The following is a 115,343-nucleotide window of genomic DNA, read 5'->3' on the forward strand; positions in this document are numbered from 1 at the left end:
TCGCTTAACTCGTTACATTATGGAGCGAATACCAGATTATATACATGTTCCCATGTACTCCATTGCCATACGGAACCGATATCCTGTTTGCCCAGTACCACATATCCAGCTACCATTCCGCCAGCAAGGGCAAGAACAAGCAGGACCGGAACCAGGAACCATCTTGCGATGCGCCATCCACTCTTCTTCTTCTTGACTTCCTTTTTCTCCGGCTTACTGTTCTGCTGCTGTGTTTCTGTCATCACATTCACCTTTTACGCTCTCATATTGTTGGCAAGACCCAACATGGAATCACTTGAAGTTAGCGCCTTTGCCGCCAACTGATATGTCCGCTGTCCTTGCATAAGCAAAGACATCTCCTGTGTCATATCAACATTGGATTGCTCCAGAAATCCTGGTCGGATCAAGGCCGCTGCTTGACGTGTAGCTGCATTAGCGCCAAATACATCATCTTCGGTTAATCCCGCATCCAGTCCAAACAGGTTATCCGCATACTGTACGAGCCCCTCAGGGCGTTCAATGTCTACCACTTGCAGCTGTGCTCCAATGGTTGCATTTGCCGCATTACCGCTTCGGATTAACAGGTTGCCATTTTCATCAAAAGCAACTTTGCTATTATTCGGTGCCGTAATACGATTGCCTTGACGATCCAGGGCAAAGTGGCCTTCGCCATTGACCATCACCATCATATCAGGTGAATTCGGAGTAGGCTTAGGTCTTGTATCAGGTACAAAATGAAATGCACCCTGACGTGTCCACATTTTCTCCCCGTTCGCTTCCACTGCAAACATCGCATTTCCCTCAATGGCCAAATCGGTCGGAAGACCAGTCTCGTTCAAGGGGCCTTGAGACATATCCTTCGTTACATCTGCCAAACGAGCACCAAAACCGAGGTTATATCCCATCGGTGTGGAACGCCCATCCAGTTTGTACTTGTCCGGTTGTTGTTGAACCCGGGTTAGCACATCCTCGAAGGCCGCTTGCTTGCTCTTATAGCCTGCCGTATTCACGTTGGCAATATTATCGGAAATGACATCCAGACGCTGCTGTATCGCAGTCATGGACACCTTGGCACTAATCATGGAATTATTCATTGGTGGTATACCCTCCCTTGGTTCCTGTCCACCCTCCCAAACCCTCCCTAGCAGGGAGGGCCCCAGATGGCGCTGCCCTCTGGACTCCCGAAACAGGCGGATTAGGTAAGTGGGGTACGATCTTGCTAAGTGGCGGTGGTGTGTGTGCGCCGCGACTGCCGTGCTATGATTCCCGCCATCGTTTCACATGGCTGAATCATAGCACGGCACGCTCTTTATGCGGCGTGTAGCTCCGCGGGGTCTCTTCCCTGCTTTGCTCCGCAAAGGGCTGTCGAGACCGTCGCTGCGCTTAGGTACTGCCACGCATTCCTCGCATAGGCTCGGCTGCGTCTAGGCTCTTGCGCTTCGCGTGAGCCTCTCTGCTTTGCTACGCAAAGGGCGTTTGGCTCTCCGCTGCGCGGTTATATTTAAACGTCAGCGTTATACACGCCCGACTTCATTGACGGCTTTATCCAGACTGCGGTCGTAGAATTGTACGATCTTCTGGTTTGCTTCATACGCACGGAATGCGGCGTTCATATCAACCGTTGCCTGTGAGGCATCAACATTGGAACCTTCCAGGTATCCCTGACGGATCTGCACATTATCACCGGCAGCCATCATCCGGGACGTTGCCCCGTTTGCATCGCTGAGACTGAAATTGCCATTACCTTGTCGAACCAGTTGATTCGGCTGGTCAATGACACTAATGCCAAGAGTAACTCCTGTTGGTGCACCTGTTGCTGCATCCACCAAACGGCCTTGCTCATCCACTTTAAATTGCTCTACGGAACCTGTCAACACTACAGGTTGTCCATTATTATCCAACACTTGTGAACCTGTTGAGCTCAGCAATTGTCCCGTTCCTGTGATCTCGAAGTGACCATCGCGTGTATATCCAGTGTTACCTTCTGCATCCTGAACTGTAAAATACGCCTGAGGCTGGTAAGTCACCGTGCCGTCGGCCCGTACAAATTTGCCTGATGCGTCAAACGGGACAGGTTGTCCAGTCTGCGGATCATTGACAGTCATATTGGATGAAATGGAAAAATCATTTTTCTGCCCAGTCTCCATAATGGTCCCCTGCAAATTCATGGACAAACTCTCTTCCGCGAACACCCCCGTGTTCAGCTTGCCCAGCCGCTTTGTTGGAAGATTTGCATCTCCGCCTACCAAAGTAATGAGCATTTCCGGGAAGGAACGGCTTACGCTGTTCACCTGTTTATATCCCGTGGTGTTCATATTTACGATATTCTGTGTTGCTGTGTCATGGCGGCGTTGTTGCGTAATCATTCCCGCAGTAGCGGTGTACAGACCTCTTAACATGAATTAACCCCTCTCCTCAAGCGCTTGACCTGCATCACAGGTTGGCTGCTTGTCCGTTCTGCTTTCCGAGCATGGCGAACCTTTGCTATTTATATCGGCAGATTAGAACTTTTTCTTAACCACCTGATCCAAATTATTAAGCATTATGCCTGTCCCCTTCACGACACAGTGCATCGGATCTTCCGCAACCCATACCGGTACATGCAATTCATTGGACAAAAGCTCGTCCAGTCCGTTCAGCAACGCACCTCCGCCAGTCAATACAACACCACGGTCGATAATGTCCGCTGACAATTCAGGCGGTGTACGTTCCAATACCGATTTGGCTGCCACGATGATGGATTGCACGGAATCCCAAAGTGCTTCCTGTACTTCATTTCCCGATATCGTTACGGTAACAGGAAGGCCGGATACCATATCGCGTCCGCGAATGTCCATCTCTGTTTGATGTCCACCCGGATGTACGGTACCAATCGCAATTTTGATATCTTCAGCGGTCCGTTCACCGATCATGAGCTTGTACTTGGCTTTGATAAACTTGATAATGGCTTCGTCGAACTTGTCCCCTGCGACTTTAATAGAAGAGGCGGTGACCACGTCGCCCATAGAAAGGACTGCAACGTCAGTCGTACCGCCGCCGATATCCACGACCATATTGCCGCTCGGCTGAAAAATATCCATTCCCGCACCGATCGCTGCCGCTTTCGGCTCTTCTTCCAGAAACACTTCTTTGGCACCGCTGCGTTCTGCCGCCTCACGAATGGCCTTCTGCTCCACGGAAGTAATGTTCGTTGGTGCACAGATCAGAATTCGAGGGTGGCTGTACCAGCTTCTTGCACCCACACGATTAATGAAATGTCTGAGCATCGCTTCTGTAATCTCGAAATCCGCAATAACGCCGTCACGCAGCGGTCTAATGGCAACAATGTTACCTGGAGTACGCCCCACCATACGACGCGCTTCTTCCCCAACAGCAAGGACACGCTTCGTATCTCTTTCAATGGTCACGACGGAAGGTTCATCGAGGACAACCCCACTTCCTTTCACGTGAATAAGCACGTTGGCCGTGCCAAGATCAATACCGATATCCTTGCTAAACATAAAAGAGCCCCCAAAGTGATATTATTTGGTCAGCGTATCCTGTGAAAAAGAGTCCCTTATCACGTCACCGCTCGTTCGACAAAGTGCAACATATATATGTAAAAATCGGGCTGATAAGATGTCATAATTCGATCCTGTACCAGCATTTAACATATCATACTTCAGGGGAGGGATTCAATGCATGTGTGAGCTTTTTGGCCTACGTCTTTGTGAAGATGCTTACGATTTGGCGGAAGCCAACACCTCACGTTTCTTGCCACTCGTTTTTTTGTATTTAATTTTGGTCGCTTCACCGCCCCGCAAATGGCGGATCGACTTGTGATACTCCAAAATGTGTTTCACCTGGTCAGCAAGATCAGGGTTGATTTCCGGCAGACGCTCCGTCAGATCCTTATGCACAGTACTCTTTGACACGCCGAATTCTTTGGCTATGGTACGGACCGTATTCCTCGTCTCAACAATGCAGCGACCAATTTTGATGGTCCGTTCCTTGATGTAATCGTGCACGCTCCCGCCTCCCTACTGTGTGGATAGTTTGGTACATTATATGAGGAGCATGCCTATATATTCGCGGTTTAGAGGTGTGACAAGCTTCGAAGGTCCCATTATTTTCTGAAAAGCACAAAAAGAGCAGAGGTTTAACCCCCTGCCCGTCATGTTGCTGCGGTAAAATTCATTTATTTTTCCGGAAGATATCCTTGAGGGTTAACCGGCTGTCCGTCTTCGTACACTTCAAAGTGAAGATGGTTGCCAAGCGTTTTACCCAATTCATTGACGCCAGCGGATGCAATCGCATCTCCCTGTTTCACTTCGTCGTCCTGTTTCACTTTGACGTCTGCCAAGCTTTGGTACACCGTCTTCAGGTTATCGCTATGTGTGATTTCCACAACTTGACCTGTGAGCGGATTTTGCTCAACCCGGGTGACTTTACCGGCGAGTGCTGCTTTGACTTCAAACGATTTGTTATCCCCACGTGCCAGATCCACACCCGTGTTCGGGATGAATGTATCATTGTACTGCACCATTGCCGCTTCATGTTCCTCGGTTGAAGCTTCGCTATCATAGAAAGGTTTCACTACCGAAATTTCGGACGGTACCGCTACCGGCCATACAAAATTCTCCGACTTTGCAACAACTTCCACACTTTCTTCTTCTCCACCTACTGCTGTTCCTTCTGTACCCGCCGATGCGCCTGTTTCTACTACCCCGCTAGCAGGGTCCGAGTTTAGCGTTTTGTCGCCTGTGCCCTGATAGACCCACACTAAGGTTAGTATAATGCCTGCTGCTGCGATGTAGGCTGCCGGGAAGACCCAGCGTTTGGACATTGCTCTTTTCCATGAAGAGGGCTGACTAGCCGGTACTCCTTGAGTTGTTTTAGGAGTTTCTTCTTGGTTTGTTTTTTTGTTTTGTTCATTCATGTTAATCACCTCAGTAACAAGTGTTACCGGGTGCAACTCTTTTATACACGCGCGACTCTAATTATTTTCACGGAGGTTTCAGAGAGTGCTATATATGGAGTGTGTGTGCAGCTAGTTGGTGCGCCGCTTCGGGGCCAGAAAACCTTTCGACCGGCTGTTATCCCCGGATTTCCTGATTATTTCTCCCAAGGGAGAAATCCGGTGATAAAGGCGGACGCTTCGCTTCTACAGGTCTTTTCTGTCCCCTGCGCTCCCCATACGGCTAGCACTCTCCGCATATATAGCCAAATCTCAAAAACTCCGGAAGGGGTGTTGGTAGACTGATCCCGATTGGCTGTAGAGGCCAATCCTTCTATGAAGTGCTTTTATCGGTGAGAGAAGGATATAGGATGTGACTGGATAATACAGATGTAAGGTACTCTAGGTTCGTTAAAGTGAGATGTGAGATTAGAGATAGACAAGGCGCGCCAATACTGACTGTTTCAATTAACATCTAGATTTTAAAGAAACTGAATCATGATTGGTTACAGTATAGTTAGAAGTCGCTTGGTAGACAGGGAACATAAATCAATTTTTTAACCTTAGGGCTTGGAAAAGCATGTAGTGAATGGCAGTACCCTCAATTTTGCTAATGATTAGATAATAAAATATTTCTAATGAACTCAGGCGGCATTATTGGCGGGGAAATCTCAGCTTAGAAATTCTAACGAACCGTAGACACGCTAATCACTCTTTTGGGCGCCATTATCGGATCAGTTCGGTGGTATGTCGTGATATAACGCGTCTGAGATTCGTTAGAATTTCCATTCACTGGATAACGCCTGATAAGGTCTCTCCGATTCGTTAGCGCGCCAATGGTGTATGTGAAGTCTGATGAGTTCCAAACCTATACTGCTCTCATTCACATACATTTGCATACATTCGTATCCATTCGAATTATTTTGCCTTATCCGTGTTCATCTCTCCTACTTCGATGCAAGCATCTTGGATGCCTGTCCGAATGAGATGCCGGTATAGTAATGTTTGAGAATCTGGGTGGCGGTGTGTCCCTCCTGCGCCATGCCGTTTGCTCCCCATTGACTCATGCCAACCCCATGCCCATACCCGAACGTTGTAATTTGGACCTCGTCACCTGTGGTCTTCCAACTGAACTGGCTGGATCTTAATCCAAGCAGTTTACGCACCTCTGGTCCGCTGAATCTTTCACCTGCGATCTGCATTTCCTTAATCCGATGTCCTTTGGTTGTAGACAACACTTCCATCCACGACCCACTCTTCTGGGCGGTAACCGGAATGGCATCCAGGTTTAACTTCTGCAGAACCTCATTACGCTTCATGGTGACGGTCTGCTTGAATCCTGGTGCCAGATTTTTGTCCCACGGACTGTCTACACTTTTCAGATATGGTACAGCGTTCCCCCATACATCCTCGGCATTCTCGGTATACCCATTACTTGTGGAAAAAAAGGATGCGGTGATTGCCTTGCCCTGATATGTCATCACCGTATCTCGACTTTCGCGTACAGCCTGTTGCAGCTTCTCCCATTCCTTCGCCTTCCCTAGACGCGTCCAATCCGCTTTCACCTGATCTGGCGGAATAAACACCTGATGGCTGACCGTATCGGTAACATCCGCCGCACCTGATGGAACACCGCTGGTATCACTCGCAGCTAACCTACGCACGATAAATGTACGAGCAGCTATTGCCTGTGCCTTTAACGCCTCCAGTCTGAATTCCGCCGGCATCTCAGCTGCCACAACCCCGGTAACATAGTCTTCCAATGGCAGATTCATCGTTGTGCCCGTTGCAGACAGGTATACGCGCACTTTTGGTTCAGGGTAGGTAACAGGAAAGGCTGGCGCAGGAGCTGGGGTTCTTGTACTGCTTGAATCTGTTGGAGCAGGGATCGGCTTAGGTGCTTCGCTTGTCCGCGGCCATACCAGAATTACCGGAATCAGTAACGCCATTGCCAATAAGGCAGATACAGCGGCGGCAGGTTGCCATCTCGTCGTATTGCGTCCCCATCGGGGTTTTCGTCCAAATGTCCGCATTCGGCGACGCTTCACTCGGCGGAACTGGTCCAGCTCAATAACAGGTATATGAATATGCTCGGTTGTCTTCTGGTTCAGTTCATCTGTCGACACCCGTCCTGGATTGGATAATCTTGCAGGCTGTGATGGAACAGTCCTCAGGTTCGATGGGGCAGGCTTATCTTTTTCCACTCCAGAAACGGTATTTCCCTCCGGCTCTTGCATACCTGGACGAGGGACAAGGGGTACCTTTACCTGTACACGAGCTTCTTTCATTCGAATATAACCCTCCGTTATCCATGGCCGGTCATGTGCCGGTCGTGTTGTTCAAATCCATAGTTTAGGTTATGAGCTGGCTTGATCTGATAGAACCTGATTTGAGAGAAACGAGGCCCTTTTCGTTCTGTTCAATTTCTTGTTTTCTTTTGCTATGTACATCATAGAAACGTTGATCTGTCGCTGTATACCGGTGTTTAGCTGGATCCGACACCCATATAAAGTATGCTCTTTCATTTGGTTCAGAATCGATACAGAATACGATGTTATGCTATACAAGTTAGGACCAGCTATTAATAGAATCAGGTATCAAATATCTCGTTGTCTTCTTAAAAGTAAACACAAAAAAAGCCAAGCCAGATGGCTTAGCTTTATCATTTTTGACAATCACGTTCCATCGCATTCATAATCCACACAACTGTGTGACTTATAATAGAGGGACCATATTTTTTCTATTCAATCCAGTGTTAAGCCAAAGTTGGTTGCACCTTAAACATCGGTACTTCTTTCTCCACTTTTTCACTAGGTGCTTTGGTTGCTTCCAGCTTAGGCTCATCAACCGAGATCCGATAGATGTCAGCGCCAAGCCCGTTAAGCTTCTCAGCGAGATGTACATAGCCACGGTCGATGTGATGAACACCGCCCACTTCCGTTGTACCTTCAGCAACAAGACCTGCAATAATGAGTGCGGCACCCGCACGCAGATCGGTAGCCGTTACTTTGGCACCCTTCAGTTTGGCATTACCTGTGACGATGGACGAACGTCCTTCAACTTTGATCTCCGCATTCATCAATTGGAATTCATCCACATGCATGAATCGGTTTTCAAAAACAGTCTCTGTCACGACACTTGTTCCTTCAGATGCAAGCAAAAGTGCCATCATCTGGGATTGCATATCTGTCGGGAATCCTGGGTATGGTAATGTTTTCACATCCACAGCCTTAAGAGGGCGATCTGCGATTACACGCACGCCATTCTCATCCGGTTGGATTGTTACACCCATCTCTTCAAGCTTCGCGATAACGGAGCCTAAATGATCAGAGATTGCACCTTCAATGTACACGTCACCACCAGAAATTGCAGCAGCAGCCATATACGTACCAGCTTCTACCCGATCCGGAATAACGGTGTGTGTAACACCTGTCAGTTTCTCCACACCTTCAATGCGGATCACTCCAGTACCAGCACCACGTACGATGGCACCCATCCCATTCAGGAAGTTGGCAAGATCCACAATCTCAGGTTCTTTTGCCGCGTTCTCCAGGACAGTTACACCTTCGGCCAATGTTGCAGCCATCATAATATTTTGAGTGGCACCTACGGAAGCCACATCCAGATAAATTTTCGCGCCACGCAACCGACCTTGGCTACGAGCTTCGATATAACCTTGGCCCAAGCTGATCTCTGCGCCCATGGCTTCAAAACCTTTCAAATGCTGATCAATAGGCCGTGTACCGATGGCACATCCACCAGGAAGTGAGATTCTTGTATGACCCATACGAGTCAACAAAGGCCCCATGACCAGGAAAGACGCCCGCATTTTACTTACCCATTCATACGGGGCTTCACAGGAAGTAAGTTTCTCCGCATTTACGGTAATCACTTCGTCCCGGTATGTAACTCCCGCTCCCAGCGATTCCAACACCTTGTTAATCGTCATCACATCGTCTAGAGGAGGTGCGTCAATAATAACGCTTTGTCCTTCTTCCCCTAAGAGAGAGGCAGCGATGATCGGAAGAACAGAATTTTTAGCGCCGCTAACTTTGACACTTCCGGTCAACCTTTTGCCACCGCGGACGATAAATTTGCTCATCATGGTTCCCTCCGCGCTTTTATTCCCTTTTCTTCATTCCGGAATACGTAAGCCCCACTATGCTAGAAAGGACTGTTGCTGTGTGTGGAATTTCGACATATTCTGGCATATTGCCACAGATGTCTGTTCAGAAAAGAATTGGTTTTTATAATCCATATCAATGATACCATGTGCCGTGCATCTTGCTATTCAGCATGTAAAAATCAGTGTCTTACAAGCCAGCAGAGCATCAGAACAGACAGAGTGGGATGGTTATTAGCCGGCATGAACCGGATATCCCGTTTATAACTACAAAATAAGTGAACAATTGTGAATTCCCTAACTTCCATCATAACATTGTTGAATTGTACGATACAAGCATTTTTACATAAAACATCTCAAATTCATCCAATTTTACGTCACATTTTTTTCTTAATTTCTTTACCGACAACTCATACTCTAATTGTTAACACAATTAATCGATGTTATTCGACAATGAGCAGCTTGAAGAACCTAACAGATGATTAACCAACCATCTCAACATTAAAACAAATTACGCAACATTTGAGTCCAGGACAAGTAGTCAATGACAAAGCCAGCAACGGCATGCCCCAAAATGATGGCGAGCAACAAATGCAACAGTCTTCCCTGAGCACCTCGTGGTTGCCTGATGATTAAATCCAGTTTGAGATTTGTCAAAGCCCACCAAGACAACGCTATACATAACAGGGAGACGATGATTGAGACCAAGCCATTGGTGCTTAGCGCCTGGTTCACCTGATTCGTCAGATCAGTATCCATATATTCTTTACCTCCACATTTGTTGCAGCGATCAGCATATCATATGCCCGGCACCCATAACTTGTTAGTATACTGGAATGTCTTAAGCACAACATACTGAGCGTACTGTCAGATTTACTCCTGCCAGACAGGAATCTCCTGATGCCCAATCACCGAGCAGCAACAATGCGGCTGTGCATGACTATGGAATCTACTACGCAGCTTCCTGCTTCTGCTGACTCTATGGAATATAGGCTCTTTCATCATACATTGTCAATTACATTGATTTCCACTTCTAAAATAGTTTAATTTTAAAATGCCGGGATTTTGTGACTAAAACGACATAAAAGAGCGCTATTTCGATATCGATTCTGTCATTTCCTCGGAAATAATTTAAATTTACTCATGAAAAAAATGGTTCTCTTAGTGGTAAATGCGCCCACTACTTTAGTCCTACATTCTATTCAAATAATCATAATCGGTGAATATTTTGCTTAAAATACTTCTGTTTACTGAAGGGATAGGATGGATTTGTGGTCAGCCCTTTTGATATATTCGATAAAACAATTCTATTAAACAAACTCAAAAAAGCCCGGCAGACTAAGCCGCCAGGCTTCAAAGAATCGTTTATTTGCCGAACACATTAATCCGGTTAACCGCTTTTTGCAGCGCAATCTCTGCACGACGGTGATCAAAGTGGTCCTGATTGCTTTGGCTTGCAAGCCGACGTTCTGCCCGCTCTTTCGCCGCACGCGCACGATCCACATCAATGCTTTCCGGGAATTCAGCACTCTCTGCGAGTACAACAACCTTATCTTTACGAACTTCGATAAACCCGCCACCGATAGCAACTCGTTTATTTTCTTTTCCGTTATGGATATAGATTGGTGCAATCTGCAAAGGTGTAACCATAGGAATATGACCTGGCATAATGCCAAGTTCCCCTTCAATACCACGAGCCGTAATGCTATTCACCTGTTCTGAATAGACCAAACGCTCGGGTGTTACAATTTCCAACAAAAAGGTGCTCAATTCCATCCCTCCTGAAATATCCGAAGGATAGCCCGCTTCATAAGGACAATCCTGGATTCAGACTAAACCAGTGTTTTGGCTTTCTCCACTGCCTCTTCAATTGTACCAACAAAGAGGAAAGCTGCTTCCGGAAGATCATCATACTTACCTTCGAGAATCTCTTTAAAGCTGCGCACCGTTTCTTTAACTGGAACGTATTTACCCGGAATACCGTTAAATGCTTCAGCAACGTGGAAAGGCTGGGACAAGAAACGTTGGATTTTACGAGCACGGTATACAAGCGCTCTGTCTTCTTCACTCAACTCGTCCATACCCAGGATTGCAATGATATCTTGCAATTCATTGTAACGTGCCAAGATACGTTTAACGCCTTGAGCGACGCTGTAGTGTTCTTCTCCTACAACTTCAGGGGACAAGATCCGGGAGCTGGAAGCCAGTGGATCTACCGCAGGGTAGATACCCATCTCGGAAATTTTACGCTCCAGGTTCGTCGTTGCATCCAAGTGGGCAAACGTCGTTGCAGGAGCCGGGTCAGTGTAGTCATCCGCAGGCACGTAGATGGCCTGGATGGATGTTACAGAACCTTTTTTCGTTGATGTGATACGTTCTTGCAGTTGACCCATTTCTGTTGCCAGTGTAGGTTGGTAACCTACCGCGGAAGGCATACGTCCGAGCAAGGCAGATACTTCTGAACCCGCTTGGGTGAAACGGAAGATATTATCGATAAAGAGCAACACGTCACGGCCTTCTTCATCACGGAAGTATTCCGCCATCGTCAGACCTGTGAGGGCTACACGAAGACGTGCGCCTGGAGGCTCGTTCATTTGTCCGAAGACCATTGCTGTTTTGTTGATAACGCCGGAATCACTCATCTCGTGATACAAGTCATTACCTTCACGTGTACGCTCACCAACACCCGCAAATACGGAGATACCGCCGTGTTCTTGTGCGATGTTGTTGATCAATTCCTGAATGGTTACCGTCTTACCTACACCGGCACCACCGAAGAGACCGATTTTACCACCTTTAGCGTAAGGAGCAAGCAAGTCGATAACTTTGATTCCTGTCTCCAGCATCTCTGCTTGGGTAGTCAGTTCATCAAATGCAGGTGCTGAACGGTGAATCGGGTTCTTGTGCTCAGCAGCTACGGTACCGCCAGTATCAATTGCTTCACCGAGTACGTTAAATACACGACCCAGTGTTGCTTCTCCGACAGGTACAGAGATTGGTGCTCCTGTATCTAAAGCTTCCATACCACGAACAAGTCCATCCGTGGAGGACATCGCAATACAACGTACTCGGTTGTCACCCAGATGTTTCGAAGCTTCGAGTGTAAGGTTTACACTAACGCCGCTCTCACTTACTGTAGTGATCGTAATGGCATTGAGGATTTCCGGCAGACCGCCGCGATCAAACTCGACGTCAACAACCGGACCCATGATGCTCACAACGCGTCCTTTGTTCATCTTAACGTTCCCCTCCTACAAGCCTGCTACTTTTGCAAAAATAATGTACCGTTCGTTTATCTTTGCTCTGCAAGCCTTCATTAATAAAAAAACGGTTAGCCTTGTGCTGCGTTGGCACCTGCCACAATTTCCGTAATCTCCTGCGTAATCGCCGCTTGACGGGCACGGTTGTATGTCAATGACAAGTCGTTAATGAGTTTGGATGCATTTTTGGTTGCATTACCCATTGCTGTCATTTTCGCGCCGAGCTCACTTGCCTTACCGTTCAGAAGTGCACCATAGATCAGCGTTTCCGCGTAACGCGGAAGCAGAACCTCCAGTACAGCCTCAGCAGACGGCTCGTATTCGTAGCTTGCCGTTGGTCCTTCTGCAGCAGTTACCTCAGGTGTTTCCATCGGAAGAAGTTTCTCTACCGTAGGAATCTGGGTCAACGCATTCACAAAGCGGTTATAACAAATGTACAATTCATCAAATTCAGCCAGTTCAAACCCATGAACAGCTTCGTGTGCGATGGATTTGATATCTGCAAATGAAGGCGAATCCGACAGATCCGTTGTTGTGGATGCCATCGCCATTTCACGACGTCTGAAGTAATCGCGTCCTTTACGTCCAATGACGAACAATTCGTAGTCATCCTGGGAGTTGTGGCGCTCTTTGAGCGTCTGGTTAACCTGACGCAAAACGTTCGCATTGTATCCACCTGCAAGACCACGGTCCGATGTAATGATCAGGTAAGCTGTCTTTTTGACCGGACGGCTCTCCAGCATCGGGTGCTGTATACCTTGCGTGCTTGATGCAATACTAGCTACAACTTCTTTCAGTTTCTCCGAATAGGGACGGGCTGCTTCCGCTTTTTCCTGCGCTTTACGCAGTTTTGCAGCAGCTACCATCTCCATTGCTTTGGTGATCTGCTTGGTGCTTTGTACGCTTTTAATTTGCCGCTTAATTTCGCGCATGCCTTTTGCCATGATTTCACCACCTCAAAACTTTGACGGGGTCAAAGTTACTTCGTAAGCATCACCACTAGTTTTGACAAAGTCAAAACTACATCGTAAGCATCATCTTTTTTGACTGAGTCAAAGTATTACATGCAGACATGCGGAATCGGTTAGACAACTCCGCACCTGCAATCATTTATTTAGACAGAGACAGCAAAGCTCTTTCTGAACTTCTCAATTGCACCTTTCAGTGCATTTTCGTTGTCTGCAGTCAATTCTTTAGTATCACGGATGGATGCAAGAATCTCCGGATGGCTGCTCTCCATGAACGCGAGGAACTCACGCTCGAAACGAGTAACATCACCTGTTGGAATCTCATCCAGGAATCCTTTAACCGCAGTGTACAAGCTGACAACCTGTTGTTCTACAGGCAGCGGCTGGTTAACACCTTGCTTCAGGATTTCCATCATACGCGCACCACGATTCAGGCGGGCCTGAGTCGCTTTATCCAGATCGGAACCGAACTGGGAGAACGCTTGAAGCTCACGATATTGAGCGAGGTCGAGACGCAGGGAACCTGCAACCTTTTTCATCGCTTTGATCTGAGCAGAACCACCGACACGGGATACGGAAATACCTACGTTGATCGCCGGGCGTTGTCCAGCATTGAACAAGTCAGCTTCCAAGAAGATTTGTCCGTCCGTGATGGAGATTACGTTCGTTGGGATGTATGCAGATACGTCGGAAGCTTGTGTTTCAATAAACGGCAGTGCGGTTAAAGAACCACCACCAAGTTCATCATTCAGCTTCGCAGCGCGCTCCAGCAAACGGGAGTGCAGGTAGAAGACGTCACCCGGATAAGCCTCACGGCCCGGTGGACGACGAAGCAACAAGGAAAGCTCACGATATGCAGAGGCTTGTTTGGTCAAGTCATCATAGATAACCAGAACGTGCTCGCCTTTGTACATGAAGTACTCACCCATCGAACAACCGGAATACGGTGCGATGTACAAGAGTGGTGATGGATCGGAAGCTGCTGCTGTTACAACAATTGTGTACTCCATTGCGCCTTTACGACGAAGAGTTTCCACAACTTGAGCAACCGTAGACTGTTTCTGACCAATAGCCACGTAGATACACTTCATGCCACTGCCCTTTTGGTTCAGGATCGCATCAATTGCGATGGATGTTTTACCTGTTTGACGGTCACCGATGATCAACTCACGTTGTCCGCGACCGATTGGAACCATTGCATCAATGGCTTTGATCCCTGTTTGCATCGGCTCATGAACCGATTTACGATCCATTACGCCTGGTGCTTTACCTTCAACCGGACGGAATTCCGTTGTAGCGATTGGCCCTTTGCCATCTACAGGAATACCGAGCGGGTTCACAACGCGTCCAATCAATGCTTCGCCTACAGGCACTTGCATGATTTGACCAGTACGTTTAACTTGGTCACCTTCACGAATATCGTAGTAAGGTCCCAGGATAACGACACCGACATTGCTTTCTTCGACGTTCATGGCGAGTCCCATAACACCGCTTGGGAATTCAACCAACTCGTTGGACATGACGTTCTCAAGTCCGTAAACACGAGCGATACCATCACCAACCTCGATTACCGTTCCGACTTCGACTACATCGATATCGGTCTTGTATTGTTCGATTTGGCTCTTAATTAATGTACTGATTTCTTCTGGTTTGATACTCAAGTGTCCTCACCCCAATCTACTGTACTCGTCTGTTAAAAGACTGCTCAAGACGTTCGAGCTTGCCAGCCAAGCTGCCGTCATAGATCGTATCGCCAATGGCGACTTTCAATCCGCCCAGCAGAGTCGGATCAACAATGTTCTCGATACGAATCTTTTTATTCACACGGCCACCGAATTCACGGGCTACCGCTTCTTTTTCTTCATCATTCAACGCATAAGTCGAATAGACACGTGCATCAGCGATGCCCAGCGACTCACCTTGGATCTTCCGATAATCATTCAACAAGTCTCCCAGCAATTCAACGCGTCCGCGCTCAATCAACAACAAGACTGTACGAAGGACTGAATCGGATACCTTGCCATCAAGACTTGAGTGAATTACGTTCTGCTTGGCTTCATCAGAAATATTAGGGGATACGATAAATTTCTCGATATCTGCATCTCCGGTCAATGCACTGACTACTGCAACCAGTTCCTGTTCAACCTCAAGCACCTGCTTTTGCTGAAGAGCAACTTCGAACAATGCTTTCGCATAACGCTTGGCAACTATCGTATCGCGGCTCATTGTCGGCCTCCTACCTCATTGAGGTATTGGTTCACAAGCTCTTCTTGTGCAGGACCGTTCTCAACTTCTTTTTTGATCAACTTAGATGCAATCTGAACGGAAGCTGTACCCAGTTCGCTGCGAAGTGCTGCGACTGCTTTGTTCTTCTCGCTCTCGATTTCGCGTACTGCATCGTCTTTCAGACGATTAGCTTCAGCTTTTGCATCAGCCAAAATCGATTCAGCTTGTTTGCCACCTGTTTGTTTGGACTGTTCAATGATGTCGTAAGCATCTTGACGTGCTTGTTCAAGAGCTTGTTTTTGTTCCTCCACATAGGCAATGGCCTGTTCCCGAGTCTGTGCAGCCTCATTCATCTGCGTCATCACGAGTTCACGACGTTTTTCCATAATGGAGAACAAAGGCCCGAAGGCATAACGGCTAAGCAGCCAATATAAAATTGCAAATGCAACAATCGCAAGAAGCGTATTTTCCCATATGAAACTCAATCTGTTCACTCCTTCCTGGAGGTATCCTTGAAACGTCATCCGTTAGAACGGACATTACCTAAAAAGAAGGCGCGGATGGCTATGGCCTTCCCCGCCAAACCTTTAAAATTTAATTAAGCCATACCGTAGAACATGAACGCGAGTACCACACCGATGATCGGCAATACCTCGATCAAACCTACACCGATAAACATTGTTGTTTGAAGAGTGGATTTTGCTTCTGGTTGACGGGCAATACCTTCCACCGTTTTGCTGATTACCATACCGTTACCAATACCTGCGCCAAACGCGCCCAGTCCTGCAACAATTGCTGCTGCGATTAATGCCATTGCTCCCATTTGTATATCCTCCTTAAAATGATAAATCGAATTTTTTATTGTTCAGCCTGGTGAAGAAATCTTCGTAGGGCTTGAAACTTAATGCTCGTCGTGCGTCTCGATGCTCTGTGAAATGTACACCATCATCAAGATAACAAACACAAATGCCTGGATCGCGCCGATAAAGATACTAAAGCCTTGCCACACCATAAGTAGCGGAATCGCTGCAATAGCACCAAACACTTTAAATGTGGTCAGTTTCAGGATCGTTGCGATCAGTACCTCACCTGCGAAGATATTCGCGAATAGACGCATACCGTGTGTCAACAGCTTGGATGCCGTCTCAATCAAGTTGATTGGCAAGAACAAAGCGAATGGCTTCAGGTAATGCTGGAGATATCCTTTTGTGTTGCGGAACAATCCCAGTCCATGAGATACCAGGAACGCTACAAGAGCGAGTCCCATCGTTACAGACAAGTCGGCTGTTGGTGATTTCCACCAGGCCAGTTCAACGTGTGGGTGTGCTTCAGGGTCCTTGGCATGCGCTTTTTCAAACGCCTCCACCGCTGTAACAATCGGCTTACCGAATACTTGCGCATGTTCTGCGCTGTCCACTGCAGTTACCGCTTGGAATGGAAGTCCGAGCATGTTTCCTACAAAAATGAACATAATCATGGAAAGAGCGAGAGAGATAAAATGTTTACCTTTCTTCATATCCATTGTACTGGAAATCAGATTGCGGACGAATTCTACTGCCCACTCCATAAAATTTTGCAGCTTGCCGGGATTTTCAACGGATAATCTCCGTGTTGCCAGTACAGCAAAAATAAAAACAAGTGCACCTGTTACCACCAGCATCAACAGTACCGATAGATCCAGTCGAAATCCGCCAAGCATAATAATTGGAGCTTCATGCATATTTTTCTCACCCCTTTCTCGACTTGAAAGCTGCAGCCCTTAACATCATTCTGCTCTGCGGGAATGGACAATCCCTATAATCAGTAAGGAATATTGTGCAATGACGAGACCGCCTGCAACCGCATATGTATTGAAGTACTGCGGAAAGCGCATCGATATGAATATACCGAGCACAGCGAGTGCCGCTCTTGTCAAAAATCCCAGGTTCACACGCTTCAAGTTACCTTCTGCCGCATCATCAGACATTTTCCTTACTTTGTAGCCCAAGTAAAATGCATTGATCCAGCTAACTCCTGTACCCAGGGCCAGTCCCAAAGCAATTGTCTCCACACGTGGCATAAAGGCCGCTGCGAGAAAACAAATCATAAGAAAGTACATGATGAAAACAGTCATCGATCTGCGGTATCTGGTTAGTTCACTCATCACTTTCCCCCATGAATTTTTTCGCGATAAAGTAGATGCTTACACCGCCTGCCGCAAGAAAAAAGAGAACGCTTACGGCGATCCATATTCCGTTACCCCCGATGGTCTTGTCCAACCAGGAGCCAGCGTAATATCCGGCAACAGCGAGAATGGCAATCTCGATCCCAAAAGCTGTCACGAGCCCCATCGCTTTCCACACATTATCGTCATGGTTACGGGATGAATTTGGTTTGTTCGAATCGGCCATTTTCCACGCCACCCTTGCAATCCCAGTTAATTTTACTGAATGATGAGAGCCTTTGTCAATTGAATGATTTTAGCGTTTTAAAGGGGGAAACGACGGGAATACAGACCCTCAAAGCCCATAAACCCGCGTAAACCGTACAGTTTAACTGTATGCTTGCCCTTTATAAATCCGTCAGAAAAAATGTATTATTTTTTGAATTTTCTGTGAAATGATTCCGGACGCTCACTATTTACACCAAAATGGTGCAAAATCGCATTGACAATTCTTTCCGAAGCATGTCCATCACCGTATGGATTGGCAGCCTGACTCATGCTTGCATACAGGGTTTTGTCTGTAAGCAGAGCTTTGGTCCGTTCATACACAAGTTCCTCTTCGGTACCTACCAATTCCAGCGTTCCGGCTTCAATACCTTCCGGGCGTTCTGTTGTATCGCGCAATACGAGCACAGGCACACCAAACGAAGGCGCTTCTTCCTGCAAACCGCCTGAATCGGTCAAAATCAAGTGAGTGTGCGGGTAAAAGTTATGCAAATCCACCACGTCTAGTGGATCAATTAATTGAATACGGGGATGATTCCCCAAAATCGCGTGAGCCGGCTCCTTCACAGCAGGACTTGGATGCACCGGGTACACGATGGCAATATCTTCGAATTCGTCGGCAATCCGTTTGACGGCCTGGAAAATGTTGCGGTGAGGCTCGCCTTGAGATTCGCGGCGATGAGCTGTCATCAGCACAAGGCGTTTGCCTTGGGCCCAATCAAGTACCGGGTGTGTGTAGTCCTCCCGTACAGTATATTGAAACACATCTGTTACCGTGTTGCCTGTGACGTACGTACTAGACTCCGATTTATTTTCTTTGACAAGATTGGAAGAAGACCAATCCGTAGGCGCAAAGTGTAGATCAGCCAGTACTCCCGTCAGCTGACGGTTCATCTCTTCCGGATATGGAGACAGCTTGTTCCACGTCCGCAGTCCCGCTTCCACATGTCCTACCTGAATCTGTTGCAAGAATGCTGCGTAGCTCGCTACAAAGGTAGTTAATGTATCCCCGTGAACCAGCACAATATCCGGTTTAGCTTCAGCTAACACGGGCTCCAGACCACCAAGCACACGAATTGTAATTTCATTCAATGTCTGACGGTCCTTCATCACATCCAGATCATAATCGGGATGAATGTCGAAAACGTCAAGTACCTGATCCAACATCTGGCGATGCTGCGCAGTTACGCAAACAATAGATTCAATAGACTCAGGGTGTTTCTGCAATTCCAAAATAAGCGGAGCCATCTTGATGGCTTCCGGACGCACCCCGAAGATCGTCATGACTTTAATTTTGTTGGACATTCGAGCAAAGCCCCTTTTCTATAAGTTCATGTTCAAAAAGTCCGGTTTTCAGTACCAAGAATATGGAATGAAGGTAGAAATGGAGTAGCAGAGCGTAGGGAAAACTACGTGAGCAACGGACATTTCGGCTGAATTTCATATTCGATGCCGATGATGCCCTTGGGCATCCTTCGTAATCAAAATTGGACTTTTTGAACAACCTCTTACAAAGCATGCGATATGCTTATTTAGTGCCGTATAGACGGTCTCCTGCATCTCCAAGCCCTGGAACGATATAACCATGATCATCCAGACGGTCGTCCAATGCTGCTACATAGATGTCCACATCGGGATGTGCATCCTGCACAGCTTTTACGCCTTCCGGTGCTGCAACCAGGTTCATCATTTTGATTTGGGTACAGCCACGTTTTTTGAGCACGTCAATAGCTGCAATTGCCGAACCACCCGTTGCCAGCATCGGATCAATTACAATCAATTGACGCTCTGTTACGTCTGTAGGCAGTTTGGTGTAGTATTCTACCGGTTGCAGTGTTTCCGGGTCACGGAACAGACCAACATGTCCAACTTTTGCCGCTGGCAATAATTTCACAACGCCATCCAGCATTCCGAGTCCTGCACGCAGAATCGGCACCAGTCCGAGCATACGTCCAGAGATAACTTTACCTTGTGTTGCAGCTACAGGTGTCTGTACATCAATCGTTTCCAGTTCAACATCTCTTGTAATCTCATAAGCCATCAACGTTGCTACTTCATCCACCAATTCACGAAAATCTTTCGTATTCGTACGCATGTCGCGTATAAACGTCAGTTTGTGTTGAATCAAAGGGTGATCACATATTACTAATTTTCCCATCTAATTTGTCCCTCCGGTAAGTTCTTCATGTTCAGCATTTCCAAATATACCTAGCCACCATTCATGGGCTCGATAAATCCTGTATATTATATCATCACCAACAACGAATTACACCATCAAAGGGCACCCAATCATTACAGATTACCGAATCCTATAAAAAACAGGACCGGAAAATGATCCATCCGGTCCTGTTTTGCTCATGCTGTTATGTCATTGAGTGGGAAAAAATATGAATACAAGTGATGCTCCGCAAACAGATTGCACCTACGATCGCTGTTATCCCCTGATTTTTTTGATTCTCCTATATAAGGAGAAAATCATGGGATAAAGGCGAGCGCTTCGCTTCTCCGATTGCATTCTGCCAGCTTCGTCTTTTGTATTCCAATTTATAAAAACTCAAAAGAAAGCAGCATGAGCAAAGTTTTTTAGTATTTAAGATCTGTATAGAGCGGGAATTGGTCTGTCAGTGCAGTTACTTCTGCACGAGCTTCATCCAGCTTCGCTGTATCTTTTGGATTTTTCAGCGTTTTGGCAATGATCTTACCGATCGCTACCATTGCTTCTTCGTTCATGCCACGGGAAGTTGCAGCAGGTGTACCAATTCGAATACCACTCGTTACAAACGGGCTTGTAGGGTCGAATGGAATGGCATTTTTGTTCACGGTAATACCGATGGAGTCAAGCACATGCTCAGCTTCCTTACCTGTGATGTTCACACTGCGTGTGTCGATCAGCATCAAGTGGTTATCTGTACCACCGGATACGATGTTCAATCCTTCAGCGATCAGTGTTTCAGCCAGAACCTGTGCGTTTTTCACAACATTCTGTGCATATGTTTTGAACGAAGGTTGCAAAGCTTCTCCGAATGCTACCGCTTTGGAAGCGATCACGTGCATCAAAGGTCCTCCTTGGGAACCAGGGAATACGGCTTTATCAATCGCTGCTGCCCACGCTTTGCGGCACAGAATCATACCACCACGAGGTCCACGCAGCGTTTTGTGTGTTGTTGTTGTAACGAAATGCGCATGTGGAACCGGGTTTGGATGCAAACCAGCAGCAACCAGTCCTGCGATGTGAGCCATGTCCACCATGAACAAAGCACCTACATCATTGGCGATGGAAGCCAGCTTTTCAAAATCAATGGTACGCGGATATGCACTTGCACCTGCAACGATCAGACGAGGGCGGTGTTTGAAAGCCGCTTTGCGTACTTCATCATAATCAATCAGGAATGTATCTTCCTGTACGCCGTATGCTACAAAGTTATACAGCAAACCGGATGCGTTAACCGGGCTACCGTGTGTGAGGTGTCCACCATGGGCAAGGTTCATACCGAGTACAGTATCACCAGGTTTCAACGCTGCAAGATATACTGCCATGTTCGCTTGTGCACCGGAGTGAGGTTGAACATTCACATGTTCTGCTCCGAACAATTCTTTTGCACGATCACGCGCGATGTCTTCAACGATGTCCACATGCTCACAACCGCCATAGTAACGTTTGCCTGGATATCCTTCAGCGTACTTGTTGGTCAGAACAGATCCCATTGCTTCGATTACTGCTTCACTTACGATGTTCTCGGATGCGATCAGTTCGATGTTGTTCTGTTGACGTTTCAGTTCAAGATTCATCGCTTCCAGTACTGCCGGGTCATTCTTGCGCAATTGTTCCATGATTAAATTCCTCCCAAGTATAGTGAAGTAGGTTGAATATGTTAGTCACATAATGTCGAATCTGGTTGTTCTTCCATACGATACACCGCGCGTTCGCCGCCAATCAACTTCGGACGAGTCAACGCTGTGATTACACGTGCATCTCCAACATAACGGAGCGCTGTACGAAAAGGTACGGCTACATGCCGGAGATGCATCCCAATCATCGTCTCCCCAATGTCCAGTCCCGCATGGGCCTGCACATGTTCAGCCAGGCATGGATCGGTCAGCGAACGATATGCTGCGGATGCCATTGAACCTCCGGCCTTGGGCACGGGTACTGCACCAACCTCGGTCAATCCAAGACGAGTAAGCACAGAACGTTCCATTACCAACGCACGGTTCAGATGCTCACAACATTGGAATACCGTGTCAAAACCGAATTCCTCCTGCACCTCGCGTATACCCGCAAGAAGCTGCTGTGCCACTTCAATGGCACCACTCGTACCAATCCGAGCGCCTGCGACTTCACTTGTGCTTGTACCGATCACAACGATCTGTCCAGGCCCAAGCTGTCCGGCAAGCGCAAGTTCATGCAGAATAGACGCGGTCTGTTCCTGCAATCCGGGTTGTTCCGAATCTAACTCTATAGTCATCCTATCATCGCCTCCCGATAAAATCATGCCCGCTGTCTCTTAGCTGTCCTTCGTATTCTTGCACGGCATCTCAGGTACTATTATAGCGAATAATCAGATGAAAGACGAAAAAAAGAGCAGTCTGCGGGTAACGCAGAATTGCTCTTTTGCCCAGGCGACCGGCCGTTTGTTCCGGTGCTCCATCGTGGTTATGCCCACTTCGTCGCCAGTTACACCGGATCCCTGTTTTCCCCTTCATCATAAAACAACCCGCGGCTAAAATCAACGGTTAATTTACATCACGTGTCCTATTTCTATAACCTGCCCCGCAGGATCAGAATTATCCCAGCTTATCCAAAAGCCGGTCCAATGCCGTCCGAATCTCAGCTGCAGCTATATTGTAATCATCACGACTTCCCCCAAACGGATCGGAGATGTCGAAACTTGGAATTCGTTGTCTAATCTCAATGGCTCGCTCACGCTCCGATGCCAGGATCTCTTGCCCAAGGGCACGTTTCATCTCAAGCGTTGCAAACAGGCTGTCCAACTCCTGAACATCACTTAATACCTGTTCATCATCCTCCACATATTCTTTCAATGTATAAGTTTTGTGGACTGAATCGGGAAAAACCTGCATGACATGCTGCTTATGACTCCGTGTTAACGTAAGAACCAGATCGGCCCAACCTACCAGGTTAGCGCTAAGCTGTGTGGAATGAGGTGGACCTTCAACGTTATGATCTCTCAAAACCGCTTCAGCATGTCGGGAGATCGGCATACCCGACGTTGCTGCCACACCTGCGGAGCGAACCTCTACCTGAATGCCGCGCTCCGATGCCAGTTTTCGCAAAAGCCCCTCTGCCATGGGGCTGCGGCACGTATTTCCTGTACATACGAATAAAATATGTTTCATTGTGTTAGCCTCCCCATTTTACATATGATGCGAATGATATGATATCTCAAGTTTTATTCTAAAATATAAACAAAAGTCCAAACGCAAGCAAGATTGCGCCACCAATAGCTTCGCCGTAATCCCCGAGATTCTGGCTCACCCGACGGCCTAATAACAGCCCCATAACCGACATCACCCCGCCACAAACACCGAAAGCAAGTACGGTTAAGATCAGATCACTGCTAAACATCCCTAAGGAAACGCCAACGGAGAACGAGTCCACACTTACGCTGAGGGAGAACAACACAACGCCGAGCAGGGAACGGTGGTCCACCAGCTTGGTATCGCCTTCACGGAATGCATTCAGAATCATATGAGCACCCAGCAAAACAAGCAATCCACCTGCCGCATACGTCGTAATGTCACCGAGCAGGGAGCTGACGTATTTGCCCATATACATGCCGATGAGCGGCATGATGATATGAAACAGCGCCGTTACAATACTGATTCGCAATACATCCCGCAGCCGAATGCCCTTCATGCCAATTCCGATTCCGAGTGAGAACGCATCGAGGCCAAGCGCAATAGCCATGATCAAAATGGTTACAAACTGCCCAACATGGGCAGACACATCCCACATCCCCATACCCCCAAGTCACGTAAAGGTTCTTGTACACGATATGCGGACAAGGACCTAAACATGACCGATGAAAGGCAAACGGCGACGGATCTCTGGTCAGATGCTGGCTTTATAGAATCTTGATTTTGTTTTGGAAAAGGGTGATTACTCTCCTGACTGTATGATCAGGAGAGCTTAAGAGGGTTGCTGGTTGCCAACTTGTATGAGTTGGTTCCCCGCAGCCTTGAGCAGCCGATTCATGACGGCTGCTCCCAGCCCTTCGCGTGAGCAGGCTTCAGCCACAATATATGTGGCGCCTTGCTCATCGCAGCTACGCAGCGCGGCGTATAGCCGGCGCGCTGCTTCTTCCAGCTCGCTGGCGTCTCCCAGCGAGAACACGGCATCGGCGCGGTACTGCTCCGCGTGCTCGGCGAACGCCAGCACCGCGGTGCGCTCTCCGCGCTGCGCCGCCTCTGCGAGGGCGGCGCTAATCCAGGCCGCCACCGCTGCAGGCGGCCCCTCTACCACGCACAGCGCCCCTGCGGGTGCGTAGTGCGTGTACTTCATGCCCGGCGAGCGCGGCGCCGGGCTGCCCACGCCATCGGCCCCCTCCGCGAGTAGCGCGGGGTCCGTGGCGACACGGGCGGCAACGGCGGACAGTTGTTCCGCCGTAATGCCGCCAGGGCGCAGGATGGTGACGGTACCGTCGTCACCGACCTGCACAACCGTGGACTCGACGCCCACCCCGGTGGGGCCGCCGTCCACAATGCCGCCGATGCGGCCATCCAGATCCTCGCGCACATGAGACGCGAGTGTTGGGCTTGGCCGCCCGGAACGGTTCGCGCTTGGCGCAGCCACAGGGCACGCCGCCGCCGCGATCAACTGCAAGGCCACCGGGTGGTCCGGCATGCGCACGGCCACCGTGTCCAGTCCGGCGGTGACACGCGGGGACACCGCTCCCGGCCTAACCGGCAGCACCAGCGTCAGTGGTCCCGGCCAGAAGGCCGCCATCAGCGCTTCCGCTGTTTCGTTCACTTCCGTGACTAGCGTATCCAACTGGTCACGGTGCGCAATATGGACAATCAGTGGATTGTCGGAAGGTCGGCCTTTGGCGACAAATACAGCCTCCACGGCTGCTGTGCTACGCGCATCGGCACCCAAGCCATAGACCGTCTCGGTCGGAAAGGCCACCGTCTGACCTTGACGAATGCAGGCTGCGGCAGCCTGCAAGTCGGCGAGCGCCTGTTGATCGGCGCTCCCCTTTTTCACATCCAATAATTCAATATTACCCATTCCTTGATCATTTTCAGCGCTCACCAAGACACGTACATCCCACATCTCGGTGACCAGTTCTCTCGAAGCTTTCATATCACGGTTTTCTCTACCATCCCTCATCTCAGAGGTGTGTTGAACTGGTTCGTTTTCTCTGCTCATATATCATCATTCCTAAACTTCAAGTAGGTTAGTTCATATCCATATTCAATATAAGTAATTATAACATACCTCTCCCGCCTCGGATGCCCTTCACATTTCACTCCACGCATGAGTCTCACTTTAACTTCACCACTAATTCATATCAAAAGGGCAGCTCCATGAATCGAAGTCACCCTTAATCATATTATAAATACGTTGTTATGCGAACAATCCAGTTACCCAACTCCATAGTTTCACAGCCATATCCCACAGAAAGAATCTCGCTTCCGGTGTGTCTTCCTGCACAGATGCTTCTGCATCTCCTGGTTCAGCCGCTGCGGCTGATACCGTTGAAGGTTTCGCCAGTGCATCCCCGGTCCCTGCATCAATGAAGCACAACGGCGGGAACAACACACACCACCAGTTCTGACCTTTTCCTTCGCCCAGCGTAATACGAACCGCTTCATAATCTCCGGCAGGATACACAGTGCCACCATATAGTTTGGTCGGGAACGGAACGGAACCCAGCTCCACCTGATACTCATAATTTAAACCGCGACTGGCCAACTCTTCTCCTACTCTATTCTCAATCTCGGACAAATGCTCACGAATAACCTTGCGCGCTTCATCCAGACTTTGCGGATTCTCCAGTTCGGCTACCCACTCGCCCATCTGAGCAACGACAGCATCCCGAATCTCGCGTTTCACCAATTGATCTCCCGGTGCATCCGAGTTTGCTAGAATACGCAAGCGAATCGATTGTTCTGGAATTGCTGTGGCTGCCACAGCTGCATCCGTTTTCTGACCTTCCCACATCATGATAATCAACATAAGACATAAAATAATAAGTCCAATTTGCTTTACAATTCGTCTGTTCATTCCGTTCTCCCCCTTGGCTCTCTGATCACGTTGCCTGCAACTCTCTCATGTCTATCAGTATGCCCCGAAGAACCGGAAGTAAACCTAGCATTTGCAATAAATCTACTACATCAATTCTCTCATTTACATTCGCTCACCAGTCATGTTAAAAAAGGCTGATCTGCACCTGGTTACAGGGCAAATCAACCTCTTTATTCCTACGAAAGATCACGTTATCTACTCCACAGCTTTGCTTTTCACTACACCGACTCAACAGTTACACAGCACTTTTCTCTTTCTTGAGCATATTCCATAAACGTTCCGACAACCGAGGTTGCTGCTCCCCGATCAGAAGTTCATCCTCCTCTTCTTGCCCGTACAACTTTATGCTCATGACTACACCGATGCAAGCCATATTTATAAGCAAAGAGGTGCCGCCGTAACTGATGAACGGTAACGTAATACCTGTGAGTGGCATCAGTCCGAGGAACGCCCCCACGTTCTCAAACACCTGATACAATAACATTCCGATAATACCTACAATGATGACGGGTCCCGCGCGATCTCTGCATGCCAGAGCAATCAGCACCATGCGGTGGATCAGGATAAAGTACAACAGAATCAGTACGGATGCACCAACAAAGCCAAACTCCTCTGCGATCACAACAAAAATGGAATCAGAATACGTATAGGGGACTCGTCCACTCTGAACGGATGTTCCTTGCAAATAACCTTTGCCGATGATGCCCCCTGAACCGATGGCTAAACCTGCATTTTTCGTATGCCAAGAAGCCTTTGAGGTAGCCTTTTCCGGTACAAGCCAGGGATCAATCCGCTCCGCCCAATGCTCACGTTTTATCTTCTCAAGAAAAGTGAATACTTCATCATGGTAGAAGGTATAAGCTTTGACAAAACCAAAGAACGCTCCCCCCACAATCGCCAGTGCAATCAATGCGTGCTTCAGCCTCATATTTCCGATCCAGAATACCGCAGCCAAAATCACCACATACCCCAGCGCATTCCCCAAATCATTCTGAGCCATAACAAGGGCAAACGGAATAAACGCCCAACAGCCAATCGGCACAATATCTCTCCAAAATTTCAGCGTGCCTCGTTGTCTCTTCACGATCAAATGGGCGAGGAACAAAATCAGAATCATCTTGAACAGCTCTGCGGGTTGAAAAGAAAAGTTCTCGCCCAGCTTCAGCCAACCGTTGGCGTTATTGATTGAACTTCCCAGGACATTGGCCAGGATCAGTAGTATGATCCCCAAGCCATACAAATAAAACGCATATTTCACGTATAACTTGTAATTCACAAGCCCGATCACAAGCACCGCAATGAACCCGGCCACATAGAAATACATCGTTTTGACATGATGATTCGCCAGGTTGGCATCTGTCTGCGTTCCGCTATAAATCGCAAATACACTAATAATCATGAGCAGCAGCATGACAAAAAGAATCACACCGTCCATCTTTTTCAGCATTCTCAACATGACGCCGTCCATCCCCCTGAAATCTAGCATTCTATGATTTCCAATTAAACTCAATATTACCATTGTATATAATTGGATAATAAAATGGAAATCAGGGTCATTTCAGGTTAAAAAAATGAACTATTCAATGGCCTGAATTACGCCGTAAAAACAATAAAAACCCCAAAACATCCACCCAATGTGACTTGGGTTGGTCTGTTCCAGGGTTTTATCGTGATCTCGGCTTATACCTAAATATCTTTTGTTTGCTTCACGATTTGATTCCAGAGAGTTATTGCTCTTGCTGTGATGGCTTCCGTCTGAACAATTTCATGACCAGTTCCGTAATACTGAGTTGTTCTGACGAACCCAGGATATCTTCATTTTCTTCCGTATGCACTTTGATACTCATGACAACGCCCATACTGAGCATGTTGAGCACAAGAGAGGTACCACCGAAACTGATAAACGGAAGGGTGATCCCTGTTAATGGCATCAGACCGATAAACGGACCGATATTAACGAAAATCTGATAGAGCAACATTGAGATAATACCTACAATTAGGTACGGCCCAGCTCGATCCTTGCACTCCAGCGCGATCAACACCAGCCTGTGAATCAGAATAAAGTAGAGCAGTAACAATACCGAGGCTCCAACAAAACCGAATTCTTCACCAATCTGCACAAAGATGGAATCCGCGTATGCGAGCGGTACTCGATTGGACTGGATTGTCGTACCTTCGAGATACCCCTTACCACTGATTCCTCCTGAACCGATGGCTAACTTGGCATTATAGGTCTGCCACAATACATCTCTGGATGTCTGTTCTGGCACGAGCCAAGGGTCAAACCGCTCAGCCCAGTGAGCACGTCCAATATCCTTGAGGAACTTGGCAACTTCATCATGATAATGAATATAGGCCTGTGTTCCACCAATAAAGGCAGCGACAGCAATCACAAAACCAATCAGTGCATGGCTGAATTTCACATTGCCAATCCACAACAGACCGACAAGAATGACTACATAGCTCAAAGCATTCCCCAAATCATTTTGAAGCAGAACCAACAACAAAGGAGGCAAAACGCACAGTGCGATCGGAATGACATCACGCCCGAAGAATAAGGGTCTGTTTTTCTTTCTCGCAAGCAGAGCAGACAGGAAAACGATTAAACACAACTTAAATAATTCCGCAGGCTGCAAACTAAGGCCAAAAATGGATAACCAGCCTTGGGCTCCATAATACGTAACACCGAAAAAGTTAACGATGACGAGTAGCAGTAGACCCACACCGTAGATATATAAATAGTTTTTAATAATCACTTTATAGTTAATCATAGACATTCCGAAGAATACGATGAAACCTATAATATAGAAAATCCCTGCCTTTTGGGGATAGGATTCCCATCTCGGACGACCAAACGTTGTACTGTAAATCGATAAAATACTGATACCCATCAGAATAACGAGTATAAAGACAATAGAATAGTCTATCTTTTTAAATTTGTGCAGCATGTAATTATGTTCCCCCAAGCATTCAGAAATCTTCGGTATATCTCATTGTAGAGGATTTCACGGCAAAAAGAAAACCCGCGGAACCTTACATTTTCGTCACCTGTTCCGAAGTACGAACACCCAGGACATGCCGCTCGATTCCGGCAAGGTCCGGTACAATGATTATTTCCGGCCAATGTCCCGCCGATTCAAGCAAAGCTGCGATGTCATGAGCCTGCCCCTGGCCCAGCTCAAAACCAATGATCTGCGGCGGCGCAGGCAGCAGCGCCAACTGCTCCAGCATGACACGGTACGGTGCAAGCCCGTCCGGACCGCCGTCCAATGCCATGCGCGGCTCATGATCGCGCACCTCTTGCTGCAACCCGGCGATATCCGCCGCCGGGATGTATGGTGGGTTGGACACCAAGATGTCCACCCGTGCCCCGGCGAACGGGGCCAGCAGATCGCCTTCACGGAAGTCGATCTGTACCCCGTTCGCGGCCGCGTTCCGCGCGGCCACTTGCAGGGCAGCCGCCGAGAGATCTCCGGCGCCTACCTGCCAGCGCGGGCGTAGTGAAGCCATCGTCACCGCGATGGCACCACTGCCCGTGCCGATATCGACGGCGAGCGGAGCGCCGTCGGGAAACACGCGGTCGGCTTCGCGCAGCACAGCCTCGACCAACAGCTCGGTCTCCGGCCGCGGAATCAGCACGGCCGGCGTGACCTCAAACGGCAGCCCATAGAATTCCTGGCTGCCGATAATGTATTGCGCCGGCTCACCCGCAGCCTTGCGCGTGACGGCGTCCTCCCAGCGGCTGCGATGCTCGCTGGGAAAAGGCTCCGGCTGCATCATGTAATACGCGGCGCCATAAACGCCGAGTACATGTTCCAGCAGCAGCCGGGCATTGTTTTGCGGCTCGTACACGCCGCACTTCTCCAAAAAAGAGGAAGCCTCCACGAAGGCTTCCCGACAGCTCTGTTCCGGCGTCATGACAAACTGCGCGCGGGTCACAGATTATTCTCCTCTATCCATCAACTCGGTCTGCTGAGCAATCGTCAGTGCAGACAAGATATCTTCAATCTCCCCGTTCATGATCTGATCCAGCTTGTGCATCGTCAGGCCGATACGGTGATCCGTCACACGGCTTTGCGGGAAGTTGTACGTACGAATACGCTCACTGCGGTCGCCCGTTCCCACTTTACTTTTCCGCTCAACAGAGATCTTTGCTTCCTCTTCCATACGTTTCATATCGAAGATACGTGTACGCAGAACCTGCAACGCTTTTTCCTTGTTGGAGTTCTGTGATTTTCCATCCTGACATGTCGCCACGATTCCCGTTGGAACGTGCGTTACCCGTACTGCGGATTTCGTGGTATTAACCGATTGTCCACCGGCACCACTGGAACAGAACGTATCAACACGGATGTCTTTGTCATGAATTTCAATATCGAAATCTTCGGCTTCAGGCATAACCGCAACCGTTGAAGTTGACGTATGAATACGTCCGCCGGATTCAGTTGTTGGAATACGCTGCACACGGTGTGCGCCGCTTTCGTATTTCATTTTGCTGTAAGCGCCACGTCCGTTGATCAGGAAAACAACCTCTTTGAATCCACCGAGATCATTTGTGTTAACGTCCATCAGCTCTACACGCCAGCCTTGTGCATCTGCATAACGTGTGTACATCCGATACAGATCTGCTGCAAACAACGCTGCCTCATCTCCACCAGCTGCTCCGCGAATCTCAACAATAACGTTTTTGTCGTCATTCGGATCTTTTGGCAGCATGAGTACACGAATCAATTCGTCCAGTTCCTTCTGGCGAGTGCTTAGTTCGTCAATTTCCATTTTGACCATTTCACGCATCTCATCATCCAGTTTCTCACCCTGCATTTCCTTTGCAGCTTCGAGATCCTCACTTACTTGTTTGTACTCATTGTACGCTTCATAAGTCGGTTGCAGATCCGATTGTTCTTTGGAATATTCCCGCAGCTTTTTATTGTCGCTTGCTACATCCGGGTCACACAAAAGCTCGCTCAACTTGTCATAACGGTCGGCTAACGCCTGTAATTTATCCAACATGTATAGTCACCTCACGCATTATTTTGTCCATGCACATATCGTTTTTAATAATTATTTCGGTTTCATTATTCATAACATCTATAATCTATATTCCACAACGCACAGGATTCTCAGCGAATCCCCTGACCGCAGCATGTATTCACATTCATGTATGATCGACGTATAACATCGCTACAACGTCATCAAATCCTTTACTTTTAAAGTGAAATCAAGAAATCGCGTACCCTGTATGAAATCCGCTTAAGCTCATCTGTTACAGCGCGAAATCCAACGTGGTATACGACTCTTAATTATAGCATATTCTTATGGTTCTGAATAGTAACTGTTCCGCAGGCGGATAAACTAATTTAGAAAAATTTCTGTGTCAATCACTAAGTAAATCATTAAATTTAGAAAGGGATGTATGAACATTTGATGAGAAACTTTAGTCAAGATAAATATCCTTATAAAATTCTTAAAGACGGCGAACAAGTGATGTCCTTACGGGAAGATGAAGTTAAAACTGTGAATGGGATCATGGTACTGGAGGTTGGAGATGCATTCGAAAGACTTCTATGGGAAAGTTCAAACGATGAATTAAAGGACATTCGGGCGAGTATACTTGTTGCTTCAGAGAAGCCAAGTCAAGGTCTAATGATCATAGTCAAGACGATTGATAAAATAATGGATCAACGACAATTATAATCGACAACCAGGCATTAAGAGATGCTTTGATGCCAGAGTTAGTCTAACAAAGAGAAGATCCTTAGAGCAGCACGCAACAAATCGAGAGAAAAAGAGAAAACCACTGATGATTAAAATGACCCTATAAGATGGACTTTTTTCAAAGTGTCCATCTTATAGGGTACATTTTATAACTTTAAAGGTCGGCTTTTACGGCTAGCATACAATCAGATTTAATTCTTAGTACGCATCCGATCATTTTTTTGAAAAGTACTCTTTTAGTAGTAATGCAATTGCGAATAATGTAAGCAATAACGAAAGAACAAATGGTATTAGTAAATAATTATCCCAAATAAATGACCACAATTTTCCGAGTTTAGGATTCCACTCTGTTACTGCTTCTGAATATTTGAATCCATAACCTAATATAGTCAAGCACACGATAGCTCCAAAATATAGAAATGATATGCCTATAATTGTATTCTTCATGTTATCTCTTTAGTTGTACTTTACTTGTTGAAATATTAATCCAACTGATTTATGGAAATTCTCAGTACCTAAGTTGTAATCTAATCCATTAACCAGGTTCCATACTTCGTAAGACTTCTTGTTGTAATTTGTATAGATTCGAAGCTCTGTAGTTTTCCCGCTTGGTACACTAAACTTATATTCAGTTGATTGTGTTTTCTTAGTACCCAATGTCACCGAGAATTTAGCCTCAATAATATCTTTGAGTTGAGTCCCTAATGAACCAGCCACTGCAAAGGTATCTTCTTTTGAGAAAGTTTGTCTAATTTCAGCAGGACCTGGGAAAATATGAGATATGAATGTATCTGGAAAAGACCAGCCTGTTCCCAAGTCTTTCACATTTTCGATATGATATTTTGTCACAGCTGAAGGAGTAATATTAGAACTTCCCGCATCTTGGGGTTCAGAATCAATGACAACAGAATCGAATTGAATTTCTTTAATTGAATCTGGATTATTTAAAGATTGTTCCTTAGCTATAGCGTTAATCGTCTCACGATCCGTAATTACAACAGACTGACCGGACTGATCAGAGTTGGTTTTTAATTGCTTAGAGCTATTAAAATATTTTGCGAAATTTATGGATTCTTGTACATCATTACTTGCCTCAGCTTTAGATGTGGAGAATGCGGGAATCAAAGAAACACATAGTACCACAGCGCCGAATAGTTTTCCGATTTTTTTTAACAATTGATACAGCTCCTCTTTTTTGATTTAGATAGTAAACTAATACGGGCAAACTATTTTTACTTACAGCTCCTCTCTTCTTTTTCAACTATAATTATAATAGGAAATAACTTGAAATAATTGTTTTCGCTAAAAGTTCTGCAAATATTGCGAATTCAAATATTTTGTTGCTTTCTCACTGGAGAAAGGTAGGATCCGCAGTTTAGAATATAGACAAGTTGGACAACGATTATTGCAAAAACGAACAAATAAAAGGTGAGCAAGAACGTTTTCGTTGAATCACCTCCATATTTAGTAATTATTGCTACTTAATCTTAACTTAAGCCGAATAAATCTAAAATAGTTCATAAGCACCTTTAATACGACAGAATTAGCGTTATTCGACAAAAAATAAAAGCCGCTGTTAACAGCAGCTCAATCTTTGAAATCAAATATTCTTTCCCAGTCTTTCTCCTACACTAATGGTTTTAATGTATAAATCGTCTAATACGGAATTTTACCCACCAATAAGTAGTTTGTAATCGCATCAATTAAGATAAGTAAAAATCCATACTATTCTCAATATATATTTCCATGACTTAAAAGATGTGATACTTCCGCAATTTTTCTTTTCATTTTTGATACTCTTTGTTGAGAAACTCCTAAAATTTGGGCAGCTTCATGTTGTTTTATACCTGGATGTGACAGTATTAGGTTATGGTACTCTCTGATTTTTTTAGGAAGTAATTCCTCATATGTAACTTTAGACATCTCTGTTACAGGCTTATATTCTTCACTGACAGTTCCAACACACTTCTTACAAACATTGTGTGTTTTAAAAACTATAGTGTTACTTGTTGAAGCGCAAAAAATACAATGATCACTTCGAATAGAAAATACTATCGAATCTTCCTCTTTTGTTAAAATAAGTGTAGTGTGTGAATCTATTTGATTTAACTCACGAAATTCTTTTGGTAGTGATATTCGTCCCTCTACTCCGACATATCTGATTATACTCATTTTTTTCAAAAAACACCTCTCTACCCTTTGAAATTAGGCTTTAAGTTTTATTATCCCTCATTCTCCACCAAGTAGTATCCTAATATGTGCTGCAAAAATACAAAATGAAATTGTTGTTCGATGTGGTTCCGAAATGTTCCTACTGTGGTAGTATAATACAAGTATAGCAAGTGTAAAATAAACAAAAGCCACGATGTGCTAACATCGTGACTTCTCTAACAAAGGCCGGTGGGCGACCACGGCGAATTTCAATCAAACGAATGAAAAACCACCGGATTGCAAGGCGACCAACATTGAACTGCACCCCAATTGTTAGACACAACTACCAATTGGAGGTGCAGTTTTTTCATGACTAAATTCAGTTCAGATGAAAAAATACAAGCCGTTATGCGTTATAAAAAGGGATCAGAAAGCTTGAAAAGCATTGCAAAATCAATCGGGCTTCACCATTCTGTCTTTTTAAACTGGATTAGACAATATGAGCATCATGGTGAAAAAGCTTTTAAAAAGGGCTATACATCATATCCTGCGCAGATTAAACTAGACGTACTTCATTATATGAACGAATTTGGGACGTCTGTTAGAGAAACGGCTGCTATATTTAATATTCCTAGCCATAGTACCCTTTTAAGTTGGCAAAAAAGCTTGGAATTACAAGGGATAGACGCCCTTCAACCAAAGAAAAAGGGGCGCTCATCCATGAAAAAAGGATCTAAAGCACAGAAGAATCAAACGCTAGTAGAAGGATCTGTAGAGGCTTTACAAGCAGAGGTAGAGCGTTTGAAAATGGAGAATGCTTATTTAAAAAAGTTGAATGCCTTAGTTCGAAACAAGGAAAAATCACCAAACAAGACAAAGCTCAAGTAGTCTATGAACTAAGGAACGAATTTTCGGTGAAAGCACTTCTAAAGCTAGCAGATATCCCTCGTAGCACGTATTATTACGTGGTAAAAGCGTTTGGTACGGTAGACAAGGATTTAGAGCTAAAAGACATGATACAAGCGATTTATAAGGAGCATGAGGGACGCTATGGTTATCGTCGTATTCGCGACGAGTTAATCAATCGTGGACACCATGTAAATCATAAAAAGGTACAGCGTTTGATGAAAGTATTGGGATTAAAGTGTTTGGTACGTATGAAGAAATATCGTTCGTATAAAGGGACAATTGGCAAGATTGCACCGAACCTATTAGAACGCAATTTCCACGCTGAAAGGCCAAACGAGAAGTGGGTTACGGACATTACAGAATTTAAATTGTTCGGAGAAAAACTATATTTATCTCCCATACTTGATCTGTATAACGGAGAAATCATTACATATACGATTGGTTCAAGACCGGTCTACTCGCTTGTTTCCACGATGTTAGATCAAGCATTTTGCAGTTTAACAAATAAAGATAAACTCCTCATTCATTCGGATCAAGGTTGGCACTACCAGATGAGACCGTATCGTCATGCTCTTGAAGAACGTGGCATCACGCAAAGTATGTCCCGTAAAGGTAACTGCTACGATAACGCCGTCATGGAGAATTTCTTTGGCATCATGAAATCCGAATTATTATATTTAAAGGAATTTGAAAGTGTCTCACATTTTAAACAAGAGCTATCCAAATACATCGATTATTACAACAACAAACGCATTAAGGCAAAACTAAAAGGCATCAGTCCGGTACGATACCGGATTCATGCCCAACAAGTTGCCTAAAGATATAATCTGTCTAACTTTACGGGGTCACTTCACATAATCCCGGTGGTTTTTCTTGTTCCGTGCTACTTTCCACGCACTGCATAAGGCTATTAACTCCACTACAAAACTCTAAGTCAAAGACCCCACGAACTTCACGAGAAGGTCGCAGGGTCATGTTATTGAATCTACATATAAACGAGTAACAACTTATACGTTGAAACGGAAGTGCATAACGTCGCCGTCGTTTACAACGTACTCTTTACCTTCAAGACGAAGTTGTCCGCGCTCTTTGGCACCGTTCATGGAACCCGCTGCTACCAGATCATCGTAGGAAACAACTTCTGCACGGATGAATCCACGTTCGAAGTCGGTGTGAATGACACCCGCTGCTCCAGGTGCTTTGGTACCTTTGCGGATTGTCCAAGCACGAACTTCCTGTACACCTGCTGTGAAGTATGTGTACAGACCGAGCAATTTGTAAGCCGCTTTAATCAACAGGTTCAGACCAGAATCCTCGATACCGAGTTCTTCCAGGAACATTTGTTTATCTTCGCCTTCCAGCTCAGAGATCTCTTCTTCAACCTTTGCACTGATTGGCACCACTTCTGCGTTCTCAGCAGCTGCGAATTCTCTTACTTTTTGCACGTAAGCATTGTTCGCCACGTCGCCGATTTCGTCCTCAGCTACATTGGCTGCGTACAGAACAGGCTTCAGGGTAAGCAAGTGCAGATCGCGCACGATCAGAAGCTCGTCATCCGTAAGTTCCATGCTGCGTGCCGGCTTGTCATCGTACAAAACAGCCTTCACTCTCTCCAATACTTCTACTTCTTGAGAGGCAGTCTTGTTGCCGCCCTTCATGTTTTTCTTGGAGCGATCGATTTTCTTCTCAACACTCTCGATATCGGCCAGGATCAGCTCCAGATTGATCGTCTGGATGTCGCTCACCGGGTCAATTTTACCATCGACGTGTGTGATGTTCTCATCTACAAAGCAACGTACCACGTGTACAATTGCATCTACTTCACGAATGTGGGCAAGGAACTTGTTACCAAGACCTTCGCCTTTGCTCGCACCGCGAACCAGACCAGCGATATCTACAAACTCAAACGCCGTTGGTACTGTTTTCTTAGGTACAACGAGTTCTGTCAGTTTGTCCAAACGCTCATCTGGTACTTCAACGATCCCCACGTTAGGGTCAATCGTACAGAACGGATAGTTTGCCGATTCGGCACCTGCTTGTGTAATAGCGTTAAACAACGTAGATTTTCCGACGTTCGGAAGCCCTACAATTCCTGCTTTCAAAGCCATGTATATGACAACTCCTCATTGATTACTTGTTCGGTATGGATAATCCTATACATTATATATGACAAACCTCAAGGCATCAAGGAACTTCGCCAATTCGACCAGAGCACCATCCGCTTCCCGAAATCTCCGGTTACTGCGGATAATTCGTTTTGCGCAGATCTTAAGTTTTTGCCTAGAATATCCCCTATTAGGTTTACCCTTTGATTTCCTTATACATCGTCAGATCCGTCACCTCGTATCCCATCTTGCGATACAGGCTGCTCGCCCGCACATTATGTCCAAAGACATGCAAACCAATGCGATCCACGCCAAGACTCAAGGCCGTCTGTTCAAGCGCCTGCATTGTCTCTGTTCCGTATCCCTTACCACGGTGTGCTTCTTCAACCACAATATCCAGCAAAAAAGCATCTTTCCCACGACGATTATCCGTGATATTAAACCAGATATACCCCACATTTCCGTCCACAGGGTGCACCAGATTGTAGAGATACGCTCCAGGTGTTTTCAAGCCTTCTGGCAGATAACGTTCATAAGATTCCTCCGCCAGTTGCTGTGCCTCTTCCTCAGCCCAGGTGCCCGCTTCTACTTTTTCCTGTGCAAAATCCTTAATCGATCGAATGCAAAAACTCGCATAATCTTCCTGATTCATTGGAGAAAGTTCCAAGTTTATCCCCTCCTTATTAAGAGTGATCTTAATTATGTATGAACTCTGTGCAGTCCTTTTTGCACTACTAGTATCATATTGTATCCTGTTCTCTCGCTTAGCGCATGAAGTTATTCTGACGATTCGGTTTTCAATTTTCATATTTATCCATTTTAATCAAAACTTTTGATCTCTTCTCATCGTTTATACCTCATAGGAAAGGAGTGGATCATATTGAACACACGTCGCCGATTCTCCAAACAGAAAATGATTATCTTATCCGCTATCATACTCGGAATCGCCATAGTCGCTTTTATGAGCTTTCTGAATGCAATGGATCCCTTTCGCCACTTAAGGATCACGATCCACAATCAGTCCGACTATGACATCACCAATATTCAGGCAAGCCTGGTCCAAGGCGACAACTCGTTAAACAACAATGAGAGTGGCTCCACCTACGTATTCGATAAAGATATTCCCAGCGGAGCAAACGTGAAATTCGCCCCGCAGCTGAAACTTTCTGGGGAGGGCGCCGTCTCCTTGGCGTTTACGGACAGCCGCGGAAAAACCTTTAACAAAACGGTTTGCGGTTATACGGAATACTTGTCCGGCAATTCCTACGTTACTGTAACCAATGAGAATATCACCGTGAAAGAGGAATGTATGTAATAACGATACTTCGCTCGTTGGACTTATGTTAAAATATAGGGGCGAGCGACCCGCCAAAGTTTCTCGCCCAAAGCCGATTGAATTATTCAATCGGCTTTTTTATTTTAACCTGATTGTATTGATTAATTAGATCATCCAGGACCATAGATTGCTGTATAACATGAGGATGAAGCAGATTTCCATAGTCCATCTTGAGTTGATAGAGCTTTTGTCTCGCTGCTTCGATCTGCAACTTGAGCTCACCACAATCCATATTCACCCCTCCCTGTTGTAACATTCTAGTCCATTCTGCTAATTAGTAGGAAATCAGGCGAACTCCAACACGAAAAAGCTCCCTTCAACGTAGACAATTCACCATTCTACTTGAGGGAGCAGCTCATATTCAAAAAGCGTATTTTCAGAAATGCTGGTTAACTCCCTGTGCCGTGGCCATTAGTTGTCACGATTACTGGACGGTCTTTTTCAACGGGGATGGGTTGAGTAGTAGGAAAAACAACGCCTACTGTGATACTGCATGTAACTATCAATATTGCCAATTTCATCTTCATTCGTCATCAAACCTCCCGAATCATTTTTTTGTATCGTAGTTTAGCTTCTTCGACTGCAAAACACCGAAATTCTTCAAATATTTTTATACACTCTAGAATACTATCTTTATTCTTAATTTTATTTGCAAAATCCAAACCGTTAAGAATCAACTCAAATCCTCTGTTATAATCTTGATGTTTTAAATAGTATGTACCTAGGCCCACAAGCAAAGTACCATATTGATCATTCGTATATTGCTCGCTGATTTTTCCAATACGACTGCTTTGGTCCTGATACATGAAATAAGATTGATACTTTTCAAGAATCGAAGAAATGTTCATATCATACCGATTCGCTGCATTTACAATCGCACATAAAGCAGGAAAGATCTCATTTTCTCTCTCCGAGATATAGTTCATATAACTTTGGATAACCTCTGTTTTACCTGACATTAGTTCATATAGATATCGATTGCCTTCTGCCCATTCCTCGAACTGACGAATAACAACGGTTTCCTCTTCGCTCGGATCATTTATCCAACTATAATCGGTGTACAACGAAACATACTGAAGTGCTTCTCCATATTCTTCATAATAAAAACAAGCCTCTCCAAGCATCAAATAAGCGTATAAAACATAGAATATAATTTGCTTTTTAGGGTTATCTTCCGCTACATTTACTTTTTTCTTCAATTCATAATGGATCATTGCTTTTAACTTTAACTGATCAGCAAGGCTCCTCACCTTATCCCATCGGCGCAATGAAGCATACACATTCATCAGATCGTTCAGTCCATCCAGCTGGTAAGGCTCGTCTAGCCGATCTACAAAAAACTCGAACTGGGTAGCAAGTGCAAGATTACTCATCTGATCCTTGGAAAGCCCGATTGTGAACAAACGATACTGACTTAGAGCCAACCGTTCAGAATGTTGCATTTTCTCACCCTCGGCTACACATACATACAAGGGCTTGGCCGCTTCTAACTTCCCTTCACGATATAACTGTTCAGCCAACTCGAACAAAAGCGGTGCATAGGAAAGATTATCCATAATTAGATTAACGGCTTCTTCCATATAATCGACCTTACCGAGTTCGGCACAACGGTATAAAAAAGGCCCCAGTCTTCGCCAATCCGGGCTTGTATGTACAAAACACTCATGTATGTATAATTCATAGAAGTAACCCTCTGTTAAACCCATCCCGGCAGTTAGTCGATCCAACTGCTGCATGCCAATGGTACGTAGCCCGTTCAGCGTACCACTCAACGTCCCTGAGTTGATTCCCGATATCTCAGAGAATTGATTGAGTGTCATATGGTTCGTTTTTAAGTAGTCTGCTAAATGATCACGTATTGTGGCTACTGAGTTCAAAGGTACACCACCTTTCCAAGCAAAATTAAGCAATGGTCAATTAAATAATACTATATTTTTGAATTTAATATCAATATTTTACTTGTAAATAATTTACTTTTATTATAAAGATATTTATCTGCTTTGCTTAAAATGTTGTAAAAAATAGCCTGGAAGAGGGCTGGAGAGCCTTGTCATAGTATGCGTTCAAGCATCAAATTCATATCCACACGGTTGGGAGTCCACAATAAGACATCCGTGAGAAATGTCATCGCATCCATACCACTCAATCTGTCCACGATTGACTCCAGCATCTCTCTTGCATTTCCTGTGATATGCTCAGCCAGGACTAACCCTCCAGTATCTCCATCAATATATAAATGATCTATATGTGTAACTCTCTGTACATGCCGAAGCCATAACGTACCTTCATCTACATAAATGATATAGCGCTCATTCATGACATAACCTTGGTAAATATACATTTCTCGATCTTGGTCAAAGGTGTCGAGGATTAACAAAGCACGTTCAAAATGGTTTGAGATTTTCATGACACTATTGCCCTCCCTTAAAAAGAATGAGACTCATTATTCATAATCATTATGAGAAATAACCATTAGGTAAATTTAAAACATTATTGATTTTGATTTTAAACCACAAACAATTTAACGCCAAAAGTTTAACGTCTATTGATAATATACCCAAACTTTATAACGTTTAACGATAAACGTCAAGTGATTATTTTAAAACATTTAACGTTAGGTTATCATTAAAGTGAAAGGTGGAATTGGCTATGTCTATAAAAATAAGATTGGGCGACACTTTAGATGCAGCCAGCGTCACTAAAAATGCACTGGCTAGAGAAGCAAAAGTTAGACCGAACCTTATCTATGATTTGTGCGAAGGAAAAACGAAAAGGCTTGATTTAGATACCTTGAATAATATCGTGAACACTCTACGGGCACTGACAGGAAATGACTACACTCTTAACGATGTGTTAGAGTACATACCGGATGATCACAAGGGATAAAAAAACAAACTGGACAAACATTTTCAATGGAGCGAAATGTCACTTTTAAAGAAAATCAAAAAAATCCGTCCATTTTTACTTTGGACGGATTTTTGTATTGTTACTGACTCCTGATAAATGTGAACCCGTATTTAGCCATGTTTAGTACGGCTAAGTACGAGTTCACATTATGGCACTCTGACTACGGGAGGAAACTTCATGGTAACCCAGTCAAAAGTATTTCAATTCATGCTCTCAATACGTGGTTTGTAACTACAAACCCCCACAGCGGACTTTCTCCGCCTAGTTAATCGCCATGCATGGCGCACAAAAAAAAGAAGCTTAGTTAATACTAAGCTTCTGATTACGATCTATGGTTATACCAAACACTCAATGATTATACTCTGTAATTCGTTGCTTAATAACTGTTATCCGTATAAACCCCTGACATTCCTAAACCATCATAGACATAACTATATTTCGAAAAAACTTCTCCTGTCTTTGTACCATTATAAAGATAATTCCCTTTATAAATCCCTTCTACGCGAGCATAACTTTTTACTCCATTGTTTGCGATGGAATACACCAAGCCTCCACTATCACCACCGATTAGCCCACCGTACTCAGTTCTCACTAAATGCATTGGGTTTCCAGGAATACTTAGATCAGAATCTATTACTTTCAAAAGGGAAGTACCCGTGCCACCTTTAGAAGTAGCATGAATTTTAACGTAATCACCGACTTGTCTATACGCCCCGGAATAATCAGTAGTACCAACGGTCATTGTACTTCCGTTAAGGAATACACTTGGCTTCACTCCTGATACATATTTCACAAAACCAGCATCATAGCTCGAACTTGAGCTATTATTTGCATTTGACATTGTACCAATAGAAGCTGATCCATCTGACAAATCATAGTATGTGCCGTTTGAACAGTGTCCTGCAGTCACACCAACATCATTTCCACTCGCTCTTCCATTAAAACCAAGACTACACACTCCCCAGGAATTTCCATCAACGTATCTTTCAATACGTTCACCTGGGAATAAATCATAAGCATTGTCTTTAATTTCAACATCGCCAACTATCCAATTAATCATATCTTCATTTAAATAGTTGCTTACAATCTCGTCCTTTTTGCTATCTAAATTCTCTTGCGTAATGTAAACATTGACTTTATTCTGTGTGGTATCGATTCCCACGGCTTCAAGGTCTAAAGATTCCGCATTTTTAAATATTTTTTCCTTTCCCTCGTAAAGTTCATTTTCGCTGTACTTTACATATTTGAATTTCAGTTTATCTGTCTTTTTGCTTTTACTCTTCAGCACTGTTTCGAGGTTATTACCCGCAAGGCTTTTAGCTTTGCTTTCGCTAGTTAGAAGTATTACATTGGTTCCATCTTCTTCGGTATACGCTCCAGCATAAGCATCTTTAAAGTTAGCAGCAATGTATTCCTGCAATTGGACACGATCATTCTGTGCCAGGGAAAACTCCTTACCCTCGGAATCCTGAGCTACCGCTACTGTATTAACTGGAGCAGGTCCGGCATCAATGGGTATTTCAAAATGATTTGAAGCAGGATTCGGACCCCCCCCAAGTTCAGGACCATTTGCAAAAGCTGAAGAAGATAAAAGCATTATTGACATGGTAAACGTTGTAGCAATTGAGATCAGCTTTCTTTTCATTCTTAAACCAACTCCTTTTCAACAAAAAATTTCCTGGATATGCAGCAGGGGCACAACACATACCTCAACTTTTTTCCAGGTATACTTTTAATAACGTTGCTTCCAAGCAAAATGTTCCATAAAATACAAAAAATAGTATAAAATGTGTTTTATATACTTTCCGCTCTGACCGTCAGCTGGTTAGTAATGAATAAAACAATTGAAGATCTGCGCGATCGTATTGCAACATCCTTACTGAATATAGCGTCAAATATATATCAACTAATCGATCGGAGGCTGTTAAAGATGAAAACTGCGGGTATGCTGAAGTTGATCGCCCCTTTGCTCCTATTCGTTATTTCAGGCTGTTCATTTAACGAAGCGAATAATAAGCCGCTTTTCCTTCTGGATGTAGATGCACCAACTGAGGTCAAAATTAATGAACCGTTTAATGTAGAGGCCTTCTTACGGAATAAAGGTACAGATACGATTCAATTGGAGCATGGAGTAAATATGTTTACCTATACTCTTTTTGATGAAAAAGAGAAGGCTATAGATCTTGGAACAGAAAATTCGATAGTAAATGGTATTGGAATCAGCACATCCATCAAATCGGGGGGCAGTTATAGTTATGATGGTAGTGAGTATGTACCTTCGCCACAAAATGTACTAGAGTTAAAAACTCCTGGGACATATACTTTGGTAGTTCGTGCAAAGTTTAGGGCACAAATTGACGGTCAATGGAAAGATATCGAATTAACCTCCGCCCCTGCTTCATTAACTGCAAAGTAAAAAAATACTGACAAAAAGCGGATTCCGCTTTTGCATTCGGCTAGGTCACCCAATCATCTGTCTGATTTCTGTATTTAGTTTTTTGAACAATCTGCAGGAAATGATAGGAAATGACTTTACTCTTTCAGATGTGTTAGCGTACATACCGGATGATGATGGGTAAAAAAACAAACTGGGCTAAACATTGTCAACGGAGCGTAACGCTTTCTCACTTTTAAAGAGAAACATAAAAAATCCATCCATTTTTCTTGAGGCCACTGAAAAAGTTCTAATTTAGAAAAAGGTACAGTTTTTCAAGAAAAATTGAGTTATCATGAAAAGTAGGTGAGAGCAGATGATTCGACAACAACAAACTTTAGTCCTGAGTCCTTATGCGGTACTGTATGACATCGTCGTTCCGAAGGACAATATGCTCCGTCAAATCAGAGCTCGTGGACTTTACTTTCATTTATGAAGAACTCGAAGCGAAATATTGTTTGGACAATGGACGTAACGCCATTGATCCTATTCGCATGTTTAAATATTTACTGCTCAAAGCGATCTTTGAACTGTCTGACGTAGACATCGTTGAACGCTCGAAGTATGACATGTCGTTTAAATATTTTCTCGGTATGGCACCGGAAGATTCTGATATTGACTCCAGCTCTCTGACCAAATTCCGGAAATTGCGATTGAAAGATATGCTCATTGGTAAAACGGTGACGCTTGCGATCGAGCAGAGTATTGTGAAGAGCCCTGCCATTATCGTCGATGCTACGCATACAAAAGCGCGCTACAACTAGAAGTCACCGCAAGACATTCTACAAGACCGTGCGCGGAAGTTGCGCAAAGCGATATATACCTTGGATGAATCAGCCAAAACCAACAAGCAAAAAGCTCGAAGATGAAATAGAGTATTGCCAGAAGCTTGTCACTTTCGTTGAAACCGAATCTGGGATCGCACAAGTACCGAAAATTCTAGAGCCTCTGAACCTGCTGAAAGAAACGATCTCAGATGACGTCGAGCAACTTCGCCTGGCAGCAGACCCCGACGCACGAGTGGGACACAAGAGCGCAGACTCTGCTTTCTTTGGATACAAAACACACCTGGCCATGACTGAGGAGCGGATCATTACAGCGGCCGTTATCACAACAGGAGAGAAGAATGATGGAAAACAATTACAGGAATTAATCAAATAAATCAAAGCGGCTGGCATGCAGGTGAAGACCGTCATTGGAGACGCAGCTTATTCCGAGAGGGATAATATTGTATACACCCACAAAAATGAAATTGCACTTGTAGCGAAATTGAAGCCACTGATTACGCAAGGAAACCGTAAAAAGGAAGATGAGTTTCTGTTTAACAAGGATGCAGGGTTGTATGTGTGTCCAACTGGGCATATGGCCGTCCACCAGGCTCGGCAAGGCAAGAAAAGTATCGGTAAAAACCAAACAGATACTTATTATTTTGATGTAGAGCGATGTGTGCGTTGTGCACTGAAGGAAGGTTGCTACAAAGAAGGTGCGAAAAGCAAGACATACTCCGTTTCGATAAAATCGGAAGAACATTCCAAACAAATGGCATTTCAAGAAACAGAATATTTCAAAAAGAAATCCAAAGAGCGTTACAAAATTGAAGCGAAGAACAGTGAACTTAAGCATGGACACGGGTATGATATAGCCACATCCTCGGGTTTACTTGGCATGCAATTACAAGGTGCAATGGCCATATTTGCTGTAAATTTAAAACGAATATTGAAGTTAGCAGAGTAAGGAGAACAGAGAACACAAGCGAATAATGCCAAAAAAAGAAGACATCACTCCCAATACTTGGGTGTAAATGTCTTCTTTTTTGGCTAAACGTTATCCACTACTTGAAAAAGTAAAGTTCTTCAGTGGCCTCATTTTTCTTTGGACGGATTTTTTGTATTCTCATAACTTCTAAATTGTATTAAAACAAAAAAAGTCTTACGTACTTATCCATGCTAAAGCATGAGATAGACAAGACTTTGTAAGGATTTGATTATATTTGGCACCCCATATACAGAACCAAATATAGATGACACAAACAGCGTTGACCCGAGGAATTTCAATCCACGCACTGGTCTGGCGTTTGAAATCCCGTTCGGCATGACTTCAATCCACGCACTCCACGGAGTGCGACTGCGAAAAAATACGTAATAAAGTCATCAAATTCAAACATTATCACGTATTCTCAATCATTATGCCAAATTACAGAAAAGTTTGTGATAAAAAACATCCTTCAACGAACACATGTGTTGCCAAAAGGTCACGAAAACGATGTTTTCGACAAAATTCGAGGTGCGAATCCCCCAAGGAAATCATGTGAGCTTGGGGTTCGCACCTGCATTTCCACCCTCACTCTACCGCCGTTCCACCAGACGTAACGTCTGTTTCAAATCCTCGATCCGACCAACCCCGATGCCAAACATCACGGTTCGCAGCTCGAATTCGACCTGTTCCAATCGGTTATTCAGCGCATCATCCGAAGCGACTGCGGATTCGAGTAGAGATCGGCCAAAACCAGCCAGATCCGCACCGAGCGCGAGGGCTTTGGCCGCATCCACGCCAGTGTGTAGTCCACCACTACCAATCAGAGCGCCCTCTGGATTCAGCGCTCGTACTTCCTGTATACACTCCGCTGTGGGAATGCCCCAGTCGGCAAAAGCTTCAGCAGCTGCCCGGCGTACCGGGTTATTGTTGCGGTACTTCTCTACCTGCACCCAGCTTGTACCTCCAGCGCCGGCTACATCGATAAACGCAACGCCAGCCTCATAAAGCCCTTTCGCCGTCACGCCATCGATACCAAAACCTACTTCTTTTACGCCAACAGGCACGTCTAACTCACGACACAAGTTCTCAATCCGTTGAAATAAGCCGCTGAAGTTGGTATTACCTTCTGGCTGAAACACTTCCTGCAACGTGTTCAGATGAAGCACGAGCATGTCCGCACCCGCAATATCTACCGCACGCTGGAAATCAGCTGTGGTGAAGCCATAGTTCAGCTGCACCGCACCCAGGTTGGCAATGACCGGGATGTCCGGTGCCCAGCGCCGCACATCGAAGGTACTCGCAAGTTCCGGCTGTTCTACGGCAGCCCGGATCGAACCTACGCCGAGCGCCCAGCCTCTGGCGTTTGCTACTCGAGCGAGGCGCTCATTGATGGCGCCCGTTGTTTTACTTCCACCCGTCATTGAACTGATGAGCAAGGGTGTACGTACTTTTTTGCCAATAAACGTAGTCTCCAGATGCACCTCTTCAAAATCCAGTTCCGGCAGTGGGTGATGGCGAAACGCATACCTCTCCATACCGCTGGTTACCCCTTCTCCTGCCACATTCTCCTCAAGACAGAGGCGCACGTGCTCTAGCTTCCGTTCTCCCGTAGCCACTTCGGGAAGCAGCCGTTCGCCGGCTCGCTCTTGTTCATTCATGATGAGACCTCCTATGTGAGAATCGTGCGGATCGACAGGATAACCTGCCTGTTCCTAGCTTCTATGTATATACGTCTTTTGCAAAAGACAAAAACATTAATCCTATAAGCATTACAGCTCAGCAGTTTAACTCTATCCAGTATAACGTTCCAAACCAGCTATTGAAAGGATGCCCCGACACCAAATGTCTCACTTAAATCCCGGAGCACCACTATCTTATACCTACTCAAAAGCACGGATCATCTGTCGCATCTTCAAAGCTGGTTAGAAGAGACGATGCACACGTACATGGATCAACAGAACACATTTCACTCCATCATCTCCACAACGAACTTATCTCAAGATTTCCGATGCCAACTGCTCTCCAACAAGCTGACCGGACAACGTCACAATTGGGGTTCCGCCGCCTGGATGCGTGGTTCCGCCGACGTACCAGAGTCCTTGTACATCTTTGCTTCGATTGCCTGGTCGCATGAAGGTCTGCTTCACTGAGTTGGACGAGATGCCGTAGATCGACCCTTGATGCGCCAAGGTATCCCGTTCGATATCTCGCGGCGTGTATCGGATTAGCACATCGGATTGGTTCAACCCGGTGATTCCCCGTCCTGCCAACTGTTCCAGCACAAACGCTCCATAACGTTCCGTCTGCTGCTCCCAATTCCATGAATCCGACAAGTAGGGGGCATTGACCAGAATGAATAGATTACTGGCTCCCGCCGGGGCCATGCCTTCTTCCGAATAACCGGAGTAACAGATGTAGATCGTCGGATCGTCTGGCATTTTACGGTCGCGGAAAATATGGCCAAACTCCGGTTCATACCGTTCCGGGAAGAACACCGTATGGTGCAGTAGCGCATCATATTGTCTTCGCACACCCGCAAGCGTCACAAATCCCGAGATTGATGGCTCATATTTCCGTATGCGGGCATCGCTCATCTCTTTCCGATGTTCCGGTGCGAGCAGCAGTCGATTCACACTAAGCACATCTCCATTGGCAACCACCTGATCGGCTTCGCGGAAACCTTGATCCGTATCCACGCCTGCCACTTTGCCATTCCGAACAACAATCTGCCGGACCTCTGTGCCGGTAATGATCTGCACACCTTTTTCCTGTGCCAGCCGAGTCATTCCTTCGATCAGTTGATAGGTTCCGCCTTTGACTCCGTAGATGCCCACTTCTGCTTCCACATGACCCATCATGGCAAAGATCGAAGGCGATTGATACGGTGATGATCCCACATAGGTCGCGTACCGTCCGAACATAGCCATCGTATGCGGATGTTGGAAATACGAGCGCAGTAACTTATCCAGCTTCACCGTTGGCCGCACGCGGAGCAGGCTGCGCAGCATTTGGAGATTGTATTTGTCAAAAGGAGACAGCAGCAACTTACCCAGAAAATGACGATTGGCTTCCGCATACAGTGCAGCAGACTCATCCATAAATGCATCATAACGAGCTGCATCTTCCGGACTGTACGCCGCGATCTGCTCCTTCATCCACCCGCGATTACCTGACAAATCCACCACTGTTCCATCTGCGAATACATTACGCGTGCGTGGTTCTAACTCATATAACTGTACGTAATCTTCCATTGTTACACCCGCATGGTCGAAGACTGAACGAAAAGTGGATGGCATCGTGATCGTGCTCGGTCCCCGGTCAAAATGATACCCGTCCCGCTCAATCTGCTGCAGCTTGCCACCTACGTGTTGCTGCCGTTCCAGAATGGTCACCTGCACACCTTGTGAAGCCAGTCGTATCGCACACGACAGACCTCCAAATCCTGCACCGATTATAATGACGTTACCTCTCAACTGTACCGCCTACCTTTCCATACATACCCCTTGCCGGAGCGGCCTGCCTGCCAGGAAGCAAGTCCGATGGCAATGACACAGGCCATGCTGATCGGCTGCAAAAGGGCAAGCCACCAGGGTTGTCCGCCAGCATGATCCGCTACTCTTTTCACAGCCATACCTAATAATGTTCCTAATAGTCCATACAGAATGGACATCGAACTGCCCATAAGGAGTCCAATAATCAAGCCCAGCGGAGGCAAAATATACATCAGTGTATACATTAACATCGTACCAAGAAGTAGCACGTCTTTGCGTCCCATACCTTCGTACATGTTTTTCTTATATCCGTTCCATACTTCTGCCCCGTTCTGATACATGCGGGTATTTGTTACGTCATGCACGTCTGTCAGCATCACCGGATGACCTGCACGCTTAACCGCTTTGGCGAGACTCATGTCATCCACCAGATGTGCCTGAATGACAGCATGACCACCGGATGCTTCGTAACTGGAGCGATGAATCAGCAAAAAAGCCCCCGTAGCGGCCACAAACATCGGACTGGATGATCTGCGTATCATGAAAATGGGCAGATGACTAATGATGGTGAAAACCATCATGGGCACAACAAGCTTTTCCATCCACGTCTTCGTTACCTGATAAGGAAAACCGGTTACCAGCCCCCCGCTCTGTTCACAACCTGCTGCAAGAGTCTGCCGAATGGCACTTGGCTCCAGACGCACATCCGCATCCACGAACATATACCATTCTCCCTTGGCCTCCTGAACCAGCCTGTGACACGCATGAGATTTCCCCATCCAGCCTTCGGGAAGATCGACGCCATGCAGCAGACGCACACGTGCATCGCGATCCGCAATCGCTTGTACCATGGCCGCTGTCTCATCTTCAGAGCGATCATCCAGCACCAATACTTCCATCCGGAATCCCGATGTCTCGCTCGCGAGTACACTTTCCAGACATCCTTCGATATGTAGTCTTTCATTTCTGGCCGGAATCAGTACCGAGACCAGCAGGTCTGGTGGTTTTATCTTGTCTGCCCGGAATGACCGTACTTTGGGCAGACAGGAGACATTCCATAGAGCGAACAGCAACTGTATACCCAATATGCTTGTAAGCACAGTCCAGAAGATCTCAGATGCATTCATGCTAACGGTTCACCCGCTTTCGTGCCGCATCGTATTTTTCACTTGTCGAACGTACATGACGAATCAACGGAAGCGCATCTAGCAAACTTCCCTGCCCCACCCGTATAAGCTCTGATCTGTGATCGTCTAACTGCCGTTCCAACACATGACCGAGTCTGGCGGCAATCTCTTCACTCTTCCACGCTTTCCAGTCTTCTATCACAGGCGAGCCTGCCTGCATCGATATTTCCGGTAGATCATGCTGGACCATCCCATGGCACAAGGTTACCGGTACGGCGATGGCATTCGGGGAGCGACGAAGCAACAATCCAATGCCTGGACGGAACTGAATTGGTCTGGCCTCCTGATGCAGAATTTCTCCTTGTGGAAAAACCCAGACTCTTTTGCCCAAATCCAGCAGTTCACTGGTGTACTGTAGAGAGGTCCGAATACCGGACGCACTCTCCTTATTGATCGAATACGCACCCAATTTACGGAAAAAAGCATATTGCTGAAGCTGTTGCTCTTCCATCATCACATAATGATCTCCTCGTGATGTCTGCCTGGCCGCATGATAGAGCAGCAGACCATCCCACCAGGAGCTGTGGTTCATAAAATAGATCACCGGACGAGTCGGATCAATCGGGGAGTTGTCCCTGATATCCACCTGCGGGTCCAGTGACCCTGTAAGCGTGAAGGAGCGGAAGCGCCGACGCAGCAGATAATAATGATTGTATAAGGCAAAAATATGATTAAACGGTTTTGATTTTACGGCGCGAATCATAGAGCCAGCTCCCTTCGGCAAGAAGCACACCAGCAATGGCGATGATAAAGCTGCCTGTAATCCCTTCCTTGAGGGCAAGCAGGCCGAACAAAAGAATAAACAGCTGATACAACCATTTCGCACGCAGCAATGAGCTACGGTCATTAGGCATGGCCGGAAGGAAGAGGGACAGGAATGCACCCATGATAAACCAGCTTATGTAATTGGTCCACGGAACACCGTAGAATCCACCTGGAGCCTGCCATTCCCAGAATCCTCTCGCATGCGCAACAGGGTCGAGTACCAGATCAAGAACAATCGCCCAGAACCCGGTCTTCACTGCTCGAAGCAATTTGCCAGTCCAGGTTGAGCCGCCGCCACTTAACAGCGCCGAGTTACCAACCACTGCGATCCAGGCAAAACCCAGTGTAACTGGCACACTGAATAGATGAATCCCGAAGAAGTCTGAGTAAGCATACTCACCAAACGGCCAATGGGTATGCACGCCTACCCACTCTACGCCCATACCTCCAAGCCAGATGATTACAGAGGATACCCAGAGTCCGGGTTTCAGCCAGATGACTGACTGGTCGGACAGACCTGTCCGATTACGCCCTTGATAGATCAGATCCAGCACATACAATGCGTAGAAGATTAGAAATAAACCATTCGAAAAGGACAATACGTCAGGCACACCGATCGTTAGCATCAAGGTAGCTCCAATGACATACCACGCCCAGTAAAGCCACTGGATCATCAGGATACCGCCGTTCGGGAGGCTTGATAGGCCAGCATCGGGTAACGTTTCACAATCGCACCCAGCATCTCCAGTTTCAATTCATCGCTAACATATGCCCGCTTGGTGTATACGTCATAGTCGTTGCGTTCAACCGCGTGTAGAATGGTGGAGTAAAAGGCTGCTGCCAGCTCAATGGAAAACGCACTTTCCGTTGGGTACGTATCCAGACGATCCATGCCAATACGGAACCAGTTCAATGCTGCAGCTTTTAACTCATGAACAATGGCAATAAAGCGTTCGTCCACGACTCCGTCTTCAAAGTCCTGCTCCGTGTAACCATGCTTCTCCATGATCTCCAGCGGAACATACCGGCGCACTCTGGCCCGATCTTCACCAACATCCCGGATAATATTAACGATCTGCATCCCTTTACCCAAAGCAATCCCGTTCATGGCTACTTCTGCACCGTTATCATCCCGCAATACAGGCAACAACATCTCACCTACAGTTCCGGCCACCAGATAACAATAATGCTCCAGTTCCTGCATCGTTGCATAATGCGTTACTTTAAGATCTGTGAGTTGCCCTTCCATCTGACGGAAGAATGGCCCCTTATCCAGATGAGGAAAACTGCTGAACAACCATCTCAGTGCTGGCCAGATAAAGTGACCTTCCGCATCGTCTAGCCGATTAAACAAGTCATGGATCTCGTGTATCGTATAGGGCGAATGTTCCGGCTCGTCTACACTGTCATCAATCATGCGGCAGAAGGCATAAATGACATATACCGCTTCCCGACGTGGACTTGGCAGCCCTCTAAAGGCGTGATAAAAAGAGGAAGAACCCTTTTGCATCAACTCTTCACACCTGCTCAAAATCGCTTCATTCATGTTCCCATCTCCTTCATGAGTTGATTGACGGCCATACGTGCACTTTGCATTACAATTGGCACTCCGCCTCCTGGATGTACAGATGCTCCTGCTGCATATAATCCCTTTATATTAGGGAATGGTTTGGGTTGCGGTCGGTATACACCGGACTGGAACAATACAGGTGCTATACCAAAGCTTCCGCCCCCATAGAGCCCGTCTCGCTCTGCATCGGCAGGTGTACGTACCTTTTTCCACTTGATCGCTGCACGAAGTCCCGGGAATCCACGTCGCTCCGCTTCTTCCAGTACCCGTTCTGCCAATGCTTCGCTCTCTTGATCCCAGTCGACACCTTCGGCATCAGGCACCGGAATGAGGAAATACAATACACTCTGTCCTGGAGGTGCTGCAGTTTCATCCAATGCGACCGGATTAAATACGTAGAATGAGGACTTTGCCGGAATGCGTCGCTGATTGAACACTTCCTGTAAGCTACCTTCAAGGCTCGGTGGCAGGAAGAACTGGTGTGTTGTTGCATCTTCCCAGGTTTTGTCCACACCCACATAGAGCAATACACATCCGGAAGAGGGACGATACGGTTTTCTTTTCCACGCTACCTCTGGTGATTGTCCAAGCAAACCTGATAGATGGGGGAAATCACCATTGTAGATAACTGCATCCACATTTTCTGCGCCGGCTGCCGTTTCTATACCTTTACACACACCATTTTCAATCGTGAGTCCGGTCACTTCGGAATTCAGCACAACACGTCCACCACGTGATATCAGTTCCTGTTCCAGAATGGCTGGCAATGCCGCATATCCACCTTTAACCATCCAGATGCCGTATTCATGCTCTGCGTAAGGCAAAAGGGAGTAGATTCCTGGCGTCCCAAACGGTGATCCACCGATGTATAGACTTTGCAGAGAGTAGGCGTCAAGCAATTCCTCATGGTGAAAATAATTGCCTACCGCTTTCCGAACACTTTTGTGTGCACGCAGTCTGCCCATGAGGGACATGAGCGAAGGGGTGAAGAAATCCCTTTTGCGCGGAAAAGCCCTTTCCAGAAACGCTGCCCGGCCTGCCGGAAACAACGTGTCCATATCTTTCATAAATCGTGTGAATTCTCGGCTCTCTCCCGGGAACAAACGTTCAATCTCCGCCGTCTGTTCTTCTCGTGAGGTCATCTTGGTCATGACACGACCACTGTGGTAATGCACTCTGTATAACGGATCACAGCGAAGTAACTCAATCTTCGAACGATCTACGCCCGCTTCCTCCAGTATGCCAAGTAACATCTCCGGCAGCAGTACGATCGTTGGCCCCTGATCGATCCGGTATTCCCCTTCCTGCTCATATCCAATGCGTCCGCCAACGCGAGAACCCCGTTCATAGACGGTGACATCCCAGCCCTGACGGTTCAATAACAGCGCAGAAGTAAGTCCACCAATCCCTGCCCCTACAATAGCGGCCCGCTTCATGAATGCCCTCCGACTTCTGCCGTCTTCACGTACGAGGATGGTTTAGAGCTTGTGCGTGCGTCCTCTTCCTGAATCAGTCTGACACTGATCCGTGCCGATTCGAAGATCGTGGGCAACCCGCTGCCCGGATGTGTCCCTCCGCCTACCAGCCATACACTTTTCAACTCTTCAAACTGGTTATGGGGACGCAGATACATCATCTGACCCAAATTATGTGCCATATTAAACGTTGCTCCGCGATACACATCCAGTTCAGTCTCCCAATCAAGTGGAGTGAACAGCATACATTCTTCAATACGGCTGCGTATGTCGGCCAGCTCAGGAATGCCTTCCATGCGTTTCATCATGGCCTCCTGCACATTCTCCCGCTCTGCCTCCCAATCAATGTCTGCGGTAAGGTTAGGCGTAGGCATAAGAACATATAAAGCAGATTTCCCTTCCGGTGCCAGCGTCGAATCAAGTCTGGAAGGGTTATGAATATATAGAGATGGATCGGCTGATAACATTTTATGCTTGGTAATCTCATCAACGTTCAACCGGTAGTCCTCGGGAAAATAGATCGAGTGATGCGGAAGGGCCACCTCACCGTCCACGCCCAGATACAGCATCGCTGTGGAGCAGGAGTATTTTTTACGTTTCATTTTCTCCGGGGTATATTTCTTAAGCACGCCCGGTTCGAACAGATGATTCACCGCATGTGCGAAGTCGGCGTTCACCACCACATGGTCCGCTTCGATGCGTTCACCGTTCTCAAGCAACACACCTTTTGCACGACCATTGCGAACGATGACCTGTTTCACCGGGGTGGAAGTATGTATTCGTCCTCCGTATTCTTCCACGACATCAGCCATGGCTTGGAAGATCCGATTCACGCCGCCAATGGGGTGGAACAATCCGTAGTGATGCTCAATAAACGATAGTATGGTAAAGGTACCCGGACAATCCCAGGCAGACATGCCGAGATATTTGGATTGGAATGTAAATGCCCAGCGCAGACGCTCGTCTGTAAAATAGCGGGACAAGATTCCATAGACTGTATTGTGGACATCAAGCTTGGGTAGAGCTGTTACCGCATCCTTGCGCAAGTAGTCAGTCAGCTTGCCAAAAGGACGACGGAGCAAAGGCATGACTTTGCCAAACTTCACTTCTTCTTCTTGCATGAACCGAAGGTAATTGTCTTCATTGCCAGGAAACAATTCCTTAATCTGTGCAGCTGTATCTTCCCGATTACGAGAAGGCGTGAACACCTTATCACCAAAGTTCAGTGCGTACAGTGGGGTTAACTCTTTCATATGCACATAATCGGATAACTTACGTCCCACCACGTCGAACATCTCTTCAATCAGCTGAGGCATCATCAAAAATGTTGCACCCCGGTCGAATCGATATTCACCCAGTTCCAATCTGGCAGAACGCCCCCCGATGACTGGCTGTTTCTCATACACATCTACCTCGTACCCCTGACCGGACAATAACATCGCTGCTGCAAGTCCACCCGGACCTGCGCCAATGACAGCTGCACGTTTGCGTTGTTGATTCGGTATCATGCCACTCACCTTTCTATGTAGGGAATTCCTATAGTTCTCTAGCCCCTAACCTATTATTAAACCGCCCAAGAACACTTTAAGCGGTAACTAGCAAAAACATTATACAAATATAATACAAATATTATACGACCTTGTAAACCAAAAAATGACCCGTTGGTCAAAATACTCTATTAATCCATATATAAACACAAAAAAACACCCTTTGATCACTTTCGTCAAAGGATGTCCTTTATACACTAACCTATTCATTGAATGATACGATATGTTTAGTTATGTGCCTGTCCAAACCTCGCACCAGGTGGTCGATCTGCGAGATACTCACGTTCTATCCATGACTGCCAATCCGCTGAATCCCCTGGCATAATCCATTGCGGGTAACGAGCATGTTCTGCACGCTCATAGCCCTTTCCACCAAGTACGAAGCGAATATGTGGAAACTCGTTTTTAATCCGTTCTATAAGTTGATCACACCGTTCAAGAAGCCCTGGACTTGTGATTGAAAGGCAGACCAACTTGATCTTCTGCTCCCGAATAATCGGGAAGATACCTTCTTCTGGTGTGTTCGCACCGAGATACAGTACTTCCGCTCCATTTTTACGCATAAAGAGAGAGAACAGCAGCAATCCAACCTGATGATGCTCCCCTTCTGGACACAACGCTAGAACTTTGGGCAGATGCGGATAGATCGGGAACAGATGGAAAAACTGATAAAACCGCTGTGAAATCAGCTGTGTCATGAAGTGTTCCTGGGCCACCGAAGCCCTGCCTTGCTCCCATGCATCTCCAACCCGAACCAGAATGGGCACCAACACATGATAGAACATCGAGTCATACCCATACATGGTGAAACCAAAATCAATCAAACCATTGGCACGTTCACCCTGAAAGTTGTAGAGCGAGTCATAGATCTGATCTGCCATGCGTGCGTAGGCTTCTTCCATCGTAGGCACCGGAGCCATGATCGGCGTGGGCACAGCCTCGGGCGGATTTAATTTGTTTACTTTCAACATCCGTACCGCTTCCGAAATATTGGTCTGATGTAGCTCAACCTGTTCTTTCAACCAGCGCAGATCCGCAACATTCTCTTCGGTATACATTCGATAACCCGATTCCGTCCGCTCAGGGGTGACCGCACTATACCGATTCTCCCAAGCCCGGAGCGTCACCGTCGGGATACCGAGCATGGCAGCGACTTGTTTGATGGAATACACCTTATTACCCACTTTCTTTCCTAAATGTCCAGATTTCAAAGGTTATATCATTGGTTCCCCGTCCTTGTCAGGCATATGAAAACCCTAACATTCTACAAAAATAATACACTCATTATACACAACGCTCAGACACCTGTCGATTGCATAATGCCAATTTTGCCATATGCATTTTACCGCTACATCAGTTATTCTACCGGGTTGTCCTGCGTCAACGTTATCATCCGTGTGGTAATAGAAGTCAGCAAGCACAGAAGGGGGAGTCCACCGTTGGTCTCATTACGCCGCCATACATCAGACCGCAAGTCTTCACGCGGCAAATTTCCATACATACGAACAGGACTCGTCCTATTGGTCCTATGGCTCATCGCCGTCATGCTCTATCAGACCTACAAACCATTACCACCGGGCATTTCCTACGAAAGTCCGGAGTATCGTGTGGATCAAGTCGAGTTCCTGCATGACCTCACCTACCCTTCATCTGATGGACAGATGGAGCATGAACAGCAGATTTTCCAGCGCATGATGCAGATTGTGGAGGAAGCAGAGCAGTTTGTCCTGGTGGATATGTTCCTGTTCAATAATTATCAGCACAAGGGACAGAACTTTCCTCCCGTGAGTACTGAATTCACCGAAGCGCTGGTTGCCAAAAAAAATCAACATCCTGATATGGACATCTGGTTCATTACAGATGAAGTAAATACCAACTATAACTCAGCACCCAATCCGTTGCTGGAACAAATGAAACAAGCAGGCATTCATGTGGTCATCACCGATGTGGACCCTTTGCGTGATTCAACTCCGGTATACTCTGCGGTCTGGCGTACCTTCTTCCAATGGTTCGGCCAATCCGGAGATGGCTGGATCAAAAACCTGATGGCCACGGATGGCCCGGATGTAACGGTCCGTTCCTATCTCAAGCTGCTCAATGTGAAAGCAAATCATCGCAAAGTTGTTGTTAGTGAGAAGACGGCGATTGTCTCTTCTGGCAATATTCATGATGCGAGTGCCTACCACTCGAACATTGCATTTGAAGTAACAGGCCCAATCATTGGCGATATTCTTCAGTCAGAGCAAGCTATTCTCGACATCTCAGGCGGAGGTCAGGTTCCGTCCTATACTGCGCCTTCCTCGGATTCAAACACGGGAGATTTACGAATACGCTATTTAACTGAAGGCAAAGTGAATGACGCTGTACTCCATGAGATCAATCAGGCTGGCAAAGGTGACACCTTATGGATGGGTATGTTCTATGTGGCCTCTCCGAAAGTATTGGAAGCCCTGCTGGAAGCCGCAAAACGAGGAACCGAGATCCGGCTTGTACTTGATCCAAATGAAAATGCATTTGGTCAGGAGAAGATCGGCATTCCGAACCGTCCTGTCGCTGCTGAATTGCATGATAAATCCGACGGTAAAATTCAGATCCGCTGGTATAACACCACCAAGGAGCAATACCATACCAAGATGATCTATCTTGCCAAAGCAACCGGTGATCATATTGTCCTCGGGGGTTCAACCAACTTCACACCTCGAAACCTGAATGACTACAATCTGGAGAATAATCTATGGGTTGCTGCTCCTCCAGATAATAAGTTCACGCTTGATATCGCGAATTATTTCGAGCGTATTTGGAATAATAATGATGCCGAATTCACGTTAGACCTGGATGAGTTCCAGGAGAAGACTACGTTTTTGAAAGGTATCCTATATAAGCTGCAACTGATTCTGGGTTTTACAACCTTTTGATCAAAAACCACATTCATACCTGTTATGTCCGTCTGTACTCTACTGTGCAGGCGGATATTTTCATCTTGACAGGCGATGTGAAGTGTGAAAATATAATTACCTAACGACCGTTAGGAAGGTGATTGAATGACTGCACAATCCATTCGGGATGCAGCCCTGTTCCATTTTGCCAGAGATGGCTATGAGGGAGCTTCTCTGAGAGCTATTGCTGATGAAGTCGGGATTAAAAAACCGTCCATATATGCGCATTTTAGCTGCAAGGATGACTTGTTTTTACACACACTGGCCTTTGCTTTTCACGAGGTAAAACGGCACACACTGGAATATTTCCGTGATCATGCGGATCTGCCATTGGAGCAGCGGCTGAAAGGCTTGTTGATCTGGTTCGAACAAGAATACAATGCCCATGCTTCGACTCGATTGATGCTGCGTAATTGTTTTTACCCACCCCTTTCTCTGTATGGCGAAGTGATGGATCAGGTGTATCCGTTTATCGATGGCATGGAACGTGCACTGACTCGTCTGCTGCAAAGGGCAATGCGTACTGAAGATATTCCAGCCATTCCAGCAGAACAAGCCGCTATTGCATTTATGACGTTCCTCGACGGGATTACCGTGGAGATTATCTATGGAAGTTCCCGTCGCTACAAGAGACGGCTGGAAGCATCCTGGCCTGTCTTCTGGCATGGCATTCATCATTTGAACGAAGAGGCACAAAGTGTTGTGCCGGAAGGAGATTCAACATCATGAACCGCAACTGGTTATATGTATTTATCGGTGGAATTATTGAGATTGTCTGGGTGAGCGGGCTGAAACATGCCTCGAATGCCTGGGAGTGGTCTTTGACGGGGATTGCCATCGTGATCAGCTTTGGACTGATCATTGCCGCTTCCAAAAGGCTACCTGTGGGTACGGTGTATGCCGTCTTTACGGGAATTGGTACGGCGGGTACCGTCCTCACGGAAATGGTACTGTTTGGTGAGCCGTTCCGCTTGGCCAAAGTATTGCTCATCGGGCTGCTGCTCTGCGGCGTAATCGGGCTGAAGCTGGTTACGGATCAGCAAGAAGCCAAAGGAGGTGCAGTATAATGGCTTGGATGGCAATTGTAGGTGCAGGAATATGTGAAATTTTCGGCGTAATCGGTATTAATGGCGCTTCCACCAAGAAAGGATGGCCATACATCGTACTTATGCTGGTGTCGTTTGTGTTCAGCTTCTCGTTGTTGTCCTACGCCATGACGTCCATTCCGATGGGCACAGCGTATGCCGTGTGGACGGGGATCGGGACGGTCGGCAGTACGTTAACAGGCATGTTCCTGTTTGGTGAACGGAAAGAAGCGAAGCGTATCCTGTTCATCGCGATGATTTTGGTGGCAGCCGTTGGTCTGAAACTGATCACATAACGGAACAACTGAATTACACTCTATAACTCCGGTGGTAGCATAAGCTTCCGAAGAAGCTTTCTTACAGAAAGCTTTAAGGCGAACACTTCGTTTCTTCAAGTTGGTTCTGCCATCTCCGTTATCGTGTAATTCTTGGCTTCCATTATGATATCTATTACATTTTGTAATATAAAAAAGACGACTTCAATCAGGAAGTCGTCTTTTTTGGGGAATGATATAAATAGGGAACCTCTTTATACTTTGCTACGTAAAAAAGGATGGTGTAATCATGAGAAAATTATTGGCATGCATGGGCTCTTTTACCGGGTATACCCTTCTGATCGGCATGGCCATCTTCTATCTCATCGCTCTAGTCGCCATTATTATACTCGCCTTGTACGCCTTCACTGGAGGAAACTAACTTAAGCGTTCTTGATACCTTATCCATATCGTACATACAAGCTGCACCTTGTTACTTGCCGTCTCTCCTTCCCTTTGATCAGTCTCTTTTCTTCGCTCTAATTTTCCATTTTACTCCCATTTGAATTCCTTCAACCAGATCGTTTATACTTATTCTGACCTTAAAGTCAATTCAAGAACTCACAAGTTCCCTGATGAGGTGAATGCATCGTTAATGAACCCTATACATGAGATGAATGAGAAGAAAAAGCTCATCATTACTACAGCACTAAAGTTATTCTCATCCAAAGGTAGTGCTGCAACATCCATGCAAGAGATTGCAGAATTATGCGGGATGTCCAAAGGCAGCCTCTACATCATGTTCAAATCCAAAGAAGAATTAGAAGCCAGTACTCTGGAGTACTGCATGTACACACTCATGGACGAGATGACACAGATTGAGCATGAAACCAGCCTCACCTCGCGTGAACGTCTGCAAAAGCAGATTGAGACACTGCTCATCCATGTTGCCGAACTTAAGGAGTTTCTGCGAGTACAGATGCGCAGCATGATGATGGATGATGAACAGCAACGCAAGGAACAATGCCATCCGCTGCAAAGAGATCTGGAGGTCCGTACCTTACATTGGTTTAAGGATAAGCTGGAGGAGCAGTACGGGTCGGAGATTGAACCTTATACGATTGACCTTATTTTGCTAACACAGGGGCTGTTCCTCTCCTACGTCAAGATCTGGTTTACAGAGATGCCGTCCCTTACTGTTACCAAAATGGCAACAAATTTACTGCAAATGATGGACTATGCAGCGCACGGATTCCTTAAGCAGCGACCTTTGCCTTTGATTCCTTTGGAGGACTGGCCTGCCTGGATTACCGAACCTCATCCAGATTCCACGGTGATGCGGCATCCTATTCATATTATCAAGCAAATGCAGGATATCGCTGCTTCCGAATTGCCTGCTGGACAACCGAAGAATGATGTACTTGAAACCATTGCCATTCTCAGGCAGGAGATGATGGAATTCACGCCGCGGCGTGCCATTATTCTGGGTATGATGCACAATCTGGAGAACGTAACTGCCATTCAATCTTTGCACTCCGAGCTTCAGCATATTCTGGATGCCATGTATAGCCGGTTCATCCAAGCTGACTCGTCACACACATAAACAGGAGAAACAGAGAGGAGAAGAAACCATCGTATGAAAGGTATTATTAATTTTTCACTGAACAACAAGTTTGCTATTTGGATTCTGACGATTATCATCTCTTTCGCAGGTTTGTACAGCGGATTGACGATGAAACAAGAGACGATCCCGAACATCAACGTACCGTTTCTGAATGTCACTGCCATTGATCCGGGGGCTGCACCGGAGGGAATTGTTGAAGACGTCACGAAGCCACTGGAAGTAAAACTGCGCAATGTGGATGGCGTGAAGACAGTTACCTCCACTTCCATGGAGAATGCAGCATCGATCACACTCGAATTTGATTATGGTACAGATCTGACCAACGCGACGGCAACCGTTCGTGAGGCACTCAATGAAGTACAATTGCCTGACAGCGTGCAGAAGCCGACCATTTCCAAGTTCAGCATTAACTCTTTCCCGGTTGTATCTCTAAGCCTGTCCGACAAGGACGGTGGTGACCTCGAACAATTGACAAGACTGGTTGAATCAGATATTCAGCCTGCACTCGAAGATATTGACGGTGTAGCTCAGGTTCAGGTGTCCGGTCAATATGTGAAAGAAGTTCAACTGAAGTTTGATCAAGCCAAAATGGCCGAGCTGGGCCTAACTGAAGATACGGTAAACGGTATCGTTCAAGGTTCATCCATTCGTGTGCCACTGGGACTGTTCGAACTGGATAAATCCCAGAAGGCCGTTGTCGTAGATGGAAACATTATCGACATCGATGATCTGAAAAACCTTGCCATTCCAGTCGTACCCAGCGGTGCCGGAGCTTCCACAGGCAATGGTGCAAGCGCAGCCCCACAAGGCTCTGGAGCGCCAACTGGTGAAGCTGGTCAAGGTACAGCTCCTGGCTCTGCACAAGGAACAGACCAGGCTGCAGGGCAAGCTGCTGGCGGTAATGCCAGTGCAGGTAGTCCATCGGGCGCTGCAAACGCACCTGGCATTCCAACTGTAAAACTAAGTGAAATTGCCAAGATCGAAGTCATCGGTCAAGCGGAATCCATTTCCCGGACAGACGGCAAGGAATCGATCGGTATTTCCGTTGTAAAATCCAACGATGCCAACACGGTTGATGTCGTTAACGCAGTCAAAGACAAAGCGGAAGAATTGCAGACGCAGTTCAAAAATGCTGATTTGACTGTACTGCTTGACCAAGGTAAACCGATTCAGGACTCGGTGAACACGATGCTGGGCAAAGCCGTTTTTGGCGCCTTGTTTGCCATCCTGATCATCCTGCTGTTCCTGCGTAATATTCGTTCAACCATTATCTCCATTATCTCGATCCCGCTCTCCTTGCTTATGGCATTGACTGCGCTCAACATGATGGATATTACTTTGAACATGATGACGCTGGGTGCGATGACGGTTGCCATCGGACGGGTTGTCGATGACTCCATCGTTGTTATCGAGAACATCTACCGCAGATTAACACTCAAAGGCGAGAAACTGAAAGGCCGTGAATTGGTTCGCGAAGCAACTCGCGAGATGTTTGTTCCTATCCTTTCTTCCACAATCGTAACGATTGCGGTATTCTTGCCACTAGCGTTGGTAAGCGGTATGGTAGGCGAGCTGTTCCTGCCATTTGCACTGACCATGGTATTCGCCTTGCTGGCATCCCTGATCGTTGCCATTACCATTGTGCCGATGCTTGCGCACACCCTGTTCCGTGGAGGGTTGAAGAACAAGCAGAATCACGAAGAAAAACCAGGCAAGATGGCAGAAGGTTACAAACGCCTGCTGAACTGGACCCTTTCACACAAACTCATCACAGTCAGTATTGCAGTGATCTTGCTGGGCGGCAGTTTGTTCCTGTACCCGTTCATCGGTGCAAGCTTCTTGCCAGAACAACAGGATAAATACGTGACTATTACGTACAGCCCACAAACCGGAGCTTTGCGTGAAGATGTGGAAAAAGAAGCACTCGTTGCCGAGAAGTGGTTGCTGGAACAACCAGGTCTGGAGAAAATGCAATATTCCATCGGCGGCACGAACCCACTGAGCAGTATGGGGGGCGGTGGCGGAAACTCTGCACTCTTCTATATCGAATATAACGAAGATACAAAAGACTTTACCAAAGTGAAGGAACAGCTTGTAGAAGGTCTGAAGAAAGAAGTTACCGTAGGTACCTGGAATGAGCTCGACATGTCCGGCGGTCTGGGTGGTAGCGGCCTGAGCCTCTCCATCTATGGCGATAATGTAGAGCAACTTAAACCTGTATCGGATGAAATTCTGAAACTGGTTGAAGCGGATAAGGATAATTTTGAAAAAGCAGATACAACACTTGCTGACACCTACGGGCAGTATACGCTCGTGGCGGATCAGGAGAAATTAAGTTCCCTGGGCCTGACTGCAGGCCAACTGGCGATGACGCTGAGCCCGGCACGGGAACGTCCTGTGCTTACGGAAGTTGATATTGATAACAAAACGTACAAAGTATATGTAGAAACAGACAACAAAACATTCAGCAGCATTAAAGAAATTGAGGATGAAACCGTCACTTCACCGCTTGGCATCGAAGTACCAATCAAAGATGTTGCCAAAGTAGAAGAAGGTACGTCCCCGAACTCCATCATGCAAATTGATGGTAAGGTAGTTGTACAAGTGACAGCCAACATCCTGGCTTCTGATGTACAGAAAGCTTCGAGCAACTTACAGGCTGAGATCGACAAGCTGGATCTGCCTGATGGCGTCGAAGTGAAGTTTGGCGGTACAACCGAACAGATTAATGATACCTTTACTCAACTGGGTCTCGCCATGCTGGCGGCCATCGCCATTGTATACTTCGTGCTCGTTGTTACATTCGGCGGCGGATTGGCACCATTTGCAATCCTGTTCTCCCTGCCATTTACAGTCATTGGTATTATGGTAGGTCTGTTCATCGCTGGCGGTACGCTTGACGTCTCGGCCATGATGGGTGGACTGATGCTCATCGGGATCGTGGTCACCAACGCCATCGTGTTGATCGACCGTGTTATTCACAAGGAAAAAGAGGGTATGTCTACCCGTGAAGCCTTGCTGGAAGCCGGTGCAACTCGTCTGCGTCCAATTCTGATGACCGCTCTCGCAACCATCGGTGCCCTGTTGCCACTGGTTACGGGTCTGGAAGAAAGTGCGGGTATCATCTCCAAAGGACTCGGAATTACCGTAATCGGCGGTCTGATCAGCTCCACGCTGCTCACACTGGTTATCGTACCGATTGTGTATGAGTTCCTGATGAAATTTAAAAAGAAAAGAATTGAAGATTAAGAAGTAGAGAGTCGTCTCATGTAATGGGTTGAGTACAGCCTAAATGAAGACTACACTCTCCAACCTCTCGCCCCTTAGCACTATTGGAATAATTAAATTCCGATAGATGTTAAGGGGCTTTTTTATGTAAATTCACACGAGACATAGACTGACATATAAACTCTTCATTTTAATCATAATCACAAAAAGCACAGATCTATTTGTCATTTGAAACAAATGAACGTTAGATTTCTGCCCATCGGCTGTAAATGGAATTATAATATGGATTAATTATGCAAGTTGATGGGGTTCCAGTCTCCAGATAGATCACATGTAATTGGGGAAGGACGGTGGTTGTGTGGGGGAGACAACGCTTCATATTCAAGTCAGAGACATGTTAAAACGTCCCGTGTTTCGCAAGGCAGAAGTCCTGGCCAGTGATCGTGCGCTGGAGCGGTATGTTCGCTGGGTTCATATCATGGAGGTTCCCGAGGTGGGGGACTTGCTCAATGGCGGGGAATTGGTGCTGACAACAGGCATTGGCTGGCAGGAAGGTGAGCAGCAAGGCCTGTCTTTTTTGCGTCAGTTAATTGCACGTGGGGCTGCCGGACTCTGTATGGAACTGGGGGATCACACCAAGTCGCAGCTCGGTGCGATGAAAGAAATTGCAGTAGCAGCGGATTTTCCGTTGATCTGGTTCCACGAACAAGTCCGTTATATCGATATTACCCAAGATCTGCATTTCACCCTGATTCGCAGTCATCAGCGGATGATTGCCGAACTCGATAGTCTCACCACCTCGTTTAACCAACTTCTTCTGAATGGAGACGGGGTACAACCCCTGCTTCGATTAATGTCAAGTACAACCGGATATGCCGTGGCGTTATATCCACTTGAAGGGGAAGCAAGTGCCGTTCCCTATTGCCCTCCAGAGCAGCTGGAGACTCGTCGGCAGGATTGGTTTTTGCAGCGGGAACATTTGGCGGGGGAGGATATTCCGAATTTAATGCAACTGTCAGGTAACACATTGGATGTGATCAACATGCCTGTTCAGGCGTTGGACTACACCTTTGCCGACCTTGTGCTGATGCACCAAAAACTGCCGGATCGCGATTCAAATATACCGATCAAACCTTCGGATGAATTCGTCATTCAGGCACTGGAACGTTGCGCGGCCGCGATTGCCCAGGACTGGATGCGAACCAAATACATGGAAGAGAAACGCCGCTACAAAGAAGATATGTGGGTCATTGATTGGCTTAACGGACACCACTCCACAAAGGAAATCCATGAATATGTATCCACCGTTAATCCCCTCCTCGCAACGAGTAAAGCTACCATAATCTTATTCGACAGTAACCCTGCATACACAGACAGCCTCAAACTTCAGAAATTATTAATCCAACGCAACATCGTTGCCCGTTCCGTGTTCGCTCGGGAGAACTTCACCCTCTACAGCACCGTTCTGAACCACCAGATCATTCTTATCATTCTCGACCCACTACCTGGATCTCAGCGTAAAAGCAGTCTCTGGCGCTGCATCGAACAGCTGCAGCAGCACGAACAGGAACAGACCCACTACCTCTTCTCAGGCCTGGCCGGTATCGGTCATAACTGCACAGACCTCTCCCGTCTCAAGGATAGTCTGGAAACCGCGAAGGAGACACTGCGAATTCAGAAGGACATCGGTGTGATGCAGCAGCCCTTTTACAGTGACCTTCATTGTTATCGTATCATTGCCAGCATGAAGCAGAGCGGTAATCTGGATGATTTCATAGAAGAATATCTGGGGCCGCTCATTCGTTACGATGCAGAGAAAGGAGGTCAGCTGCTGCGGACCCTCAAGCAATATTTGGTCCTGTGCTGCTCCAAGCAAGAGACTGCCACCGCTCTATATATCGTTAGACAGACGCTGTATCACCGTTTGGACAAAATCGAAGCCCTTTTGGGAGAAGATTATATCCTCCCCGAGAAAAGGGTCGCGATCGAACTTGCCATCTACGCATATGAGTACGTACACGGCCCGATCGCATGAAGAGTTCCAGTATGGTCTACGCTCCCCGCTGCTCCTGAAGCTGACGAATCAAAATGTGACTGAACCACTTCCGTCCAGACGCCGTGCCCACGTATTGCTCTTGTTTCTCTTCGGGAAGATCCGGGTGCCCCCATATGACGTGAGCACCCTCCAGATGTTCCCGTACCGCATAGATCCGATAACCTTGTGCAACCATTCGCTCTATGGCGATCCTCTCGGCCTCAAACACATCATGATCCGACATCAGCTTCTCCCTCCATTCACTGCCGTCACGGGTTGTTTCATCGGTATAGGTGCACCTGCATCATACTTGTTGCGCTTCACATACTGCCCCGCCCCTGCTGTTCCGGCATACTGTCGATCTCGAATGACATACTCCCCGCGGCACAACACCGTCACCGGACACCCCTGTACCTGCATGCCTTCAAATGCACTGTAATCCACGTTCATATGATGCGTATCTGCCGAGATCACCCTGTTTACAGAGGGGTCAAAAATAACGATATCCGCGTCTGTCCCGACAGCGAGAGTCCCTTTCTGCGGAAATAGTCCAAATAACTTGCTCGCTCTTGTCGAACATAGATCAACCCACTGATTCAGTGTGATCCTTCCTTTGACTACACCTTCGGAATACAGAATGCTGAGACGATCTTCGATGACAGGCCCCCCATTAGGAATTTTGCTAAAATCATCCTTGCCCAAGTCCTTCTGCCCCTTGAAATTAAACGAGCAATGGTCGGAGCCAATCGTCTGTAGTTGACCGCTTTTCAATGCATTCCACAGCACTTCCTGATGCGCTGCTTCCCGCAGCGGTGGTGACCAGACGTACTTTGCACCCTCAAAGTCCGGCTGATCCATGATCGATTGATCCAGTGTCAAATACTGAGGACAGGTCTCCCCCCAGATCCGGTAGCCCATTTCACGCATACGCGCAATTTGCTCCACTGCTTCCGCACAGGTCACGTGCACCACATACAGCTGTGAATCCGCAAGCGCAGCCAGACGCGCTGCACGCCCTGTTGCTTCTCCCTCCAGCATGGATGGACGAGTCAGCGCATGATGAATCGGCTCCGTGCGCCCTTCGGCGAGCGCCTGTCGAACCAGCAGGTCAATGACATCCCCGTTCTCGGCATGAACCATGACGAGTGCGCCGTACTCTTTTGCCTTTTGCAACGTCTGGAAGAGAATCCCGTCATCGGCCTGAAACTGGTTTTTATACGCCATGAACACCTTGAAGGATGACACACCCTCTTCTTCAATGATCTGTGGCAGCTCTTCTAGCACCTGATCATTCATCTCGCCAATCATGAGATGGAAACCGTAGTCGATGGCAGCTTTACCCTCGGCTTTGGCATGCCACTCCTGGAGAGATTCGATTAATGGACGGCCTTTTTGTGTCAGACAAAAATCAATGATCGTTGTTGTACCGCCAAAGGCTGCCGCTGTCGTTCCCGTCGCAAAATTATCCGCCGTTACCGTTCCACCGAAGGGCATATCCAGATGCGTATGCGGGTCGATCCCGCCCGGAATGACGTAACAGCCCGCTGCATCTACAACCTCCATTCGTTCGTCTGGCACCAGTCCGATGCCAATCTGTGTGATTTTACCCTTTTCGATCAAAATATCTGCTTCAAAGGTATCCGACGCCGTGACCAACACACCATTACGAATCAATTTGCGGGTACTCATGATATCGCCTCCTTGGTTGATTGATCTCTAACCGATTGCAACATCGCAATCGCAGACTGACGTTCATTCCAGGTTACAGGTTCCTGCTCAGGCACAAGCTCAACCATCTCAATCGCCCCATCCACCGGGCAAACAATCGAACACAGATTACAGCCAACACAGTCCTCTTCCACCACTTCCAGATAGGAGCCGGACGGGTCGGTCAACATATCAATACACTGATGCGAGGTGTCCTCACAAGCAATATGGCATTTGTTGCAATTGATGCAGACATCGCGGTTGATGCGGGCGACCACTTTGTAGTTCAGATCGAGATTGCCCCAATCCGAGTAACGTGGAACCGTCTGACCTACCAGTTCTGCTACACTGCTCAGACCCTTTTCATCCAGATAATCGTTCAGCCCATCAATCATTTCCTCCACAATACGGAATCCATGATGCATCGCTGCGGTACATACCTGAACCCCTGTAGCGCCCATGAGCAGAAACTCTGCGGTATCCCGCCAATCAGATATGCCGCCTATGCCAGAGATTGGCACACCCACCTCCGGATTACGTGCACACTCCGCAACCATGTTCAGTGCAATTGGCTTCACAGCTGGGCCACAGTATCCACCATGTGCTCCTTTGCCGCCCACATGGGGCACGGTATTCCACGAATCCAGATCCACACCTGCCAGAGAGTTAATTGTATTGATCAGCGAGATCGCATCTGCGCCACCACGGACAGCTGCCCGGGCAGTCGCCGTAATATCCGTGATATTCGGCGTAAGCTTCACAATTACCGGTGTGGTCGCTACTTCCTTCACCCACATCGTCTGGAGTTCGACCAGGTCAGGTTGCTGACCAGAGGCGGCTCCCATACCACGTTCGGCCATGCCATGCGGGCAACCAAAATTCAGCTCCAGACCGTCAACACCGACGGCTTCCACCTTTTTCACAATCTCATGCCACTTCTCTCGCGTTGGTTCCACCATCAGTGAAGCGACAACCGCACGATCCGGGAATCGCTTCTTGGTCTCGGCAATCTCCCGCAGGTTCACTTCCAGCGGACGATCGGATATCAATTCAATATTGTTAAACCCCGCCACCCGTTGCCCACCAAAATGGACCGCCGCGAAACGCGAGGATGTATTGATAATTGGCTCACCCAGTGTCTTCCACACCGCACCACCCCAGCCCGCTTCGAACGCACGCTGAACCTGATATCCCGTATTGGTTGGTGGTGCAGAAGCCAGCCAGAATGGATTGGGTGATCGAATACCTGCCAGATTAATGGATAAGTCAGCCATAACGATCCCTCCTTGGTGTTGTTTGAACTTACTAGTTACACTGGACATTGGGTCGCGCTCAGGATTTATGCGTAGTAATTAGTTCTGGATAGCACGCACCTAAATTCTAACGAACCGTACACCTCTTATTGGACTCATTTGCGGCAATTTCAAAATCTAACGAATCGTAAAAGTCTTATTTGGCTGTAGTAGCTCATTTCGGCTTCATTTCAACAGGTGTTCGTCAACATAAGACGTGTGAGATTCGTTAGATTTTCCAATCCTCGGTAATTGCCACTATAAGGTGTGTAGGGTTCGTTAGCGTGTCAGGTACACGAGAATTTGATGTACCCACACTTCTTGCTCAGATCTGATCTACACCTATATCACTCTAGCAGTCCCTTGCGCCCTCCCACCCTCGCCTCTCCTTGTACTCTCTCCTTACACCCTTTCATTGCACGGTTTCCGTGTACTCTCCACTTTTCCTTGTCTCGCTCACAACTCACGCCGTCTCTTCCACCTGTCCAGGCAACGCCTTCATGACTGCGGCGGCAGCCAGCTTACCCTGCTGTGCAGCCGAGACAACCATCGCCTCACCCTGGCCCTGACCAAAAATGACATCTCCTGCCGCATAGATCTGAGGATGCGAGGTACGGTACGTATGCGGTTCGATCTCAACGACGCCCCATTGGTGACGCAGCCCAAACGTTTCGATTAATGGTAATAACCGATGTTGCCCAATCGCCCGGATGACCGTATCACATTCAATCATGAACTCCGATCCCTCCACAGGCACTGGCAAGGCACGCCCACCTCCAGGCGGAGTAATCAACTCCATTTTCACGCATTCCACAGCCTGAACCCGACCATTCTCGTCTCCAATGATACGCTGCGGCATCGTAAACCACCGGAACTCCACACCCTCCTGCTTGGCAAACGTATATTCAAACGCATACGCCGTCATCTGACTTTCCCCGCGCCGATATAACATCTGCACCCGCTCGGCACCAAGACGTACCGAACAGGTCGCTGCATCTACCGCCGTATTACCCGCGCCAATAACGGCGACCTTCAGACCATTCAGCGCGGGTGGAACACCCTGCTTGGTAGACTCCACCAGTTCAATCGCATCATAGACACCTTCCAATGTCTCCCCTTCAATGCCCAGCATGGGTACTGAACCCATGCCACAGGCCAGAATGACCGCTTCATGTTGCTCCAGCAACTGCGTAGCAGGGAGATCTACACCAATTCGCACTCCATAACGGATCTGCACACCAAGCACTTCCACCTGCTCCACTTCCCACAGTGCAACCGATTCGGGCAAACGGAAAGATACGATGCCGTACGTATTCAGCCCCCCACCTTTGGGTTTGGCTTCATAGATCGTCACCTCATATCCTGCGCGCCCCAGTTCACGTGCCGCTGACAGTCCTGCTGGCCCTGCTCCCACAACAGCGACGGTTCTCCCATTGGCAGGTGCTGCCTGGAATAACGGCTCATTCTTCGCACGCGCCCAGTCGGTGGCATATCGCTGCAAGTCACCAATCCGGATCGGCTTCGACGATTCGTTTAGCACACATGCGCCTTCACAGAGCTCTTCCGTGGGACATACACGTGCGCAGCTGGCTCCAACCGGATTCGCATGCATGATGGTGCGGGCGGAACCTTTCAGGTGCCCTGTTGATATTTTGCTAATAAAAGAAGGGATATTAATGTCGGTTGGACAAGCCTTGATACAAGGTGCATCGTAACAGTACAGACAGCGGTTCGACTCCTCCATCGCTTCCTTGCCTGTCATGGCGGGTTTCATCTCGGCAAAACGACTCTCCCACCCATAATCGGATAACGTTGTTCCTGAGCTGTTCATCAATGTCATGCACCTCCTGGAGAATGATCCACGCTATCTAAAACAATCTTACGTGCATTACACATGCCACCCCGCTGACAGAATCACTTACCGATCACTCGTTGCTGCTTCCTACAGACTAACCAGATGTTCGTACGTTTCCGGCCTGCGATCCCGGTAGAATTGCCACACATTACGCACCTCACGAATCATCTCCGTATCCATCTCGCCAATAACGACCTCATCCTGATCCCGGCTACCGATCGCTACCATTCTGCCTCGCGGGTCCACCAAGTACGACTGTCCATAAAATTCGCCCATATTCCACGGCGCTTCCACGCCAACCCGGTTGATGGCCGCTACATAATAGCCGTTAGCTACCGCGTGAGCGGGCTGTTCCAGTTTCCACAGATATTCAGATGTACCCGCAACTGTTGCGGACGGATTGAACACAATCTCTGCCCCTGCCAACCCAAGCAATCGTGCGCCTTCCGGAAAATGACGATCATAACAGATGTACACGCCGACTCTGGCGTAGGCCGTATCAAAAACCGGAAACCCGAGGTTACCTGGTTTGAAATAATACTTTTCCCAGAATCCATTCGTACCCTCACCTGCTTCCACATGCGGGATATGATGTTTGCGGTATTTGCCCAGATACGTACCATCCGCATCAATAACGGCTGCCGTATTGTAATACGAAGCAATGCCCTCCACCTCGTATACAGGTAAAATAATCACCACCGCAAGCTCCTTTGCCAGCTCCTGAAAACGTCTGGTCGTCGGTCCTTCCGGCACCGGTTCAGCGGATGCATACCATTTGGGATTCTGCTCTGTGCAAAAGTACGGCCCATAGAATACTTCCTGCAACCCGATGATCTTGGCGCCTCTTGCAGCCGCTTCACGGACCAGCGCAATGTGTTTCTGAACCGCAGCCTCTTTGTGCACCTCAACGGGAGCCGAACCTTCGATTTCATGAGAAGCCTGGATTAATCCGATGCTGATTTTGCTCATAACGTCACAACGCCTCCTCAGGTAAAATGATTGATTGGTTCATTCCACTGCACATCCTCCGAATGGTGCGATACAACACTTCCGTGCCAAGTCCAATATCCTCCGGGGAGGAATATTCGCTGGGATGATGACTGATGCCGTCTTTGCTGCGGACAAAGATCATGCCATAATCACACGCAAGCGAAATGGCCAACGCATCATGGAACGGACCACTCATCAGTTCTGGCAAAATAACCCCGATCTCTTCCGCGGATGAACGAATCACCGACTTGATTGGCTCTGCACAATACCGCGGCTCACTATTCGTATCCTCTGTCAGCGAGTAGGTTAGACCATATCGGAAACTCACGTCATCCAAAATGTTCATCAATCGGGCTTCAAGCCGGTTCCTGCGCTCCATCTCCATGTCTCGTAAATCAACCGTGAAGCTGACTTCCTCCGGGATGATATTCCGTGAGTCTGGAAATACCCTCAGACTCCCCACCGTACCTACGGTTGGAGCTTCCGGGTCTTCTCTCACCATATCGTCAAACGCCGCAATGACTTTTGCGCTGCCTACCAAAGCATCATGCCGCATCCCCATCGGAACGGAGCCCGCATGACCCGCCATGCCTTTCATCGTCACCGTAAGCCACAGCGGGCCCGAGATGCCCGTCACCAGACCTACTGGTGCATTCAACGCTTCCAGCACCGGCCCCTGCTCAATGTGCAGCTCCAGATAACTGCCTATGGAACCTGGTGGATAGATCGCTTCTTCAAAATCCGAAGGAGAACAGCCAAAGGCTTCCAGTGCCTCCCGGCGGGTCACTCCGTTTTTATCTTGCCGCTCCAGTTCGCCTTCTTCCAACTGACCGGTTATACCACGTGAGCCGAACAGGCCTTTGTTAAAACGGGAACCTTCTTCATCGCAAAAGGCAATCACCTCAATCGGCATACGGGGTTGAATGCCATTTTCGATCAGGCATTGCACCGCTTCGAGTGCACCCAGCACACCAATCGCTCCATCATATCGACCGCCGTAGGGCTGAGAGTCGATATGGGAACCAATCATGAGGATCGGCAGCGCCTGATCCTCACCTTCCAGACGACCAATCAGATTGCCAAACGGATCAAGTCGTGTCGTCAAACCGGCATTTTCCATCCAGAGACGAACCTGTATGATGCCGTCCATATCTTCCGGGGTCAGGGCAAGTCGGCAGACACCCGTCTCCGCAATTCGGCCAATCTGTGACAACTGCTCAATTCGCTCATTCAGCCGATGCTGATTAATGACTTTGCCTCTTGTGGTCTGCATCCTCCCTCGCCTCCTTGCGCATATTTATCGCGTAATGATATGAAAATCTCCATCTCGCTTGCTAAACCGTAAACGTCTGTCGCACCTGTGTATGGCAACTAACCTGCGTCCAGACTACGTAGCGCAACGAGCAAACTTCCAGCGATCAGATCCAACTCATCCTCGGTGGTGACAAAAGGTGGGGAGATCGTCAAAATGTTTGCAAACCCCGGCACGGTATCGCCGTTCTTGCCAATCAGGATGCCGTCCCTTTTACAACTGGCGAGTACCTTCATTACTTTATCCGCCTCCGCAGGAGATCCGTCTGCTTCAATCAATTCAATGCCACAGGCGAATCCGAATGAACGGATTTCCCCCACAATGGACAGCTCCAGTAGTGGCTCCAGCTTCTCACGAAGCAGATATCCCAGTTCTTCCGCCCGGCTGACCAGATTCTCTCGTTCCAGAATCTCCAGATTCGCCAGTGCAACTCGGCAGGACACCGGATTCCCACCAAAGGTATTCACATGCCGAAAATGGGCATCCGGTCCGGGTTCCCGGAACGTGTCATACAGATCGGCTCGCACCGCCGTTGCTGATAGCGGTGAATACGCACTGGTCATGCCTTTTGCCATCGTCACGATATCTGGCTGTACACCATAGTTCTGATGACCAAACTTCTGCCCGGAGCGGCCAAAACCACAGATTACCTCATCTACAATGAGCAACACGCCATAGCGCTGACAGATCTCTTGCACGGTGCGCATATAATCCGGCGGGGGCACAATCATGCCGCCCCCTGTGATCACCGGCTCCATAATTACTGCGGCAACTGTCTCAGGACCTTCCCAACGGATCACCTCTTCATAGATGGTTGCACATTCGAGTCCGCATCCATCCTTGTTTCGTCCAAACGGACAGCGGTAACAATACGGTGGCGGAACATGAGAGAAACCTACGCCGAGCGGCTCGTATTTGATCTTGCGGGCGGCTTGCCCGGTGGCGCCCAGTGCGCCCATGGAGTTGCCGTGATACGCACGGTGACGGGAGATGAATTTATGCCGTGTAGGCTCACCATTCTGATGGTGATACTGACGGGCTATTTTGAAAGCCACCTCATTTGCATCTGAACCTGAGTTGGAGAAGAATATTCGATACTCCCCCTCCAGCCATTCATTCAGCTTCTCCGCCAGCAAAATCGCTGGTTCGTGACTCTGTGTCATCGGTACATAAGCAAGTGCTTTCATCTGTTCATAGGCACTCCGCGCAATCTCCTCACGGCCATGCCCCACATTCACACACCACAGTCCCGACATCGCATCCAGATAACGCGTACCATCCTGATCGGTAATCCAGCTACCCTCCCCACTCACTGCAATCATCGGATGATCGTTATGAGGCGAGATGTGATGCCATACGTATTTGCGATCCTTCTCCAGCCATTCTTCCTTCGTACTGCCAAGCGGCTGAGGCTGCTGATCCACAGAACTCATTCGTCATCCTCCTCCACGCGCTTATTTCACAGCTTCTTCATAGATACTTTTCTCCAGCGCTTCATCCAGGTTGGCGGCTTTTTTGATCAAGCCATAGTTCAGTGCAATATCCGCAGTTCGGGTAAATGACTCATCCACAAAGCTGCCGACTTGCTGTTCCGTAAATCCTTCCGGGCGGATCAGCTTTGCAATCTCTTCGAGCATCGTGACCTGATGTTCACGGGTGGTGCTGCCATCCGTCACATTACTCATCACGATATCCACCGTTTCATCCTGATTGTCGATGGCGTAATTCCAACCTTTCAGAACGGCACGGGTTACTTTGACCGCAAGCTCACGATTGTTGTCTACCCAATCCTTCTTGGCAATCAGCGTATCCTCCAGCATCCCAACACCGGCATCTTCAATATTGAATACATCCAGATCGGATTCTTTCATCCCACTTTCCAGCACCACGTGAAATTCGTTATAGATCGTTGCCGTCGCCACATCTACCTGATCGTTGAAAAACTGATCCATCGTGAACCCCTGCTTCACCAGTTCAATATCCTTCTTCGGATCCAGGCCATTCTTCTCCATGAACGCGAGCACCTGAAACTGCTGACTGCCAAACCAGGTACTGACCTTTTTGCCTTTCATCTGAGCCGGATCAGTAATACCTAGGGACTTCTTGGCAATCAAGCGATAGCTACTCTTCTGTGAGATCTGGGCGAGCGAGACAAGCGGCAGACCGTTATCCCGGCTGACCAGCAAACTGTCTACACCCGTAATGCCCACATCGGCCGCACCATTGACCACCTGCTGCTCTATCACGATATCCGGACCACCCGGAATAATCTCGGCATCAATGCCTTCATCTGCAAAAAAACCTTTTTCCTTCGCTGCATAGATCCCGGCAAACTGCGCCTGCGGCACCCATTTCAGTTGAATTTTCACTTTGGTTAAGGGTTGATCTGCTTCGCCCGCCCCTCCTGAACTCGCAGCAACAGGCTCAGCCGCGGGCTCGGACTTCGTAGAACATGCGCTCAGCATCGTAACAACCAACAGGACCAATACCAGCAAACCCGGCTTCAACGTTTTGTACATGTACAGAACAACCCCCTGTTTATATACGATTTATCAAGCATCAGTCCGTGTTCAAAAAGTCTGCTTTTCAGTACCGTGGACTTTTTGAACAACCTCTATCAGGTATTACGATCTATGAATCTATGGTTGGTACCCTGATGTAAGTTATGGATTTATGCGTGCACGATTCCACGGAATGAGTCGTTTTTCTGCCAGGACAACCGCTTCATACAACACAATGCCGAGCGCGGCGGCGATAACAATGCAGGACCAGGCCAAGGGCATGTTTGCCAGTCGAATCTGATCCGAGAGCAAGTACCCCAGCCCCTGGGAGGCGATGAAAAATTCACCCACAATGGCCCCGATAATACTGGTCGACATGTTGATCTTCAGACCGGCGAAGAGGGAAGGCAGCGCATGAGGCAGTCTCAGCTTCCAAAAAAACTGCATCCTGCTCGCGGCAAGGCCACTCAGCAGATCACTGTACTGCGGCTGAATGGAAGTCAGCCCTTTGAACAGGCTAACAGCCATCGCTGCCATCGTAATCACCGTGACGACTGCAATACGCGACCAGATCCCGTCTCCGAACCAATTGTTCATAATCGGGGCAAGGGCCACAATCGGAACTGCGTTCAGTGCCGACAAAACCGTAACCGCCGCCCTGCCGCTTGTTGGAAAGAACGATGCAACTGCCGCTGCCAGAGCACCCAACAATGAACCGAGCAAAAAACCTCCCAGCATTTCGGTTCCGCTATACATCGCGTATCGAAAGAGCATATTGGCATTTTCCTGAATGGATGCCGCAATCGCCGAAGGCACAGGCAGTTGGTAGCTTTCCAGCGAGAATATCCAATGAAACAACCTGAGCTGCCAGAGGGTGAGAAACAACACACCCGCACCCCAAGGAAGCATGCTCAGTACAATTGAGCGCCTGCGAACGCTGGTACCCAATCTGGCCTTTTCGGCTTGTCCCTGTTGTCCGTGAATTTCTGATCCTGGAGCAGATGTTATCTGTGAACCCGTGAGGGGCGTAACCGCGCCAGTTACAGTAGCAATAGCCACACCTTCATCACGCTTCCGTTGCAAAACTCTACCTTCACTCATGTGGCCTGACCTCCTTTGGCCCTGAATTCAGGCTGCCAAGGGGTTAGCCAACGTTCGGCCAGACTGATGGCCAGATACGAGATCAGGCCAATGCCAATGCTAAGCATGATGGTGGCCCAGAACATACCAACTTGGGCATGACCGTAATATAACGAACTGACCATCAGGACGCCGAGCCCATCGGGGGCCCCCATCAATTCCACAACGATGGAGGAGGTCACCGCCAGCGGAGCGGCTATTTTCATACCAGAAAATAGTCCCGGCAGTGCAGAAGGCAGCAGACATTTGATATATCGTGCAGTCAATGAAGCTCCACAGGAACGCATAAGCTCCAGGTGCTCTGGTGCTACACTTTTCAATCCTTTTAACGTATGGATGATGATCGGGAAGAAAGTGACATACGTGGCCATAACAATTCGGGCCCACTCCGCATTGTGGATGATCCCGTACACAATTGGTGCGAGACCAATAACCGGAACCATCTGTGAGGAGACAACATATGGAGATAACGTGCGCTCTAGCCAGACAGCCCCGCTCATGAGTAGAGCCAGACCCAGACCAAGCAACGTTCCCCCTCCAAAACCAATGGCTGCATTGCCAAACGTGACAGCCCCCTGCTCTGCGAGCGTACTCGAGTAACGAAACAAGGCTGCAAGGACTTCGTGCAGATAAGGAAGGCGAGACGCCGCCTGCTGAGGTGACAGGAACAGTTGGAGCATCCAGGCGATTCCTTCCCATAGCACCAATATGGCCATAATCCAGATGACAACCCAGGATCGATATCCCGGTTTAAAGAACCGCAGGGACATGAGATTCATCACGCTCCTCGTAGAAGCAGTTGCGAATGGTTGTGATCATGTGGTAGAAGGCTTCCGTTTCTCTCAGTTCACTATGACGTTCGGAAGGCAGATTGACGGAATGAATGGAATGTACTTGCCCCGGATGTGCCGAGAGCACGATGATCCGGTCGGACAGAAATACGGCTTCGGGGATGCTGTGTGTGACAAAGAGGAAGGTCTTGCCTGTTGAGCGCTTGATCTCAAGCAGCTCCAATTGAAGCTTTTCTTTCGTGAATTCGTCCAAGGCGGAAAAGGGTTCATCCATGAGCAGCAACGGTGGATCAAGCGCAAGTGCACGTGCAATGGATACACGTTGCTGCATCCCCCCACTGAGCTGCCATGGATAATGGTCGGCGAAGCGAGTTAACCCTACCATTTCAAGCAGTTCACTGCTAATGCGGCGGCACTCCTTACGGCGGGTACCCAGCAGTTCCAAGGGCAATTCCACATTGTGACGAACGGTGCGCCAATCGAACAAGGCGGGTGTCTGGAAAACGATACCGAACTGTCGCTGTAGACGAGCACGCTCAGGTTCCTGACCTGCAATGCGTACGGTGCCTGAGGTGGGCTGAAGCAGATCACCTACCAGCCGGAGCAAGGTCGACTTGCCACAGCCGGAAGGGCCTAGCAGAGAGACAAACTCATTGGACTGGATCTGGAATGTAACATCCGACAAGGCAGTCACTTGTTGTGTACCTGTGCCAAAAACAACGGACACATGATCTACATCAATATGGCAGGCTTCGGGGACTATGGCTGAGGATATGGAGGACATGGGCATTCTCCTTTGTGGGAAGTTGTTTTCATTGCACACCAAGGCTGAATGGGAGGTTTATATACACGAACGTAACAGGTTTTGCTTGTTAGATAATACTATATCGCTTTGGGCGGGGATTACATTATACAGTGTGTTTTGAGTATGGGCCTGTTCATGTTACACAATGTAAAATGAGACCCATTCTCAGATGTATTCATGTGAATTTCCTTGGTAGAAAGCTAACATATATTTCACCTAACAATAAACGTACGATCATTTGTATTTATTGAATGAATATTCGGAAAATATGACATATCCCCTCGTATTCTTGTTCGTTTTCTTGTATAAAGATTGAATATAGAATCCAGAAATTGGGGTGGTCATGATGTTTGATTGGCTGGGATGGAGAAAAGGATTGCCGCTGTGGCGATCGTATCGGTTGAACGCACATATGAAGGAAGATGTGGAACAGATTTTTGAGGGGATTGCGGAAACGAGACGGCAGCTTATGATGGACTGGGCAGATGAACAATGGAATCACCTGGACCGTTTGCTCCAACAGATACAGTCGGTCCAATTAGAGGATGTATTACAAGGTTCACAGCAACTAAGCAAACTAGATGCATGGTTTCAATCCAGTTATATTCGAGCCGTAGACAGTACGGAGCTATTCATGCTGAACGAACAGAATCAGGTGGTATTCTCTACATATAAGAAACATATTGGACAGATCTATGAAGATTACGAAGCTTTAATTGGACCAGGATTGAAATACTCCAGAGCAGATCTCCATGGAAAAAAATGCTTGTATGGTCCTTATTCTGATCCACTGACGTTGGATATTGGTCCACGCTCGTCCGCTTTTCACGATGATGTCACCTTGCTGTTTATCTCCCCAATCCTGCAGGATGGTCGATATGTCGGTTCATTATGCAGCCGTGTTCCCGGGGATGTACTCGGTGACCTGATCCAACGAGAATCTGGTCATATCTATCCTGATTCTGGTGACAATTATCTCTTTATGGCTGAGTCGATATTAAGGCCCCATCTGCAACCCGGCACCGCCTTATCCCGAAGCCGCTTCGAAGACCGTACCTTTACGCATGGGGAAAATCTCAAAGATGGCGTCACCACCGAATGGGGTATCGTTTCCGTCAAGGAGCATACCGAACTGGAACTCATGTTCACTGATCCATCGACCGGAGAACTACACCCCGGAGTAGCAAACACCATTCAGAATGGTTCCAATCTGTTCGTAGCCTTTCCCGGCTACTCGGATTACCGCCATATTTCTGTGATCGGCAAAGGCATCACCTTCCAGCTGCCACACTGTCCTGATCGCTGGGGCATGATGTGTGAAGGGGATCTGGAAGAAGTGTATCGGATACGAAGCATCGGCTGGCGCCAGTTCAAGCAACACAGTCTCTTCACGCTTTTGTCAGGCGTTGCAGGAGCAGCTCTTGTCTATGCCCTCACTGGTAGTGGGTGGAGCGCAGCAGCAATGGCCGCTGTTAATGTGTTATTCGGATTCTTCACAGCATTACAGCTGCATCGCAGCCAATATCAACGAGTTCATGAAGACTTGCGTCGCATCAGCCGATTTATTCGAATTAACGCCGAAGGCAGGGGTGATCTGACCCAGCGCCTGGACACGTCTGCTTTTGCCCAAGATGAATCAGGTGAACTGGCGAAGTGGATCAACAACATGATCGATTCTCTGGAAGGCATTATGCTGAAGGTACAACTTGCCACGGTAGACGTTATGGATAATCAGTATCAGATGCGAACTTCAACAGAGACAACCCAAGGTACGACTGAGCGTGTGAACTACAAGCTTGGTTCGATGATTCAGGCCATTCGCACCCAACTGGAAGATCTCGACCAGGCCAAGATCGCTGCTGATCACATGCGCATAACGCTGCAACAACTGGAGACCTCTGCTACCGAACAGATCAGCGTGGCTCAACAGGAAGTGGAACGAATCGGCGATAAAATGACCCAAATCTCAGGAGCGGTGTCCGATACCAACCGTACCATCCTGTCCTTCATGGATACCATGAAAGAGATTTACCGTGCACTGGCTGTCATTGATGAAATTTCAGCTCAGACCAACCTGCTGGCTCTGAATGCCACCATTGAAGCTGCACGCGTGGGCGAACATGGCCAAGGGTTCTCAGTCGTGGCAGGGGAAATCCGCAAGCTGGCCGAGTTATCCCGCTCTTCAACTGAAAATATTCATCAGATTCTGAACCGAATCTCAACGGCAGCAGGAGCCGCATCTCAATTAATCACAGAGGGTGATCAGGTGCTGGCTGAAGGAACAACACTGGTTCAGGCCGCTTCGCAACTTTTGCAAAATGCTACCGCCGAAGAACCTGAGCGCACACAAGTCGTGGATCAAGTGGTCATGCTGATGGAGAATATTGCTGCAATCAGCCATCAAAATCGGGCGACTTCTGCTGAGGTGGAAGCAGAGATGATGGAACTGATCCGTGATATGTTGCAGGTTCAGCATTCTTCGCATAACGTGGAAGTCATTACGGTCTTTCTGCAACAACTCGTGGGACAATTCCATCTGAATCACCCCGCCAAAAATGCTGTCATCTGACGTCATCGTTGACGCGGATTGGAGAAATAGCTAAAATTTGATGCAACTGTTCCTTTTGAAATTGTCGTATCATTTATAATAGAAGATTTCCAATCTGAACCGATGAAAGGGTGGTCTGCATGGAACTGCTTCAGGATTCATTTGGCCGGATACATGACTACATCCGTATTTCTGTTACGGACCGCTGTAATTTACGCTGTGTGTACTGTATGCCTGCAGAGGGTATGGAATTTGCTCCACATGATGAGATTATGAGCTACGAAGAAATAGCACAGGTGCTGAAGGTACTTGCCCCGATGGGCATGCGCAAAGTCCGACTCACCGGGGGCGAACCGTTGGTACGCAAGGATCTGCACAAGCTCGTCAGCATGATCTCGGCAATTGACGGGATTGACGATATTGCCCTGACTACCAACGCTCTTCTGCTGGACAAACAAGCTCAGGCGTTAAAAGATGCCGGGTTGAACCGGATTAACATCAGTCTGGATTCCCTGCGCGCTGATCGCTTCTCCATGATTACCCGCGGCGGAGATGTGAACAAGGTGCTGAAAGGCATTGAAGCTGCAACAGCTGCTGGCCTTGCTCCGATCAAGCTGAATGTTGTGCTGATGAAGGGTATCAACGATGATGAAATCAAAGATTTTATTGCAATGACGATTGATCAACCTCTTCATGTGCGTTTTATTGAATATATGCCGATTGGACAGGCTTCGGATTCATGGCGCAAATCCTATTTGCCGCTGGAAGCCGTGACTGATGTATGTGCTGAAGCAGGCTGGACGGTAGAAAATACAAAAGGCCCTGCGGGCAATGGCCCATCACGAAATATGAAAATTGTGGGCTCCGAAGGCACATTTGGATTGATTCATCCCGTAAGCGATCACTTCTGTGACAATTGCAACCGACTTCGGCTGACCGCTGACGGACATATCAAAGCCTGCCTCTACTGGTCGGATGAGTATAATGTTCGCCGCTTCGTGGATGATCCGGACGCTATGGCGGCACTTTTCCTCAAAGCGCTGGGTACGAAACCAAAGAATCATGAGATGGCTCTGGCTTTGGAACAAAAAATGCAATCTCATACACCGACGGTACGCCGCATGTCCCAGATTGGCGGATAACAACAGTACGCATATAACACGACCGCGCATTCCTGCGTATGGATATATATCTGTACCGTCAGGAAGACCTCTTCACACAACGGAAGAGGTAACGCTGGCGCGGTGACCCCTTACGTAAATCAGCTTTCATAACGTGAAGTGAAGCGTGTCATAAGACATAGGTGGATAGCCAAAGCAGACAAGAACATCATGTTCTTGTCTGCTTTTTCGTTATTTTTTCGTAAATTTCTGAAAAACTCCAATTCCCCTGTTTCATTTGTTGGAAATTTAATTAATATACGTTATGCCCTTATTAGGCCTTCAAGATTAACCTCATTCTGACGATGTATACAATACATCTAGATGATACATATACATTATAGGAGCTGAACCTTATTGAACATCGTTGAAGCACTCGTTGCAGCAAGTCCATATTTTAAAATTATGCTGAAAGAACATGATATCATGATTGCGGTAACCGACACGGAGAAGTTCTGGTATTATGTTCCCAGCAACGAACTTGATCTGGGCATCAAGGCAGGAGACCCCGTTTCCCTCGATGACCCTACACTCCGCCGGGCACTTATACATGGGGAAACTTCAGCGAACCGTATTGATGCGAAATTTTATGGTACATCCATCAACTCGGCGGCCACCCCACTTCGGGATGAACAAGGAAATATCGTGGGCACACTTGCCATTGGTTTCTCTCTTCAGAACGAGGAAAAACTGGAGTACTTCACTGAATTGATCGGCGGTATCAGCGGAAAATTAACAGATATGGTGCAGACGGTAGCTGCCCAATCCGAGCAATTGACGGCATCTTCCACGCAGATTATGGATAATACCCGCATGGCTGTGCAGAACTCAGGCGAAGTAAACAAAGTCGCCGCATTCATCCGTGAAATCTCAGAACAGACCAATCTGCTCGGCCTGAATGCAGCCATCGAAGCGGCCCGAGCAGGTGAAGCAGGCGCCGGATTCAGCGTCGTTGCATCTGAAGTGCGTAAACTTTCTACAGGTACCAAAGAAGCTACGGTGAATATCGAACGTTCCTTGAAGGATGTTCAGCATTCCATTCAGCAGATGGAGCAGGAGATCACATCCATCTCACAGTCTAGCAACCAACAAGCGGTGCTGGTAACCGAGTTCAGCGAGGTCATTGATCAATTGAACAGTGTAAGCCGTGATCTGAAAGTGTTTATTGAATCCATGCTGCTGAAGGCGGAATAGATCCGATTACGATGACCCTAATTCAAATGACCCGCCATATATGGGAGACACAACACCGAAGTATTATCGAGCACTACATATTCCTACTCAATAACTAGATCAGTTAGCTATGCTGATAATCAAATTCACCACCTACATTGAACCCTCCGTGCGATTAACGTCACGGGGAGTTTTTTATTTTAACAGGATGAGTCACATCACGGTCCTTCTATGCATAGATGAGCTTCCACAGCATCATAACCGCCAGCCCAACCATGACCACAGCGGACAACCGATTAAACATCAGACTGATTCGCCCAGTTCGATCCGTTCTGCCAATCAGCCTGCCCGCGCCTGCAAGTCCCAAGAACCATATCCACGAGACAGCCGCGGCTGTCAGGGCAAAATACATGCGCTCCACCCCTTCATACTGAAGTGAACTGGTGCCAATCACGGCAACCGTGTCCAGCAGCGCATGGGGATTGAGTAAAGATACCGATGCAGCAAACGCAATCTGTCGCCCCGCTGACATTACCGTCTGCGAACCTTCCACAGATTCGGACGACCTCCAGATACTCCAAGCCATATACAGCAAAAACAAGCTTCCTGCTCCATACAACACATTCGCCAGCAATGGCCATTGCAGCAAAATGAGTGATACTCCTCCAACGGCTGCCCCGATCAACAACGTATCACTGACCCCTGCCGTTATTACAGCAGGCAGTGCATGTATATAACGCCTCTGGCTCATGCCCTGGTTAAAAATAAATACATTCTGCACACCCAGTGGCAAGATCAGGCCAAACGCCAGAATCACTGCATGAATAATAACCTCCATCATTCTTCCCCCTTATCTCTGTATTCCATAGTAGGGCAGATGATGGCTGACGTGACCAACCACTTGGATGGCATCAGACCCAACCAAATGATATAGTGTTGGTTACAAAGTGTCATTTCAGAAGCTAACTATATAAAAAATAAAAATTTACACGTAAACGGAGAGGGCAGAAATAACCTGAAGAAGCGAAGCGTTCGCCTTTATCCCCAGATTTTCACCTTTATAAAATCAAATTTAAAAATCTGGGGATAACAGCGATCGGAAGGTTGTTCTGCCATCGAAGTACCAAGTGTAAATTCAAACGGAGGTGATTCTGCCTGTAATGGAACGTTCTGATTCTCGGCTAAGCATGGGGTGGAAGCCGAACCCTTCTCTCGACTTACCCTTATATCGCCAGATTGAAGCCTATATCCGGCAGAAAATCACAACGGGCGAATGGTCCGCAGGATATCGTCTCCCCTCACAGCGATTATGGGCTAAGTCCATGGGCGTAAACCGCAGTACATTGGTCACCGCCCTGGATAATCTGGCCGCCGCGGGTCTACTTGAAGGCAGACATGGCGGGGGAACCTATATTTCCGGCTCCGGTTGGCATGGTATGGCTCACGAAGCGATGCCCAACTGGAATGAAGCCATTGAGGAGGGCTGGTATTATCCCAACCTGCCCGAGATCCAGCAGATTAATCAGGCTGAATTTCGGCCCGGCATCATACGTCTTGGTACAGGGGAGCTTGCCCCGGAGCTGATGCCTCAGGATGCTTTCAACGACATTCTGTACTCCCTGTCCCATCGTTCTCGTACACTCAACTATCTGGAACCTCAAGGAAGCCTGGCGCTTCGTGAGGCTTTATCCGTCCATTTGCAGACGAATGGCATTCAAGCCTCTCCAGATTCCATACTGATCGTATCCGGCTCTCTTCAGGCGCTGCACTTGATTTCGGTAGGACTGCTCCCTCGCGGATCAGCGGTTCTCCTGGAAAAACCGTCGTATCTCTATTCGATTCACGCCTTTCAGTCAGCAGGGTTGAAAATGAGTGGTATCCCGATGGATAACGAAGGTCTACACATTGCACGTCTGGAGGATGCTGCGCAGCATGTCAAAGATCAAGATCATATCTCGCTTCTCTACACGATCCCGAGCTTCCACAATCCCACCGGCTCTGTCATGAGTGATCACCGCCGGGAAGAACTCATGACCATCGCTCGAACACTAGGCATCTCCATACTGGAGGATGCCGCCTACAGTGATCTGTGGCTGGATAAACCTCCTCCGTCATCGCTGAAGGCGCGTGACCAGGAAGGACGGGTGCTGCATATGGGCACCCTGTCAAAGGCAGTCAGTCCTGGATTGCGCCTCGGATGGCTAGTTGGGCCAGAGCCGGTCATTCGCCGTCTCGCCGATATCAAGATGCAGACCGATTATGGTACCAGTTCACTCGCCCAAGAAGCTGCTGCCCTGTGGTTCGCAGAAGGACATCACGCTGGACATATGGAACGCCTTCGCCCTGAACTACGCAGACGCAGAGATACCATGCTGGAGCTGCTTCAAAGTCACTTTCATGGTATTGCGGAGTGGGAAATGCCCGCTGGTGGATTTTATATCTGGCTGCAATTCACGGTCTCCCCTCTCTCCATCCGCCAATTGTTCCATACCTGTCTGGAGCAAAATGTACTTATCCACCCGGGTTACTTGTATGACCGGCTGGATGCGAGTCACATTCGGCTGTCTTACGCTTATGCTTCCCCCGATGAGATGGAGCGTGGACTGCAATGCCTCGCAGAGGCCGTCCACAGGCTTATGGACTCTGGCTCCTGACTTCGACGAATGGTGTTTCCTGATTTCACAATCAAAAAAACAGCCTTGACCTGGAAGGACCACGTCCTTCAGATCAAGGCTATTTGCGTAAGTTTCCTAAGTGTATTCGAATATCAGAAGTGCGTAGCTACCGGTGAAGTTACGGGATTCCCTCGAATGTTTTACCCCTTTACAGCACCCTCCGCAATACCCTCCATGATGAACTTCTGGAAGAACGCATAGATCAGAATAACCGGAATCGCTGTCAGTACCAGGGAGGACAGAATCAACGGCCATTCCTTGTTATATTCTCCAAACAGCATGTTCGTGGACAGAATCAGCGTATAACGATTCACATCGGTCAACATGAGTAGTGGCAACAAAAAGTCATTCCAGATCCACAGGAAGTCCAGAATCGCGATGGTGACTGTGATCGGAAGCAAGAGCGGGAAGATAATCTGGAAGAACGTCTGGAACTCATTACATCCATCCATCTGAGCCGACTCCTCCAATTCACGCGGAATAGACTTCACAAACCCGTGGTAGAGGAAGATTGCCATGTTCACACCAAGCCCGATATAGATCAAAGCCAATCCGTACGTGCTTCCTTGCACCCCCATGCCTTTGGCTACCCGTGTCAGCGGAATCATGATTGAGTGGAACGGTACTAACATGGACGCAACAAACAGGAAGAAGATCAGGTTGCTCAAACGTCCGGAGGTACGTGACAGCTTGTATCCCGCAAGTGAGGCACAGAAGACAATTCCCCCGATCCCCAGAAAGGATACAATCGCCGAGTTCATCGAACTGCCCAGCAGATTGATTTTGTTAAACGCGTCCGAATAATTCTCCCAGTGAAGCGTTGTTGGCAGCGCGAGAAAGGATTGGAACATCTCACCCTGTGTTTTGAAAGAGTTCACCACCGCCATGTAGATCGGCAGCATGGCAACGAGAGAGCCCAGAATCAGCAGCAGTCGAATCAGATAACTGTTCAGTCGTTGCATCCTCATGCTTCCACCTCTTTCTTCTTCATGACGGTGATCTGGATGAGGGTAAAGATGAGTACGATGATGAACAGCACAACCGATTTGGCACTCGCATAGCCGTATCTGAAGTTGTTGGAGAACGCTTCTTCATAGATGTTCATCGTGATCACCTGCGTGGCTCTGCCCGGTCCACCACCCGTCAGTCCATACACCACTTCAAACACTTTGAATGCTCCGTTCAGCGTAAGGAAGAAACAGATGGTCACGGCATGAGTAATCATTGGCAACACCACATTGCGCAGCACCTGGAATGCGTTGGCCCCATCAATAACAGCCGCTTCCTTGAGGCTTTTTGGCACACCCTGAAGAGCAGCCAGATAGATGATCATCATATACCCTACACCGTTCCAGAGCGATACGATCAGAATGGAGTAAAATGAAAACTTCGGATCACCCAGCCATTGCTGGTCGAGGAACGAAAAGGCCAGTTTCTGTGCGAGCTGTGGCAGCACCTGAGAGAAGATAAATGTCCACATGAAAGCACTGATGATTGTACTGATCATGTTAGGCATGAAGAACAGCGTCCGGAAGAGCCCCTTGCTGCGCGTTCGTGACTCAATCAACACGGCGAGCAACAAGGCAATTCCATTTTGCAGAATCAGCATAAATATTACATATTTCATCGTGAACCACAGGGAGTTCAGAAAGTCAGGATCTTCTTTGAACAATTCCACGAAGTTGCCCAGACCGATAAAGCTGTAATCCCGATTGAGTCCGTTCCAATCCGTCAGACTATAGAACATGCCACTAAACGTGGGATACAGCAGGAAAATCGCATAGATGACAAAGGCAGGCGCAGTGAACGCGAGCAGTGACAGATACTTCTTGAACACATTCGTAGCCATTGGTTCTCCCCCTTTTCACTCGAAGCGGATGATTGTAAACGAGGGAACGAAGAACGTTCTGCCTGCCATATCATCTGCTTGGAGACTGTAACGAAATAAAGTACCGCTCATTTGTTGATTAAACTCCCAAACCCATTGAGATTTTGTCAACAAAACAAAAGCAGGTACTCCATTCCTCACAGCTCCTTACTTGTTGACTTTGTTGTAGGATTTCCACGCCTTGTCGAGCGCATCGATAACCTGCTGTTGATTTAATTGCCCAGAGTAGTAGCCTTGCAACGCTTTGCCTGACTCGTCTTTCACCGCTTGAGGGAGGGATGGGTCCTCATATGCTTTACCTTCACTCACATATTTCTGAGCATCGTCTACCCACGGGAAGCTCTTGAAGTCATGGATCTTGGCAATCGGATTGAACTTGAGTGCTTCGAAGAATGCACTTGAATCCTTGTCATCGAGAATATAGTTCACGAAATCGAGTGCCACTTCTTTGTTTTTGCTAGATGACGATACTGCCAGTGAAGTGGAGGTGCTCAGATTGATTTTGGTATCATCCGGATTGTCATTGATCGGCATGGGTGCTACACCAAAGTTCAAGTCCGGGTTGGACTTCAGAATGGTTTCGGCAAACCATGGTCCCTGAATCCACATCGCGGCGCTTCCTGATGCGAAGGCTGCTGAACCATCATCTCCGCCCACTTCCAGCGCTTTGTCCGTTCCATTGGCATTGACGAGATCGAAGATATCAAACAATGCTTTCATATCGGAGAAGGAGCCCTGATCCTGATTCATCTTCTCCACGAAGTCTTTGTGCTCAGACTGAGTTAATGCACCCACGGTAAGTGGCAGGAATAATTGCGGAATCCAGGCTTCTTTGTAGGACAGTTCAAACGGTGTAATGTTGGCTGCTTTGAGTTTCTCCACGACCGCTTTCATTTCTGTTAACGTCGTTGGCACTTCCAGCCCTTGCTCTTTGAAAATATCTTTATTGTACAGATAGCCCCATGATACTGTTTCCAATGGAACAGCTACGATTTTGCCCTCCGCATCCGTTATGGAAGGTTTAACCGAATCCAGCAGCTTATCGACAAAAGGTTGGCCCGACAGGTCTTCCAGATAACCAGCTTTGCTGAACGGTGGAATCTCATTGACTGCATGGAGGGCGAACACATCCGGTGCATCATTGGAGGCGAGGCGAGTCTTCAGAATCTGAGGTGCATTGTCCGCTGGCGGCATCTCCAGTTGCACGTTCACCTCAATGTTTTTCTCTGCTTTCTCCTTGGCTTTGAACTGTTCTATATATTTATCGTAATGTTCTTTCAGCCGAGGTTGTGCAACGAATACTTTGAGTGATACCGTGCTGCCTGACGCCGATTCCTCCTGCCCATTGTCCGTTCCTGCATTGGAACCGCAACCTGCGAGCAGAACACTGACCAGTACCGCACTTGCTACGCTTTTCCATACTTTCATCTCTTATGACCTCCCGGTGTGTAACTGGTTTGTCTTTCATAGGCTCATTATATATCAGAAAATGAAAGCGCTTCATTGGACAAAATTAGACTTGTGTATTGGATTATTTTAAACCTTAATCCTGCTGCAAATGCTCTCTCGAACGACTCATTCCGTGCTGCTGCTTGAATTGCCTGACATACGAGGTTGTCCCTTCCGCATCTCCCCAGGAGATACCCCGAAATGCTTTTTGAAAACCCGATAGAAGTAGGACACATCTTCATAACCCGCCATCTCGGCAACATGCTTGAACGGAATCTGTTCGTCCATCACCCACTCTTTCGCTCTCGTCATACGTAATTGGACAACATAGTCGGTCACGTTCACCTCATACTCCTTCTTGAATACCTTGCTGAGATATTCCTTGCTGACAAAAAAGATCTGGGCGAGCTGCTCCAGCGTAATCATCTCCATACAGTGCTGCTCCATGTATTGCTTCACCTCATTCAGGTTCAGCTTGTTCTTGAATTTACGCTGCGCAATCAGCTGCTCCAAAGCCTGGTAGTATGGAGTCGAAATCCATGCGATCGTGGATTCAATGGAAGCCAGTGCAGCCGCAGGAGGTAGCGCCGTTGCTTCGGACCGCTCGTACAAGCCATTGGAGACGCACAACTCATCCAGCAAAGCCTGTAATTCATGAGCCACCCGCCCAAGCTGCCGAGGTCTGTTAATCTCGCATCGTTCCAGCTTCTGCTGTAATTGCTGGAACCACTCCCGCAGACTCTGAACGTTCAGGTCATTAAACCGCAGGCGGGCCTGTTGCTGAAACAGGGAGAACTCACCTGCGAACGAAGATGGGTACGATTCCCACGATTCAGGTGCTGATTCAACCTTTTCCAACTCCTTTGCACATTTAGCAAGTACACCATTCAGTTCATCCGGATTCACCGGTTTGAGCAGATAATCTGCAGCCCGATGCCGGATCGCATGTTTTGCATAATTGAAGTCATCATATCCGCTCACCACGATCACCTTGATCTGAGGGTATCGTCCGCTCAACGTCTGTAACAGCTCCACACCGTCTGTGCCGGGCATGCGCATGTCCGTAATGATAATGTGAGGCTGAAGCTGCTCGACCAGTTGTATGGCCTGCTCACCATCCTCTGCCTCACCTGCAACGGTCATGCCGAGTTCATTCCAATCTCCCAGGTTGCGCAGAATATCCCGGTTCCACGGTTCATCATCTACCAGCAGCACTCTGTACAGTTCCTTGTTCACAAGGCTTCGCCTCCTGTATTGCAGGGGATTCGTACCGTAACGCTTGTCCCCTGTCCATATTCACTTTCCATGCTCATCCCGTACTCAGGTCCAAAATGCATTATAATTCGCGAGGCCGCATTGACCAGTCCAATACTTGTACCTGAACTCCACACCCGATCTGCCTGCCGGGTAAGCCGCTCCAGTCTGGACTGCATCTCCATTAGTTTCTCAGCATCCATACCCATACCGTTATCACGAATTCGAATGGTTACATCTGTAGGTTCACAGACGACCTCAATGCCCAGCTTCCACTCGCCCTGTTTCTTCTCCAGACCATGCAAAAATGCATTCTCCACAATGGGTTGCAAAGACAACTTGGGGATATAACACGCCCGAATTTCTCCGGTAATCTCCAGTGTATATTCAAGCCTGCCGGCAAAACGTTGCTTCTGAATCAGCATATAATGCTCCAACTGGTCCAGTTCAGACTGTAGGGGCACAAGCCCATCCGGCGCTCGTACAATATAACGAAACATCTCGCTCAAGGCTCGAATGACCTTGTAACTGTCTGCCGGTTTTTGCGAGTAGACCATGCCGCCAATCATCTGTAGTGTATTTTGCAGGAAATGCGGATGGATCTGGGATTGCAGTGCTTTGAGCTCGGCCGTCTGCTTCTCCAGATTCATTAGGTAATTGTCGCGAATATGTTCCCGAATACGACTAGCCATGCCGTGCAGATTTTTCTCCAACAGACCAATTTCATCTACCCGACCGCTTCGCACCACTTCCCTGTCCTTGATCAGTTGAATACCCTTCATGGAATTTGCCAGTCTGACAATGGGCTTCGATGTACGCCAAGCCACAAATACAGCCAGTCCCACAGAAATGACGGTTGCCAGGCCACCCACGACCAGTCCATATTTCATCGTGTCCAAGGCACTTTCGTTAATGACATGGGCAGGTACAATCTTGATCACACGCAGTCCTGACGGCTCAATGGAGTGAAAGAATACATATTCTTTGGCTGTCCGGATGAAGCCCGAACTTTCTTTTGTGCCTGCTAATTTCTCCAGTGCTTCCGTAGACGGCTGAATCTCTTGGTTTGGCTGATAGACCGGACTGCCCGTACTATCAGCAATGTATACCGCATAGTCACCCCGGCTATCCAGCAGCTCCAGGGTCTGGTTGAACTCAGCCCACTTGACCTCCAGACTGATGGCCCCGATCTGTGCCTGATCCTCGAAGCGGTTCATGCTGCGGGTCATGTGAAACTTTTGCGGATCGTCCGGATCAGTGATAATCGTAAAATCTTTATGTTGGGCAAAAAGCTCATGATACCCTTCCGGTATTTCCGATACCGCTTTGATGCGAGAATCCATGGAGTTGAAGGTGAACAGGGTGTCCAATTCCTTCAGATAGAGTTCAACACCAAATACATAATTGCCAGCAGAATAGTATACACTGTTCAGCATATTGAACATGGCCTTCTGTTCATCGAACCGACTGGCTGCCGGCGCTTCTTCGTTCAACGCCAGATATTGATGCAATTCGTCACTGATCTGAATCGAATAGATAATATTGTTCATGCGGGCGAACTGTTCACCCAGATAGATGGAGGCCCAGTTCATATTGGCTCGGTTGGTCTCCATAATCTCCTCTTCCATGGAAGAGCGGGTATTCTCAGCTGCCATAGCGGTCATGGCAATGACGGGCACAACGGCCAGCAGCGTCATGGTAAGAATCAACTTATTGCGAATGCTGCGTTTGAAAGGATCTATCAGCTTCCGATAACATTCGGTAAACACAGCGCATCCACTCCTGAGCTAAAATAGACAAACGCCCCAGCATGGAAGCCGAGGGCGCTTTGGTCTTTATATTCGTTTGGAAATGTTACAACTAATGCTATTTACACGGACACTTCGATGACAGAACAACCTTCGATCGCTGTTATCCCCAGATTTTTTCTGATTCCCTTTTTGAAAAGGGAAAATCCGGGGATAAAGGCGCACGCTTCGCTTCGTTAGGTTATTTCTGTCATCTCCGTTTTTGTGTAAATTTATAGTTCAACATCCATTGCCTACTCTATTATTGTTCGACAATCCGTATGCCCCATGGTTCCAGTTCGATCTTCTCTCCCGCAGCAATCGGGGTTCCTGCCAGAAGTTCAGTCCCTTCTCCATAAGCATTCACCAAGGATGTTGCCTCATCCGCATAATTGAAATAGTAGCGAATCGTGTTCCCTTGATCGTTCACACCTGTCTTCACAATGATAGGAAAAGCCAGCTCCTGATCAGCTCCCCATACGCCCGCTTCCTTCATGACACGTTCCAACACCTTACGGATCACCGCAGAACTGGTATAACAGCCGACATAGGTTGCTTTGCCTTTTCCATAGGCATTCTGGGTAATTGCCGCATACTCACCCCAATGTGGATGATCATACCAAGCGAGTACTTCAGCCGTTGTCGGCGTAATCAGTTCCATCCAGGTGTGAACCTGGTTTTGCTCCTCACCAACCTCGAATGGATCATCGCGCAGCGAAACATGTTTTGGCTCTACAAATAGGTTGTAGCTGATCCCGCATGCCTCACTAATTAGCCCGGGCTGGCGGGTAGAGCGTACCTTGATATGCTCATTTGCAAATCCGCTTTTGAACGAGTAGACGATATGTCCGCCATCCTGTACGAATTGATTCAATTTTTCCAGCAATGCATCCGAAGCAGCATACAGAGCAGGTACAACGAGCACGTCATACTCCGCATAACTCTCAACCGATGGGTCGATGAGGTCACAGCTAATGTTCATCTTGTACAATTCATCGTACATCCAGCGCACCACGTCATTGTAGTTCTTGTCACTGGTGAAGTTAAAACCAAACCATTTGATGGATGTCAGAGCCTCATTGCTAAAAAGCACTGCCACCCGATTCTTTTTCTTCAGATTCACAAGCTGAGGACTCAGTCTTGCAAAATCCCTACCAATGGTCTTCGCTTCGTTGTACACCGGATTCGGTTCAAAGTCATGACTGAGCAATCCTTTCCAATACGTCTCAAACGAATTGTGCAACGAATGCCAGTGCCAGTAAGCGACCATGTTCGCCCCTGATGCCAGATGACTGAATGCCTGCAAACGCAGTTGTCCCGGATACGGAACCCAATGCCAGAACGCCTGCGCTTCGGTCTCCAGTACCAGATAGTTCGATTGTTTGGTCGAACGCGCCACATCCCCGCCGAATGAAATTTCAATGCCGGTCAGATCATCCTGGGAAGGATGGTAGATGTCCACACTGGTGATGTCAAAAGGCTTCGATGCGGCAAAATGATCCACATCCCCTTGAATGCCGTAGGAATATCCACGCCAATCGAAGTCAAAGTTCTGGGTAACAAACTGTCCTGCCTGTTTGTATTCATTCACGATCCCCACTTGCCAAGCCAAAAAGTTGGTTACCAGTTGCCGCTGGAACTTGGCAAATTCAGCGCCAAGACTACCGTTGATCGTTCCTACAACAGACGGGAAGTCCTCCCAGCTATTGATTCGATTGCTCCAGTAGTCGAGGCCAAATTCCTTGTTAAGCTCTTCCAGAGAACTGAACTTGTTCCGCATATATTTGACGAATTGCAGTTGTACATTATCTCCGGCCGTATTGTAATGCTTTGTCTCGTTATCTGTCTGATAACCGATAACCGCTGGATGTGTGCTTACCCGAGAGATTAGCTTCCGGATGATCCGTTCGGCATAGAATAGATAGGTTGGGTGTGTAATATCCATGATCTGTCTTGCGCCGTATTTACCAGGTCCCTGAGAGGTGGTAGCCAGCACGTCCGGATGTTCCTTGACCATCCATGTTGGAACAGCATACGTTGGTGTCCCGACGATAACCTGAATTCCCGCTTCATGCATGGCATCCAGCACACGGTCTACGGAAGAAAAGTCAAATACGCCATTCTGCGGTTCATGGGTACTCCAGGTGGATTCTGCAATACGGACCACGTTGATGCCTGCATCCTTCATCATCTGAATGTCCTTGTCCAATCTTTCGTAAGGCATATATTCATCATAGTAAGCTACGCCATATAATAATTTGTCCATGATTTAATCTCCTTTTTAGGTGGAAAATATAATGTTCTTGACGTGTGCAAGAGTTGACATATTCCAATCCGTAATGGTAGCGTTTACATTATTATAGGTCGAAGAACTTGGATTGTTCAGCAACCACTTCAAACGCTGATGCGTTGCATGGATCATCCATCCTTGCGTTAAACTGATTATAATGAAGTATACTACGGGTGCCGATTGTATAAGGCAAGTTGTTTTTACCCTTTTCCGAGGTGAATATGATGGATATCCGATCACAGCTCCGAGAAATGCCTCACCATACGCTGGCCCACTGGCTGCCTATTATCGACAGTAACATCAAATTCTATGGTGCGCACAGCCAACAAGTACCCTATGGATGGGCGATGCCGGAGGAATCACATCCGGGCTTTGAGATTATGTTGATCATCGAAGGTACGCAGGAGAGTGTGATTCATGGTTATACCTATACCGTGGAGGAAGGTTCCATTCTTCTCATTCCTCCCGGGTTCAAACATACGAATCAATGTGTATCCACGGAAGGCATGACTTATTTTAGCGCTCACTTTAATGTGGATGATCCGGTCTTCACCCTGAAGCTGATGTCACAGCATAGCCGAATCTACGCAGCAGGTACGGCTGATAATAGGAAGATGCGCGTTGTACTGGAGAGCTGGATGGGGATGATTAACGTATCTGAAGCCTACACGTCCACTGATAAAATGATCATGCAGGCACGCATGTTTGAACTGTTCGCCCTGTTGTCCCAAGCCGCTGACAATGAACCGGAGGCCACCACTTCCGTTGCTGCTTCACATGCACCAGCTCCAACAGCCATGCATTATGCAGGAGCTATTGCGGAGGCAATCAAGCAGGCATTCCATGCCCAGCTTCGAACCAAGGAAAGCAGTGTATCCACAGTCAAAGTAGAGCAGATTATATCCTCGTTTGGCATCAGCCCGGGATATGGTCTACAGGTCTTTCGCAAGGTATACGGGCGATCGCCCAGGGCTTACTTGTCCAGCTTGAAGTTGCAGGAGGCCAAAGTGCTGATCGAACAGCCAGAGCTGTCGCTCGGGGAAATTGCGTGGAAGCTCGGTTACACCCATCTGTCCCATTTCAGCAGACAATTCAAACGTTGGACAGGCCAAAGCCCGCTTCAATATCGCAATCATCATGCAGATACATCAGGTGATCCTGTATCCTACAGATCGGAATCGAGTCCAGAATCTTGATTGCGGATACGTTCGTACTCTTCCGGCGTGTTCATATTACTCATTTGCATCGCTACTTGATGAACGCCAGCTCTCTCAAGCTCTTCCGCATCGACATAACAGCAACCGATCTCTTCAAGCCATCGCATGACTCGAAGATGATCCTGCATCAGGCGCTGCTCCAGATCAGGGAGCACTCGTATGTGGTAAGCCCCTGCAAGAGGGTGGACATGTCCATCCACGCGTGGAACGATAGCAGAATAAGAGTTATGCGACTCGACCAGTTTTTTTATTCCATCAAAGAAAGACGTTTGCAGGAGCGGCATATCGCAGGCACATACCAGATTCCAGTCTGTATCGGAAGCTTCCAGCGCCGCGTGGAGACCGGCGAGTGGCCCCTTCCCCGGATAGTGATCCTGAACGCAGTCGTAGCCCATTGCACCGTAGGTTGTCACATTGGGTCCGGCAGCCACGATGATACGGGATACGGCGGGTCTCATCGCCTTCGTGACATGTTGCAGTACTAGGGAACCGTTTAGTTCCAACATGGCCTTGTTGGTCCCCATGCGGCTGGATAAACCTCCTGCCAATATGATGCCTGTCCATTCCCTCGTGTTCATGTTGTTATCCTCCCTCGGATCACGATATGTGTATGACTGCATCAATTTCAAAACGTTCGCTATGCATTGAATCCCCTTTCAACAAATGATACATTGAACAATATGCATTTGAAAGGAATGGCTTAATTGGACAGACCTGCACCTTCAAGAGGAAATCCCTCATTGGTTTCTCTGAAACTATATAACTTTTTCATATATGGAGCCATCTCGATCTTCGCCGGATTCCTGCAGCTTTATCTGCAAGAGATTGGCATGACCAAACTGGAGATTGGCAGTCTCATGGCGATTGGACCTTTTGTATCCTTGTTTGCCAACCCGTTCTGGGGTTTCTGGAGCGATAAATCTCGCAACATTCGCATCATTCTGATGATTATGATGGGAGGCACATTTGTGCTCGCCCAGGGTGTATTCTATGCGCCCACGTATACATGGATCTATGTAGCCATGATTTTCTTTTATTTTTTTCAAAGTCCATTATTTGCTCAAACGAACAGTCTGATTCTCGGATATATCGATGGTACAACCCAAAAATTTGGGTCATTCCGGCTCTGGGGTTCACTCGGTTGGGCGCTGACTGCTGTCGCTGCCGGACCGCTCATTGACCGTTTTGGCATCGGCAGTGTATCCATTATATTTGCGTGCATGATTGCCACCGCCTTTGTATTATCCGTATTTCTACCCAGACAGCCGATTGCTTCGGATACACCCGTGGTTACTTTTCGGCGGTTTGGCAAAGTCATGTTCAATCCGTATTTTATGGCATTTATCGGCCTGGGTGTACTCGTATCGGTGCCTAATGCGATGAACAGTACGTTTATGTCACTATATATTGTAGAAATGGGTGGTGACAAACAGATGGTCGGCTGGGCCATCTTCACCTCATCCATTCTCGAAGTCGGCGTATTCCTGCTGCTCGACCGCTTGCTCAAGCGTAAAATGAGCATGCTCTTGGCATCTCTCATTCTGATCAGTGTGCTGTTTGCACTGCGCTGGCAGCTCATGGCACTGGCTAACAACCCGCTGGAGATTGTATTCATTCAGTTGATGCACTCCATTACGTTTGGTGGATACTTCTATGTGGGTACGCAACTGACCATGCTGTTCATTCCAAGACCTTACCGTTCCTCCGGTCAAGCGGTCTACACGATGGCCTGGGGAGGTCTCTCCGGCGTGATTGCCGGTCTGTTCGGCGGCTGGTTGTTCCAGAGCTTCGGTGCGGAAATCATGTATAGCATTGGCGTATTCTTCTCGCTCATCGGCGCTGTTGGATTTAGCATCATGTGGTTATCGAATCGACGTAACGGCTATCAGCCAGTTGTCTTGACGGAGATGGGTAATATGGATGAGGACAGATAATCTTTTATTTGAAAAAGTTGAAGGATTTCCACTGGAGCACTACGAGGACAGAACAATCTTTCGATCGCTGTTATCCCTGGATTTTCTTGATTCCCTTTTCAAAGGGTAAAATCCGGGGATAAAGGCGAACGCTTCGCTTCTCTAGCTTTATTCTGTCCTCTCCGTTATGGTGTAAATAAAACGTTCAAACATTCAGACAAAAGATTAAGCATAGGTGCAGTAAAGAGAAAGGCGTCTAAGGTTTGTTGCTCCTAACGAACCTTAGACGCCTTATTTGCAGCAATTTTACGTAATTCAAAAGCTAAAGAACCTCAGCCACCTTATTTTGCATAAAAGATGTTAGAAACCCCAAAAAGACAGGCCAAGCGAGAAAATAAGGTGTCTACGATTCGTTACGTTGCTGGAACGCCCAAATACACTTGAATAACGTGTCTTCGGTTCGTTAGATTTTTGCCTCATACGCACATCTATGGCCTCAGCTCATAGTCATGTTCATGTTCATGTTCATGTTCATGTTCATGTTCATGCGAAATTGTATTACTACGTCTAAAACTGGACCTGGCTAGATACAGAAAAACAATAAAGGGCACCCTTCGCCATGATTATGACGAAGGATGCCCTTCCTTTTTACTTATAACTTGGCTGCTTACCAGCACTCTGATGAACAGGCCATAAATTTCTTCCAGCGGCCTTATGCCTTCGGCAGTTGGAATGAGCTTTTCAGGGATACGACCCGGTTAAATACCGGACGTCCTGGTTCGGAATGTTTTGGATCTACACTGAAGTAACCGTGACGGAAGAATTGGAATTTATCCTGAGCGTTTGCTTCCTTCATCTCTTGTTCCACAAACCCGTTAACAATCTCAAGGGAGTTCGGGTTCAATTGATCCAGGAACGTTTTCTCCGGTTGCTCTTCCACAACCTCAGTTTCTGCCCCGGCTACAGCCACTTCCACCTCTGCTTCCGGTGCTTCATCCAGAATCAACGGCTCGTACAGACGGAATTCGGCAGGTACCGCTTGAGTCGCTTCTACCCAGTGGATTGTTCCTTTGACTTTACGGCCAGTGAAGCCACTGCCGCTCTTTGTCTCCACATCATAGGTACAATGAATCTCAGTCACATTGCCTTCTGCATCCTTGATCACATCGTTACATTTGATGAAGTATGCATGTTTCAGACGAACTTCGTTTCCAGGGAACAAACGGAAGTATTTGTTTGGCGGATTCTCCATGAAATCGTCTTGTTCAATATAAATCTCACGGGAGAACGGAATTTGGCGATTGCCCATCTCCGGGTTCTCCACATTGTTCTCTGCTTCAAGCCATTCCACTTGTCCTTCAGGATAGTTGGTGATGACCACTTTGAGCGGGTGCAGGACAGCCATCGTGCGCGGAGCTTTCAGTTTCAAGTCTTCACGTACAAAGTGCTCCAGCGTTTGCAGGTCAATTACCCCTTGGCTCTTGGAGATGCCTGTCTCGAATACAAAATCACGAATGGCTTCCGGTGTATATCCCCGGCGGCGCAGACCTGAAATCGTCGGCATGCGTGGATCATCCCATCCATCCACATGGCCTTCGTCCACGAGCAGTTTCAGCTTCCGCTTGCTTGTCACCATCTGGGACAGGTTCAGGCGGCCAAATTCGTACTGATGTGGTTGGCTCTCCATCTCACATTCAGCGATAACCCAATCATAGAACGGGCGTTGATCCTCAAACTCCAAGGAACAGAGGGAATGCGTTACACCTTCAATTGCATCTTCAAGCGGGTGAGCAAAGGCGTACATTGGATAGATACACCATTTGTCGCCCGTGTTATGATGGTGTGCATGTGAAATCCGGTAAATAACCGGATCGCGCAGATTGATATTCGGTGCAGACATATCGATCTTGGCACGCAGCACTTTCTCTCCGTTCTTGAATTCGCCTGCACGCATACGTGTGAACAGGTCGAGATTCTCTTCCACCGAACGATCACGGTACGGGCTGTTCTTGCCCGGCTCCGTCAACGTTCCGCGCATTGCACGGATTTCGTCGGCGCTTTGGTCGTCGATGTAGGCTTTTCCTTTTTTAATCAACAAGACAGCACGGTTGTACATCTCATCAAAATAATCCGAGGCAAAACGTTTCTCGTTCCACTCGTATCCGAGCCATTTCACGTCTTCCTGAATCGATTGAACGTACTCAACATCTTCCTTGACCGGGTTCGTGTCATCAAAGCGCAGATTCGTTTTGCCGCCAAATTCGCCGCCCAGCGTAAAGTTAATCCAGATCGCCTTGGCATGGCCGATATGCAGATAACCGTTCGGTTCCGGAGGAAAACGGGTAATAACTTCCTGGACTTTCCCAGACCGGAGATCTTCGGTAATAATATTTTTGATAAAGTTAGGTGGGGTTGTACGATTGTCCACAGGTATCAAACCTTTCATGAATGGATTGGAGCCTTCGGGAATTGCAGCAATTCCGGCTATAATTCCTTAATAACGAAGTCATTTCCTGAAAAAATCTATTTTCTTGGAAAGTTTCGTACGCGTTTCATTTAAATATACCTTTAACGGGGGAGGAGTTCAATAAAGAACGGCACCAAAGTCAGGATCAGCCATGCATAAATAGGCCCAAAACCATTTTGACGGGTTCGCTCGAATCATGTAGCATGATAGTAAAAGTACGTGTTCAAAAAGTCTGGTTTTCAGTACCGAGAAGATGGAATGAAGATAGAAATGGAGTAGCGGAGCGTAGGAAAACTACGTGAGCAACGGACATTTCGGCTGAATTTCAACTTCGATGCTGATGATGCCGTAAGGCATTATTCGTAATCAAAAGCGGACTTTTTGAACAACTCCTAAAAACAAATTAAAGGGAGGGTTTCCCATTCCAACGAACTCGCTTAAACTGACCAAAGAACAGCAGGATGAAGCCATTCGCACCATCCAGTCGTATTTCGAAGAGGAACGTGGCGAAGAACTGGGTGATCTGGCCGCTTGGGGTGTCCTCGACCTGTTCATGACACAGCTCGCTCCCTACATATATAATCAGGCACTCCGTGACGCACGCACAACAGTTAATCAACGCATGGCCTCGATGGAAGAAGACCTGTTTGCACTGGAGCAAAAGTTGCCCAAGACTTCCCGTTAATCCACTACAAATACGTGTTCAAAAAGTCTGGTTTTCAGTACCGAGAAGATGGAATGAAGCTAGAAATGGAGTAGCGGAGCGTAGGAAACTACGTGAGCAACGGACATTTCGGCTGAATTTCATATTCGATGCTGATCATGCCGCTAGGCATGATTCGTAATCAAAAGTGGACTTTTTTGAACAACCTATACTAATAAGGAAAGAAGGTTGCATTCATGTTTACCTATTCATTGGATGAATATACCGAACTCCGGCCACTGGCCATGGAACATACCAAACCGCTGTTCGAACTGACGGATCGCTCGCGGGATCAACTGAGACATTGGTTGCCGTGGGTGGATCATGTGACAGAAGTGGAACACACCTCGAACTTTATTACCAACGCGTTAAAACAAGGTGCTGAAAATGGCGGCTTCACCGCCGGAGTATGGTTAAAAGGGGATCTTGCAGGCGTCATCGGATTCCAAGAGATTAACTGGACCAACCGCTCGGTAAGCATCGGATACTGGCTTGGAAAAGGCTTCGAAGGTCAGGGTCTGATGACAAGTGCTTGTCGCGTTCTGGTTGACTATGCACTGGTGACCCTGGATCTGAATCGCGTCGAGATTCGCTCAGCAACCAACAACAAACGGAGTCGCGCCATCCCTGAAAGACTCGGATTCGTTCTCGAAGGTGTCATTCGTCAGGCAGAGAAGCTGCCTAAAGGTTACGTGAACCATGCAGTATACGGCATGCTTCAGCATGAATGGGAACTTTTGCGCTAATTCGCCTACATAATAAATCAGGAGAGATCTCTCCCAACATACCGGAATAACAGGAATACCCTCTATCTCCACAGAATGTGGTGACAGAGGGTATTATATTGTATCCATGGATTTTATAGGGCTCGGACCATGCCACCATCCACGATCAATGAGGTTCCGGTAATGTACGTATTGGCCCCGGATAACAGGAACACCACCGCTTTGGCAAACTCCTCCGGTTGACCATAACGTCCTAGTGGAATCTCTTTACGGAACTGGTCAGATACCTCTTCCTCACTGATTCCGTTCTGCTCAGCCCGCGCTGCATCCAATTCACGAATACGATCTGTTGCAATACGTCCTGGTGCCACCGTGTTGATCAAAATTCCGTATGGAGCCAGCTCCTGGGATAACGTCTTCGCCAATCCAAACACGCCTGTACGGAACGTGTTGGACAGCACCAGACCCGGAATGGGCTGCTTCACCGAAGTTGAAGCGATATTCACAATGTGTCCTCCGCCTTCTTTCATATAAGGAAGAGCACCGCGAATCAGCCTTACATAACTGAGTACATTTAATTCAAATGCACGCTCCCAATCTTCATCCGTCAGTGACTCAAATGAACCCGATGGTGGGCCACCCGAATTGTTCACCAGAATATCAATCTGCCCAAACAGCTCCGCTGTCTTATGAATCAGAGCCTCAATATCTTCCTTGCGTGTCACATCGGTTGCACAATATTCCACACGTCCACCACCACCAAGCGCCAGCAGCTCCTGCTTCACTGCTGCGAGCTTTTCTTCGCTCCGGCTGGCAAGTATGACGTCAGCACCTTCTGCTGCCAATTGAGCGGCTACCGCTTTGCCCAGCCCTCGACTGGAAGCCAGCACCAATGCTTTTTTACCTTGAAGTCCCATGTCCATCGTTGTTCCTCCTTCTCAACTAGTCTCTATTTGGTCTGGATAAAATAACCCATAAGAATATCGTCCACATACTTGTCTCCGATATAAAACTCGGACACCAGCCTGCCTTCCGTCACAAATCCACACTGTGTATAAAACGTGATGGCTCCCGGATTGCTGGATAGCACGCGCAGCCTGAGCTTGCGAACGCCTTGTTGGGCCGCATGTTGCTTAATGGCATCCATCAAAGCTGTAGCAATGCCACAACGCCGATCATGAGGGTGAACTGCAATATGAATCTCATAGACATGACGGTTGACCAGCATACCTGTGGCTGGCTGAAAGCCCACATAACCACATACCCGCTCTCCCTGCACCGCAATCAATTGGCTGCCTGGCGGGCAATACTGCAGGTATTGCTGTCTGGAGCGCCATTGCATCGGTGCAGGTGAGGTGTATTTGTCCCATACCAGGGTGTCCAACTCCATTAGCTGCGCTGCATCTTTAATCTCGGATGGACGAATCGTAAATGTATGGCTGGTAAGCATAATGATTCAACCTTTCGTGCTATAGTCGACAACGCTGTACGTTACAACGTCGGGAAAGTTCAGAGAGTTAAGAAATTTGAGAAACTTAGGAATAGGAAGACATTGTTCGTTTACTTCACTAATTAAGTTTTTTGTTCTATATATTGTAGCATAGCCTCAGCTTTGACTAAAATTCCACTCGGTATTGAACCTTTTCGCAAAATGAAATAAAACACTTAACCTTGCCGTTACGTCATGGTTTATACTGATTCGATAAGGAGGGAATGCATGATGAATATCAAAGAGGCAGCAAGCAGGCTTGGTATATCGGCGAGAGCCATTCGCTTTTATGAAGAAAAAGGTTTAATTCTCCCCGCCAAACAGTCCAGTAACGGTTATCGTACATACACTGAGAATGATATCTGGCGGCTTCAAACCATTGCTGCACTGCGTGAGATTGGCATGTCGCTACAGGATATTACACATGCGCTAGGAGAGATTGATCAAGGGAATCAGCAGCGGCTGGAAGAATATCTGGAACTGCAACAGGCCGTCATGTATGCCCAGTGGATTGAGCTCAAACGTATGATGGATACAACCCAGCGCATGATTGACCTGAATCGTCAGGATGGTCCGCTGGATGTCAGCCATCTGCACGATCTAGCGGACAGTGCGCGCCGCCTGCGCGAAGCACGGCAGAACTGGCATGATCGGTGGAATTATGATACGCAGGCAGCCATCCACGATCAGCGAGTGCAGGCAGAAGCAAGAGTCAGTAATGAACATCCCAATTCAGAGGGCAGGTATCATTCCGATGATACGGTACAGTCTTCCTTTTATCTGTATCACAACTATGACGAAGCGCTCGAACAGACAGCTCATTGGATCTCTCCCGCCCTTGGTGAGAAAGGACTTGATATTGGTACAGGCACAGGTAATCTGGCTGGGAAACTGCTACAGCACGGCGCAGACATGACTGCAATCGACCAATCCCGGGAGATGCTGCGCAGATGTCGTACCAAATATCCTGAGATGCATGTGAAACTTGGTAATTTTCTGGCGCTGCCTTTTGCCGATTATTCCTTTGATTTTGTTGTATCCAGCTTTGCTTTCCATCATCTGAGTTCAGATCAGCAACTATTGGCATTACAGGAGATGCAGCGTGTTTTAACCTCGCGTGGACGTATCGGTCTAACCGATCTGATGTTTGTTGATGCGACTCACCGTGATTCCTATATTCGGCAGGCAGAAACCACAGGACACGAGGAACAGCTGCGCGCCTTACGCGAGCGTCACTTCCCTCTGCTCAGTGAGCTATGCAGCTGGCTGGAGCAGCAGGGCTACGTTACGAAGAATGTGCGGCATAACGAGTTGTTGTATACGTTGCTGGCAGTTCCGCTACGGTGATATACGGAACTTTCGTGAATAGTTTTTTAAGTTGCAAGAAATCTCATATAAAAAGACGGAGAATACTCCGTCTAAATTCAAAAAATTATGAACTGAATTATAGCAGAGGCTCCCTTGGATCGTTCCTCATCTGTTCAATCAGTTGTCCTACGTTGGAACCTATTACATCTCCTAATCGATATACATGCTGTTCAAGTTGTTTCTCAGCTTGAATGGCTCGATCCACGTTTTCCTTCAATACATCAAATTTCAAAGCTGTTTTGGGATTCATCCCCGATAGGTCTGAAAAAAGTTTGCTCGTATAAGAATGTGCTTTACTTACTTTTTCGTTTTTCTGTATCTTGTCCCTTTCGGGATCAATATATAAAGTAATTGTATCTTCATAGTGCAATATCAGCCAGATTTCAAAACAGGGACTTGTAATGGTCAGAATATTTTCTTCGCCAGCTAGCTGTATAAACTCCAAGTAGGTTTCTTTCGTTTCAAAACTGTCACGGTCAAACACAATGACGAACTGATCGATCTCTTTATCATACGATCCAGACTTAATGAGTTCTCTTTTTTTCTGTTGGATTAACGCCAATAGTTTGGAAGGATGACTATAGTCTCGGATTTCACCTTCTTTACTCAAAATAACCATCTCGATCAGATTGTTTATTCCCAATTCTTTTCGATACGTGTCTACCCCTTTAAAGTATTGTTTCTCGGTGTTGGCTCCCTCAAATATCAAATAATATCTCCGTAAGGGATCTATACTAATCTCTTCTTCATATCGTGTTGTCCATGATCGTAATTCTCTTAGCGGACTCATTCGATTTCACCGTTTTCCGAAAACGAGAAACTATTCAATACAGGAATAGCGCCATAACGCCCGTCAAGATAATTTTTGCTTAACTTTTTATCATATCGTTCTTTGAAACGGTCCAAGGAGTACAAATGAGATATATTATCTTTATTTCTTTCAACAAACCATATTTCATCCCTTCGCAACAGGTCCTGATCCATAATAGTAGATTCATGCGTAGTGAAAATAAGCTGCGTGTGATTATTCTTTAAAACTTCGAAAAACAACTCAATAAATTTATAAGTTAATTTGGGATGAAGGCTCCGCTCCAATTCATCAATGACATACACTTTGTTCTTTTTGTTACTAATCAGTATATCCATTAGGTCAAACAGACGCCGAGTTCCATCAGACTCTTCATCGAACTCAAAGTCACTAAGTGACTGCACGCCATGCTCCAACATAATTGTGGTAATGATCGGTTCTTCTCCTGAAACTCCTTTAATGTTATAAAAAGCATTCTTTGTTCGAATCGACATCCTTACATTTTCATGATCAGGGTCTTCGGATTTTTTTGTGAATGCACTAATAACTTCTTCTAAAAGTTTGCCTGGGAGCTTACTCTTGAGGTCGGGCAATGAGATTTCCTCTATTTTCACTTTCGATATTCCAGTATCAAATAGATCAATAATTTGATTAATTCTCTGATTCCCGTCATCTCCATAAAAATACTCGAAATCGGTAATAATCTGGTCTGCAGAGATGGTTACGAGATCTTCCTCAAACCATTCAAAAACATCTTTAAAAAATGCCAAACTTGATCCACTTTTAATCTTTTTGTTTCTGTTCATTTCTTTAAGAAATAACCCTGAGTTATTATCTTCAAAGTCCAAAGTATAGGTTTTAAATTTCATCCGATCAATTTCATCCAATTCTACCCGATCACCAAGTTCAATGCGTTTGAGTTCAGTCTCTCTTTCAAAAAGCATATGCTGCATATCCTTGCCAGGAACTAATTCATATAGCCATTCGGATTTAATGACACGGTCGAATAGATTTATGCTGAACCCATATGCATAAAATATATTGTTTTTTAATATTTCAAATTCAAATGTCGAGTCTTTATCTTGACCATCTGGAGCTACTCTACAATACATTTTACTCGCTTGCTGTGGCACTCGATTTGTAATGACATACTTTGCAAACTTCATCGCTTCAATTAAATTGCTTTTACCAGAGGCATTCGCCCCGTATATTGTTGCACTTCTCAATAATGAAACTTTATCAAACAACACCACATGTTCTTTCTTTTTTTTAATCTTTTTGGCAGGAATCATCGTTAACTCTTGTTTATCACAAAATGACTTAAAATTTTCTACACTGAATCGTACGATCATTTTTTTCACTCCTTTTCGGGGGATCTACAAAAGAAACTCCCTACACTTATTATATCCATTCAACAGCAAAATATAAACATAAAGAGATTTTTTCTCTTTATGCCTTGAATGAATTTTAATGGTATCATCCATCAAAGGTCAGAGACACAAAGCACAAAGCAGCTCTAATCTAATTCCCGAATTAGATTAGAGCTGCTTTGTCTAGCAATGTAAAATGTAATGATACATCACGATCTGAGCTTACGTTTCTTGAATTCATTTCATAACTCATTAAATCATCGTTTTTGTAACGAGATATAGACAAATTGAACCATTTTGGTCTATATCTCGCCTTGATTGAAGCCGCTATTGCTTCTCTTACATATAGATATCAACAACCGTACGCTCAGTTGCATTGCGTGCTTCTCTGAACTCATCAAGCGAGATGCAGACCCCGCCCTGACGGTAACGGTTCGCTGTACGCTCGGTGCGAATGTCCTTGCCATTCACCGCTACACGGCTCACAGCACCTTCGTTCAAGTGATAGATAAACGTCACTGGCTCACCTGCATACTCGAATTCGAATTGCATGCCTTTCAGCTCAGCTGGCAATACCGGGTCAATGACCAGATCGCCGCCCTCTTGACGAATGCCAAGTGCATTGGAGATCAGCTGGTTCATGTAGATTCCAGGGCCGCTGGAGTAGATTCTCCATCCGCCTTTCACCTGTACAGTCCCTTTACGAAGCTGGTCAAAATGCTCCTGCGCCTCGTAACGCGTATTAAACTTGCCGTCCGAACTACTGAAGTATGAGTTCGCTTGGCGAATCTCCGCGTTAGGTACAACCTCACCGATACCAACCGGGTTGATCATCGCGAGACCATTCCACACCTGATCTGTCTTACCGAGCTTCGCCATCGCTTCTACGTAACGGATATGGGCGTGTACATATTGCAAACCAATCTCACGACCGAAGTTGGATGCTTGCTCTGCACGTTTGAAGTGTGTGCTTACACCACCAGCATATTGAGCTGGACGATTCATCAGACGCACGCCATCCGGGCATAGGAACTGCTCACGGATCAATGCGTAATGAGACTCTGCTTGCTCCGCATTCAGCAACTCACCAATCATGCTGCGCGTCATTGGCAACAGACGATATTGAATGCCTGTCTCTGTGTCCGTTGGATGAAGCATCAGCTTCGCTTGGTCGGCTTCTTCCATGTATACAAAGCCTGGAATCACATCTGTGCCCAGCATGTAACGGTTAAAGTCCTCACGAATGCCTTGAGCTAGCACGTCAAGCTCCTGTGCAAAGTCCGCATCCTTGAATTTCAGCGCTTGCGAGAGCACGTTTACGGACTGATACGTCAATGCCACCGTCCAACTGCTCACCATGTATTGCTTCAGCTGTGCATTGGCTGGTTGGAGCGTATCATCCCAGTCGCCATCTCCGTAGGAAGACAGAAACGTATCGTGCAGGAAGTGCGAACGGATATATTCGATCTCTTTTTTCGCGTGATCCAATACCGTTGCCGTCTCTTCCGTGAACCCGAAGCTATGCTTGACGGTATAAGGTACTTTCTCATCCAGGATTGCATAGTCGCGAGTCGCTGTCAGGTAGTCCGCCAATACTTTCAACGGCCATACGATGATGTCGCCATGACTCTCTTCCTGTTGAATCGCAAAGTATTTATCAAACATGAACCATTGCGGCCAGTTGCCATCATCTTCATATTGGTGGGTATAAACCATTTTGATGATATCGCGAACTTGCTCATATTTTTGCGTTGCCATAAAGTACTCCACCGGACCTTGGCACACATCCCGTGTACCCCAAGCCGCGCCGCCATACTGCTCCAAACCGTGAGGCACGGAGTAGTGAACCAGCATATTGTGGGTGTACCACCAAGCCAGCGCATTTACTTTGAACAGATCCTCAGCACTCTGACCTTCGCCACGGGACAAACGGAACCCGTTCATCACACCTGCGAAGAACTCGCGGTATGCCTGTACTTCCTCTTCAAACGTCAGGCTTGAACCTGCTACCACTCCGCTGTCTGCTTGGCCTTCCAATACCCCTTGTACCTTCAGCGTCCATTCAGCACTTGCTTCCAGACTAAGCGTAACTAGTGATGCAGACCCACTGCGGATACCACTTGCCAGCAACGTTTCGTCCCCTACATTCACAGCTGCGCCGTCCACCGACATGCGGTATTGCAGATCTGGGTACGTTCCTGCACTAATCGCTTGTGGATCAGCCTTGAAGATCAAAGTATCGCCATCCTGCGTCATATGCAGCGGATACTCGTATTCATTCACATTCATCGTAATCTGGTTTGTTACCAGGTAACGGTACGCCTTACCACTTGTGGAACGCACATTCATACTTACTTCCGTAGCATGTGCCCCTGTATAGTTCGTCACGATGATTGTATCGGATGCCGTTTTGTAGATCCAACGTACATAGTTGAAGCCAATCTCAAACAAGGAAGGCATCGTCAGCAGACGATATTGTCCGTCCACTTCCACATAGATGCGTTGTCCAGCCGTCTTCGGCACGTTTAATGCATTGCGGGCATTACTGATCATTTTATTAAAATTGGTGTTACCAATAACGAGCTGTGAGTTGAAAATACCGTACATATATGACGTTGTCGTAATAACCTGTGCTCCAAGTTGCACATTGCCACCACTCATCAGAATGTGACCGTGCGGACGCTCTACGAGCAATTCTTTTGCTTTCAGAACGATATGTTCATAGCTCCCTGTGAAGAAGGATAACAGTTCCTCACCGCTGTGCTCTTCCTGATGACGATCAGGGAACAGATCATGAATCTCATCTTGCGTCAGATCAAGTGTTACCAGTGGTTCACCCAGGAAGGAGGACAGTTTCACCTGTTCCAACGTATCACCGTTTTCCACAGTCTGAGCCTGTACTTCATTCCATGCTGCGGTAACTTCATCCCCGAATTCCAGTGCAGAGATTCCTTCGGCATGATTAGGCTTCGCTAGTCCATAAAACACTACCTGTGCTTCTCCGTTCAGATTCAGCAGTTCAGATTGCAGCGCCGTGTAGGCAAATTCATACTGGTACGTCTCATTCGCCAACATTGGGCGATTCAAGCTCTCTGGTTGATTCGTTTCCTTGTACGACAGACCGAAGAATTGGAATCCGTCTGTGGAGTACCCAATTGCTTTCGTCAGGGAACCTTGTTGCATATATGGAAATGCGCCGCCCTGAGGCTGGTTTTGACGGGAACAAACGACATAACCTTTCGCTTCATCTTCAAACACTGTGTGGTCAATGTATTGTGACAGATAAGCCTCATTGCTGCGTACCGCACCTGGATCAGCAAGACCTACATCCTGTCCGTACACCACGTCTACGTTATGTTGTTGTCCTGTGAGCTTCACATCCCAGAACCAGACACCTTGTGGTGTAGCCGTAAATACAACCTGATAGCCAATGCCTTTTTCACTACCTTCCAGCTGGACTGTGCCCTCCCAGATCAACTGGTTGCTGGATTGTGCCTTGCTTGTAATTACCTTGCTATTCGAACGTACACCAAGCAGCGGGAACGAGCTAATTTTCTCTCCCTCATGCACACGCAGGTACAGGTTGTTCAAAGATCCATCAATCTGGTTGCTGAGCAACTGGTTCAACATCGTTGTGCCGGATGTAGCCTGGTATAGGTCGCCACTGTTCAAAAAGGTAAAAGATAACTCTCCGGCACTTAACCGGATCGGTTCATTAATCATCGTTGTCATAAGGTTCACTCCTTGAATTAGTTAAAATCGAAACGTTTCGATAAATTTGAAAAAGAATAGGGGCCTCTTCAAACCGGCTTTTTACAGCCCGTCCGGACGATAACCCCATCATTAAACTTTTACTTCAGCATGCAGGCAGTTCTTTGTTGTTCAGACTCGGTCTAAACCGAACGTACAGAGTTGCGCTCGATCATATTAATCGTTAACGTATATGAAGGGTCAACCGCTTCGCCATTGAGCATCTGGAATAACAGATGTCCGGCGAGCGACCCGGCTTCATGCTTCGGCTGGCGTATCGTTGTCAGCGGTGGATGCACATATTCGGACAACTGAATATCATCAAAACCGATCACGGAAATATCATTCGGCACCGATACACCACGCTCTTCCAATGCCTTCAGGCCACCAATCGCCATCTCATCGTTACCGTAAAATACCGCTGAGGGAAGATCGCCCTGCATGATCATCATCTTGGTTGCACTGTATCCGCCCTCACGTACAAAATTGCCGTTCAGACGCCATTTGGACTTTTCTTCAAGCCCCGCTTCCCGCATCGCTCGCAGATACCCTTGGTAACGGAGCGCGTTGTCATACGAGTTGGATGGACCGCTGATATATGCAATCTTCTGATGTCCTGCCTGAATCAGGTGGCGGGTAGCAAGGTAACCGCCCTGCTCTCCATCCACCAGCACGTTGACCAGATGGTCACTCGACAGCTGACGATCCATCACAATGATCGGAAAACGATGACCGGCGGATTCTACCAGAATATCATCATGAATGTTATGCGCCAGGATGATGGCTCCATCTACTCTTTTTTCACGCAAAAATCGCACTGCCGTTGAGTCCCGTCCACCCATGGAGCTGCACGCAATCAGGTCATACCCGTTCGCGAGGGCTACATCCTGTACACTACGGATCAACTCCGAGTAATACGGGCCCGACAGATCGGTCAGGATCAAAGCGATCGTGTTTGTCCGGCTCCGTTTCAGGTCCATGGCAAAGCCGTTCTTGCGGTAATTCAGTTCTCGTGCTGCCTCAAGCACTTTAGCTTTGGTCTTGGCACTAACCTTGCTATCCCCGCTCAGCGCATAGGAAGCAGTCGAGAGTGCTACACCTGCCAGCTTTGCCACATCCTTAATCGTTGCCATTCCACGTTCGCTCCTTCTAAACTATATATAAGTTCAACTAAAGAATATTTACACTTACCACTCCGATGACAGAATAACCTTCCGATCGCTGTTATCCCCAGATTTTTTTTAATTCCCTTCTTCAAAGGGAAAATCCGGGGATAAAGGCGAACGCTTCGCTTCTTCACGTTATTTCTGTCCTCTCCGTTCTCGCGTAAAAAGTTTAGTTGAACCTATATAGAACAAATTCAAGGTTACCCATATTTTATACGGTACATGGTTAGAACAACCACTAAATCCTTCATTATCGTTTATTAATCTTTATACATATCATAGCGATGGATGTCAATCGAAACGTTTCGAGGTATTCTCAAAAAAAATCCTTGTCTCGATCCTTCCGGTACCACTGTTGAAGTACCTTATTCCAATCCATACCATTAATGATGGTCATGACGCGTCTTTCAATCTGGCGCCCTATGAACAGTTATTGCCTAATACAATGAAACTGGCATTAAACGCCAGATTGAAACGTTTCGACATTTTCATTATAGTCGGTGTTGATAGCGATTTCAACCACTTTATCTATTTTTCACAGAAAAAGTTGAATTGTCCAATCTGTCCATTCCACGTCACTCCGTTTATAGTATATACTGCATAATAGTTGAGATCCGCGAATTACGCCAGTATACAAAGGGCATGAGACGCATAATGCCCCTGCTGACTTATGTAAGGAGACAGTTATTTAATGAATATTTCCAAACCCACATACCAAAAAAAACCGCTGTCCCGTCCCGTTTCCTTGCAGAAGATTCAGTCCGTACCTGTTGCCCTGTTCAAGCTGTGCCATCTGGTGCAGCTTCACGACCGCGAGGCATTCTCCCGCATAGATGAGATGTGGAGCACACTTCACGTACTGTACGTCATTACTGCTGGCCAGGCCAGGCTGATCAGTGCAGAGGGCAAACTGACATTAAATGCAGGCTCTGCAGTCGTTCGACAAGCTGGAAGCCTGCTTCAGCACGAGAGCAAGCGCGGCTCCCTGTCGCCAGTACAGGGCGTTGCTATTGCTTTTGATTCCATTGAAAATGAACAGCTGTTCTGGCCGTTCGGGATACCAGCCCCCATTGCGAGCCGTACTCTCACCGACAGGGCAGTAGAGCTGATTCAAGCAAGTTCGACAGGCCATGATTCGAGCCCCTTCAGGCCACATATGCTTTTCTATGAATTACTGGATATTTTGCGGGATCATGTAGCTCATTCTGCTCATGAAGATCAATCCTGGCTCGATGCTGTACTCAGACATATCCATCAGATGTATACGCATCCGCTGACTCGCGAACAATTGGCACGCGATGCGAATGTGAGTCCTGAGCATTTTTCAAGAGAGTTCAAGAAGCATACAGGTCTTACGTTTGTTGAATATGTGACCCGTCTCAGAATCAGGATGGCTCAGGAACATCTGTTGTTCGCGAACCCTACGCTACAGGAAATTGCACAACTAACAGGCTACAGGGACACCTTTTATCTGAGCCGCAAATTCAAACAGATGGTTGGATCAGCCCCAACACACTACCGGAAAATGCCCAAGAAGATTGTATCTTTGACTTACAATTATACGGCCTCACTTCTGGCACTGGGCCACACTCCCCACATGGGCGCCGTTGCCAGCTGGATGGAAGAAAAAATGGGGGAACATGGTCATGATGGTCATGAACCATTTGAGCAACATTCCGAATATGAGCTGGTTAAACATACGGATCTGATTGCAAACGCTCAGCCCGATGTCATTATCGGATATGCACCGCATCCCACTTTCGATGAACTACGTCTGATCGCACCGACCATTCTGATGCCCTTTGAGGAAATCGATTGGCAGGAGCAGCTTCTTCTTTTGGGCCGAATTACCGGGCTTGAGTCCAATGCACAAGCGTTGTTAGATCAATATCACCAACTTGAACAAGAAGCCAATCATACGTTGGACCAACAGATGGCAGGAACACGAGGGTCCGCCGTTTGCATGTTTATGATTGGAGAAGACGGGGCTTATATCTACGGTCATGGCTGGGGCAGAGCTTCTCATGTGCTGTATCAATCGCTGGGCTTCACTCCACCCTCACGTATGGAGCAGGATGGGCAGTTACTTACGGGGTACGTTCATGTTCCGTTGTCCGAGATTCACTTGTATGCCGCAGATCACATGTTTGTCGCCTTCCCTGAGGAACCTGCCGAACGAGAAATGCTGGATAACCTGTTGAATCAGGAATCTTGGGGCACCCTCTCCGCCGTTCGTGAAGGACGTGTATACGAGATTGATGCCGACATGTTCTATGGATTTGATCCCTTGTCCGTTATGGAGCAGTTGCAGTATATCATGCGTCTCCTCACATCATAATTGTCCATGCTGTAGTGATCATAGTTGTCCATGTACAAATATCACATCTTCCTCTATGTTATTAATGAGAATAATAATCATTATTGATTATACACAGGGGGAACAAATATGTTTGCTACAAAAAAACGCTTTTCCGGCTTGCTGCTTATGCTCGCCATCATTATGATTCTGGCTGCTTGTAGCAGCGGAACAGGCTCGACTGCCACTGAACAGACATCGGCAGCGGGAACAGAAACGACAACCGGATCCTCCGAAACGAACATAGACACGTCGTCCAGTTCGGACAATTCGAATGCTACACGGATCTACAAGTCATTAAGCGGGGATGTTGAGATTCCGGCTGAACCGAAACGAATCGTCACGGATATGTACGTAAGTGATCTGCTCGCACTGGGTGTGAAACCCGTTGGGGCTGTTCAATATTATTTGGAAAACCCGTTCTATGCAGATCAGGTGGCGGGCATTGAAAGTATCGGTGATCGGGCAGCGGTATCCATGGAGAAGGTTATTGCCTTGAACCCGGATCTGATCATTACCTACTCTGATCAAGCCGAAGAGATTGAAAGTTATAAAAAAATCGCACCAACTGTGGTCATTCCGTACGGTACATTCACCAATGTACATGACGAAATCCGGGGATTCGGAGAGCTGATGAACAAATCCGAAGCAGCCGAAGCTTGGCTGAAAACGTAC

The 115,343-nt window shown here is 47.3% G+C and carries 98 protein-coding genes, 1 pseudogene and 1 riboswitch (1 of these 100 only partly in view); of the genes and pseudogenes, 25 read left to right on the plus strand and 74 right to left on the minus strand.

Going from position 1 to position 115,343, the window contains the following annotated elements; translation table 11 throughout:
* Nucleotides 1-17 precede the first annotated feature (17 nt).
* From MKZ13_RS28150 to prfA, 31 genes are all read right to left on the minus strand, one after another.
* Nucleotides 18-242, minus strand: a complete 225-nt coding sequence (locus MKZ13_RS28150; protein WP_017691949.1) for a DNA-directed RNA polymerase subunit beta — start codon at nt 240-242, stop codon at nt 18-20.
* A 12-nt stretch (nt 243-254) separates the two neighbouring features.
* Complete coding sequence (locus tag MKZ13_RS28155; protein WP_339179890.1) at nt 255-1,094, minus strand: flagellar hook-basal body protein; 840 nt, start codon at nt 1,092-1,094, stop codon at nt 255-257.
* Nucleotides 1,095-1,514: 420 nt separating this feature from the next.
* On the minus strand, nt 1,515-2,399 hold the full coding sequence (locus tag MKZ13_RS28160; RefSeq protein WP_105600129.1) for a flagellar hook-basal body protein: 885 nt from the start codon (nt 2,397-2,399) through the stop codon (nt 1,515-1,517).
* A gap of 102 nt (nt 2,400-2,501) precedes the next feature.
* A complete protein-coding gene (locus MKZ13_RS28165) occupies nt 2,502-3,500 on the minus strand; it encodes a rod shape-determining protein (RefSeq protein WP_036612542.1) in 999 nt (332 codons plus the stop codon).
* A 219-nt stretch (nt 3,501-3,719) separates the two neighbouring features.
* Nucleotides 3,720-4,007: a sporulation transcriptional regulator SpoIIID gene (spoIIID, locus tag MKZ13_RS28170; protein WP_024632710.1), complete on the minus strand. Its 288-nt coding sequence runs from the start codon at nt 4,005-4,007 to the stop codon at nt 3,720-3,722.
* Between the two features lie 170 nt (nt 4,008-4,177).
* Entirely contained in the window at nt 4,178-4,918 is a 741-nt protein-coding gene (locus MKZ13_RS28175; RefSeq protein ID WP_339179894.1) for a M23 family metallopeptidase, read from the minus strand.
* A 965-nt stretch (nt 4,919-5,883) separates the two neighbouring features.
* The gene (gene spoIID / locus MKZ13_RS28180) at nt 5,884-7,224 is read right to left on the minus strand and encodes a stage II sporulation protein D (protein WP_339179897.1); all 1,341 of its coding nucleotides are present in this window, start codon (nt 7,222-7,224) and stop codon (nt 5,884-5,886) included.
* Nucleotides 7,225-7,691: 467 nt separating this feature from the next.
* Complete coding sequence (murA, locus tag MKZ13_RS28185; RefSeq protein WP_017691942.1) at nt 7,692-9,038, minus strand: UDP-N-acetylglucosamine 1-carboxyvinyltransferase; 1,347 nt, start codon at nt 9,036-9,038, stop codon at nt 7,692-7,694.
* Nucleotides 9,039-9,560: 522 nt separating this feature from the next.
* Nucleotides 9,561-9,818, minus strand: coding sequence for a DUF1146 family protein (locus MKZ13_RS28190; RefSeq protein ID WP_017691941.1), 258 nt, complete (start codon nt 9,816-9,818; stop codon nt 9,561-9,563).
* A 606-nt stretch (nt 9,819-10,424) separates the two neighbouring features.
* Nucleotides 10,425-10,829, minus strand: a complete 405-nt coding sequence (locus MKZ13_RS28195; protein ID WP_221821821.1) for a F0F1 ATP synthase subunit epsilon — start codon at nt 10,827-10,829, stop codon at nt 10,425-10,427.
* A gap of 62 nt (nt 10,830-10,891) precedes the next feature.
* Nucleotides 10,892-12,295 (minus strand): F0F1 ATP synthase subunit beta, encoded by a 1,404-nt coding sequence (gene atpD / locus MKZ13_RS28200; RefSeq protein ID WP_339179902.1) that lies wholly within the window; start codon nt 12,293-12,295, stop codon nt 10,892-10,894.
* Between the two features lie 95 nt (nt 12,296-12,390).
* Nucleotides 12,391-13,263: an ATP synthase F1 subunit gamma gene (gene atpG / locus MKZ13_RS28205; RefSeq protein ID WP_076209796.1), complete on the minus strand. Its 873-nt coding sequence runs from the start codon at nt 13,261-13,263 to the stop codon at nt 12,391-12,393.
* 170 nt (nt 13,264-13,433) lie between these two features.
* Nucleotides 13,434-14,948: a F0F1 ATP synthase subunit alpha gene (gene atpA, locus MKZ13_RS28210; protein ID WP_047840700.1), complete on the minus strand. Its 1,515-nt coding sequence runs from the start codon at nt 14,946-14,948 to the stop codon at nt 13,434-13,436.
* Between the two features lie 16 nt (nt 14,949-14,964).
* Complete coding sequence (locus MKZ13_RS28215) at nt 14,965-15,513, minus strand: F0F1 ATP synthase subunit delta (RefSeq protein WP_339179906.1); 549 nt, start codon at nt 15,511-15,513, stop codon at nt 14,965-14,967.
* Nucleotides 15,510-15,998: a F0F1 ATP synthase subunit B gene (gene atpF, locus MKZ13_RS28220; RefSeq protein ID WP_036612568.1), complete on the minus strand. Its 489-nt coding sequence runs from the start codon at nt 15,996-15,998 to the stop codon at nt 15,510-15,512. The genes MKZ13_RS28215 and atpF overlap by 4 nt, the downstream gene beginning before the upstream one ends.
* Nucleotides 15,999-16,111: 113 nt before the next feature.
* Nucleotides 16,112-16,336 carry a F0F1 ATP synthase subunit C gene (atpE, locus tag MKZ13_RS28225; RefSeq protein WP_017691934.1) on the minus strand — a complete coding sequence of 75 codons (225 nt, stop codon included), beginning with the start codon at nt 16,334-16,336 and terminating at the stop codon, nt 16,112-16,114.
* Between the two features lie 78 nt (nt 16,337-16,414).
* Nucleotides 16,415-17,233: a F0F1 ATP synthase subunit A gene (atpB, locus tag MKZ13_RS28230; RefSeq protein ID WP_339179909.1), complete on the minus strand. Its 819-nt coding sequence runs from the start codon at nt 17,231-17,233 to the stop codon at nt 16,415-16,417.
* 45 nt (nt 17,234-17,278) lie between these two features.
* The gene (locus MKZ13_RS28235; RefSeq protein WP_339179912.1) at nt 17,279-17,656 is read right to left on the minus strand and encodes an ATP synthase subunit I; all 378 of its coding nucleotides are present in this window, start codon (nt 17,654-17,656) and stop codon (nt 17,279-17,281) included.
* Nucleotides 17,649-17,903, minus strand: coding sequence for an AtpZ/AtpI family protein (locus MKZ13_RS28240; protein ID WP_024632723.1), 255 nt, complete (start codon nt 17,901-17,903; stop codon nt 17,649-17,651). The genes MKZ13_RS28235 and MKZ13_RS28240 overlap by 8 nt, the downstream gene beginning before the upstream one ends.
* A 185-nt stretch (nt 17,904-18,088) precedes the next feature.
* On the minus strand, nt 18,089-19,246 hold the full coding sequence (gene wecB, locus MKZ13_RS28245) for a UDP-N-acetylglucosamine 2-epimerase (non-hydrolyzing) (protein ID WP_339179915.1): 1,158 nt from the start codon (nt 19,244-19,246) through the stop codon (nt 18,089-18,091).
* Nucleotides 19,247-19,469: 223 nt separating this feature from the next.
* Nucleotides 19,470-20,099: a uracil phosphoribosyltransferase gene (upp, locus tag MKZ13_RS28250; RefSeq protein ID WP_017691929.1), complete on the minus strand. Its 630-nt coding sequence runs from the start codon at nt 20,097-20,099 to the stop codon at nt 19,470-19,472.
* Between the two features lie 425 nt (nt 20,100-20,524).
* A complete protein-coding gene (glyA, locus tag MKZ13_RS28255) occupies nt 20,525-21,772 on the minus strand; it encodes a serine hydroxymethyltransferase (RefSeq protein ID WP_017691928.1) in 1,248 nt (415 codons plus the stop codon).
* 41 nt (nt 21,773-21,813) lie between these two features.
* Nucleotides 21,814-22,407, minus strand: a complete 594-nt coding sequence (locus MKZ13_RS28260) for a TIGR01440 family protein (RefSeq protein ID WP_339179917.1) — start codon at nt 22,405-22,407, stop codon at nt 21,814-21,816.
* Between the two features lie 141 nt (nt 22,408-22,548).
* Nucleotides 22,549-22,630, minus strand: a riboswitch (ZMP/ZTP riboswitch).
* Between the two features lie 96 nt (nt 22,631-22,726).
* Entirely contained in the window at nt 22,727-23,299 is a 573-nt protein-coding gene (locus MKZ13_RS28265; protein WP_221821825.1) for a low molecular weight protein arginine phosphatase, read from the minus strand.
* 58 nt (nt 23,300-23,357) lie between these two features.
* Nucleotides 23,358-23,918, minus strand: coding sequence for a manganese efflux pump MntP family protein (locus tag MKZ13_RS28270; RefSeq protein WP_221821826.1), 561 nt, complete (start codon nt 23,916-23,918; stop codon nt 23,358-23,360).
* 174 nt (nt 23,919-24,092) lie between these two features.
* Nucleotides 24,093-25,331, minus strand: a complete 1,239-nt coding sequence (locus MKZ13_RS28275) for an L-threonylcarbamoyladenylate synthase (RefSeq protein WP_339179922.1) — start codon at nt 25,329-25,331, stop codon at nt 24,093-24,095.
* Nucleotides 25,332-25,529: 198 nt separating this feature from the next.
* Nucleotides 25,530-26,189, minus strand: coding sequence for a stage II sporulation protein R (gene spoIIR / locus MKZ13_RS28280; protein ID WP_339179924.1), 660 nt, complete (start codon nt 26,187-26,189; stop codon nt 25,530-25,532).
* Nucleotides 26,190-26,445: 256 nt separating this feature from the next.
* Entirely contained in the window at nt 26,446-27,666 is a 1,221-nt protein-coding gene (locus MKZ13_RS28285; RefSeq protein WP_339179926.1) for an FtsW/RodA/SpoVE family cell cycle protein, read from the minus strand.
* A gap of 271 nt (nt 27,667-27,937) precedes the next feature.
* Nucleotides 27,938-29,158 carry an FtsW/RodA/SpoVE family cell cycle protein gene (locus tag MKZ13_RS28290; protein ID WP_339179929.1) on the minus strand — a complete coding sequence of 407 codons (1,221 nt, stop codon included), beginning with the start codon at nt 29,156-29,158 and terminating at the stop codon, nt 27,938-27,940.
* Between the two features lie 85 nt (nt 29,159-29,243).
* On the minus strand, nt 29,244-30,128 hold the full coding sequence (prmC, locus tag MKZ13_RS28295) for a peptide chain release factor N(5)-glutamine methyltransferase (protein ID WP_339185462.1): 885 nt from the start codon (nt 30,126-30,128) through the stop codon (nt 29,244-29,246).
* Nucleotides 30,129-30,152: 24 nt separating this feature from the next.
* A complete protein-coding gene (gene prfA, locus MKZ13_RS28300; protein ID WP_062836950.1) occupies nt 30,153-31,220 on the minus strand; it encodes a peptide chain release factor 1 in 1,068 nt (355 codons plus the stop codon).
* A 411-nt stretch (nt 31,221-31,631) separates the two neighbouring features.
* On the opposite strand from prfA, the gene MKZ13_RS28305 reads away from it, so the two are divergent.
* Nucleotides 31,632-31,904, plus strand: a complete 273-nt coding sequence (locus MKZ13_RS28305; RefSeq protein WP_339179931.1) for a hypothetical protein — start codon at nt 31,632-31,634, stop codon at nt 31,902-31,904.
* A 477-nt stretch (nt 31,905-32,381) separates the two neighbouring features.
* Here MKZ13_RS28305 and MKZ13_RS28310 read toward each other — a convergent pair whose 3' ends face one another.
* Both MKZ13_RS28310 and MKZ13_RS28315 read right to left on the minus strand, forming a co-directional pair.
* Entirely contained in the window at nt 32,382-33,101 is a 720-nt protein-coding gene (locus MKZ13_RS28310) for a hypothetical protein (protein ID WP_339179933.1), read from the minus strand.
* A gap of 555 nt (nt 33,102-33,656) precedes the next feature.
* Entirely contained in the window at nt 33,657-34,106 is a 450-nt protein-coding gene (locus tag MKZ13_RS28315; protein ID WP_339179934.1) for an AbrB/MazE/SpoVT family DNA-binding domain-containing protein, read from the minus strand.
* Nucleotides 34,107-34,445: 339 nt separating this feature from the next.
* Here MKZ13_RS28315 and MKZ13_RS28320 point away from each other — a divergent pair.
* Nucleotides 34,446-35,803, plus strand: a protein-coding gene (locus tag MKZ13_RS28320) for an IS3 family transposase (RefSeq protein WP_339179937.1) whose coding sequence is annotated in 2 segments (ribosomal slippage) — nt 34,446-34,899 and nt 34,899-35,803 — 1,359 coding nt in all. Because the reading frame shifts where the segments join, the coding sequence is not laid out codon by codon here.
* Nucleotides 35,804-35,992: 189 nt separating this feature from the next.
* Here MKZ13_RS28320 and ychF read toward each other — a convergent pair.
* Both ychF and MKZ13_RS28330 read right to left on the minus strand, forming a co-directional pair.
* Entirely contained in the window at nt 35,993-37,093 is a 1,101-nt protein-coding gene (ychF, locus tag MKZ13_RS28325) for a redox-regulated ATPase YchF (protein ID WP_017691917.1), read from the minus strand.
* A 193-nt stretch (nt 37,094-37,286) separates the two neighbouring features.
* On the minus strand, nt 37,287-37,757 hold the full coding sequence (locus MKZ13_RS28330; protein ID WP_339179940.1) for a GNAT family N-acetyltransferase: 471 nt from the start codon (nt 37,755-37,757) through the stop codon (nt 37,287-37,289).
* A 213-nt stretch (nt 37,758-37,970) separates the two neighbouring features.
* Here MKZ13_RS28330 and MKZ13_RS28335 point away from each other — a divergent pair, with 213 nt between their 5' ends.
* Nucleotides 37,971-38,405 carry a hypothetical protein gene (locus tag MKZ13_RS28335; RefSeq protein ID WP_339179941.1) on the plus strand — a complete coding sequence of 145 codons (435 nt, stop codon included), beginning with the start codon at nt 37,971-37,973 and terminating at the stop codon, nt 38,403-38,405.
* Nucleotides 38,406-38,487: 82 nt separating this feature from the next.
* On the opposite strand, the gene MKZ13_RS28340 is transcribed toward MKZ13_RS28335, so the two are convergent.
* The 3 genes from MKZ13_RS28340 to MKZ13_RS28350 form a co-directional block, all read right to left on the minus strand.
* Nucleotides 38,488-38,658 (minus strand): aspartyl-phosphate phosphatase Spo0E family protein, encoded by a 171-nt coding sequence (locus tag MKZ13_RS28340; RefSeq protein ID WP_101313549.1) that lies wholly within the window; start codon nt 38,656-38,658, stop codon nt 38,488-38,490.
* Nucleotides 38,659-38,959: 301 nt separating this feature from the next.
* Nucleotides 38,960-40,303 carry a transcriptional regulator gene (locus MKZ13_RS28345; RefSeq protein ID WP_339179944.1) on the minus strand — a complete coding sequence of 448 codons (1,344 nt, stop codon included), beginning with the start codon at nt 40,301-40,303 and terminating at the stop codon, nt 38,960-38,962.
* 173 nt (nt 40,304-40,476) lie between these two features.
* Nucleotides 40,477-40,833, minus strand: a complete 357-nt coding sequence (locus tag MKZ13_RS28350; protein WP_339179947.1) for a hypothetical protein — start codon at nt 40,831-40,833, stop codon at nt 40,477-40,479.
* A 242-nt stretch (nt 40,834-41,075) separates the two neighbouring features.
* Between MKZ13_RS28350 and MKZ13_RS28355 the strand changes: the two genes are divergently transcribed.
* Nucleotides 41,076-41,312, plus strand: a complete 237-nt coding sequence (locus tag MKZ13_RS28355) for a helix-turn-helix transcriptional regulator (protein ID WP_076253622.1) — start codon at nt 41,076-41,078, stop codon at nt 41,310-41,312.
* A 397-nt stretch (nt 41,313-41,709) separates the two neighbouring features.
* Here MKZ13_RS28355 and MKZ13_RS28360 read toward each other — a convergent pair whose 3' ends face one another.
* Entirely contained in the window at nt 41,710-42,978 is a 1,269-nt protein-coding gene (locus tag MKZ13_RS28360; protein ID WP_339179951.1) for a hypothetical protein, read from the minus strand.
* Between the two features lie 285 nt (nt 42,979-43,263).
* Between MKZ13_RS28360 and MKZ13_RS28365 the strand changes: the two genes are divergently transcribed.
* Together MKZ13_RS28365 and MKZ13_RS28370 are read left to right on the plus strand one after the other, a co-directional pair.
* The gene (locus MKZ13_RS28365; RefSeq protein WP_133386110.1) at nt 43,264-43,749 is read left to right on the plus strand and encodes a hypothetical protein; all 486 of its coding nucleotides are present in this window, start codon (nt 43,264-43,266) and stop codon (nt 43,747-43,749) included.
* 334 nt (nt 43,750-44,083) lie between these two features.
* Nucleotides 44,084-45,501 (plus strand): annotated as a pseudogene (locus tag MKZ13_RS28370) (IS1182 family transposase).
* Nucleotides 45,502-46,112: 611 nt separating this feature from the next.
* Here MKZ13_RS28370 and fni read toward each other — a convergent pair.
* The 9 genes from fni to MKZ13_RS28415 form a co-directional block, all read right to left on the minus strand.
* Nucleotides 46,113-47,180, minus strand: coding sequence for a type 2 isopentenyl-diphosphate Delta-isomerase (gene fni / locus MKZ13_RS28375; RefSeq protein ID WP_339179954.1), 1,068 nt, complete (start codon nt 47,178-47,180; stop codon nt 46,113-46,115).
* Nucleotides 47,181-47,513: 333 nt separating this feature from the next.
* The gene (gene crtI / locus MKZ13_RS28380; RefSeq protein WP_339179956.1) at nt 47,514-48,995 is read right to left on the minus strand and encodes a phytoene desaturase family protein; all 1,482 of its coding nucleotides are present in this window, start codon (nt 48,993-48,995) and stop codon (nt 47,514-47,516) included.
* The gene (locus MKZ13_RS28385; RefSeq protein ID WP_339179958.1) at nt 48,992-50,140 is read right to left on the minus strand and encodes a glycosyltransferase family 2 protein; all 1,149 of its coding nucleotides are present in this window, start codon (nt 50,138-50,140) and stop codon (nt 48,992-48,994) included. The genes crtI (MKZ13_RS28380) and MKZ13_RS28385 overlap by 4 nt, the downstream gene beginning before the upstream one ends.
* Before the next feature lies 1 nt (nt 50,141).
* Nucleotides 50,142-50,903: a lysophospholipid acyltransferase family protein gene (locus MKZ13_RS28390; protein ID WP_339179960.1), complete on the minus strand. Its 762-nt coding sequence runs from the start codon at nt 50,901-50,903 to the stop codon at nt 50,142-50,144.
* Nucleotides 50,872-51,639 (minus strand): carotenoid biosynthesis protein, encoded by a 768-nt coding sequence (locus MKZ13_RS28395; protein ID WP_339179962.1) that lies wholly within the window; start codon nt 51,637-51,639, stop codon nt 50,872-50,874. Before MKZ13_RS28395 ends, MKZ13_RS28390 begins: the two co-directional genes overlap by 32 nt.
* Nucleotides 51,639-52,511: a phytoene/squalene synthase family protein gene (locus MKZ13_RS28400; protein ID WP_339179965.1), complete on the minus strand. Its 873-nt coding sequence runs from the start codon at nt 52,509-52,511 to the stop codon at nt 51,639-51,641. Before MKZ13_RS28400 ends, MKZ13_RS28395 begins: the two co-directional genes overlap by 1 nt.
* Nucleotides 52,508-53,971 (minus strand): phytoene desaturase family protein, encoded by a 1,464-nt coding sequence (gene crtI / locus MKZ13_RS28405; RefSeq protein WP_339179967.1) that lies wholly within the window; start codon nt 53,969-53,971, stop codon nt 52,508-52,510. The genes MKZ13_RS28400 and crtI (MKZ13_RS28405) overlap by 4 nt, the downstream gene beginning before the upstream one ends.
* Nucleotides 53,968-55,518: a phytoene desaturase family protein gene (crtI, locus tag MKZ13_RS28410; protein ID WP_339185463.1), complete on the minus strand. Its 1,551-nt coding sequence runs from the start codon at nt 55,516-55,518 to the stop codon at nt 53,968-53,970. Before crtI (MKZ13_RS28410) ends, crtI (MKZ13_RS28405) begins: the two co-directional genes overlap by 4 nt.
* A gap of 266 nt (nt 55,519-55,784) precedes the next feature.
* Nucleotides 55,785-56,729, minus strand: a complete 945-nt coding sequence (locus tag MKZ13_RS28415; RefSeq protein WP_339179969.1) for a MerR family transcriptional regulator — start codon at nt 56,727-56,729, stop codon at nt 55,785-55,787.
* Between the two features lie 267 nt (nt 56,730-56,996).
* Between MKZ13_RS28415 and MKZ13_RS28420 the strand changes: the two genes are divergently transcribed.
* The 8 genes from MKZ13_RS28420 (at nt 56,997) to MKZ13_RS28455 (ending at nt 66,719) form a co-directional block, all read left to right on the plus strand.
* Nucleotides 56,997-58,472: a phospholipase D family protein gene (locus MKZ13_RS28420; RefSeq protein ID WP_339179971.1), complete on the plus strand. Its 1,476-nt coding sequence runs from the start codon at nt 56,997-56,999 to the stop codon at nt 58,470-58,472.
* Nucleotides 58,473-58,598: 126 nt separating this feature from the next.
* A complete protein-coding gene (locus MKZ13_RS28425; RefSeq protein WP_339179973.1) occupies nt 58,599-59,222 on the plus strand; it encodes a TetR/AcrR family transcriptional regulator in 624 nt (207 codons plus the stop codon).
* Complete coding sequence (locus MKZ13_RS28430) at nt 59,219-59,560, plus strand: multidrug efflux SMR transporter (protein ID WP_221825442.1); 342 nt, start codon at nt 59,219-59,221, stop codon at nt 59,558-59,560. Before MKZ13_RS28425 ends, MKZ13_RS28430 begins: the two co-directional genes overlap by 4 nt.
* Nucleotides 59,560-59,874, plus strand: a complete 315-nt coding sequence (locus MKZ13_RS28435; protein WP_017691901.1) for a multidrug efflux SMR transporter — start codon at nt 59,560-59,562, stop codon at nt 59,872-59,874. The genes MKZ13_RS28430 and MKZ13_RS28435 overlap by 1 nt, the downstream gene beginning before the upstream one ends.
* 268 nt (nt 59,875-60,142) lie before the next feature.
* A complete protein-coding gene (locus tag MKZ13_RS28440) occupies nt 60,143-60,274 on the plus strand; it encodes a hypothetical protein (protein WP_272907692.1) in 132 nt (43 codons plus the stop codon).
* Between the two features lie 213 nt (nt 60,275-60,487).
* Nucleotides 60,488-61,435, plus strand: a complete 948-nt coding sequence (locus MKZ13_RS28445) for a TetR/AcrR family transcriptional regulator (RefSeq protein WP_211084010.1) — start codon at nt 60,488-60,490, stop codon at nt 61,433-61,435.
* A 33-nt stretch (nt 61,436-61,468) separates the two neighbouring features.
* Entirely contained in the window at nt 61,469-64,705 is a 3,237-nt protein-coding gene (locus tag MKZ13_RS28450; protein WP_339179983.1) for an efflux RND transporter permease subunit, read from the plus strand.
* A 337-nt stretch (nt 64,706-65,042) separates the two neighbouring features.
* Complete coding sequence (locus MKZ13_RS28455; protein WP_339179986.1) at nt 65,043-66,719, plus strand: PucR family transcriptional regulator ligand-binding domain-containing protein; 1,677 nt, start codon at nt 65,043-65,045, stop codon at nt 66,717-66,719.
* Between the two features lie 16 nt (nt 66,720-66,735).
* On the opposite strand, the gene MKZ13_RS28460 is transcribed toward MKZ13_RS28455, so the two are convergent.
* The 11 genes from MKZ13_RS28460 to MKZ13_RS28510 all read right to left on the minus strand — a co-directional run bounded on the left by MKZ13_RS28460 (nt 66,736) and on the right by MKZ13_RS28510 (nt 79,091).
* Nucleotides 66,736-66,963 carry a hypothetical protein gene (locus MKZ13_RS28460; protein WP_062836929.1) on the minus strand — a complete coding sequence of 76 codons (228 nt, stop codon included), beginning with the start codon at nt 66,961-66,963 and terminating at the stop codon, nt 66,736-66,738.
* A complete protein-coding gene (hydA, locus tag MKZ13_RS28465; protein WP_339179988.1) occupies nt 66,963-68,408 on the minus strand; it encodes a dihydropyrimidinase in 1,446 nt (481 codons plus the stop codon). Before hydA ends, MKZ13_RS28460 begins: the two co-directional genes overlap by 1 nt.
* Nucleotides 68,405-69,700: an NAD-dependent dihydropyrimidine dehydrogenase subunit PreA gene (gene preA, locus MKZ13_RS28470; RefSeq protein WP_339179991.1), complete on the minus strand. Its 1,296-nt coding sequence runs from the start codon at nt 69,698-69,700 to the stop codon at nt 68,405-68,407. The genes hydA and preA overlap by 4 nt, the downstream gene beginning before the upstream one ends.
* Nucleotides 69,701-70,181: 481 nt before the next feature.
* Complete coding sequence (locus tag MKZ13_RS28475; protein ID WP_339185464.1) at nt 70,182-71,549, minus strand: NAD(P)-dependent oxidoreductase; 1,368 nt, start codon at nt 71,547-71,549, stop codon at nt 70,182-70,184.
* 111 nt (nt 71,550-71,660) lie between these two features.
* Nucleotides 71,661-72,542 carry a nitrilase-related carbon-nitrogen hydrolase gene (locus MKZ13_RS28480; protein ID WP_036612648.1) on the minus strand — a complete coding sequence of 294 codons (882 nt, stop codon included), beginning with the start codon at nt 72,540-72,542 and terminating at the stop codon, nt 71,661-71,663.
* Between the two features lie 4 nt (nt 72,543-72,546).
* Entirely contained in the window at nt 72,547-73,836 is a 1,290-nt protein-coding gene (locus MKZ13_RS28485; RefSeq protein ID WP_339179994.1) for a M20 family metallo-hydrolase, read from the minus strand.
* A gap of 98 nt (nt 73,837-73,934) precedes the next feature.
* Nucleotides 73,935-75,308, minus strand: a complete 1,374-nt coding sequence (locus MKZ13_RS28490) for an aspartate aminotransferase family protein (protein ID WP_339179997.1) — start codon at nt 75,306-75,308, stop codon at nt 73,935-73,937.
* Nucleotides 75,309-75,329: 21 nt separating this feature from the next.
* Nucleotides 75,330-76,394 (minus strand): ABC transporter substrate-binding protein, encoded by a 1,065-nt coding sequence (locus tag MKZ13_RS28495; protein ID WP_339179999.1) that lies wholly within the window; start codon nt 76,392-76,394, stop codon nt 75,330-75,332.
* Between the two features lie 144 nt (nt 76,395-76,538).
* Nucleotides 76,539-77,477 carry an ABC transporter permease gene (locus MKZ13_RS28500; RefSeq protein ID WP_339180001.1) on the minus strand — a complete coding sequence of 313 codons (939 nt, stop codon included), beginning with the start codon at nt 77,475-77,477 and terminating at the stop codon, nt 76,539-76,541.
* Nucleotides 77,474-78,286: an ABC transporter permease subunit gene (locus MKZ13_RS28505; protein ID WP_339180003.1), complete on the minus strand. Its 813-nt coding sequence runs from the start codon at nt 78,284-78,286 to the stop codon at nt 77,474-77,476. Before MKZ13_RS28505 ends, MKZ13_RS28500 begins: the two co-directional genes overlap by 4 nt.
* Entirely contained in the window at nt 78,267-79,091 is an 825-nt protein-coding gene (locus tag MKZ13_RS28510) for an ABC transporter ATP-binding protein (RefSeq protein WP_339180005.1), read from the minus strand. The genes MKZ13_RS28505 and MKZ13_RS28510 overlap by 20 nt, the downstream gene beginning before the upstream one ends.
* A gap of 364 nt (nt 79,092-79,455) precedes the next feature.
* Here MKZ13_RS28510 and MKZ13_RS28515 point away from each other — a divergent pair, with 364 nt between their 5' ends.
* From MKZ13_RS28515 to MKZ13_RS28525, 3 genes are all read left to right on the plus strand, one after another.
* Nucleotides 79,456-81,681, plus strand: coding sequence for a methyl-accepting chemotaxis protein (locus MKZ13_RS28515; protein ID WP_339180008.1), 2,226 nt, complete (start codon nt 79,456-79,458; stop codon nt 81,679-81,681).
* Nucleotides 81,682-81,800: 119 nt separating this feature from the next.
* Nucleotides 81,801-82,802, plus strand: a complete 1,002-nt coding sequence (gene moaA, locus MKZ13_RS28520) for a GTP 3',8-cyclase MoaA (protein ID WP_036612663.1) — start codon at nt 81,801-81,803, stop codon at nt 82,800-82,802.
* A gap of 375 nt (nt 82,803-83,177) precedes the next feature.
* Nucleotides 83,178-84,014: a methyl-accepting chemotaxis protein gene (locus tag MKZ13_RS28525; protein WP_339180011.1), complete on the plus strand. Its 837-nt coding sequence runs from the start codon at nt 83,178-83,180 to the stop codon at nt 84,012-84,014.
* A gap of 208 nt (nt 84,015-84,222) precedes the next feature.
* Here MKZ13_RS28525 and MKZ13_RS28530 read toward each other — a convergent pair whose 3' ends face one another.
* A complete protein-coding gene (locus tag MKZ13_RS28530) occupies nt 84,223-84,834 on the minus strand; it encodes a LysE/ArgO family amino acid transporter (protein ID WP_339180013.1) in 612 nt (203 codons plus the stop codon).
* A 319-nt stretch (nt 84,835-85,153) separates the two neighbouring features.
* Between MKZ13_RS28530 and MKZ13_RS28535 the strand changes: the two genes are divergently transcribed.
* On the plus strand, nt 85,154-86,647 hold the full coding sequence (locus MKZ13_RS28535; RefSeq protein WP_339180015.1) for a PLP-dependent aminotransferase family protein: 1,494 nt from the start codon (nt 85,154-85,156) through the stop codon (nt 86,645-86,647).
* A 161-nt stretch (nt 86,648-86,808) separates the two neighbouring features.
* Here MKZ13_RS28535 and MKZ13_RS28540 read toward each other — a convergent pair whose 3' ends face one another.
* The 6 genes from MKZ13_RS28540 to MKZ13_RS28565 form a co-directional block, all read right to left on the minus strand.
* Nucleotides 86,809-87,636 (minus strand): carbohydrate ABC transporter permease, encoded by an 828-nt coding sequence (locus MKZ13_RS28540; RefSeq protein WP_047840740.1) that lies wholly within the window; start codon nt 87,634-87,636, stop codon nt 86,809-86,811.
* The gene (locus MKZ13_RS28545; RefSeq protein WP_145324507.1) at nt 87,633-88,517 is read right to left on the minus strand and encodes a sugar ABC transporter permease; all 885 of its coding nucleotides are present in this window, start codon (nt 88,515-88,517) and stop codon (nt 87,633-87,635) included. Before MKZ13_RS28545 ends, MKZ13_RS28540 begins: the two co-directional genes overlap by 4 nt.
* A gap of 186 nt (nt 88,518-88,703) precedes the next feature.
* Nucleotides 88,704-89,984 carry an extracellular solute-binding protein gene (locus MKZ13_RS28550; protein WP_105600177.1) on the minus strand — a complete coding sequence of 427 codons (1,281 nt, stop codon included), beginning with the start codon at nt 89,982-89,984 and terminating at the stop codon, nt 88,704-88,706.
* Nucleotides 89,985-90,131: 147 nt separating this feature from the next.
* On the minus strand, nt 90,132-91,241 hold the full coding sequence (locus MKZ13_RS28555; RefSeq protein ID WP_339180022.1) for a response regulator: 1,110 nt from the start codon (nt 91,239-91,241) through the stop codon (nt 90,132-90,134).
* On the minus strand, nt 91,238-93,028 hold the full coding sequence (locus MKZ13_RS28560; protein WP_339180024.1) for a sensor histidine kinase: 1,791 nt from the start codon (nt 93,026-93,028) through the stop codon (nt 91,238-91,240). The genes MKZ13_RS28555 and MKZ13_RS28560 overlap by 4 nt, the downstream gene beginning before the upstream one ends.
* 280 nt (nt 93,029-93,308) lie before the next feature.
* Nucleotides 93,309-95,312, minus strand: a complete 2,004-nt coding sequence (locus MKZ13_RS28565; protein ID WP_339180026.1) for a beta-galactosidase — start codon at nt 95,310-95,312, stop codon at nt 93,309-93,311.
* Nucleotides 95,313-95,587: 275 nt separating this feature from the next.
* On the opposite strand from MKZ13_RS28565, the gene MKZ13_RS28570 reads away from it, so the two are divergent.
* Nucleotides 95,588-96,532 carry an AraC family transcriptional regulator gene (locus MKZ13_RS28570; protein ID WP_339180028.1) on the plus strand — a complete coding sequence of 315 codons (945 nt, stop codon included), beginning with the start codon at nt 95,588-95,590 and terminating at the stop codon, nt 96,530-96,532.
* On the opposite strand, the gene MKZ13_RS28575 is transcribed toward MKZ13_RS28570, so the two are convergent.
* Nucleotides 96,502-97,131 carry a molybdenum cofactor guanylyltransferase gene (locus MKZ13_RS28575; protein WP_339180030.1) on the minus strand — a complete coding sequence of 210 codons (630 nt, stop codon included), beginning with the start codon at nt 97,129-97,131 and terminating at the stop codon, nt 96,502-96,504. The genes MKZ13_RS28570 and MKZ13_RS28575 overlap by 31 nt on opposite strands.
* A gap of 162 nt (nt 97,132-97,293) precedes the next feature.
* Between MKZ13_RS28575 and MKZ13_RS28580 the strand changes: the two genes are divergently transcribed.
* Nucleotides 97,294-98,487 carry an MFS transporter gene (locus MKZ13_RS28580; protein WP_036667790.1) on the plus strand — a complete coding sequence of 398 codons (1,194 nt, stop codon included), beginning with the start codon at nt 97,294-97,296 and terminating at the stop codon, nt 98,485-98,487.
* Between the two features lie 691 nt (nt 98,488-99,178).
* Here the strand turns inward: MKZ13_RS28580 and MKZ13_RS28585 are convergent.
* Nucleotides 99,179-100,912: a glutamine--tRNA ligase/YqeY domain fusion protein gene (locus tag MKZ13_RS28585; protein WP_339180033.1), complete on the minus strand. Its 1,734-nt coding sequence runs from the start codon at nt 100,910-100,912 to the stop codon at nt 99,179-99,181.
* A 463-nt stretch (nt 100,913-101,375) separates the two neighbouring features.
* Here MKZ13_RS28585 and MKZ13_RS28590 point away from each other — a divergent pair, with 463 nt between their 5' ends.
* Both MKZ13_RS28590 and MKZ13_RS28595 read left to right on the plus strand, forming a co-directional pair.
* Nucleotides 101,376-101,618, plus strand: coding sequence for a DUF2164 domain-containing protein (locus MKZ13_RS28590; RefSeq protein WP_244988428.1), 243 nt, complete (start codon nt 101,376-101,378; stop codon nt 101,616-101,618).
* 215 nt (nt 101,619-101,833) lie between these two features.
* Nucleotides 101,834-102,382: a GNAT family protein gene (locus MKZ13_RS28595; RefSeq protein WP_145324523.1), complete on the plus strand. Its 549-nt coding sequence runs from the start codon at nt 101,834-101,836 to the stop codon at nt 102,380-102,382.
* 113 nt (nt 102,383-102,495) lie between these two features.
* Here MKZ13_RS28595 and MKZ13_RS28600 read toward each other — a convergent pair whose 3' ends face one another.
* Both MKZ13_RS28600 and MKZ13_RS28605 read right to left on the minus strand, forming a co-directional pair.
* The gene (locus MKZ13_RS28600; RefSeq protein ID WP_339180035.1) at nt 102,496-103,284 is read right to left on the minus strand and encodes an SDR family oxidoreductase; all 789 of its coding nucleotides are present in this window, start codon (nt 103,282-103,284) and stop codon (nt 102,496-102,498) included.
* A gap of 26 nt (nt 103,285-103,310) precedes the next feature.
* Nucleotides 103,311-103,811, minus strand: a complete 501-nt coding sequence (locus MKZ13_RS28605) for a GNAT family N-acetyltransferase (protein ID WP_339180038.1) — start codon at nt 103,809-103,811, stop codon at nt 103,311-103,313.
* A 267-nt stretch (nt 103,812-104,078) separates the two neighbouring features.
* On the opposite strand from MKZ13_RS28605, the gene MKZ13_RS28610 reads away from it, so the two are divergent.
* A complete protein-coding gene (locus tag MKZ13_RS28610) occupies nt 104,079-105,197 on the plus strand; it encodes a methyltransferase domain-containing protein (protein WP_339180039.1) in 1,119 nt (372 codons plus the stop codon).
* Between the two features lie 97 nt (nt 105,198-105,294).
* On the opposite strand, the gene MKZ13_RS28615 is transcribed toward MKZ13_RS28610, so the two are convergent.
* From MKZ13_RS28615 to MKZ13_RS28630, 4 genes are all read right to left on the minus strand, one after another.
* Nucleotides 105,295-105,927, minus strand: a complete 633-nt coding sequence (locus MKZ13_RS28615; RefSeq protein WP_339180041.1) for an RloB family protein — start codon at nt 105,925-105,927, stop codon at nt 105,295-105,297.
* A gap of 77 nt (nt 105,928-106,004) precedes the next feature.
* Entirely contained in the window at nt 106,005-107,378 is a 1,374-nt protein-coding gene (locus MKZ13_RS28620) for an ATP/GTP-binding protein (protein ID WP_339180043.1), read from the minus strand.
* A gap of 357 nt (nt 107,379-107,735) precedes the next feature.
* Complete coding sequence (locus tag MKZ13_RS28625; protein ID WP_339180044.1) at nt 107,736-111,128, minus strand: cellobiose phosphorylase; 3,393 nt, start codon at nt 111,126-111,128, stop codon at nt 107,736-107,738.
* A 161-nt stretch (nt 111,129-111,289) separates the two neighbouring features.
* Entirely contained in the window at nt 111,290-112,279 is a 990-nt protein-coding gene (locus MKZ13_RS28630) for a LacI family DNA-binding transcriptional regulator (protein WP_339180046.1), read from the minus strand.
* A 724-nt stretch (nt 112,280-113,003) separates the two neighbouring features.
* Here MKZ13_RS28630 and MKZ13_RS28635 point away from each other — a divergent pair.
* Together MKZ13_RS28635 and MKZ13_RS28640 are read left to right on the plus strand one after the other, a co-directional pair.
* Nucleotides 113,004-114,650 (plus strand): AraC family transcriptional regulator, encoded by a 1,647-nt coding sequence (locus tag MKZ13_RS28635; protein WP_339180048.1) that lies wholly within the window; start codon nt 113,004-113,006, stop codon nt 114,648-114,650.
* A 108-nt stretch (nt 114,651-114,758) separates the two neighbouring features.
* Nucleotides 114,759-115,343: the 5' portion of an ABC transporter substrate-binding protein gene (locus tag MKZ13_RS28640; RefSeq protein WP_339180051.1), read on the plus strand. The gene runs 444 nt beyond the window's last position; only the first 585 of its 1,029 coding nucleotides appear in the window; the start codon lies at nt 114,759-114,761; the stop codon falls past the right edge of the window.

This window comes from Paenibacillus sp. FSL R5-0701, from assembly GCF_037973995.1.
Classification (GTDB): Bacteria; Bacillota; Bacilli; order Paenibacillales; family Paenibacillaceae; genus Paenibacillus.

Excerpts from the sequence above, each read along its gene's own strand:
- MKZ13_RS28365 (WP_133386110.1), top strand. The coding sequence starts at position 43,264 with ATGAAAACTGCGGGTATGCTGAAGTTGATCGCCCCTTTGCTCCTATTC.
- spoIIR (WP_339179924.1), bottom strand. The coding sequence starts at position 26,189 with ATGAACAGACGAATTGTAAAGCAAATTGGACTTATTATTTTATGTCTT.
- MKZ13_RS28360 (WP_339179951.1), bottom strand. The coding sequence starts at position 42,978 with ATGAAAAGAAAGCTGATCTCAATTGCTACAACGTTTACCATGTCAATA.
- MKZ13_RS28550 (WP_105600177.1), bottom strand. The coding sequence starts at position 89,984 with ATGAAAGTATGGAAAAGCGTAGCAAGTGCGGTACTGGTCAGTGTTCTG.
- MKZ13_RS28285 (WP_339179926.1), bottom strand. The coding sequence starts at position 27,666 with ATGTTGAGAATGCTGAAAAAGATGGACGGTGTGATTCTTTTTGTCATG.
- MKZ13_RS28385 (WP_339179958.1), bottom strand. The coding sequence starts at position 50,140 with ATGAATGCATCTGAGATCTTCTGGACTGTGCTTACAAGCATATTGGGT.
- MKZ13_RS28260 (WP_339179917.1), bottom strand. The coding sequence starts at position 22,407 with ATGACTATAGAGTTAGATTCGGAACAACCCGGATTGCAGGAACAGACC.
- MKZ13_RS28215 (WP_339179906.1), bottom strand. The coding sequence starts at position 15,513 with ATGAGCCGCGATACGATAGTTGCCAAGCGTTATGCGAAAGCATTGTTC.
- MKZ13_RS28565 (WP_339180026.1), bottom strand. The coding sequence starts at position 95,312 with ATGGACAAATTATTATATGGCGTAGCTTACTATGATGAATATATGCCT.
- upp (WP_017691929.1), bottom strand. The coding sequence starts at position 20,099 with ATGGGAAAATTAGTAATATGTGATCACCCTTTGATTCAACACAAACTG.
- glyA (WP_017691928.1), bottom strand. The coding sequence starts at position 21,772 with ATGGAACAATTGCGCAAGAATGACCCGGCAGTACTGGAAGCGATGAAT.
- MKZ13_RS28270 (WP_221821826.1), bottom strand. The coding sequence starts at position 23,918 with ATGTGGGATGTGTCTGCCCATGTTGGGCAGTTTGTAACCATTTTGATC.
- moaA (WP_036612663.1), top strand. The coding sequence starts at position 81,801 with ATGGAACTGCTTCAGGATTCATTTGGCCGGATACATGACTACATCCGT.
- MKZ13_RS28530 (WP_339180013.1), bottom strand. The coding sequence starts at position 84,834 with ATGATGGAGGTTATTATTCATGCAGTGATTCTGGCGTTTGGCCTGATC.
- MKZ13_RS28625 (WP_339180044.1), bottom strand. The coding sequence starts at position 111,128 with ATGACAACGATGATTAATGAACCGATCCGGTTAAGTGCCGGAGAGTTA.
- MKZ13_RS28535 (WP_339180015.1), top strand. The coding sequence starts at position 85,154 with ATGGAACGTTCTGATTCTCGGCTAAGCATGGGGTGGAAGCCGAACCCT.
- MKZ13_RS28155 (WP_339179890.1), bottom strand. The coding sequence starts at position 1,094 with ATGAATAATTCCATGATTAGTGCCAAGGTGTCCATGACTGCGATACAG.
- MKZ13_RS28635 (WP_339180048.1), top strand. The coding sequence starts at position 113,004 with ATGAATATTTCCAAACCCACATACCAAAAAAAACCGCTGTCCCGTCCC.
- crtI (WP_339185463.1), bottom strand. The coding sequence starts at position 55,518 with ATGATACCGAATCAACAACGCAAACGTGCAGCTGTCATTGGCGCAGGT.
- MKZ13_RS28500 (WP_339180001.1), bottom strand. The coding sequence starts at position 77,477 with ATGAGTGAAGGTAGAGTTTTGCAACGGAAGCGTGATGAAGGTGTGGCT.
- MKZ13_RS28600 (WP_339180035.1), bottom strand. The coding sequence starts at position 103,284 with ATGGACATGGGACTTCAAGGTAAAAAAGCATTGGTGCTGGCTTCCAGT.
- MKZ13_RS28190 (WP_017691941.1), bottom strand. The coding sequence starts at position 9,818 with ATGGATACTGATCTGACGAATCAGGTGAACCAGGCGCTAAGCACCAAT.
- MKZ13_RS28390 (WP_339179960.1), bottom strand. The coding sequence starts at position 50,903 with ATGATTCGCGCCGTAAAATCAAAACCGTTTAATCATATTTTTGCCTTA.
- MKZ13_RS28460 (WP_062836929.1), bottom strand. The coding sequence starts at position 66,963 with ATGTCGGATCATGATGTGTTTGAGGCCGAGAGGATCGCCATAGAGCGA.
- MKZ13_RS28605 (WP_339180038.1), bottom strand. The coding sequence starts at position 103,811 with ATGCTTACCAGCCATACATTTACGATTCGTCCATCCGAGATTAAAGAT.
- preA (WP_339179991.1), bottom strand. The coding sequence starts at position 69,700 with ATGGCTGACTTATCCATTAATCTGGCAGGTATTCGATCACCCAATCCA.
- MKZ13_RS28620 (WP_339180043.1), bottom strand. The coding sequence starts at position 107,378 with ATGATCGTACGATTCAGTGTAGAAAATTTTAAGTCATTTTGTGATAAA.
- atpE (WP_017691934.1), bottom strand. The coding sequence starts at position 16,336 with ATGGGAGCAATGGCATTAATCGCAGCAGCAATTGTTGCAGGACTGGGC.
- MKZ13_RS28265 (WP_221821825.1), bottom strand. The coding sequence starts at position 23,299 with ATGAAACATATTTTATTCGTATGTACAGGAAATACGTGCCGCAGCCCC.
- MKZ13_RS28395 (WP_339179962.1), bottom strand. The coding sequence starts at position 51,639 with ATGATCCAGTGGCTTTACTGGGCGTGGTATGTCATTGGAGCTACCTTG.
- MKZ13_RS28610 (WP_339180039.1), top strand. The coding sequence starts at position 104,079 with ATGATGAATATCAAAGAGGCAGCAAGCAGGCTTGGTATATCGGCGAGA.
- MKZ13_RS28175 (WP_339179894.1), bottom strand. The coding sequence starts at position 4,918 with ATGAATGAACAAAACAAAAAAACAAACCAAGAAGAAACTCCTAAAACA.
- MKZ13_RS28595 (WP_145324523.1), top strand. The coding sequence starts at position 101,834 with ATGTTTACCTATTCATTGGATGAATATACCGAACTCCGGCCACTGGCC.
- atpB (WP_339179909.1), bottom strand. The coding sequence starts at position 17,233 with ATGCATGAAGCTCCAATTATTATGCTTGGCGGATTTCGACTGGATCTA.
- MKZ13_RS28165 (WP_036612542.1), bottom strand. The coding sequence starts at position 3,500 with ATGTTTAGCAAGGATATCGGTATTGATCTTGGCACGGCCAACGTGCTT.
- MKZ13_RS28475 (WP_339185464.1), bottom strand. The coding sequence starts at position 71,549 with ATGAACAGCTCAGGAACAACGTTATCCGATTATGGGTGGGAGAGTCGT.
- MKZ13_RS28350 (WP_339179947.1), bottom strand. The coding sequence starts at position 40,833 with ATGAAAATCTCAAACCATTTTGAACGTGCTTTGTTAATCCTCGACACC.
- MKZ13_RS28435 (WP_017691901.1), top strand. The coding sequence starts at position 59,560 with ATGGCTTGGATGGCAATTGTAGGTGCAGGAATATGTGAAATTTTCGGC.
- MKZ13_RS28545 (WP_145324507.1), bottom strand. The coding sequence starts at position 88,517 with ATGGCTACGAATGTGTTCAAGAAGTATCTGTCACTGCTCGCGTTCACT.
- MKZ13_RS28440 (WP_272907692.1), top strand. The coding sequence starts at position 60,143 with ATGAGAAAATTATTGGCATGCATGGGCTCTTTTACCGGGTATACCCTT.
- atpG (WP_076209796.1), bottom strand. The coding sequence starts at position 13,263 with ATGGCAAAAGGCATGCGCGAAATTAAGCGGCAAATTAAAAGCGTACAA.
- MKZ13_RS28150 (WP_017691949.1), bottom strand. The coding sequence starts at position 242 with ATGACAGAAACACAGCAGCAGAACAGTAAGCCGGAGAAAAAGGAAGTC.
- MKZ13_RS28425 (WP_339179973.1), top strand. The coding sequence starts at position 58,599 with ATGACTGCACAATCCATTCGGGATGCAGCCCTGTTCCATTTTGCCAGA.
- MKZ13_RS28570 (WP_339180028.1), top strand. The coding sequence starts at position 95,588 with ATGCCTCACCATACGCTGGCCCACTGGCTGCCTATTATCGACAGTAAC.
- MKZ13_RS28430 (WP_221825442.1), top strand. The coding sequence starts at position 59,219 with ATGAACCGCAACTGGTTATATGTATTTATCGGTGGAATTATTGAGATT.
- prmC (WP_339185462.1), bottom strand. The coding sequence starts at position 30,128 with ATGACGCCGGAACAGAGCTGTCGGGAAGCCTTCGTGGAGGCTTCCTCT.
- MKZ13_RS28495 (WP_339179999.1), bottom strand. The coding sequence starts at position 76,394 with ATGTACAAAACGTTGAAGCCGGGTTTGCTGGTATTGGTCCTGTTGGTT.
- MKZ13_RS28540 (WP_047840740.1), bottom strand. The coding sequence starts at position 87,636 with ATGAGGATGCAACGACTGAACAGTTATCTGATTCGACTGCTGCTGATT.
- murA (WP_017691942.1), bottom strand. The coding sequence starts at position 9,038 with ATGAGCAAATTTATCGTCCGCGGTGGCAAAAGGTTGACCGGAAGTGTC.
- fni (WP_339179954.1), bottom strand. The coding sequence starts at position 47,180 with ATGAATGAACAAGAGCGAGCCGGCGAACGGCTGCTTCCCGAAGTGGCT.
- MKZ13_RS28340 (WP_101313549.1), bottom strand. The coding sequence starts at position 38,658 with ATGGATTGTGGTGAGCTCAAGTTGCAGATCGAAGCAGCGAGACAAAAG.
- MKZ13_RS28480 (WP_036612648.1), bottom strand. The coding sequence starts at position 72,542 with ATGAGCAAAATCAGCATCGGATTAATCCAGGCTTCTCATGAAATCGAA.
- MKZ13_RS28355 (WP_076253622.1), top strand. The coding sequence starts at position 41,076 with ATGTCTATAAAAATAAGATTGGGCGACACTTTAGATGCAGCCAGCGTC.
- MKZ13_RS28505 (WP_339180003.1), bottom strand. The coding sequence starts at position 78,286 with ATGTCCCTGCGGTTCTTTAAACCGGGATATCGATCCTGGGTTGTCATC.
- MKZ13_RS28575 (WP_339180030.1), bottom strand. The coding sequence starts at position 97,131 with ATGAACACGAGGGAATGGACAGGCATCATATTGGCAGGAGGTTTATCC.
- MKZ13_RS28240 (WP_024632723.1), bottom strand. The coding sequence starts at position 17,903 with ATGGCCGATTCGAACAAACCAAATTCATCCCGTAACCATGACGATAAT.
- crtI (WP_339179967.1), bottom strand. The coding sequence starts at position 53,971 with ATGAAGCGGGCCGCTATTGTAGGGGCAGGGATTGGTGGACTTACTTCT.
- MKZ13_RS28160 (WP_105600129.1), bottom strand. The coding sequence starts at position 2,399 with ATGTTAAGAGGTCTGTACACCGCTACTGCGGGAATGATTACGCAACAA.
- atpD (WP_339179902.1), bottom strand. The coding sequence starts at position 12,295 with ATGAACAAAGGACGCGTTGTGAGCATCATGGGTCCGGTTGTTGACGTC.
- MKZ13_RS28630 (WP_339180046.1), bottom strand. The coding sequence starts at position 112,279 with ATGGCAACGATTAAGGATGTGGCAAAGCTGGCAGGTGTAGCACTCTCG.
- prfA (WP_062836950.1), bottom strand. The coding sequence starts at position 31,220 with ATGTTGGATAAATTACAGGCGTTAGCCGACCGTTATGACAAGTTGAGC.
- MKZ13_RS28485 (WP_339179994.1), bottom strand. The coding sequence starts at position 73,836 with ATGCAGACCACAAGAGGCAAAGTCATTAATCAGCATCGGCTGAATGAG.
- MKZ13_RS28510 (WP_339180005.1), bottom strand. The coding sequence starts at position 79,091 with ATGTCCTCCATATCCTCAGCCATAGTCCCCGAAGCCTGCCATATTGAT.
- spoIID (WP_339179897.1), bottom strand. The coding sequence starts at position 7,224 with ATGAAAGAAGCTCGTGTACAGGTAAAGGTACCCCTTGTCCCTCGTCCA.
- MKZ13_RS28445 (WP_211084010.1), top strand. The coding sequence starts at position 60,488 with ATGAACCCTATACATGAGATGAATGAGAAGAAAAAGCTCATCATTACT.
- wecB (WP_339179915.1), bottom strand. The coding sequence starts at position 19,246 with ATGTCCAACAAAATTAAAGTCATGACGATCTTCGGGGTGCGTCCGGAA.
- MKZ13_RS28290 (WP_339179929.1), bottom strand. The coding sequence starts at position 29,158 with ATGCTGCACAAATTTAAAAAGATAGACTATTCTATTGTCTTTATACTC.
- MKZ13_RS28235 (WP_339179912.1), bottom strand. The coding sequence starts at position 17,656 with ATGAGTGAACTAACCAGATACCGCAGATCGATGACTGTTTTCATCATG.
- MKZ13_RS28585 (WP_339180033.1), bottom strand. The coding sequence starts at position 100,912 with ATGAAAGGTTTGATACCTGTGGACAATCGTACAACCCCACCTAACTTT.
- MKZ13_RS28450 (WP_339179983.1), top strand. The coding sequence starts at position 61,469 with ATGAAAGGTATTATTAATTTTTCACTGAACAACAAGTTTGCTATTTGG.
- ychF (WP_017691917.1), bottom strand. The coding sequence starts at position 37,093 with ATGGCTTTGAAAGCAGGAATTGTAGGGCTTCCGAACGTCGGAAAATCT.
- hydA (WP_339179988.1), bottom strand. The coding sequence starts at position 68,408 with ATGAGTACCCGCAAATTGATTCGTAATGGTGTGTTGGTCACGGCGTCG.
- MKZ13_RS28515 (WP_339180008.1), top strand. The coding sequence starts at position 79,456 with ATGATGTTTGATTGGCTGGGATGGAGAAAAGGATTGCCGCTGTGGCGA.
- MKZ13_RS28400 (WP_339179965.1), bottom strand. The coding sequence starts at position 52,511 with ATGAATGAAGCGATTTTGAGCAGGTGTGAAGAGTTGATGCAAAAGGGT.
- MKZ13_RS28490 (WP_339179997.1), bottom strand. The coding sequence starts at position 75,308 with ATGAGTTCTGTGGATCAGCAGCCTCAGCCGCTTGGCAGTACGAAGGAA.
- MKZ13_RS28275 (WP_339179922.1), bottom strand. The coding sequence starts at position 25,331 with ATGAGCAGAGAAAACGAACCAGTTCAACACACCTCTGAGATGAGGGAT.